The organism is Roseobacter insulae (assembly GCF_019375555.1).
Classification (GTDB): domain Bacteria; phylum Pseudomonadota; class Alphaproteobacteria; order Rhodobacterales; family Rhodobacteraceae; genus Roseobacter; species Roseobacter insulae.
The window spans coordinates 1-95,029 of the sequence record NZ_JAHXDN010000010.1 but is presented as its reverse complement, the minus strand read 5'-3'; the positions used below and the strand labels follow the sequence as shown (position 1 = coordinate 95,029).

The following is a 95,029-nucleotide window of genomic DNA, read 5'->3' as shown; positions in this document are numbered from 1 at the left end:
ACTTAGCTCAGGTCGCCATCTGTCCCAAAATCCCTGACGACGGACAGTGAACCGTCGCCTCCATCATCAAGGACGTTATGGAAGGTTATGCCTCAGGCCGGTTCGCAAGTATGGCTGAGGTCACACGTTATCTTGAAAAACAGCCCGCCTTTCCAAAGATCAATGGCACAATCCGCCAGCAAGTGGTGACGGACCTATTCAATCGCGTTCTCTACGCGGGTTACATCGAACACGAACCTTGGGGCATCAGGCGTCGTAAGGGCCATCACGACCCCATTGTTTCGCTAGAGGTCTATGAGCGCATCCAAGCCCGCAAGGCGGAACGTAAGCTGGCTCCAGCACGCGCCGACATCAATGAGGACTTCCCTTTGCGTGGTGCTGTGAATTGCGCCTGCTGCGATGCGCCTATGACCTCCTGTTGGGCAAAAAGCGGCACAGGTAAGCGCTATCCCTACTACTGGTGCCAGACAAAGACCTGCGACATGTATCGCAAGAGCATCCGCGCAGAAAAGATCGACGCGGCCTTTGAGGATATCATGCAATCGCTCAAACCGTCACAGGGCATGATTGCGGTTTTTAAAGCTATGCTGAAAATGCGTGGAGCCAGAGATTGGCGCAAGCCAGCGCCCAGAAAGGCGATCTCAAGAAGGACATCGCGCAAATCGACAAACAGCTTGATGGGCTTCTGGTCAGGATTGTTGATACGGATAATCCAAGCGTGATCACTGCCTATGAAAAGAAGATCGAAAAGCTGGAGACAGACAAGATGCTATTGGCCGATAAAATGAGTCAAAATGCCCAGCCCAAACACACCCTCGATGAGATTTTCGAACTTTCTATGCAGTTTATCGCAAGCCCTTGGAATATATGGATAAACGGCAACCTCACACTTAAGAAAACGGTGTTGAGAATAGTGTTTAAGGCACCATTAGCATACGACAAAGAAAGTGGATTTCGAACTCCACAACCCTCTGTAATATTTGATTTTTTAGAAAATATCACATCAAAATGTGAAGTGGTGCCCCCACACGGACTCGAACCGCGGACCTACTGATTACAAATTTGTCGAGTATTAAACAAAATCAATAACTTAGCCAGATTTGTCCACCAAATATTCCCTTAAAATTCAATATGATGCACGGCGCTACTTTGCGCCTGCGCGATTTTAGGAGTTTCCATTATGACAAAGAAAAAGATATCCGACCGCGACCAGCCGCGCAAATCAGGTCAGGTGACAACGCTTGTGGCTATTGTTGCCGGCGCTCTGGCTGGCATATTGTTTGTGGTGATGATCGTTACTTTATTCATCACACTTTCGGGCGGATGACTGGAGAACCTTATGTCACGCTCCTGGCAGAAACCAGATCGCCGCGACACGCATCCTACCCAGGTGGAAATTACCAACTATCATCACTTTCCTAGGTTACCGTCAGCACCACCGCCCCGCCCGAAGGGGGTGCTACGCTTCCTGTTCCGCCGGTTATGGAAACGGATGCAAAATCGCCGGTGAGGGTGTCCGCAACAATCAGATCATAGGTGTTCGGTGCGAGGCCGGTCACATCGACTTCCAACCCGCCGTCGAGCGTCACGCGGCTGTCCACGTTGGGCGCTGCGCCATAGAGGCCCGAACGGATTTCGCGTATCGTGCCAATCCCGAAAGTCGCGGCACCGTCGATCTGGCCGATGGTGAGCGGGTCGGTTGTGGCGCGGCCCTTGCGGGCGATGCCCACAACGTCTTCGTTGTCCACCGGGATGCCCGTCACGTCGCGCAGGTAGAGCAGGCATTTCAAGCCGGACGTGAAGACGTCGCGCGCCACAACCCCGGTGAAGCCGCTTACCGACCCGGTGACCACTTCACCGTATTTGAACTGGCCCACAGTGTCCGCGTTCAACCCGTCCACCACCACGACACAGGTCGATTTGAAGGCCAGTGTGCCTGTGGGCGGCAGGATCAGCTGCGCGATGCCGCCTGCCGCGCCGTCAAAGCCCACGCGCGTTTCAAAGCCGTTGATCTCGATACGGCCATTCGCCGCCAGCGTGGCCGTGGACGTATCGACGCCGAACAGCATTTCCGCCCGGTCATAGATCGTCAGATTACCGTTGATCAGCAGATCCCCGTCATTGCGGTAACGTCCGGCGTAGACGTGCAGATCGGGGTCCATGTCGCCGCCGTGCTGCAGCACGTCCGCCGACCCGCCGCGATGGTTGCCCACCTTGAACATGCCGCCGCCGCGCACATGCTGGTTAATCTCAAGCTGCCCGCCAAACTTGGTGAACTCCCCGTCCGCGCCGATGTCCACCACCTCGATCGGGTGTGCCGGGCTGAGTGAGCTGGCGACGCGGTAGCTGTCTAGGTTGACGCTATCGCCGGGCACCAGCCCCGGCAGAACCTTGAGGTCCCATGCCGACCGCAGATTCCAGTTGTTGGATGGGTTGTCATTGCCGGGCTGGAACAGATGGGTGCGGGCGGGTGACGTGGGCGGCGTCTTGTTGAGCTGCGCCATCGCAAAATCATGGAAACCCTTCCACTGACCCACCGGATCAGAGGACGCGCGCGCGGCATCTATGAAATCGAACCGATCCGCCGCACCGTCGCCCAGGAACGTCCTGGCGTAGGCGTCGATTGTGGTGGCGTCCTTCACTGCCTGCGAAATGCCGTCCACGTTCTGGTCCGCTTCGCCAATCCAGTTCAGCACCGCGATTTCGCTGGTGGAGCTTTTCAGCGACCCCATGCCGGAGATCACGTAGGCTTCACCGCTGGGGGCCACGCCATGGGCGCGCACCCCGTCATTGCCGTCCGTGCTGTCCACGATAATCACATTGCACACACCTGTGCCATCGCCCGAGAAATTGATGCCGCGCGCCGTCTCGAAGGCGGTGCGCGATTGCGTCTTCTGACCCGCGCCCGCGATCAGCACGTCTTCAAGGAAGCTAAAATTACCAAGCTGCGCGCCGGGGATGGGCGTGCCGATGTCAAGCGACGGATCATCGGCCTGGTCTTCGCTGTCCGGCCCGCCGCCCACCAGGATGCCAAGGTTGCACATCGCGTAGATCGAGCTGACACTGATGACGCCCGGACGATCCTGCGCGCCGGTCAGTGACCCTTCTTCGTGCACGCTGTGAAAGCAGTAGAGGTTCTCGCCATCGCCTGATGAATACTTGTTGTGGCTGTACTGCGTCGGCGGCTGCGGAAAGTCGAAGGCAGCGTTTGGGTCGTAGCCGTCTGCCCAGCCTGATTGCCCGATGTAATTGTAGAGATAGGCAACGCTGTCATAGCCGTTGATGTAAGACCCTTGCTCCCGCGTGCTCTTGACCGGCCATTGCCCGCTGGCCGGGGGCGGGCGGAAGACAAACCCCCAGCCCATGTTTTTGTAAAATAGACAGAATTCGGCAATCCGGCTGTTGCCGCGAAAATTGGTCGTATGATCACTCTCGTTGCCAACAAAGGCGCAAAACCGCTGATGCTCAATGTTTTGCCTATATTCAAAACGCAGCCCCTCGATGACCAGGAAGCTGCCCCCGTTCAGACCGAACTGAATAACGGGTTTTGCGCCGGTGCCATAGGCCCCGATGCGGGCAAAGTGAATGCCGTTGAAGCCTTCCACCGATCCGAAATTTGCCGTGCCTTGCAGCAGCGTCGTGCCGCGCTTGAACAGAAGCCAGTGACAGCCAGGGCCTGTTTCTTTCTTGTAGCCCCAGATTTGCGCGCCCCGGTTATCGTCAACTGCAAGCGCTTCGGTGTCGCCGTAATGTGCGCCGTTGCCATCAAAGGCCGGGTTGTCGCGCAGCCATGCCTGCGACGCATTGGCAATCCCCTCACGCGCTTCGATCTGCGCCTTGGTAAATCCGCCCACCACGTCCACATGGGTGACCGTGTGGTTCACCGCCGTGCTGAACAGGATGTCACCATTGGCGTCAACCGGCGGCATGAAGAACCAGCCCGGTGCCCAGCCCTTGAGCTGAAGACCCTGCGCCACCGGCACGGTGACCGTCTCCGGCAGGCCATCAATGATCAAATCAACGGACAGCTCGGAACCCGAGACCGTCAATTCGTCAATGAGGTCCACGGCCAGCCGGTTGTCAGACCGCACGTGCACGCGCCCCTGTGACGGCTGGGCGGCCACGGCAACGGTGGTGGCCCCCGGCACCTCCACATGGGTGGCGCGCAGCGACGTGACCTCTGCCAGCGTCGTGACGGGGGCTGCGGGGGTGCGGTAATTGGTGAAAGGCAAGGTCGCGCCGTCGCCGGACAAGGACCCGCTCACCCCATCGGGCAGGGCCACTTGGGTTTTTTGAACTGGCATGGGTTACGCTCCTGTGATCACGAGCGCGATGCCCGCGTGATTGCCTTCGACCTGTGTCAGCCGGATCGCGCGCGGCGTTTCCGCCGTGCTGATCGCCTCATGCGCAAAGCCGTGCTCCCGGCCAGAGCCATCGATTTTCACGCTGTCATTGGCGACGCCGGTCAGCAGCGCGTCGCCTTCGTTGACGTGGGCAACGGCCACGATGCAATCTGCAGTGGTGTTGGCGTCCAGAACCATGTCGGTCGTGCCGCTTTCCTCCACCGCCACAAATGTTTCCGCCGTGGCGCCCGGCACCGCCAGCAGGACGATCCGCGCGCCGTCGCCGATGCTTTCGGAAAACTGGAAATCCACGGCCAGCGTATCGGGTGCGCCACGCTGGAACTTGTAGGCGGCGGCGAGTGGTCGGATCGATGTGGTATCGGTGCTGCCAACCAGCGTCATGGCCGCGCCGTTCGCCTGTGCCAGCGTGATCGAATAGACCGACGCCGTGTCGCGCGCGGTCGGGAAGGCATATATCCAATCCGTAGCTGCGAAGGCAGACACATCGATGCCCGCAATGCTTGGTGCAGAGGGTCCGGCAGTGACGATTTCGCCGTCATAAATGACCGTCGCCGAGAGCGCGCCGCCCGCAGCGGGTACAGCGATGCCGGTCAGCCCGGCGACAACCACGCCATCGGTGATCTCACAGGTGATCGTCGTGCCCTGGTCGGCGGCCACCAGCGTGTAGGTACGGGCAGTTGCACCCCCGATGTTCACGCTGTTTCGTTTCCACTGGTAGGTGAAGTTGCGCAGGCCCAGCCAGAAGCCTTCGCGCGCGGTCAGGATCGACCCGGCGATCAGATCGGCAGGCACCCCGGTGTGGTAGATCACGGCGCTGTCGATATAGGCTGTCCCGGCGCGCACCTGTGCCGCTGAATAGGTGTGATCACCGTTCAGGTAGGCGTCATTCCCGGTGATGCCGGAAATCGTGACGGTCGTCGTCACCGCGTCCGGCACGATGTCATCCACGCCCGTCTCGATGACGGCGGTCGCGCCGATCTGCTCGAAGGTGAAGGCCTGCACCACGGCGGTATCAAGCTGAAATGCCCGCTGATTGCCGCTGGTGTCGCCCACCAGCACCCGGCGTGTTTGGCCCACCAGAAGCGCGTATGGGCTTGTGCGGGTTGTCCACGCACCAACGCCGCCGTCCTGTGTCTGGAAGTCGGCCGCATTGATCGCGCCGGACAGGCTTTCGTAATTCACGCCGTCCGTTGCATCGGTGATCGCCGCGAAGTCGGCAATGTCGGCCACGTCCTGCCCGGAATAGCTGGTCTGTGACAGCGGCGTGACACCACCACCGGCGACAGAGATGATCTGATCAACAATCGTCAGGCTGAACACATCGGCGATGCCGGCCGGCGCGATGGGGTTGAAGCCCCGCACCGTGATGTTCGTCGCTGGCAAAAGCGCTTCCACGTCCAGGCGCAGGGTGAACCCGTCGCCGTCGACGGACGCCGCCCCATCGCCGGACACCGCGTAGGTGTCGGCATTGTCATAGACCGTGCGCAGATCGAGCGTGAAATCCGCGCCGCCTTGCTGCAAAATCTGGTCGGCAATCGGGGCGGTGACGGTGGGCGCTTCGTAGCTTTCGGCGGAGATATCGTAATCGACGCCATCCGCCGTCACACGCGCATGCACCAGCGCGCCCTGCGCCAGTGCCGTGATATCGCCCAAGGTGCCGATGCCCAGATCGCTTGCGCCGGGCGTGGTGCCGAAGACAACGGCGGTAACGGTGCTGGCGTCGGACATTTCAACGCCGACGCCGGGGGCTGCGTCCTGTAGAATGTAGCCACTGGACAGGCCGGTGAAGCGGGCGAAAACAAGTTCAACGATTTCGCCCAGACACACAGTCGCAACAGCGCCAACGGCAACGCCGGCGCCGATCATCAGGTGAGCCCCCTGATGCCGGTCGCAGTGGTTCCCGTCGCCCAGACACGCCTGGCGCGGATCGGAAAGGGGATCCCGGCTGCTATGAATACATCGTCCTCGTCGCCATCGACGGTTGTGACTTTCACAGTGCCTGCGGCCGCCACGTTGATCACGCGCGTAACAAGCGCCAGATCTGCATCATTATCTGGCACAATCGCGAAAAGCCGGCTGGGCGGGCTCTCCAGCCCTGTCGATACATTTTTGAATTTGTCCGTCACGATTATTCTCCTGCTCTAGTTTCCGCCGATGATTTTGGCGATTGCCTGAATTTTCCGATTTGCCTGGTCGATCGCGATGCCGCGTTCATGGTCACGCAGGATTGCGTCCTTGTAGATGACCAGTGGCCGGGAGGGCTTTGAAACGGGCTCCAAGAGGATCGCAGGAACCTTCTTCTCAACCGGCACGTACTGGATCTCCGGATCACAGCTACCGCCCGCTAAGATCAAGCAGCAGGGCAGGATCAATTTCCGCATCTGCGCATCCTCCATAATCTGTGGTCAGGATGGTTTCGACCTGGCGCGAGAGAACGGCAGAGGCTTGCTCTGCGCCCTGCCGGTAGGCTTCTGCCACGGCCTGCGCTTCACGCGCCTGTGCGGCGCTGTCAGCCAGTGTCTGCACGTTGCCCTCAAGGCGGGCTTTTTCAGTGCGCAGGCCATCCACCGTGGCGCGCTGGAAATACACAACCGCCCCCAGGCCGATCACCGCCAGCAAGGCGCCTATGAGGGCATAGCGCGTCACGCCGAGAACCGCCGGGCTGACTTCGCAAGCGCCTCGTACACATGCCGCGCCAGATCCGCCTGAAAGACGTCAGCCCGTCTGCAATCATCAGCATTCGACCCGAAGTAAGGCTCCAACATGCAGGCAGGAGCGCGTCCCTTCCAAAGTGATCTGCCGCCCCGGTCTTTCGGTTGCAGGATGCGGACGCCGCGGTCGCGCAGGTTAAGGGCAGCCACGCAAGCATCCTGAACCAGCTCGGACATTTCATACGAGCGGGTTGTCCCGCTGGACAGTGTGACAGATCCTGACGGTTGCGGATTGGCGACGGAATTGAAATGCAACTCTGCGGTCACCGTGGCACCCCACGCATCAGTTGCCCGGTAAACCCGGTCAATCTCTTGCCACCAATACCCCTTCGACGTGCGATTGAAGATCCTGACAGCGCTTGAATTGTGAGTTTGGATCAGCCGAGCCAGATCGGAGTTCCAGTCGAACTCGGTACGCCCGTCAATGCAACGAATGGCACCCTGCTCGTCGGCATTGTGACCAACGACAATAGCGATTTTCATATCTGATTTCCTTTTGGCTGGCTTAGAAGCGGCGGACCTTCGAAGAAATCTGTGCCCGCCGCGACCACGCAGGATAGGCCGTTCGGGCTGGACAGAATGACGGTAAAGGTGCCGGTTTCATCCGACGCCCAGACTTCCAAGATCGATTGCGCGGAGCGGGTTTTTTGAAGGCCACCAGCCACGAAGCGCTCTCCGTACTTCGTCTTGAGACTTTTCACGACCGCATCACGCGGACCGCAGTTCGCCGCCATGGCGGGACTGCACAGTATGCAGAGAATGGCGGCGACGCGGATCATGGTTCGCACCGCGCGATGTCTGTCGGTATCGTGTAGGGCCCGTAAGTCGAAATGACTTCGTACCAGTTCGGATTGCTACCCCCGTCCGCCATACCGAGCGGACGGTTTGTGTGGCGCATGCTCATCTGCGCTTCGGCGATCAGCGGCCCATACCAGCGCCAGACGCCGAAATGCTGTTTTCCCTTTGGTTTTGAACTGTCGGGCGTCGGGTCATCAACAAACTCGAAAAGAACATCGTCCCAAAAGCCGTATTGCCGAACAGAACCCGTAACCGACCCGCGGACGGGTCTCAGATCGCGCACCTTGTATCCGGCAAACCGCGCCTGCACGTACCCATCGCCACGGCACCATGAACCTTCCAGTGGCGCCATGAACCAGACCACACGGCTCGAAAGTGTTGCCAGGACGAGAAACAGAAGGATGATCGCAGCGCCGTTCCGGATCACGACATAGACGTTATGGAGAGGCTTCTTAACCATCTTTCTTATCCTCTTCCTCATGGTACTTCGCGCGTGCCTTGAAGACGTCGATGATGAAGCCTGTCAGAGTGATCCCGGCCAGGCCGATGATGAAGCCGGAGAGGCCCTTGCTGGACGGCGGGATTTCAATCGACAGGAAGTTGCCAAGCAGCGTGATCGCAAGGTCTTCCAGATAGACGGCGCAGATCGCGCCGACGATGACGGCTGCACCGCCCTCTTTCCAGTTGTCGCGGAGTGTCACCCAACGAACGACCCCGCCGGCCGCCCCTGCAACCGCTGTGGACACCCACGGATGTTCGCCAAAAAGGCTTGCTATCTTGTCGAACATCAGATGAGCCCCCAATCTCGGAAATCCTTGACCAGATCGCGCAACCTGCCAGCCTGCCTGTCATCCTCGACCAAAACACCCCGGCAATGGTTCTGCTCTTGGGCAATTGCCAGAAATGCCAGGTCTATAGCGCGCTCGACGGCGACCCAGACCGGGTGACCCTGACGCGCCTCGATGGCAGCGTGCACAGAAAGCGTGTACTCCGCCGTGCCCCACTCGCCCGGTGTGCAGGAATTGATGATCCGGCTGGTGATAGTGACCACCCAACCTGCAAAGGGCGTTTTAGGGTAGCGAAGCGTGAACACCCACGCGGCGATGAATGCGAGGGAGATCATGTCGGCCACCCCGCGTCGATATCGATTGCGTCCAGTCCCGCCTGATCCACCGCGGCGACAACCAGGTCGTTCAGATTGCTTTCGTGCTCAAAGCACTGCTGGATGAACTCTTCGATTGCGTCGCCGATCAGGATAATGGTGGCGGCATTCATCATCGCAAACGCACCACGGCCACTTTTGAATGCCCGGATTTCGTAAAGAGGATTTTCGGTAGCTCTGCGATGCGCGGTGTCAAAGACCATGCGTGTCTTGGCGCTCGTATCGACAAAAGTTCCGTCGAGCAGCCCGCCTGAGATCGTGAAACCGCTGTACTCAACTAACCAGCGTTTCGCGGCCAGCGCGTCCTGCTTGGCCGTTTTCAACTCGGCGATGGTTGGCGGATCCGGTACAACCACCGGATCGGGGTCAACGACAACCCACGCTCCATCAACCCGGCGGGCTCCTTGACCTGTCGTCAGCGCCGGCGGCGCTTCATCGATCGCGCCCGGAACTTCAAGATATGTGCCTGGGCGCCGCTGATTTTCATGAACCACGACAGACCCAATCAAATAACCTTGATCGTCGGTCTGGTATTGTGTTTTTGTACCTGCCATTTTCTACGCCTCGAACTGCACGCAAGCCATGAAGGCTGCGTTGAGCATGATGTTTTCGGCGCCACCGCCTGTCGGATTGTTTGTGGTGTTTCCGCTGTAGTAGGCAGGACCATCGGGGGCAAAACCGAGATCACTGTACCCACCATTGAACGTCCCATTGCCGTCGGCAATCTGACCCGCAACCGGATGAAGGTGGTTGCCGACCTGACTGGCCTGCAGACTGCCAATCACGCGACCAATGTCGATGCCACGACCGTTGTCCCAGAACCGCAGCCCGTAGCCGCGAACATCGGGTATGGGCACGCTGTCACCGGGGTTGTATCCCATGTAGGCCCCGAGCTCCGGGAAGTCGTCATATGGAAAGGGCGCACCATTAAGTTCCATTTTGCCCGCCGGAACGACGCCTCGAAGGTGTAGTGAGACCTCGCCAACACCACAGAGTTGCCCGTTCACGATGCCGGCGATCGCGCGAATTTGTGTGCCCCCTGTTGTTGCCAGCAGTTCCAGCCCCTTGGCACCAACGGGCGCGCCGGACAGTGCCGTCAGCGACCCATCGACCGGCTGGAAATTCGCCGGGTCGAATGTGGCTGCAAGCGCGGCCGCGTCTGCTGCGTCCTGCGCGGCTTGTGCTGCGAGCGTCGCATTGGCCTGCGCGTCGGTGATCGCATCAGCATCCGGGCCCGGGATCGGGCTGCCATCTACGTCAAAGATCAACGCCTTGCCGGCGCGATCGCCAGGCAGATCTCCAATGACGCCGCTGGCGACTTTAAACGTTCTGTCCAGCTCTGCCTCGGTGTCCTGAATGGCCTGCGTAACAATATCCAGCTGCGCCTCCAGCGACTTCTCGCGCGCGCCACCCTGGCCCTGCCAGCCCTGTTCGGGGTTTGTCTTGCGCAGGATCTGCAGGTCATCCCCGGCGTAGGTCGTTGCCGCGCCCACGCTGAGGGTCACATCGCCCGTAATGTCCGAGCTGACAGGATTGACGGTGTAATCGGCGGGATCCAGCACGGTGATCGTTGAGGTTCCCAGCACCCGAACGATCAGACCACCCTCCTGATAGGGATGATCGACGCTGTAGGGGCCGGTGCCCGCGATGATGCGGATCGGTGTGGGTGTAAAGGCTTCAGTCGTCATGGGGCCCCCTCAAATGCGTTGGAAAGATCGGGCGCGCGCTCCGGTGTGATTTCGCCGCGCTGCCACCAGGCGGTGTTGCCATAGGTGCGGTCTCGCTGCCGCTCCTGCCGGCGCCAGTTGGCTTCCGCTTCCGGATCCAGCAGCAACTGCAGCTGGTCGGCCACCGCGCGGTCAAAGGCCACGCGCTGATACCAGAGGCTGGAAAGCACCGGCGTGTTGTACCGCACGAAATTCGCGACATCCCGGCCCAGGGCGGTATCGCGGCCTTCAACCAGGCTGGTCAGGTTGGATGCCACGGGGTTGATCACATCGCTGGCAAAGCCTGCCACCGGCCCGGCAAGGGTGGACGCCAGCCCGCCGCCAAACCGGTTTGTTTCTGCCGCGAAAAAGTCACCGAAGATGCCCAGGCCGCCTCCCTGGAACATGGCCGCCATGGCATAGGCCCCGGTGTTCATCGGGCGCGGGTCACGGCCCTTGGCGATCTCCTTCAACTGCACGGCGACGCCACCCAGGATGAACAGGCCAGCAGCCATCTGCGCCGAATAGGTCAACTTGTCCTTCAGCGTCGGCAAGGCCGCGACGCGCCTGATCTGACCCAGTGTCAGGGACAGGGCAAAGGACTTGAACATGGTGGTTGACCGCAACAGTTCACCGGCGAAGGTGCCGGGTGCAGCAGACCCCTGCAGTCGCGCACGCCCCTCAAGACTGGCCGTGGGCACGGCGAACTCCAGCTGTTCCTCAATCGCCATTTGCAGGCGCAATGCCAGGCCCTCGGCCTCGGCCGCCGGCATGGCGCTCTGGTGGTTGAGCCAGTGCAGCGGTGACATGAATGTGGCGCCATTATCGGCGCGGAACATCGTGGCGGGATTGCGCAGCTGGTCCCAGTCGGCCGCGCTGATCCCGCGCCGCTCCAGGACCTGGCGCAGCAGCGGGTCAATGTCGGCCAGAGCCCGGTCGGCGTTTTCCGCCATGAAGCCCGCGAATTCCATCTGAAACGCGGTTTTGTTCATGTCGGTCCAGAATGACAAACCACTCAGGCGCAAGGTGGCACCGCTCAGGCGCTCGGTGATCTCGGGCGCGAAGGTTTCGCCGGTGAACCGCGCGGCCGTGGATCCCATGTCCGCCAGGGTATCGGCAATATACCCCATCTGCGCGGCCGTGCGCCGGGTCGCCGCACTGGCCATAAGTTTTGTCGATGTGGTCAGCACGTTGTAAGGGTTCATGCCTACGGCCTTGGCGGCCATGTGCATCGTTGCCTTGTCAGTGACCGCCGACAACAGGGCTGAACCCAGCTTCGTCGAAGTCAGCACCTTGCGAGTGCCGCCAAAGAAACTGGCCCAGGCCGCGTTCTCCGGGACATTTGCGGATCCGTCAAAATGGCTCAGCATCGTTTTGGCCAACCTGCCTTGCGCCTGGATCCGACCTTCAAGGTCGAACTGGCCGCGCAGAACCGCCTGCTTTGTGGCAACCTGAGTTGCAAATTCCAGCCCCATGCGCGGGTTCGGGCCCAGCACACGCATCTGGGCGACGTCGCGCGCCATGCCGTGCAGGCCGCCGATCAGCGCGGTAAAGGGGTCAGACCGGCCAAAATCCCGGTTGTAGGCCATCCAGTCACGGCCGGACTTGAAGTGCAGCACGCGATGTTCGGCCCGCTGGTTATACAGCGCCTTGCCGCCCACGCTCATGGTCGGGTCGCGACTGTCCCAGCCGCGCGTCACAATGCCCTGGTAGACATCATCCAGGAATGCATCCACGCGCACCGGGTCGGGCAGATCGGTGGGCGACTTCGCAAAGGGTTTGCCGGTCTGAAAATCCTTGATGCGCGTCCAGTCGATCCGGTCGCGCACAGCGTCCTTCCACGCCCTGGGACCGGCTTTGCGCAGGCGCGCCACGTCATGGGTGTGCGCCGCACCATAATCCGCCAGTTCGCCAATGTCGCCGCCATGCGCATTGAACAGCCGGCGCAGGCGCTGTTGTTCGGATCTGACCGCCGCGGCCAGATCGCCGGCCCGCTGGTTGCCCGTCGCTGTCCCGTGCAACTCGTCAATGACATCGGCCAGCAGCGCCTTGTTCTTCTGGCTGCCCACCACGTTCAGACCGTTGGCGCGCAGGAATTCCTGCAAGTTCCCGTCGATAGTCCGCACCAGCGCCTCACTCAGCGAACGGACGCTTTCACCGGTGAAACCGCTGCCATCGCTGAATTCGATCAGGTTGCGGATTGCTACCGCAGGATCCGGCGCTGCAGTTATCAACGCCTGCATCCGGCGCATCGTCTGCAGCTGCGCGATGACCTTGTGCTGTCGCGACGGCAGGGCTGCGGAAAGTGCCTCTTTCACATCCAGCCCCGCCGCCGCCTCAGCCTGGTGCCGTGGCATGACCTGCTCATACCTGGCTACCAGCTGATCGTAACGCTCCTGTGTGGCTTTCCCGCGCGTGGTGTCAACCTCACCCGCGTCCATCGCCCGTTGCAGGCAATCGTGGATATTGGCCATCAGCTCGCCCTCCCCAGGGTACAGGCATCAACGGCAGCTTTGAGCGTGGCATCCTGCTCCAGATCATCGAGGTAATCGGCCATGCTCACCATCACACCGTTATCGTCTTCAAATGAGATTTCGCGGAGATCCACCCCTGCCAGGTCGAATTCCTCGCGCACGGCGCCCAGATCCGGCAATGTATTGCCATCAGCTCCATCAGCGCTTATATTTGCACTGGAGGTATTCCCCATGACATCATTGGTATTTGCAGACTGGGACGGGCGACCGGCGGTTCTCGTTTCGCCCTCAGAAGCATTTGCATTGCTTGAACCTGGTGCTGACTGGGAGCCCGTCGATGCACGTGACGTGTTCAATTCCGGATCTGTTGTTCCGGATTTAGCCGCGCTCAAGTCAAAATTCGCCACGACTTTCGGGGAGTTTGAACTACCGGCCAACGCGGCGAAAGACGGGTCCGACGCCTCAATGGCGGCGGAATAGAGCGCCGCCTGCTGCGCATCCAGTTCCGCAATCGCGACATCATCGGTCAACGAACGGGATTGCTGATACAGCTTGTGGCCGCTGGAATTCTTGGCCTCCAGCAGCTTGTCGGCCCAGATCTGCACTTCCGCCAACACACCATTGCTGCCGCGAAGTATGACCTTCCTGTCGAAGTAACCCGAAGGCTTTACCGTCCAACCTTCATCGACCACATCCGCAACCTCGGCCAGACGGGCAACGATCCTGTCAGCCTCGTCTGCCGATCGCGCAACGAACCCACCGCGGGCGATGTCCGTGATCTGCCGCGGGCTGCTGTAGCGCTTGCGCTGCATTTTTTCTTCCGCTGTGGCCCGCTTTTTCAGGCCAGACGATTTGAATTCGACGCCAAGTTCATCACTTATCGCGCGGCCGATGGCCTCCAGCTCCGTCTGGGTTTCGCCGGCGAGACGATATAGCCCGTCCAGATCATCGAAAGGCTGCGACATGCGCAGATCCCGATCGAAGGCGACGGGATCCGAAACATCCGTCAGGGCAGGGGCACCGCGCTCTGCCTGCTCCGTCAATTCCCGGATTGACTGCGCGTTGGCATCCTGCAGATCCGGCCCCTGCGCGCCATCATCGAACCGTTCCAGTTCAGCGGCGCTGATACCAGCACGGCCCGGATCGGGGGTTTCCCGCGCCATGGGCCGCCCGATGTCTTCCAGATCCGCGAAGGTTTCACGGTCGATCGCGCGCAGCACATCCGCCACGTCAGGGCCATCGCCCAGCAATCCCGCCTCGGTGGTGCCGACCTTGCGCGCCTCGGCCGCGTAGCGGGTCAGGAAAGCGGCTGTGCGTTCTGCGGCGACTGCCCGGCCACCGGGGGCGAACTTGCGCACCAGCGCGACTGTGAGGGGCGCCAGAGCGCCTTCAAGCAAATCCACCTGGTCCAGAAGCTCGTCAAGGACTGCCGCTGCAGATCCGCCCTCTCTCGCAGCGATGTCGCGCGCCGCTGCGATGGTGCGCATCGCATCCAGCACAAACGGCGTGATGTCCATTTCCGGTTTGACCAGGCCGGCAGCCACATCGGCGCGCAAAGCGGCCCATTCCGGTGCTGCCATACTCAGCGCGTCCAGCAGGGACCGGAATTCGCCGGCGTCGGTTTCGGTGAAGCGGGCCAGAATGTCCGGGGCGTCATAGGCCCGCGCAAAAAGCGCTTGGCTCAGACGTTGCGTACCCTCGCGGTTCAGGGCGCCGGTGCTGTCGAACAGGGCGTTGCGTTCTGCTTGGGGCAGCGATTTCAGCGCGCGGGTCACAAATGCCCTGTTGGCGGCCGCGTTCATCGACTGACCCGGCTCGAACAGGCGCACGGTGTCTTCATCGATCGCGCGGGCGTCGGCTGCCGCCCGTTCGGTTGCGGACATGCGCGCGACCGCGCTGCTGTTGGCCTGGCGCACAAATCGCTGTCGGCCGGGCAGGTCCAGATCCGTGGTGCGGCGCGCGATCAGAACCGGGGTCGTAACACCCTCGGGCACTTCAAATCCGGCTGCCTTGATCTGATCGACATATGCCTGGAAACGATCTGGGTAGCGCTCGGCGGCGCGCTGGATTGCCCGTACACGGCCGTTGCCGCTTTCAATGATGTCATCGGGTGCCACAATCGGCGCGCCGCGATCGGCCTCCGGCGAGGGCATCAGGCGGATCGGGTCCAGACGGGCGGCGAGTTCAGCGATCTGCTCGTCGGATGCCGCGCGGCTGCGATCGCGGGGCTGCAGATCTCCGGACGCCTGGCGCAGAATGCTGGCATCGACGACCTGGTAGCTGACATCGATCGTCAGATCGTCGCCCGCCGTCACGGATCCCTCGCCGGTGTAGCCGCGCGATGTGGGCCCGGTGATTTGAGGCACGTCAGACGCGGGTAGGGGGGCCTTGCCGTTGTAGCGCGGGATCTGGCCAGCTTCGAACTGATCCGCCAGGGATCTCGCAAACTGCATGCGGTTGGTCAGATGCGGCACGCCGGGGCGCCAGAATTTTTCCGATGCGATGCGCGCGGCTGTTTGCGCGTCGGGCGCCTGCCGGATCTGCTCCATCGCGGCGCTTTCGGTTGTGCGCAGCTCCAGATCCAGAAACGCAATCTGTGTGTCCAGGTCCTCGGGCGGCTTTCCTGACTTCCGAGCGAAAGCCAGATAGGCGCGGCGGCGCGGCCCATTCCATTGGCCCATGCCAAACGCATTGCCGTTGTCACCTACGGCCGCGGTGTGCAGACCGGCGCCGCTTTCCTGCATCAGATTGCCGGTCAAACCGGCCGCAATATGTGGCTCATAGCCCAGCTCAAGCAGCCGCCCGAACACATAACCAACGCGGTTGCCGTTGGGCGAGGCGTTGCCTCGGGCCGAAAAATCGAAATCTGACATCGCGGGTGGCCGCCCGGTTGGTGCAGGTTTTTCGGGGGCCGGCGGATCGCCACGGCGCAGCTGGTCCTCGGCTTCCTCCACCGCGCGCTCGTATTCGATGGGATCCTGCCCTTCTGGCCGGCCTTCGGCCACCGCCGCCGCCTTGCCCTGACGATAGGTCAGATACCGGCCTGCGCCGATGAGCCCGCCACCCAGAATACCGCCGGTGGCAGCAGCAATGCCCAGTTGCAACGGTACATTCGGGTCGTCGATGCCCAGACGTTCCGCCATCCGGAATTGCCGGGGCAGCATGAATACCTCGCCGCCCGCACCGGCCAGGGCTTCCACTGCTATGACCCGCGCCATACTTCCTGCGCCTGCCCCTAACGGCAGAGTGAGTATTGTGGCCTCGTCTGCGGCTCCTGATGCCAGCGTGCCCAGGGTCCGCGCACCGATCCGGTCAGCTGGCCCGGCTTCGGCCGTGCCGATAAGACCTTCGTATTCCTGCAGCAATCTGCGGTTGACCTCGGCGCGAAATTCTTCCGGCGTTTTCGGCAGATCCTTGAACCTTTCGGGATCCTCGGCGGCGCGAAATTCGACTTGCTCCAGCAGTGCCCGTTCGCGGAACTCACGGGATTTTCCGGTTCGGGCATTCTGGCGCCGATTTGGATCCTCGGGGATCTGGAAGCTTTCCAGCGCGGCGCTCAATTCGTCACGCACCTCGCGCCGCACGCGATTGCTTTTGCTCCAGGCGTCCTGCTCGATCTGGCTGGCACCAAATTGCGCCCGGAACTGTTCGCCGTATGTCGGCACCTGCTCCGTCAGTGCGGGCGGATCTCTCCGGGTGCCGGTTTCTTTCAACATGAAGGTCATGGCCGCGCCTCGCCGATCAGGGCGCGCAGGCTGAACTCATAGGTCTGGCCATCCGCGGTTTGCAGTGTCGTGATACGGTCGTCGCTCACCCGGTAGGTGAAGATGAACCGATCATCTCCAACGGCTTGCAGCTCCAGGTTATCCAGGGTGGTGCGATCAATCGGCTGGCCAGCAATGACTGGCGGGTTACCTGCGCTCCCTACGCGGGCCAGCTGCTCCGACAAAAACGCAGGATCAAATTCGAAACCACGTCCCGATCGGGGCTGGTTTTCTACAGCCTGGCGCCTGCGCATTCCGAGACTTTCCAGTGCGTCCTCGGCCTGGCCAGAGGAAATCCCCATGGGCAATATGGTAAAGCTGTCGCGCACTTCCTGCACACCGCCTTGAGCATTGCGACCGTCAAACTGGCCGATGCCGCCCATGACCTCATGCAGCGCCTGGCGATACAAATCCTCGTCGACCTGATCGCTTTGAACCACGCCGCGCCCTCGGCGCGCATAAAGTGCGTCAGCTGCTGCCATCACATTTGCCTGGACCCGTTCTCCACCGGGCAGGTCGGCGAATACCGGGCCCAGGCTTTCGTAAATGGGGTCAAGGCGTTTCTGGGCGCCGGGCAAAATCAGGTTCTCTTCCGCAATCACCTGCTGGCCGCGCAGGATCTCCAGTCCAAGCGCGCGGGCGCCGCCGTTCGTGACCAGGCTGCCGGCATGCGAAAACACCGGATCGTCAATCACTTCTGCCACGGCGTCGGCGTTTTGCGGGGGCAAGCCGGCGGTCAATTGCACCGCCAGATCAAGGCGGGTCTGCGGATCCTGATCCACCGCCGCCAGCGCCTTGATGGTTGCGCGTTCCTCGTTGTCGAAAATCCGGCGCTCTGTGGTGTACCCCTGCATCCGGATTTGCTCACTGAACGCGACACGATCGGCCAGCGCGCGCCCGAACGCCACCGGATCGGCCGGGTCAAAGACGGGCAGCGCCGGTACGTCGATGCCCACGGACTGCAAGTGAGCCAACGGATCCTTGTCCAGCTGCTCCACCGCTTTGGCGCGCAGATCCTGCAGAACCTCCAGACGTTCGGTCTGGAATTTTTTTGTGACCTTGCTGTTTTTTTCGGCGGCGATCAGCTCGTCCAGCTTGGCGGGCGGAAGCTGCGCGATCTGCGGTGTCGCATCGCGCAACGCGATCGCCGCAACGGCCTTGCCATAATCCGGATGCGCCTTGACGTCAGGCGATGCCAGCCATGCCTCGTCAACGGCGGTCCGGCCAGCCTGTGCAATGTCGGTGATTTCACCGAGGCGCTGGCCGATGGCTTTTTGCTGCTCACTCTGGAGCTTTTCTGCCTCTTTTCGCCCCTGCGCTTCCAGAGCAGCCAATGCGGCGTTTGCCTGCACCCGGTAGCGCGCCTGTGTTTCACCGGGCAGAGCGCTGTATTCGCCAGCATCAAGTGCGGCGATCAGTCCTGCAGGATCCTCGGCCACCATGCCGATCGCCGCGGCATTGTCGATATCCTGACCCAGAGCGATCTTGCGCTTCGCAGCTTGTTCCGGAGAAATCACTCCGGCGGTCACCATGTCATCGATTTGCCGGTGGCCATTGGCGATCAGTGTGTCGCGCGTGTCCTGGTCGGAGCCCACGGCCGCCTGGGTTGCCGTGGCTGCATAGTCGATGTAGGTCGCCGCGCGCTGGCTCTGCCGCTTTTGCAGCGATTTCAGACCGATCTGAAACCCGTGCCGGCTCGCAAGGTCCGTCACCGCAAGGCCGAACGCTTCCGCGTTCCTGGGATCCACCATCGGGCGGCCATCTTCCGTCAGACCCTCGGCATACTTCTGCCGGACAGCTTCAACCCCGGCGGTCCATTCCGCATCGATCTGATCCGGATCGCCCAGGCTTTCCATGCGCAACCGCAGATCGTTCAGATCTTTGGTCAGGCTGACCTGGTTGCGCGCGTTTTCACGCGACAGGCGATCATTCTCCAGCCGCGCGCCGGCCTGCAGCATCGCATCGCCAACCTGTGCCACCGCAGCGCCTGCGGCATCCGCTTCCGTTGGCTGCACACGGGCGGCGCGTCCCGCATTGATGCCAGCTCTGGGAATGGTCAGGGTCATGGCAACAGATCCGGCCAGATTTCAGGGGCTGCCGTCAGGAACTTGCCTGCGGCACTGGCGCTACCCGTCAGCAGGTTGCGGCGCCCGCGCGCACGGGTGGCCCGCGCCGTCGCGCTCAATTCGCGGTCAGTGGCTTCACCGGTGCTGCGGATCGATTGCGACTGGAAGGACAGTTCGCGCGCCGCGGTCTGACCCAGAAGGATCGCGGTGGGGCTGTCGGGCGACACGCCGCGTGCAGCCAGCTCTGCACGTTGCGTCGCTATCTGGCTGGCAAACTGCAGGCGCGCGCGCTGATCTTCGGTGGCGTTGATGCGCTTTTCCAGCGCGCGCTGCACCTCGATCTCAGCAGCTGTCTGTTTCGCGGCCTTGTTGGCGGATACCGCCTGCGCAACCGTGCCGCCAACCGAAAGCAGCAATCCGGCGGTTTGCAACAGGCCGCCCGCCGTGGCAGCACCTGCTGCCGCACCGGTGGCCGCTGCCCCGCCCGCAAACCCTGATGCCGCCAGCGCGGTTGAGATGATCTCGCACATTACGGCCCGCTTTCTTCGACGTTCGGCGTGATTGACGTGATGGTCATGGGCGCGCCGCCAATGGGGCGGAACCGCAGTCCAATCCGGTCGGCGTATCCCGTGGCGGCCTCGGATTTGACCATGCCGGTGTAGGCCGTGGTCAGATCTGCCGCGACACTCTGGGGTAGCAGGGACACATAGCCGCTCTCCAGCAGAGCATCGCGGCCGCTATGGTATTCCACGCCTTCGACCTCACCGGCAGCGGTCCGGTGAATGCCGATGCCGCTGCCGGTGTGCAGGCGGCGCTTGCGCCCCTTCGATGATCCGTTTTCAGTTGCCGCCTGGATATCCAAGGTTTCAACGAAATGGGTTTCATCGAGCAGGCCGATCACGGCTTTCCGGCACTCTGCCGGCAGGATCAGATCACCGCCCGCCGGCACTGTCAGCGGGCCATATCGTCCCTGATCCGTCCAGGCGTAAACATCCTCGCCTTCCAGATGTGGAACTGCAAAGGTATCCGTGGCAACGCCCAGATCGAAAACACTGGCGCAAAACAGATGATTGGCATCCTCGATCGCGGCAATGCCGGGCAGGGCGCCGAACAGCTGTGCCTGATCCTCGACGCAATAGGTGGTGACGCCATTCAGCTGCCGCTCCACGATCATGGTCAGCACGTCGCGTGTGCCCGTGGCGTCGGGTGCAACCGCAATGGAATGCACAAAGCCGCCCGCGACCGGATACTGCGCCCAGCCCAGCACGTCCTCATTCGGATCGTAGATCATCACGGCCAGATCACCGTTGCCGCGTCGCATGTTCGCGATGCGCAGCGGCGCACTTTGCCAGGCCATTTCTTTGAAACCCTGATCGCCCAGATGCTGCGCGGGCAAGGACAACTCCAGCGGCACGCCGCCATCCTGTTCAAAGGAATAGCGGATCTCCAGCACCCTGCCTTCGTCCTTGGTGGTCAGGATCGGGTAGCCATAGGGCACAATCGGCTGCGCAGCACCGGCGCCGTCTGTTGCCTCCAGGTCGGTATCGAAGGTTGTGGGCCCGATGCGCTGGCCGCTGGCGTTTGAATAGCCACGATAAATGTCACCCAGCGCGCCGATGTAAATTCCCCGGCTCGATTTCTTCAGCCAGCCGATCTTGTTCTGGGTCTCGCCGCCGTCGATCGCATAGGCAAAGGATCCATCCGCTTCAACGCTCGGTTCAAAATCCTCCAGCAATCCCAGCGTGGAAAACCAGATCGTGCGCGGTTCTTCTGTGGTGCCCGCCGCCGCAAAGCTCTGATCGAACAACTCGATGGCCGCCGGGTAGCCGTGGCGGTCCGACCAGGCTCCCTCTGCCCAGCGATAACTGGGGTCATCGATGCACGGTTGCGGGATCGCCTTGATCACCGTGGCGCTGGCGGAATTGGAATTTGCCACGGCCGTGATCCGGGCAATGCCAGTCGTGTCGCCCAGATATTCATACTTCACGCCCTGGCTGGCATCTGTCAGGCGGGTGCCCTCGGTATGGGTGGGCCGGGTCACGCCGGTGTTGGTTCCGGCTGCGACCCGGTAAATGTTCCCGTCGCTCAGAAACTGGGTGTTGACGCTGGTGGCGGTGTTGCCCGTCCATTGCGCGACATTTGAAAAATCCGTGGGCTTGATCTGGATCAGACTGCCAATCCATGTGGCATCGAAAATATCGCCGGTGCCGGTGATGGTGACGCTGCCGCTGGCGGCGGAAAACTGCATGGTCTGGGCTTCGTCCAGGTTCTGAACCCGGAACGGACCTGATGTGTAATCCACCGGGGCAATGGTCCAGTTGTCCAGCGCAAAGCGTGACAGTTTCTGCACCGGCTGCTCGCCATCCGCCAGATAGATCACATCCTTGGACTGCACCACGCGCAGTTTCCGGATTTGCTCCAGCGTGTAGGGGATGGCCAGCTCGTAGGGGGAACCGCCGTCCATCACCAGCGCGCCGTAGCGCCAGACGCGCATCCAGCCGGCGGTAAACTCCAGGCGCAGGGCATCATTCTTGGCAAACTCGAACCGGATCACCCGGCCCGGCACATTCCCGCGCGTCACTGCCCTGAAAATCGTCCCCGCAGACCGCGTAAACGCGCCTTGCCGCAGCGGTACAAATCCCCGGCAAACCGCCAGGCCGGATTGAAACCGCTGGTAATCCGGGCGTTCATGCAGCAGCGGATCAAGCTCGCCGCTGCTGAAAGATGCCTGTGACGGGGTGGTGCGCATCAGCGTGTCGCCTCCGCTACCCAGTCGACGAAATAATCGTGCCCGTCATATCGTTTTTCGGATGCGGTATGCCCGTCGAACTTTTTGGCCATTTCCAGCGCATCGACGCCATTGCTCTGGATCTGCGCGCGTTTCGTGCGGGACGAGACGTAAAAAGGAGCCAGCCGGTTGGCCAGCTCGTAAGATACGGCCGTCTGGAAAACGGCCGGCAACACCGCCTCGTTCTCGATCCGGAAGGTGTAGCGGATGGTCAGGCTGTCGATCACATCGGCAAAAATCCGGCGCGCATCGATGCGCCACGAGATGTCCTCCGGCACCACGCTGCGGATCTTGATCATGTCGGATGGGGCGGAAAACTGGCCTGCCAGCAGCGGATCGACGTATTCGATCGACGCGGCCGCGATCGGGGCCAGGGTGGCGTGTTTGCGCGCAAAGGACCAGTCGTAATATTCCAGGCAGAGATCCCGCGCCAGCGGGTATTGCTCAAGGGCGGCGGCCGCCTGCGGGCTGCTGTCCTGAAACGAACTGGGGGGCGACAATTCCATGAACCGAAACGCCTGCGCCGCGATGCTCGATGCTGCGATGCTGATTTCCGTCATGGTGTGCCGCCCCTTCGTTCAGACGATCACGCGGCTGCGCGATCAGTGGGTCAGATAGGCGATCTGGAAGGGCATCGACCCCGCGCCGGTGGCGTCGGCCTCTGCGTGCGCCCAGAGAGCGATCTTGGTTTGCGGGTCTTTGGCCAGTCCAAGGATCTGCCAGAATGCAACGCCGTGATTTGCATCGCCCTGTGCGACCGGCACATGAATGGCGCCCGCACTTTTCAGCACATCGACCAGCGCGTCGGTGTCGGTTTCCGTGCCGATTACCACCTGGGCAAATCCCCAGTTTTCGACATCGAAAAACGTGTCCGGCAGCAACAGCGCGCTGGACGGGATTTCGACCAGCTTGTATTTCGACGTGTTGTTGTCGCTGGCGAGATTGGAAACGGTGCCCGTCGCATAGACCGGGCGGCCGCGGATCACCTGCGGATCCGCAGGCGCATAGTCAGTATCCGAAGGATCGCTGACCAGGTTGGATTTACCAGATACGATTGCCATGATGTTTGTCCTCTCGTGGCATGGGATGGGGTGGGTCAGGCCGGCGCACCGGCCTGACGGATCAGGTCAGCCGGTCAGGCGGCCTCGGTGCAGCGCGCGACAACGACGCCCTTGTCCTGCACACGCACCGCGTCCAGGTAGGCCGACACATAGGTGTAGGGCAGTTTCTTGGCGGCTGTGTCGTTCCAAATGTCGCCTTCGACACCCTGCCATTCGCCGCCCACGATGTTGGACTTGCCCCAGAAGGCGCACAGGCGGTCACCGTTGCTGTCATAGGGGATGCGGTTGGACACCAGCCAGGTGAAGCCCAGCAGCTTCGTCGGTTTGCCATCGACCAGCTGATCGACGGTAAAGGCGTTGATGTTCAGCTTGGTCTGCTCGGCGATCGCAATCAGATCGTCCACCTGATCCGGCGAGATCAGCGCGCACATGGGATCCATGTTTTGCGGGTCCAACCCAAATTCCGCCTTGTTCAGCAGAAGTTTCGCCTTGCGCAGCTTGTCCATGGTCAGGCCGGTGGCGCTGCCACCTCCGCCGATCTTGTAATTCGCCGCGACATACTGCCCGGCCGGCAGGCTGGATTTGGTGCCGGGGCGCTTGCCCTCCTGGGCGTAACCCAGAATGCCGCCGCCGGTGATCTTAAAAGTGCCGTCCGCGGCCTTTGAAATCCCAAGCAGACGGTCATAGTAACCGCGTTCGACCGCGGCGACGTTGTTGCGCATGTACTCCGATGTCGGATCCCGCGCCAGATCGAATTTGTCGGCCGTGTCGATATAGGTGCCGCGCTCGATCGCCTTGGGCCGGGTCAGCCAGCGGCGGCTCAGCTCGTTGCGGTTGTCCGGGTTGCGGCGGTCGTAATCGTCCGCCTCGTGGTAATCGGCCTCGCCGATCAGCTCGGACGCGGTCTGCGCCACCCCGGATGCCGGCACGATCGTGACCATATCCCGGATCGGGTTGCGCAGCTGCTGCGCCACCATCTGCACATCCGCGGCGTACTGGTCAACGTGGTGCTGCTCTACGTTCTGTTGATAGGACATCTGCCCCTCCTTCGAAAATCAACAAGTTTTGTGAATTTTCGGAGGGGTCGCCCGGAGATCCGGACCCGCACCTGAGCCTTGCGTGGCCTAAGCGTACAGCTTTCCTGTCAGCACCGGACCCTCTGCAGGGTCGCCCGGATTGAATGGCTGCGATTTCATCCTGATATTTTGCGACAAGTCAAGAAAAAAGGACCACATGTAGCGGTCCCTTTTTGCCGTGTCGCAGGATTTTGGGCTTATCGCGGTCTAAAGGGAGTATCCCCTCTAATTACACCTAGCGGATTTAAAACTACTCGGGAAACGATCTCCCAACCCGGATCGGGCAGCGCTCCCGGCTTAACAAGCTCAATTGGTTTCCCCATAAGCTCCATCGGCGCGCCTGCTTTGAGCGGGAAATTGAAAAGGACCTGTCTGTCGGTGGAAATTTGAGAAAACATTTCGTCAGCTACATCAGCGCATATTCTTATTTCTGTGATCTCCAGCGCGTCGTTTTTTAGAATTTCTAACCACTTTTCCCGGATTTGGTTCAATATGTCTGTCATCAGTATCGGTTCTCCCTTTCAGGTTCCGGCTCAAACGGCCGTTCGATCGACACGCCCCGCACGTCCAGTTCCTCCAGCAGCTCCGTCCACATGTCGGCAAACGTTGCGCCATCGCGGCGTTCCTGCAGCGCTTCCCACTTGCGGCGAACCTGAAAAGGCAGTGTGCGGGGCAGTTTCATGAAATCCTCCTATCTGTCTGTCACGGCGCGGCCAGTGCGACCACATTTTTTGCAGTAGACCACAGACCCCTTGACGCTTGAGTATTCACCGCGGTTATCATTGTTTTGGCAACATGATTTTGCCATCTTTCTCTCCTTTGCTGTGAGCGTCTGGCGAATAGACCGACCACCGAGGTGGTGGCGTCTTCCTTAGCCTGCACCTTCCGTGGCAGGAATCAGGTTGATCAACTGGACGCGATTTTCTGCAGCCGGTCCATGATTGGTTTCAGGCGGTTCATTTCATTGCGGTCCTGCTTGGCAGTAGCCTTGTACCATTCCCCTTCTGCCGACCGCATGCGTGCCAGCTCCGCGCGCGCCTCAGCGGGCGATTGCCCCAGGCTGTTGTTGCCCTCGCCCAGATTGAAATCCGTGCCTTCCGACATTGCCTGACCCACCGCATCGAACATGCGGATCACCTTGGCGTCGCCCGCTTTCTTGCCCAGCACTTCGCTGATCCAACCCATATCCTCCGGGCTCATGCCGGCCAGTTCCGCAACCGCCGATGCCGTCTGTGCCGCCCGCGCGATCCGCGGTTCTGTCTGCTCCCCCCAGTCCTTGCTCAGCTCGCCGAGCATTTCGGTAACCGCCTGTGCCTCGGCTTCCTCCGCCGATTTGTTCAGGCTGACGATGTGTTCGGCGAACAGCTCCGTCATGCGGTTCAGGGCCGGGCCTGTCATGCCTTCCTCGTAGGCGATGGACCGGGCCTTACCTTCCAGGTCATCATCCCATTTTTGATCCTTCGGCCAGCTTTCGGGCTTTTTCAGATCGTATTTGTCGGGCGCTTCCGGAATACCCAGATCCTCGCCGTGCTGGCGCAGCCACTCGGCAATCTTGCCGCGTTCTTCGGGCTTTTCGATCAGGCGATCCGCCGGCTTGCCGAACTTCCGGGTGGCGGCGGCTTCCATATCCGCCAGCTTGGCCACCGCGTCCAGCGGGTCATCCACGGTCAGCCCCCGCGCGGTCAGCATGGTTTTGTGATCGTCGGAAAACTTGTCGCTTTCCCACCATTTTCCGGCACCGCCATCGCCACCATCACCGGCGGCTGCCGCAGCGGCAGCGGCCGCAGCGGCATCATCTGCCGTCCCACCATCACCGCCACCCCCATCGCCACCTTCGGCGTTCCAGACAGGGCGGGGAAAAACGTTGTTCAGAAATTTATTCATTGGTCAGCTCCAGTATTTCGTTGATGTCGTGGGGTGTGATTTTTCCCAGGGCCAGCAGTTTTACGGCCAGATCGCGCTGGCCGCATTCGAAACTCAGCCGTGCGGGATCGACAGGGCCGAGATCGGCCTGCCGCGGGTCGAGCGCGATGGGCAGCTGGCAAATGCCGCCCAACGCGATGATGTCATGCGCCAGCTCGGGCTGATCGCGGAACGCCCTGGCCCACCGACGGACCATCGCGCGGGATGCCCCCGGATAGCTTCTGGCAAACCCCTGCAGGGCACCTTTCCAAAGGCTCATGGCAGCACCTGCGCCATATCCACGCCAGCCGCCGCCGCGTCCTTGGCGATGCCGGCGCCGGCCTCCAGCTGCGCCAGCTGCTCGGCCTGCTGCTGCCGCTCCGCACGCGCCTGCGCCATCGCGTCGGCCTCGTCACGCGACCGCAGCATCTTGGCCGGCAGGGATGCGGTAGCATCATGCAGGCTTTCGATCAGCGCGTCGGGGTCGATCCGGTCCGCATAGCGCGGGTTCAGCTGCATCAGGGGGTTCAGATCCGCGATGAATGCCCGGATCGCAATACCCTCGCTGGCCTGCATCGCCATGGTGGCCGCTGATTGGTACTTCACCTGCAGCCCCATGCCAGGCGGCAACCCTTCGGGTGGCGGCGGCAGCTGACCGGCCCGCCAGAGCAGCTTGAAACGCCGCTCCACCTTGCGCGCGCCATATTCCTCCATGATCCGGTCCGCATGCGGGGCCCAGTTGCGCAGCTTGGCTTCCTCCATGATCCGCACTTCGTCGTTGGTGATCCCTGTGCGCCCGTTCAGCGACATCAGCGTGTAATGGAACGCCTCCTTGATCGCCTCGACCTTGGCGCGTTTTTCATCGATCGTCAGGCCGATGCTCGTATTGGTCTGTGCCCGTTTCAGGACCTCCTGACCGTTGATCGTGGTGCCCCCATAGACAACCTCACCCGGCCGCATGCGTCCGTTCAGCGGCAACACCTCCCGGTCCGGCGCCAGCCAGGGCGGATCCGCCGCAAACTGCGCGGCCTTGAGCGTGGCGCGCTCCATCAGGTCATTGGTCCGCGCGCTGGCCAGCGCGATAAAGCCGGGCCCGGTGCCATAGGTGTGGCCGCTGTCCACGTCCCAGCGCGGGAAATACACCGGCATGTCGTTATAGCCTTTGACGCGCACCAGCGTTTCTTCCATTTCGCACGCCGTGTGCGAAAGCCACCGCTTGCCGCCCGGTCCGATGCGCCCGGTGCGGAAATCTGTGTTTTTCAGGATGTGCGTGTAGAAAACCACTTTTGTGTGATCGCCCTTCTGGGCCATTTCCACCAGTTTGACCGGCAGCATTTCCGGCTTGAAAATGCCGATCGCCATGGCGCCGGACAGCCGGTATTTGCGCACCGCCTCGACCACACGCCCATGCGCATCGATGCTCACCACAACCTCGGCCAGCGACATGGTGACGTCGACAAACTTGCGGTCCAGATCGTCCATTTCGTCATAGCCCGCCGCCTGCCCAAAGGCCGAAATGTCGGAATATGCCTGGAAGGTCGACGGGTAGAAACTGGCAACCGATGGCGCAAAGCTGTTCAGCACCCGCCGGGTCACGATGTCGTTCCATTCCGCCATCGGCTGCCAGTTGTTCAGATCCGGGTCCGGCGTCTGCAGGCCCGCCCAGCGGTTCGCCGGGTTGGTGATCCCCGCATAGATGCCCGACGCAAAGGCCGATGCCGCCATGATCGGTTCGGACGAAAGCGGCTTTTCATGCACGCGGGTGGTCGGGTCGGATCGTTTGAACCCGCCCCGCTGGGGCCGGATCAGCCGGGCAATGTCTTCCCAGTCCTGCTCATGCCGGCCACGCTCGGATTTCAATTCGCCCCAGCGCCTTATGGCCGCCTGGGCGCGCGGCTCTTTTTCAAGGATCGCTGCGGTTTTCACGATGTCGCCCCCAGCTGGGCCTTGGCGGGGATGCCGATGGCGCTTGTCAGCACCGTTGCCGCCGCCCCGCGACGTTTACGCAGGCGCGCCTCGGCGTCTGCCGTCTGCGTGGCCTCAGTGTTGTCCGTGGATGCGATCGCCTGGGGGGCAATTGCGCTGGATGCCGCCGATTTTGGCGCTTTGATCAGGCACATTTTGGATCGTCCTTCTTGCTCGATTGAGGGGACACCATTGCCATCTGGCAAAAGGTGATGTTGCCCGACAGGCCAAATCCTGGCATGTCAGTTTCCTTGTGAAACCCCAGCAGTTGCAGGAACCTCTGCGCCGTTGGATGTCTCTGCAGGCACCGGCACTCGATCCGGTGAATGCCCAGCTCGGCCATGACGGCCGGCAGACGCTGGCGGATGATCACACCCGCCTGCGCCAGTGATTTCGCATATCGGCCGTGATCACGCGCCAGCAACGCGGCCTGCGCCACCCCCGCTTGCCCGGTGTGCGCCAGCGCCAGCACCGCAAAGGGCGTTTGGGTCGCCCCCTGGGTCAGAACATGGCTCACAACATGGGCATGCCGCGCGCCGTACCACTCAGCGAACAGGCTGAGGTGATCGGCTTGCGACCCGCGCACTGCCTGCGCCTCGATCAGATCCCAGGGATCCAGATCGCGGAAAACAGCCATGGCCGCATGCGGGGAGAGGGGCAGGACGCCGATGGTCATTTTGGTTCGTCCAAATTGATAATGCTGACCACCCTTTTACCCTGCAAAATCACAACCATGTTTTCGGGCAGGTTTTGATTTAGACGGACAGGGATCCCGCCGAATGTCCAACTGTCAAAAGCACTGGCAGGAACGGTGAGTGGCGCCCCTTGATCTAAAAGCGCACCCCGAAACTTGATCATGCTGCCCACCTGAATGTCCGTAGGTGGCGGAGGCCCCACCCGCCGCCTGGCTTCGCGCAGCATATCCATGGTTAAAACACTCACGCCGCCGCCACCCGCAGGGTGCGCCGCGCCGCATTGGCCCAGTTTTCAATCGCACCGGCCCTGCCACCGCGCGCACCGGCTTCCAGGTTACCGATTTTCAGGTAATGCCGGCCCTCGCTGGTTGTTCGGAATTTCGCCTTGAATGTTTCCGTCAGCTCGGCCGCAAGCGCCGCGGGGGATGTGCCGGGCCGCGCGGCGATGAAATCGACCGCCTCGCGCAGCATATCCAGTTTCGGCTTGGCCTTCGCCTTTGATTTGGTGGGTGTTTTCGCCATTTTCAGTCTCCATAGGGGTTGAGGATGTCGTACCTGGTGTTCAGGCCAGGCTGACCTTTCAGGTTGCCGGGGTGGGGTGGTCGCGCGGATCCGCGCTGCCCTGGAGCCCCCGGAAAGCTCTGCGGGCTGGTTCCGTCTGCACGGTGTTCGCTTAAGGTCAGGTACTGCAGCGCGTCATGCACGTTTGCTTCGGTAAACTGCTTGTTGGGAACCTTTCGCTTATCTCCATTTTTGTCGATTTCTTCCGCCCAAACATAACGGGCCTCAAAGCCTCGGATCAGGAATTTGCAGCTGGGATCTATCAACAGGCCGGGCTGGCCCCGCTCAACTGGGGCATCCAGCATCGCTCTGACGGCCTCCAGACGGGGCTGGATCCGGTTCGTGCCTATGCGTTGCGGCCGCACGGAAAAACCTGCTGTCCGCCCAACAAGTAAATTCCATGTCGAATTTTCGTCTGCGGCAGTGCTGGATCCGTGCTCCCCGGCCATGTCACCTAAACCAAATTCAACGCGGTGATTTGGGAATTTTTCATCCAGCAGATCTGCTAACAACTTACCGAACGCCACCGCCATCAGCCGTTTTTTTGGCATGTGCAGTTCTGCATAAATCCGCCACCTGTGCGTTGGCATGTATTGAGCGATCACAGCCGCACCCTTGAAGCCTTGATCTAAACCGATGCGCAATGGAATGCGTGGTTCCGGCACAAGGGGTTCATCTGATACATGAATGCGGGAATTGTATTCATCTTCCCAAACAGGGTCGCCTACTTTCAGATAGGTGATCTTGTTCCGCACCAACCGCTTGATCATATCGCCGCGACCAGCCAGCTTCATTGAAGCGATTTGGCGCGGGTAGTAGCTGGGCGATAGGTTTTGAGTGTTTTCGCACCCCTCCTCGCCATAGCCAGGCTGGTTGTAGAACTGGATAACTATTGGATCCACACCATCAGGCAATTCTGCTGACAGTTGTTCTCCCATAGTTATTCGCTGTTCCTCGTCGTGGAACACCGTAAAGGTCCAGTTGTCTTCATCCGGTGCATTGAAATCGCCCACGATCTGGCCATAGCTCTGCAGATTGATCGGCAGTCCGGCAAAGTGCTCGCGCGCCGGATAACGGTCGATCCGGCCAATGCCCACGGTCAGGATTTCCACCGGCATCGTGTCCATTTCGTTCAGAACGATGTCCGTGGTCTGCACACCGCGCATTGAGGCGATGATGTCGTCGCCAAAGGCCATGAACTCGGCCGTGAACTCGATCGGGCCGTATTCATCCTCGAACCGGATCACATGTGTGACGGGATCGCCGCGGCCACCGGACCAGGTGCCCATCCCCTTGGGGAAGGTTTCTAGATAACTCGGAATGGTTGTGGACCACAACTGCCGGTAGGTTTCGCGAATGAAGAGGACTTTGTAACGGCGAATTCCGGCGACTTCGTACCCTTGGTCTCGATAGCTGGTCGCTTCCGCCTTCGAGATTGGCTGCCAGAAGCCGTTGACCAAGGCGTACAGTTCGGACATGGAACGTGGCATCATTACGGCGCGCCGGAGCCGCGATTTCATCAACGTGGTGGTCTTGCCAGATCCGACAGGCCCTTGGATGCCCACCACATCGTCATCGCTCCAATAGAATGCCTCCGCCTTCGGGCCAGGGAACGAAATTTCTGAACTGATGTCAGGGAGGTTGTCAGCGGGATTTTCGACCTCTAGGATCGACAGTGCCTCTTTCGCAGATAATGCCTCCCAATTCGCAATGTCCGCGCCATCTGTGCCCGCACCCACGTCGCCTCCTTGCCCCTCATGGGCAGTTGAGCGGATCAACCACCCCCCACCCCATTGGCCAGTTGCAAGGTTCAGCGCCATTTTTGAGCCTCGTTCGCCTGAAAGTTGTATGGGGTCGGACAGGGGGGCATACAGGCAGGGGGAGGGGTCCCCCCCCGGGGGGTCGCGGCTGCGATCGGCTGTGCGGGCAACTGATTTTCGATCAGTAGGCGCGTAAGCGATTTTCCCTGCGTTTTCATGGCTTTACCTCATCCGTCCGGATTTCACTTTCCGGATTGTCGGCATCCGATCTTGTAACCCCTTGTTTTTGCTGCATTTCATCGGCCACGTCCGCAGGCACCATCCGATGCGCCACTTTGCCCTCTACCACGCGCGCATCGGCGCCTGGCTGGCTGGGCATCGCGGGCATGATCACCGTGGTCTGCTGGTTCACCTGGACATCGGGGCTGGCCTTCGGCGTGCCGTAGGGCAGCAGCGCCTCAGACGCGCGCAGCAGGATCGTGTAGAGCGATTTGAACAGCTCGACCTTCTGCGTGGGCGTGGGCAGCATGCGCTGGCCGTCCTTCTTGCCGCCTTGCCACTTCGCGTTCTGGAACGCCCAGGCCAGCACCTGCTCAGTCTGGTTCATCGCCTGCACGATCGCCGGATCGCGGCTGTTCAGCCCGGCCATCTGCGCCAGCATGTCCTCGGGCATCTGGTGCCCATTGGCCGCCAGCCACTCGCGCATCTGGCTGCTGCCCTTGTTCTGTGCGCCCTTCGGACGGCCCACTGCCTTGCCTTCGCCCGGCTCGGCGGCCTCGCTCACGTCCGGCAGGAACGTCAGCTGATCATTCAGGTCGCGTGCGTCCTCGATCCGCTTCGCAGCATCCCGTGCCAGATCCTCGAACGAGTTTTTGGGCTTCGCCACGCTAAAAACCCCCTTTTTTAAGTGTTTTCAGGTGGTTAGGCATGACCACAACGGTGCCCACAACGCCCACAACGGCAAAAAAGCCAAGCGTTGTGGGCTGTGTTGTGGTCTTTTCTTTATATCTTTCAAGGGGATAGAGGTAAGGCACAACGCCACAACGGTAAAACGTATGTTTACACGTGCGCGCGCATGCGCGCATGCACATACGTGAGGAAACCCGGTTTTGGCGTTGTGGCGTTGTGGGTGGACTGCAACCGCTTGATATTACAGCGGAAAAGCCCACAACGGGGGGCACAACGGTGGATATTCTGACCGTTGTGGCGTTGTGGCCCTGACCCATGTGGAATGGCCCACGTCGCGCGTAAATAATGGCATCCAAGCGGGTCAGGGGGAAGCGGAAAGAGTGGCGCGATTTCAATGGGTTGCGTTGGTCCATGATGAGATTACCCGAAATCGTCTACGTCTGAGGTAGGTTTGCGGCCCGCTGGAGCGTCCGCAACGGTGGCTGCGTCCATTGGCAGGCTGCTTAGACCGGGAATTGATGACAGGGGCACCAATTGGCCGCGGGATGGAATACCGGCAAGCGTCAAGGGGTTGGGGGCAGGCTTCGCCCCAGGGATCCGGCTGGCCGATTGCGACCACGCGCCACCGGCAAATTCCGTGCCCTTGAACAGATCCAGCAGGCCTTGGATCTTTTTATTGGCGATGAATAGCAGCGGATCGGCCTTGGTGCCGGCAACCCGCAGTCCAAAGCGTGCCAGCTTCTCGTTGGCCCGTTTCTGACGCTCCCTCGCGTCCACATCGTCATAGCTGCTGTCACCGCTCAGCTGCGCGACAAGACTTTTGGGCGCACCTGGCAGGTTCGCCGCCGCAAGGATCCACTGCGCTACCGTGTAGTGATCGCCACGGCTCCAGGGCTCCAGCGGTTGCCCCATCAAATGCAAAACCATCGCATCGGCGTCGTTCATGGTGTCTTCGCGCCCGGCGCTGGCGACAAAGGCGATCTTCTTGGCCCAGCTGGAGGTGGTGCCCTCGTCTGGCATGGCCTCCTGCATCGCCATGTCCGCCATTGCCAGCACGGTTGACCAGTTGTCAGCATCGCGGCCCATGACGCCGTTGACCTCCAGTTCATGCCGCCAGATGGACAGGCGTTCGGGCCAGGTCTCCCAGCGCTGCATCAGCAGCTGCTTGAGCTTCTCGCCGCGGCTGCGCCAGGTGCGCGGCTGCAGGTTCAGCTTGGCAATACCCTCGTCGAGTGGTTTCAGTTCCAGGCGGATCAGGCGTTGCACATCCTGTGTCTTCATCACGCCCGGGATCAGGATCGAGGAAAACAGGAAGGCGGAATAGACCTTGCCGCCAACGCCAGACTGATCCGCGGATCCCCGGAACCATTCGCCGCCGGACGCGGCCACGCGCGCCAGGGCAATGATGTCTTTCTCCTTTGTGGATCGCTCGTCACCGGGCTCCAGCTCGTCCACCGCGACCGGCAGGCTGGATTGTCCGATTTTGGATGTGATGCCGGATTTGGTGGCGTCCGTGGTCTGGATCAGCCCGTCATCGCCATGCAGCAGCTTGATCAGCTTTTGCAGCTCGGACTTGCCGGCGCCGGCTGGCGCCAGCAGCCAGAACACCGGCCGCCAGTCCAGCGCCCCGCACAACATCTGCACGCAGATCATGCCCAGGGCGACAAAGGGGTGCACATCCGGCACCGTCCAGTTCCAGGTTTCCAGCGTGCGCATGATCTCGGGCACCGGATCGGTGGGCGTGTCGCTTTCACCAGGGTGCGGGATCGGCGGCCTTGCGGGGTATATCTTGCCCGCCAGGCGGCCGGGTTTGTGCTTTTCGCCCTTGTAGTAGATCACATCGCCGGTGTGATAGATCAGGTTGCCATCGTCATCCGTCCAGGCGCCCACGTCGCGCACGGAATTGTCCGGATTGAACGGGCCAAGCTCCCCCACCGCGGTATACATGGCCATCCCGGCCTTGTAGGCGTCGAAGCGGCCGGGCTTGCGCACGAACTCGCCGCTGTCTTCCTTCTTCCACTCGGCAAAATTGTAGCAAAGCTGCCCAATGGCGTGCCCGAAGAGGGACATCGCCACATGACCGTCCAGCTTTTTGGCCTTGCGCATCTGCCCGCTGGCGTCGAGGAAATAGTGATAATCGCCGTTGATCCCCAACGGCGTCACCGGGCAGTCGTCAAAGATCTCGCCCTTCTTGCGCCCTGGCGCGCCGCCGCGGCCGCCGCCTGTCGGTTTTGGCGGCTGGACCGGGGGTTTGGACCCACCGTCAGCCGGGGGCATTTCCGGTGCATTGTCCAGCGCATCCCGGATCTCTTCGGTGGTGGGGGCGGATCCGTAGCCGTTATCCATGCGTTGGCACCTTGGCGATCACTTCGATCCACCACCACGCCTCGTCATTTTGTTCTGCCGGCCCGGTGAATGGCTTTTTGACAGGTTTGCCATTGCAGGGGTCGCAGAATACTTCGCCGCCGATCGCAACGACGCAATGATTAACGCCGCGCGTCCCCATCCCCGTGATGATTGTTGGGATTTCGGGAGAAAGATGGCACAGCGAAAACATGACGTCGCGAAAGGGCGTGTCGGCACCATAGATCACCTGAAAAACGCCCAATCCTTGCGGTGCCAGCCAATTTCTCAGGCCAGTCGTTCCGCTTACATCGTCGGGGTTGCCGTCACAGAAGTGCGGCACTTCTGCGGGATCCAATCCCATCACCATGGCGACGCAGGTGCGGTAGCAGTCCCCAAATTTGCCATTTTCAGGATCGTGGTTGATCAGTTGCTTTCGACGGACAAGCGCACTCATATTGCCACCGGCTCAACGTCGCGGATCATCGCCACCACATCGTTCAGGTGGTTTTCCGATCGCAGCTGGTAGCACAACACATGCCCAAAGTCCGGATCCGGGGGCAGGGACCAGTTCCAACCCTGTGCATACCGCTCCTGCAGCACACCCTCACTGATGTCCCCCACGTCAGAATAGACGCGCAGGTACGTGCCAGGCTCCAGCGGACAATCGCCGCCCGTGTGATCGATCAGCGGGCCCCATTTGGTCATTGCACCGCAGCCTTCTCACGGTCTGCAGGAAGCCTGACATTAATTTGCAAAGCCTGCTTTAGGATTGCCATCCCACGGGGACGACGAACCCGGTAGCGCAGCACTCGATCACCAGGCCGACCCAAGGAACAGCAAAAATACCAGTGCCAACCGGAATTGTCGTGTCCACATGCTTGTCCAGCATCGACGCCACCGTCGGCGTGTTCTGTTTCACACCACTCAAGGCTTTTTAGCGGGCATCCTTGCCCGTCATGTTCAATCCATGGTCCCCAGCTGCTCACGCTGCCCCCTTGTCAGTTTGCGCGGCGCGCAGGGCATCGTTCAGATCCTTGCCGCCCCATTGGTTTTGGAAAAGACGCACGGCGCGGCCGGCGTCCTGGTGTTTCTTAACGGCGCGCCTCAGCGCGTCGCGGGCGGTGTCGTTGTCGTCCAGATCTGCCACGATCGTCACGGCCGTGACGCAGGCGGGCAGGTCAATCGATCCAAGATTGCTCAGCGAATAGGCTGCCAATACACGCGCATCCGGTTTCAGGAAGGCCGCACTGAGCGCGTCCTCGATGCCCTCGGTGATCAGGACGTGCTGGCCGGGTGCTGCGTCTTTCAGGCTACACGGCTTGCCGCCGCGCGGCCCCAGGCCCTTCCATATCTGGATCCAGCTGCCCGGCCGCCAGCCCAGCACCTTTTTCGGCTGCATGATCGGCGCCTTGTCCCACGATCCATCTGAATTGCGCTGCAGATAGGTCCGGTGGATCCCGGCGGGCTTGCCTGCCTTGTCGGTAAACAGGGCGACCATGGCGGCATATTTGCCATCCTCATACTCGCCCGTCTTGTCGTCTGTGTGTTGGTAATAGCACTCCGGCACGTAGCGGATGACACCCGGCTGGCGTGGCAGATCGGCAAGATTGATGCCGCGCGTGTCGCGCAAATAGTGATGCACAGGGGTGTCGCGCAGCTGCTGTTGCCCGGACAGATAAATTGCCAAACCTTGTTTTTCGCGTTTGGAACGCTTTTCGCGATCCGCCTGGTCCGCGTCCTGGCGCTGGCGCTTCAATTCGGCCGCGCGCTGCTCCTGGCGCCGGCGTTCCTCTGGGCTGAGCGTGCGCAACCCCAGAAAGGCGCGCGCCTCGGTCAAAGCCCCGCGCATGTCGCACCCGCAGCTCAACGCGATCAGGTCCAGAATGTCGCCAGTGGCAAAATCCGCGCTGGATCTGGAACCTGGAAGCGGCGACATGGCAAAATCGGCCCAGCGACCCGCACCGGATCCGCTCATGGTGACGCAGAACGAACCCACCGACCTGTCCGGCCGGCCGGGGTTCAACGTGTAATATTTGCCAAAGGTGGTGTGCGAACCGGGTGCAGCCGGCGCGTAACGATCAACCACCTGATCGATCCGCGCCAGCAGCATATCCTTGATCTGTTCAAGGCTGTATGTGTCCCGGTCGGTCATGGCTCACGCGGCGTCGTAGGTTGCCGCGAAGATCTCGGGCTTGCAGGGGTAGATCTCACCCGCAACGCCGCGGATGATCCAGTCGCCGGGGTTGGCGCAATGGATGCCTTCCAGCGTGCCGATGTAAAGAAACGATCCACAGCGACACACCTCGTTTTCGCGCAGCTCGCCGCTGGCAGGCTCGGCACTTACTTCGCGAACGAGGCCGGGGAACCAGCCGGGGCAACTGCCCTTGATCACCTTGCCGTTGGCGATCACATCGCCGACCAGATTGCCATCGTAATAGGCGGCGTCGATCACCACGGGCTTTTTGCGGAATTTGGCCATTAGGAAACTTCCTTTTTGGATTACATGTCCATGATGGATTTGCCCGAGCCGATTTTGGCGATAGGCGGCCGCGCCCACTCGGGCAGTTTGAGAACAACCTCACCAATGCGGGGCGCGTGAGCCAACGGCATTTGCTTGGCCGGACGCTTGCCAGGCGCCAGGTGGCACCAAGGGGCCATTTGGGTAACAGCGCTCCCGCGTGCGTGGATCTTGATAGGCAGCCCATCGGCATCATCCACTGTGCCCAGTTTGATGCCCAGCAGGTGGCTCTTGCCTTTGTCGTCGCAAAGGGTCAGCACAAACGTGTCTTTGTCCGGATCAAGAGTGCGGCCAAAACGCTCCAGCTGTGCGTCGGCAACAATGCTGATCTTCACGAATTGTCCGGCGGTCACTTCGCCTTGGGAAATCGAGATGCCGGATCCGGCGGGCTTTGAGCCGTCGAACGGCAGGATTTTAAGTTGAGGCACTTTGAACTTCCTTCTCTGCAGGTTGGGGTTGCTGCGCCTGGAACACCTCCCAGGACCGCGCCGCGCGCCACCGGGCGAAATCCGTCAGCGCGCGCTTAGCGTCGTAGTATTCCCCGCCGCTCCAGCAGTCGGCCTCGATGTTTTCGACGTACATCCGCGCCGGCGCGATCATCGGTTCAATGATCGGATGATCTTGGGTTACATGCGGCAACACGTCGCGCAGGATGGCGGCGTGCATCTTCATGTCTTCCGGCCGCTTGTGGATCTCGAACACGAAGATCTGGAGCGTGAAAATCAGCGTCTGATCGGCTGCGGTGACAGGATCCCATTTCTCAGCCATTGATGTCTTTCCTCCGGGCCCAGTCGTCTTCGGGGATGCCGGCGTTGTTGGCCTCGTCCACGCCGAAGCGCAGCAGCGTGCCCAGGTCGGCCAGCTGCTCGGGGTCCTGGCGGACCAGCGGGTATTGCGTGGCAAAGCGGGTGATCGCGCGAAACAGCGGATCATCGCTGTTCAGCGCCTCTTCGGTGCGGCCCAGCAGATCGTCTACATCGGCCTGGGTCAGGGTGTTGGCGATGGCCTGCCCGGATACCCCGAAGGCGGCAAAGCGCACGGCCAGTTTGGGATCATAGGGCATGGCAGGGCTCCGGGAATAAAGGAGGCCGCAGGATCGGGACAGATCCTGCAGCCAGGTGGCCCGCGCGGTCAGTGGGTCCGAGGCTGGTCACTTCCGGGAAGTCTGCGGGCTGGGAGTATGACGGGGCCATGGCAGATCACTCCGCCGCCAGTTTGTTCAGGCCGGGCAGCTTGGCCAGACCCTGCGCGCGCATCTGATCCAGCAGGGCATGCACTTCCTCGATCGAGGCACCCCAGATCAGGTGTTCGGCAGTCAGCGGGATGTCATGCCGGCGGCAGAATTTCAGCATTTTGCGGTTTGCGCGTGGCGGCAGATCGCCTGGATCGCGCCACTGCGAACCGTTTCGCCAGGCATAGGCGGCCTTTTCGTTCTGGCCGGCGATTTTGCCCAGCTCTTTCAGCGGCGCAACAAGGCGTTCGCATACTTCCAGTGGTGTAAGGTGGCTACTCATGACGCAAGATGTAGATGCCAAAGCTAATAATTGGCAACTACTTTTTTCGAAAAAACTAACGTGCAATGTTAGTCTGCGGTGCCTACCTACGGAAGAATGGACGATAAGTGGTTTAAACAGCAGCAAAAAAAGGTCGGCGTTACCGCCGAAGATATTGCTAACGAAATGGGCCGGACCCGTTCTGTCGTTTCTCACATTTATACTGGTCAGCAGAAAATGAGCCTCGAGTGGGCCAAAGCCTTTGCTAAGGTTTTGCAGGTCCCATTGGACGAAGTGCTCAAAAAGGCCGGTGTTTTAGGGGCGGAGGCCGAAAGGCCCCCGGTTCGTGGGTTTTCCGACGGAGACGCCCGGCCGTGGACAGGTAAGCCTGGCGCCCGCGAGGATGTAGATCAAAAAGCGCGAGCTTTCGGTGGTGGCAAGGCAGGAATAGATGTCTGGACAGTGAGTACTGAAGTCATGTCCTTGGGGGGGTATCTTTCCGGGGATTATATTCTAGTCGATACCCATCAAAGTGAGCGATGCAGGGCAGGCGACATAGTGATTGCGCAGAAATATGACTGGCAGACTGGTAGTGCAACGACACTGCTTAGGCGATATGAGCCGCCAGTTTTGGTTTCTGCAAGTGCATCTGTACGGGAGCAGCGAGTGACGGTAGTCGACGGCCAAAACGTTGTAATAAAGGGTAAAGTGATCGCCAGCTGGCGCGGCGGTTAGTTGTGAACCTCTCTCCAAGCGAACGCAAAATCCACGATTCCATTGCAAAGATGTGGTATCAGAGACTGCTGGCCGGCTGTATCCTTGGGCCGATCATCCCCTTTTATCCAATATGGTCATGGCTTGTAGACGTTTCTGGCCCAGAAGGCGCTGCACTTCTGGCAGTTGGCGTACAGCTGGCCCTTTGTGTTTTGGTTCCTGATCCTGTTTCGGATCGAATTGCTGATCGAAAAATTAGGAAACTGCGATCAATCCAAAGTAAAAAAGATACTTAAGCTAATAATTTTAGTTGACAGTGTAGGGTAGCCACTACTAACTCTGAGGCGAGAACAGCTTTGGAGTACGCAATGCTTGCGAATAACCCCCTGACATTACCGAATTCGACGGCGGGCCAGATTTCCGATGCCGCCCTGGCGCATATGGTGCAGGTCGGCCTCGATGCGCAGATCCACGACCAGATGGACACCGCGGGCGGTTGCCTGATGGTGCTGACCTACGCGCAGGTCTGCCGCGAACTGCAGCAGCGCCGCGCCGCCATGGCACGCATGGGGCTGACCGGCCCCAACGACCACCTGCGAATTCTGGTCCAGGGCCCGGCCAATGGCTGACCATTTCGGCTTTCCGCTTGTCGATGCGCCGGCGCAGGATGATCTGCGCATCCGGACAATGACCGACGACGAAAAACGCGGCTTCCGTTTTGCCTGCCAGACCATGGAACTTTGGGGCGCCCAGATCGAACGCAACGCCGCGGGGCTGGCCGGTCTGGATGAACGGGTCTCACTCGATCAGCAGATGAAATCAAGTGCGCGCATGCTGCAGGGCTGCGCCACCGCGATGGAGCGCACGCTGGGGCGCTGACACGATCAACCGGGGGGCTGCCGGCCGACACACTCACCACCCCCGAACCTAACCCCACCGGCGCAGGGCAGCGCGCCGGCAAGAGGATCCGAGCATATGAACCAGAAAATGAAACTGCGCATTGCATTCCGCGAAGAGGGCACGATGTGGAACGCCTATTGTGCGCAACCCGACACGATGAAAGGCGCTTTTCTGATCGGCTCAATCGGGATGGGAGTGGTGCGCTCAAACCCGGAGATTAAAGAGGCGTTCATGGCGCTGATGAATGCGGCGTTTCAAACAGCTGTTCTGCAAATGACTGGCGCAACTGTTGAGCGTGTCGATGTTCAGCCAGCGCCGGCGCACGAGCGCGGCAAGGCGTAGGGGCGGGCCATGAAGACGATCAAGGATCTGGGTGGCTTTCGCGTCGAACCAGTCGACAGTTTTTACACAACTCGAACCGTCGAAAACGGGCACGGCGGCAACAAGCCGCTGCCAGTGATCGACCTGCCGAACGAAAGCTCACTCACCGCATGGGTTCCACCACGAAAGGCGGTCAAGGCAATGCTTAGATCGCCACACGTCATTCAGCTCGTCCAGGCGCCCGATGGAAGCCTGTCGATGAGCATCATGCCCGTTGAATTAATGAAATCGAATTGAGAGGCAAAACAATGAGCGGATTTCAAAACAGTTCGAACATAGCCCGCGTTGATCGCATCCTGGAAGCGCTGCAGCTGATGGAGAAATCCGCAGCATCGAACCGCACAAGCACGGCAGAGTTTCGCCAGATGCTAACGCCGGTGATCGAGCGGCTGACCGCGATCGGGATCCTTGATGCCGGTGAAGGAGAGGCCCCAACGCAGACGGTCGAAGCCGCCTTGACAGCAGGCCAGCGTGCCGCCCTGCACCTGGCCAACCGCGCGTCCACCAGGGATTTGACTGCGGCACTGCTGGGCCGCCTTGAAACCCAGCAAGAGCTGTTGGAAAGGGCAGAGACATGACCACCACGCCCATCATCATTGCCTGGCTCGTAGGTGCGCTCATTGCGCTGGCTGCTGGATGGACCCTCAGCCGTGAACTGCGCCAGCGCGGCCGCGACCAGGACACGCCGGCGGAAACGCACAGTGACTTCGAAACCGCAATGCGCAATTGGACCCGCATGCAGGATGAGGCCGATCTATGAACGTCTCGCCCGTCACCGCACCCTGCGCCGAACCGTTCTATGTCGCCCAGACGTTCGAGCCGGAGCACCTGAAAGCCCCGCACCTGTGGTTCCAGGCGCAGCTGGCGGAAATCGATCTGGAGCGGGTGGGCTGGCACCGCATGACGGTGCGCGGCAGCAAACCGCGCGGCCTTCTGATTGAGGCGTGGGAAACCCGCCCCACGGCAGAAGGCGAACCCCGGTTTGCCTTCGCGGCCAATCCGTTGGGGGACGGCTTATGGCCTTTGTAGACAAGGAAGACGTTGCGCAGATCATCGGCCTGAACAGCGGCACGGCCTTCCTGCGGATCCGCGCAAGGCTGGAACAGGAGCATGATTTCCCCCTGCCGTTGCCCACCTGCCAGCGCCCGCTGCGCTGGCGTCGGGAGGAAGTGGCGGCATGGGTGACGTTGCAGGGCCGCACAGCCAGCGACCAGCCAGACCAGAAAGCACCCAGAACCCACATCGTACTCTTGAGGGAGGCCATGACCGCATGAGCAGCTGGAAACCCATCACCGAAAAAGTCACCAACCTGCGCCAGCGCCGGCGCGCCGATGGCTCGGTGCGCGTCTGGTGGGAAGCCACCGCCGATGCGCAGCGGCTGGGCTTTGAAACCGTCGATCTGGACGCCAACCGCCCCACCTGGTCCAAACGCGAAGCCGAACGCCTGAACCTGCAGCTGCAGCGCGCCCTAAACGGGACAGGCGCGGCCAGAGGGGCAGGCCAGCGCACCATCAGCGCCCTGATCCACATCTATCGCGGCTCACGGCACTTCAAGGATCGCAAACCCGCCACGCGGAAAAGCTACAACACGAACCTGAACGTGATCGAAGCCAAATGGGCGGATGCGCTGGTGATTGAATTCACCAAGCCGGTCATGGACGCCTGGTATGACACGCTGCGCGGGAAACACGGGGACAGCTATTCCAAATCCATCATGCTGATGATGTCGCGGCTGATGTCCTTCGCCGAAACCAAGGGCTGGCGTCCGGAGCAAAGCAACCCCTGCGCCCGGCTGGGCCTGAAATCCGCCGCCCCCGGAACGCGGTTTGCAACCTGGCCTGAATATGACCAGCTGCTGAAATCGGCCGATAAACTCGGCATGCCGGCGATGGCCTGCGCTATTGCCCTGTCCGCCCTGAACGGTGCCCGCCAGACAGACATTCGCGAAGCGCGGCTTGACGCTTTCAAATGGGTTCAGGTGCCCGGCACTAACGGCCGCCTGATCTGGGAATTCGTGCGCTCCAAGCGGGGCAACCACGGGATCGCAGCGGTGCACCAGCTGGCGGCCGGTCGCGTGCAGCAGCTGCTCGATGCCGCCACCAGCGGCCAGGTCACCCTGCTGGTCGATCACATCAGCAAGCGTCCCTACAATGTGCGCCTGTTCAACGCCCGCTGGCGCGAGATCCGCGCCCACGCCGCGAAGGCGGTGCCAACGGTGGCCACGCTTCAATTCAGGGATCTGCGCCGCACGTTCGGCGTCTGGGCCCGCGCCGGCGGCGCGATGCGCGAGGACATCGGCGACGTTCTGGGCAACTCGGCCGCGGTTGATCCCATCCTGGGTGAAACCTACATGCCGCCGCAATTCGACAGCGCCCTGCGCGCGATCGACGCGATCAAGCGGCCGGTGGATGATTGATCTGTTCGCCAGATGGAAGGCACTACCGCGCCCCTATTGGTGTCCGTTTTGCCAGGTGCCAGTCACCGAGTGGCATCAGCATTGGGGTGAACGGCGAAAATGGAAACCAAGATAGAAGGATCGCACCATGATGGAACCTGTCACAATCAAGTATTCCGAAGACAGCGCTACAGATATGCTTGTCCAAAAGCTGGCCATGGTGCGCACCGGCCTGCAGCTTTTGGGCACACATGCGCCCATCATAGATGAAGCGATCAGAAAGCTGAAAGAGCAGGACGCCATGCTGCAACTCTATCGTGACCAGACGCCGTACCAGGCCGGTCATAAGGATGGCTATGAAGCCGCCTTTGCAACCGGGCAGACTGGAAATCAGGGGAAGTGAAACAGCCATGACAAAGAAGCAATTACAGTCTGTAGCCGGCAAGATGGGATCTGCAAAAGCTGACCGCAGCTTTGAGCAGTTTCAACCAAAGGCGCAGCCGAACAAGGCCGCCCTTGCTACGCGTAAACCAAAAAGCGGATGGCTCAACGATCCGCGAAAGGAGCGTGAACGGGAAAAGATTGGCGGCGGCTTTTTCATTTTTCGCCGCGGCGGTCGCACGGGAAGGATCCGCCCCAGCAAGTGGCCTTTCGAGTATCGGAACCTGAAAGACGCCACCGATCGCGCGGACATACTGGCGCGCAGATTTCCGGGCGAAACTTTCATTGTTGTCGGAGAACTCGAAGCGGTGCATGTTAGCCCCGGTCCAACAGCGTCCGGGCCGGACGCACCCGGACGCCCGGACGGACGGAGAAAGGAGGAAAAGAAAAACGTTTAAAATCAGGGAATTATGGTGCCCCCACACGGACTCGAACCGCGGACCTACTGATTACAAATCAGTTGCTCTACCAGCTGAGCTATAGGGGCTCTGGGCGGTCGTTTAGTCAGTTTGCGCGCGCCGTGCAAGAGGGGAATTGATCTTTGTGTTTGGGTTTGAACACGACGTCATCCCAAGCTAGTTTGCCCCCACACAACTTCCGACGCTTGGAGCATTATGCAACTGGTTTTCCACACAGGAGCCCATTTCACAGAAGAAGAGCGATTGTTGAAGTGCCTGTTACGTAACAAGGAAGAACTCAGTGCGCGAGGGGTGTCGGTGCCGGGGCCGGGCAAGTACCGCAGGCTGCTGCGGCAGACCATGAGCGCTCTGGCCGAATCAGATGCTGCTGAAAACGCACGGGAAATCCTGCTGGATGCCATTCTCGATGATGAAACGGCGGACCGGGTCCTGTTGTCCAATGCGCATTTCTTCGGTGTGCCGAAAACGGCGGTGCGCAAGGGGCTGCTCTATCCCAGCGCGCCGGAGCGACTGGTGTATATGGCGAACATCTTCCGGGACGACCAGATCGAGCTCTTCATGGCGTTGCGCAATCCGGCGACGTTCTTGCCGGCCGCGTATGAAACCTCGCCGCAAGACGATCTGGCAAGTTTCATGGGCGGGGTTGATCCGCGCGCGGTGCGCTGGTCCGATACCTTGCTGCGCATTCGCGAAGCAGCGCCGGAGATCGCGATAACCGTCTGGTGCAATGAAGACGCGCCGCTGATCTGGTCGCAGATCATCCGGGAAATGGCCGGGTTCGACCATGGCGAAGAGATCATCGGAGGATTCGACCTGCTGCATGAAATCATGTTGCCCGAAGGAATGACCCGGTTCCGCGAGTATATGAAATCTCATCCCAACATGACGGAAATTCAGAAACGCCGGGTGATGGTCGCGTTCCTTGACAAATTCGCCATGGTTGAAGCCATCGAGGAGGAGTTGGACATGCCCGGCTGGACCGATGAACTGGTCGCCGAGATGACCCAGACCTACGACGAGGATGTGTTCGACATTGCGCGTATTCCAGGCGTGCAGCTGTTGTCGCCCTGAGCTATTCAGCCCTGCCGTAAAACCCGATCCGCTCTTCCCGCGTGAAGGTCACGCCCGGACGGTCGTAGTAGGTGAAAACCGCGATGATGCGGGGAACCTCCCCCTCCACCGGCGTCACGCGATGTGCCGTGTTCCTGCCCTTGAAGACATTAAGAGTGCCGGCTTCAGCCTTGAAGGATCTGACTTTTTCATCCTTTCCCCGCAGCAGGGCGGCAACCCCGTCGTAATTTGGGTCGTCTTGGGTCCGCAAATCCGAGCGATAAACGAAATCACCGCCGGCCAGGGGGGCCTGCAACAGCAAGGTGGTGGTGAACTGTGAGCGATCAAAGTGCCAGTTCAGCCCCCAGCCGTCGGGGTATCCCATCACATTGAACCGGGCGAGGGGATCGGGCATCGGATAGAGCGCCTGATGATCCATCGTGCGCGCGAGGAAATCCGCCAGCGGTCGCCAGGAATATATCGCGTCCACCGGCGTGCCGGCGCATTGGTCGGCACACAGGGTGAAATTTCGTGTCTCGACCTCGGCAAGGGCAGGGTGACCGGCGGGCAGCTCCGGCACCGGCCTGAAATAGATATTGTGGCGTCTGGCATGCGTAAAGGCGTGCTCTGCATTCAACCTGGGCGCCGCGAAGGCCACCGTTTCGGCAATCGCATCGGGCAACATGAAGCCTTCAAGGTTGAACATCCCGTCCTGCGCCAGATCCGCCTTGCAGCGGGCCACGAGGGCCGTGCAGGCTGGGCTGTCGGGCCGGTGCAGCGGATATCTTTCAAGATCGATGGCCGGGAACATGCGGTGGTCCTTTCTGTCTGGCAAAAAGGGAACGCCATGCCCGGCGCCGCGTCAATAAGCTTTCCGCGTCGGCATTTATCGGCGAGCCGCGTGTCACAGGGCGACGGCCTGGCCTGTTTCGGCGGACCGTTGCGCCGCCATACCCATGCGAACCGCCCAAAGCCCGTCATCAAAAGACACGTCCGGCACCGGTCTCTCGCCCCGCATGACCTCCAGAAACCGCTGGTGCTGGTAGAAGGTTGAGCCGTTGTGATCCCCGGCCGCCAGCAGGGCAGGGTCGACGGGGACCTCCTGCGTTGTGGGGCGTTTCGGGGTGCGTGGGCTGATTTCCAGCACAGGTGTCGGGGCCGGCCCAAGATCAGCGGGCCAGAACCGGGTGGGGCCGGGGACAAAGGCCTCGATCTTACCCGCGGGGCCGACAGCGGAAATCACTTCCTGGTAGCGCGCGCCCTCGGCAAACATGCATAATTCGAGCATCGCCCGCGCGCCACCTTCGAAGTCCACGATGACGTAGCCATTGTCGAGAATGTCAGGTGCGCCATCGTCGTAGCTTTCGTCGAGGTGGTTCACGTCCTGCCCCGCGCTGGCCATCACGCGGACAGGATTGGTGCCGATGATCAGGCGCATCAGGTCGAAGAAATGGCAGCATTTCTCCACCAGCGTTCCGCCGGTCTGCCGGTTGAACCTGTTCCAGTTGCCGACCTTGTTCAGAAAGGGAAACCGGTGTTCCCGGATCGTCAGCATTTTCGTGCCGCCCGTGGCATTTTCTGTGTCGCGCAGCATGGCGGCGATGGGCGGCATGTATCGGTACTCCATCGCCACCCAGATCGGGGCCGGGTAGCTGGCGGCAATTTCCGTCAGGCGGGGAATGTCCTCGGGCTGCGTCAGCAGTGGTTTTTCCACCAGAAGCGGCAGGGGCCGCGTGGCGGCGATCTGTGCCATCTGGTCGGCATGGCAATGATTTGGGCTGGTGATCACCAGGCAATCCAGCGTGTCATCCGCGAGCAGTGCCTCCAGCGATATCGCGAAGCGCGCCTGCGGTGCGAGAGGGGCCGCGATCTCGCGCATGCCCGCATCCGGCTCGTAGATACCTGTCACGGCGGTGTCGGGCAGAAGGGCGATATTCTTGAGATGCTCTTGCCCCATCATGCCGCAGCCGATCAGGCCGTATCGCGTTGTCTTGGTCATTTGGATGTCCTTACTTCAGCCGCTGCACGTAGACGGCTTTGGTCGTATCGAACCACGTGCGTGAGAATTCAATGGGGTGGGGCTGGTCTGACCAGCTGAACCGCTCGATGTAGCCGCTCGTGGTGCCCGGGCTCCCGAAACCGGGCGGAGTCCAGTCGGGCAGTTTGCCGATGCTGACCCGGTCTTCGGCGCGTGTGATCCAGAAGTTCAGCCGTTTGAGGTAGGTCTGGTAAAGGGAATCAGACAGCATTTCGCTGCTCAGTTCGCCGACACTGGCATCCAGCCAGATCTCCTCCACCGCGATTGCTACATCATTCAGGTAGCGCTGCCGACGGATGCGTGTCGCACGCGGGCTGGCACCGAATTGCGGCAGGTCGGCCGACTTTTCCTGGCAGCGGGCCGACAGGATCCGCGCGGTGGGCAGGCCGCCGCCGGACATAAGCTCCAGCCGGAACATCGCGTAGACGCCCGCCGCCTTCGCCGACTTCTGAATATAGTTGCCCGACCCCTGTACGCGGCGCAGCAGGCCTTTGCTTTCCAGATCTGCCAGCGCTTTGCGCAGGGTGCCGATGGAGGTGTTCAACGATACCGCCATTTCACGCTCCGGCGGCAGGCGCTCGCCATCCAGCAGGCGGCCCGCATCTATGTCCCGGATGAGCAGTTCGCTCAGCTGGATGTACTTCGGCAGGGCGTTGGCGTTCTGCTGTGGGGGAGCCATGATCCGGAAGGCCGTGAATTAAAATTGATACACCATTGATCTACCATGTTGCGAATGCTATTCAAGAGGAAATCAACACCGTTCGTACAAAGGGAAATACATGACGATCGTGCCGGTAACCTCAGGCGATCTGGACGCGGCAGAAGTCTCTTGGTTTTCGGCGCTTTGCTCGGATGACTACCAGTTTCTTGGCGTGCCGGATGGCGATCTGCGCTCATCTTGGAAGCACTGCTCGGACATTGTCAAAACAGCCGAAGCACAGGGATTTCGCAATATCCTGTGCCCGTCATCCTACCAGGTCGGGCAGGACACGCTGAGCTTCGTGGCAGGTTGTGCGCCCATCACGTCCAAGATCAACCTGCTGGCCGCGGTGCGCTGCGGTGAAATGCAGCCGATCATGCTGGCCCGCACCATTGCCACCCTCGACCATATGCTCGAAGGCCGGTTGACGGTGAATATCATCAGTTCGGACTTTCCCGGCGAGAAGGCCGACAGCACCTATCGCTATCAACGCTCGCGCGAGGTGGTGGAGATTCTCAAGCAGGCGTGGACCCGGGATGAGATTGATCATCAGGGCGAGGTCTACCAGCTGGAAAAAGTGACCTCTGACCCGGCGCGGCCGTATCAGACAGGGGGGCCGTTGCTCTATTTCGGGGGGTATTCGCCCGCCGCGCTGGATCTGTGCGCCGAACATTGTGACGTTTACCTGATGTGGCCCGAACCCAAAGACGCAATCGCGGGCCGCATGCAAGCGGTCCACGCGCGGGCCGCCGAAAAGGGCCGGACGCTGGATTACGGGTTGCGGGTGCATATGATCGTGCGAGACACCGAGGCCGAGGCGAAGGAATACGCCGATTACATCGTCTCCAAGCTGGATGACGACTATGGCCGCAAGATCCGCGAGCGGGCGTTGGATTCCACCTCGCTTGGTGTGTCGCATCAGTCCAAGAACCGCGATATCGCGGATGAGTTCGGATACGTCGAGCCACATCTGTGGACGGGGGTTGGCCGGGCGCGCTCCGGGTGCGGCGCGGCGCTTGTCGGCTCTGCCGACCAGGTGCTGTCGGAAATCGAAGCCTACCGGAAAATGGGCATCCGGGCCTTCATCTTCTCTGGTTACCCGCATATCGACGAAGCAGAGCATTTCGGCCGTCTGGTCATGCCGCACCTTAAGACCTGCTCTCTGCCGGAAGCTTACGGACGCGTCCCCGCATCGGCGCCAAACACACCTCTGGCCGCAGGAGAACGCCGCTGATGGATCGTGTCGCCCTTTCCGAAACCATCGACTTCAGCCGCATCGTTTACGGCATGTGGCGTCTGGCGGATGATCCTGACACCTCGCCCGCCCATGTCCGCGCCAAGATTGACGCCTGTCTTGCGCAGGGCATCACGACCATGGATCAGGCCGACATCTACGGCGGTTACGCGGCCGAAGAGGTGCTGGGGGCCTGCCTCAGGCAAAGCCCCGATTTGCGTGACCAGCTGGAGATCGTGACAAAGTGCGACATCGTTGCGCCCATCGGCAAATATTCGGACAGGAGGGTAAAGTATTATGACACCTCTGCCGCACATGTTCGCGCATCGGTCGAGGCTTCTCTGACCCACATGGGGATCGAGCAGATCGACCTTTTGCTCATTCACCGTCCTGACCCGATGATGGATGCCGCCGAAACCGGTGGCGCGCTGGATGACCTGATCGGGAGCGGCAAGATCCGCGCCGCCGGTGTGTCCAACTTCCGCCCGTGGGACTGGGATTTGCTGCAATCCACCATGCAGAACCGCCTCGTGACCAATCAGATAGAGCTATCGCTGGCGGCGCGCGACAGCTTTACGAACGGTGATCTGGCGCATTTGCAGCAGCACAAGATCAGCCCGATGGCGTGGTCGCCTTTGGGCGGCGGCAGCCTGATGACGGGAAACAGCCCGGTGGCGGCGAAAATGGATGCTGTTGCGGCCATGCAGGGGGTCGATCGGGCGGCGGTGGCCGTGGCGTGGTTGCTGGCGCATCCGGCGACCATCCTGCCAGTGATGGGCACCAACACCCTGTCGCGGATCGCAACCTTCAGCGACGCGCTGACAGTCGAGATGGACCGCGAAACCTGGTTCGAACTCTATGAGGCCGCTAACGGCCAGGAGGTGCCATGATGGCCGATGGATCACGACAATTGACTCAGATGCGCCAGTTCATGCCTGGCGCCGAAACCCAGCGCCAGTTTCGCGACGCCCTTGGCCAGTTCACCACTGGTGTGACGGTGGTGACGGCGCAAACCGCGCAGGGGCCTATCGGGATGACCGCGAATTCATTCTCCAGCATTTCAATGGATCCGCCGCTGGTCATGTGGAGCCCGGCAAAATCCTCCAGCAGATACGCGCATTTCGCGGCCGCCAAGCATTTTGCGATTCACGTGATGGCCTCGGAGCACGAGGAAATCGCGATGGGTTTTGCCCGCTCCGCGCAGGCCTTCGACGGGCTGGACGTACAACTGAACGCGCAGGGTGTGCCGTTGCTGGGCGACTGTCTGGCCCGGTTCGAATGCAGCACATATCAAATTCACGACGCAGGCGATCACGCGATTGTCCTGGGCCGCGTCCTGTCAGCCGCTTCCCGGGAGGGGGAGGCGTTGATTTTTTGCCAGGGGCGTTTCAGAGCGTTTGACAAAAAGGCCTGAAAGGCCAACGAATGAAACGTGCAGGGAAAACCTGCGCGGTGCGATCCGGAATACCCGGGCGTAAGGGAGGAGGCTCCGACAATGGGAGCATTGCTGGCGGTGATGACACCGCTCCGGCTGGTCAATGAGGCCCTGCTGACGCTGGGCCGGGCTATTGGTGTGTTTGCGGTGGCCGCGATGGTCGTCGCGATCCTCATTCAGGTTTTCTACAGGTACGTTCTGAACAACGCGCTTCCGTGGCCGGACGAAGCTGCGCGGTTCTGCATGTTGTGGATGACCGGGCTGATGGCCCCCACGGCCTTCCGGCGCGGCGGTTTCGTGGCCATTGATACGCTGATCCGGTTGCTGCCGACGCGCGTTGGTGCCCTGATCAGCTTGTTGTTGCTGTTCGTCAGCCTTGGCGTTCTGGTGGTCGCGGTGGAGATCGGATGGTCGGAGGTCACTGGCTTTGCAGGGAAATTCGCGACCGCCTCGCTCTATGTGCCAACCGATTTCGCCTTCGAGAGCTGGTTGCGGGTCCCGCGCAGCTGGATGATGGCGTCCCTGCTGGTGGGCATCGTGTTGCTGATCTCGGTGAATATCGAGCTGATCCTGCGGGCGTTGGTGAGAATGATGGGGGGCGGGGATCATCTGCCCGCCATCTCCCTCGAAGAACAGGTGGGAGCTGAATAATGCTGGTCTGGTTCCTGCCGCTTTTCCTTGTGTTCCTGATGATCGGCCTGCCGGTGTTTTTCGGCCTTCTGGCCGCGCCCGGCATCCTGCTGTGGCTCAATGGTCAGGAAAATGACATCACCCTGCTGTATCGCAACCTTTACAATGGGATGGACAGCTTTCCGCTGATGGCGATCCCGTTCTTCATGCTCGCGGGCGAGCTGATGAACCGGGGCGGCATCACGATGCGCCTTGTGGAGTTTTCCCAGGCGATGATGGGCCACTTCCGCGGGGGTCTGGCGCATGTAAACATCCTGTCCTCGATGCTCTTTGCAGGGCTGTCGGGATCGGCTGTTGCGGATACCTCCGCCCTGGGGTCCATGCTGATCCCCGCGATGGAGAAGCAGGGCTACACCCGGCGGTTCGCGGCGGCCATCACGGCGGCCAGCTCGGTGATCGGTCCGATCATTCCGCCCTCCGGCATCATGATCATCTACGCCTATGTCATGGGAGAAAGCGTGGCGGCCCTGTTCCTTGCGGGGATCGTGCCGGGTGTGCTCGTGGGTCTTGGCCTGATGCTGATGGTCAAGTTCCAGGCGGATAAATACGATTTTCCGGTCGCTACCAAGAAGCACTCGTGGGGGGAACGCGGGCAGGCCAGTCTCAAAGCGTTCTTTCCGCTGATGACGCCGGTGATCATTCTGGGCGGTATTCTCGCCGGTGTCTTCACCCCGACCGAAGCCGCGGCCGTCGCTGTCGCTTACGCGCTTTTCATCGGCATCTTCGTCATGCGCACGCTCAAGCTCGGCGACCTGCCGGATGTGCTGAACCGCGCGGGCATCACCTCGGCGGTCGTGCTGCTGCTGGTGGGCGCCGCCATGGCCTTCAAGACCGTTGTCAGCCTGAGCCACGCGCCAGAGGCGATGGCAGAGTTTGTGCTGAGCCTGACGAGCAACCCGCTCATTCTGCTGTTCCTCATCAACCTGTTGCTCTTCGTGGTCGGTATGTTTCTTGATGCCGGCCCGGCGATCATCATTCTCGGTCCCATCCTTGGCCCGATCTTCGTCAGCCTCGGCGTTGACCCGATCCATTTCGCGATCATCATGAGCGTGAACCTCACCGTGGGGTTGGCGACACCGCCCATGGGCCTGGTGCTCTTTGTCGCCTCGTCGGTCTCGGGTGAGCGGGTGGAGACGATCTCCAAGGCGATCCTGCCGTTTCTCGCGGTCGAGGTGGTGGTGATTTTCCTCATTACCTATGTCCCGGCAATATCCATGACAATCCCGCGACTGACGGGCTTTGCAAATTAACTGAAATCCAAAGGGAGAAAGCTTAATGCTGAAAAAAACGCTGAAAACACTGACCGTTGCGGCCATGCTGGCCGGATCGGCGATGGCGGCGGCCGCGGCAGATTACACGATCCGCGCCACTGCCAATTCCAACGAAAACGATGAAGACTACGACGGCCTCATCGTTTTCAAGAACTACGTCGAAGCAGCCTCTAACGGCGCAATCGAAGTGGAGCTCTTTATTGGCACGCAGCTTTGCGGTAACGGCGCGGAATGCCTTCAGGGTGTGGCTGACGGCACCGTGGATGTTTATATTTCCACGTCCGGCGGGGCGTCCGGCATCTTCCCTTACGTGCAGGTGCTTGATCTGCCCTATCTGATGGCCGACGACCGCATTGCAGAAGCTGTCCTGACCGGGGATTTCACCCGCAAGCTGCGCGCCATGGCGCTGGAGGACTCCGGCGACACGATCCGCCTGATGACGATCGGCAACACCGGCGGATGGCGCAACTTTGCCAATACCAAGCGCCGCGTGGCCGAGCCTGCGGATATGGCGGGCCTGAAAATCCGCACCGTGGTTGCCGACCTGCCGCAAGAGCTTGTGAAGGCCCTTGGGGCCGCGCCGACACCGATCCCGTGGCCGGAGCTCTTCACCTCGTTCCAGACCGGCGTGGTCGAAGGGTCCAAGAACGGCATCACCGACATCATGGGGATGAAATTCCCCGACGCGGGCCTGAAGTACGTCACCCTGGACGGGCATGCCTACATGGGCGCGCTATGGTGGATGAACAACGCCAAGTTCAAGGAGATGCCGGAAGATCTGCGCCGGGTGATCGTCGATGGTTTCAGCGCGTTGCAGCAGGCGACCTTTGCCTCGCCCAAGCGTAAATCCATTGCCGCTTACGAGCAGTTCGTGGCGGAAGGTGGCGATCTTTACGTGCCGACACCCGAACAGAAAGCCGCTTTCAAGGACTCCGCGGCACCGGTTTATGACTGGTTCAAAGGCAATGTCGGGCGGGGCGAGGAAGTGTTCGACGCGCTGACCACCGCCGTGGCCGAGGCCGAAGCAGAGGTCAATGCCGCCCGGGCCGCAGACCTCAACTGATCAGGGTCGGGGCGGCATGTGTTCTGTCGCCCCGCCTTTACCGAAACGGATACATCCAGACCTTGTAGTCGGCCACCAGGACATGCGCTTTCCCGATTTCCTCAGCCGTCATTTTCTTGACAACCTCTTCAAGACTGATCGCCGCGTCGGGGTCACCGCCGATGGCCGAGAGCGTGTACCACATGTAGGCGCGCACCAGATCAGGGCTGGGCAGCCCGCGCCCGACCTCGTAGTACCAGCCGACACCGGATTGCGCGCCCGGGTGCCCCTTCATCGCCGACCGCAGGTACCATTCGAACGCCCGCTGGTCGTCGCGCGGCACCCCGAGGCCCATCGCGTACATCACACCGATCAGTTCCTCCGCGTCGGCGTTGCCGGACCGGGCCGCTGGCCACAGCGCGTCGTAAGCCTCTTCGAAACGACCCTCTTCCATCATGTCGCGCGCCGCTTCGATCTCCGCAAGGGCCGGGGTCGCAAGCATGGCGCAGGCAAAAAGTATCGCGCGCATGGGGTTGTCTTCTCCTGTTTTGCCACGGCGGTCGGGGCGGGGGATCTGCCGCCTGCCTTGACCCCGTCGGACTTCTTGCAATTCGATCAGGATCAGGCCGCGTTGGGTCATGCCCTGTTCTACGATACCATCCTGTCGGGCAACCGCAATATTGCCTGCGCGCATTGTCACCACCCCGATTTCGGCACCGGCGACGGGCTGTCGCTGGGCATCGGCGAGGGTGGCAGCGGGCTCGGCCCGGAGCGGACGCCGGGGCAGGGGGCGTCCCGGATTGCCAAACGCATTCCGCGCAACGCGCCGGGATTGTGGAACCTCGGCGCGCGTGATCTGCAGGTGATGTTTCATGACGGGCGGCTCAGCCGGTCTGAGATTTTCGGCAACGGGTTCAATTCGCCCGCCGAGGAGTGGTTGCCCGGCGGCCTGAACTCACTGCTTGCCGCGCAGGCGCTGTTCCCGCTGGTCGCCCAGTTTGAAATGGCCGGCAATCCGGGCGAGAACGAAATCATCGGCGCCGTCCATGACCGGATCGATGCGGCATGGCCGATCTTAGCAAAACGCGTGCGCACCCATCGCGACTACGGGGTCCGGTTTGTCGCGGCCTTTGACCATATCGAAACGGCGGAGCAGGTCACGATTGTCGAGATCGCCAATGCCCTTGCCGCCTTCATGGCCATTGAATGGACGAGCATTGACAGCCCGTTCGACCGCTATCTGGCGGGTGACCGGTCGGCGCTGACGGCAGAGCAGGCAGAAGGCATGAGGCTGTTTTACGGCAAGGCGGGCTGTGACAACTGCCATGCGGGATCGCTTTTGTCGGATCAGAAGTTCCATGCCCTTGGGCTACCGGCCTTCGGCCCGGGACGCACACGCATGTTTGACCCTTACGCGCGGGACGTCGGGCGGATGGGGGAAAGCAACCGGCTTGAGGACGCCTACGCTTTTCGCACCCCAATGCTGCGCAACGTGGCGCTGACGGCACCCTATGGGCACAACGGCGCTTATCCGACTTTGGAGGCGATGGTCCGGCACCATTTGGACCCGCAGGCGGCACGGCAACGCTGGCAGCCGCAGGATGCCCATTTGCCACCGGTCCCCTGGTTGGCCGCAACCGATTTCGTGATCCGGTCGGACGCGCGCGAGATGGCGCGCCAGGCACGGGCGACGCCAAGGCAACGGGTGTCACTCGACGAGGTGGAAATTGCCCGGATTATTGCCTTTCTGGAAAGCCTGACAGGGACGACGGTCAACACTACGCCCTTCGGGGTGCCGCTGTGGTTCACCCCCTGAAGCTTACCGTGCAAGCGCCTGAGCGAGGGCGTGGTAAGAGGCTTTTGGGGTGCGGGTCAGCGTGTCGAAATCCACATGGATCAGACCAAACCGCTTCTCGTAGCCCAAGGCCCATTCGTAATTGTCCATGAGCGACCAGAAGGTGTAGCCCGCCAGCGGCACACCATCGGCCATCGCCCGCCGGGCCGCACTGATATGCGCATTCAGATAATCGATGCGCGCCTGATCGGGAACGCCCACCTCATCCGGGTTCGCCATGCCGTTTTCGGTAATGTAAAGCGGCAGACCGCTGGTGTAAGTCTCATGCACCCACGTCAGGAAGTAATGCAGCCCGTCGGGGTAAATTTCCCAGCCCATCTGGGTTTTGGGCAAGGGGCCGGGGACCTCTTCGTGTGACGGCCAGGGGCCGTCATTGGGCGCGATCCGCTTGCAGGTGTAGTAGTTCAGGCCGCACCAGTCGAGAGGCTCTCCGATCAGGTCGAAATCATCCTCCCAACCTTTGGGCATATGGGGCGCGAGACCCTGCATCACATCCTCCGGGTAAGCGCCTTTGAACAGTCCGCCAAGGAAGAACCGGTTGTAATAGCCGTCATAAAGCTGCGCGGCCTGAGCCGCCTCGGGGCTGGCATCCGCAGGGTGCGCGTATTCGAAATTACAGACCGCGCCGAGGTTTTTCACTCCAAGCGCGCGCATCGCCTGAATGGCGCGTCCGTGCCCGGTCAGCACGTGATGCATCGCGTGGGCGGTAGCGCGGATGTCACGCAAGCCGGGCGCGTGGTGCCCCATGAAATGCGACAGCCATCCCACGCACCACGGCTCGTTGATCGGGGCCGCGCTGAACACCCGGTCGCCGATCCGTTCCATGATCACCGTGGTGAAATCGGCAAACCAATAGGCAATGTCGGGATTGCGCCAGCCCCCGAGGTCGGCGAGGGGCACCGGCAATTCCCAGTGATAAAGCGTGACCATCGGGTTCAGCCCCCGGGCCAGCAACCCGTCGACCAGCCGGTCGTAGAAATCCAACCCGTCCGCATTGGGCGTGCCGCGACCCTCGGGCAGCACCCGCGCCCAGCTGGTGGAAAACCGGTAGGCGTCGAGGCCCATCGCCTGCATCAGGTCGAGGTCTTCTTCCATCCGGTGGTAGTGATCACAGGCGATATCCCCGTTTTCCGCCCGCACGACATTGCCCGGCGTGGCGGCGAAAGTATCCCAATGGGTTTTGCCCGCGCCGCCGTAGCTGTGGCCTTCGATCTGGTAGCTGGACGTCGCTGCGGCGAACTGGAACCCTTGCGGAAAATCCGATCTGCTGAAATTCATGGTGTTCCTCACACAGACGACAAAAGGGGGCCGGTGGACGTGCCGATGACCAGTTCCGCATCCCACAGTTCGGTTCTCAACTCGGGCGTGGCTGAATTGATCTGCTCGATCAACATCTCCGCACAGCGCCGCCCGGCGTTGCGCACCGAGGAGCGCATCGCGGTGAATATCGGCGCGTCACAGCCGTTGGGCAGGTAGGAGATCTCGTCATCGTAACACAAGACAGAGATATCGCGCCCCATCTTGAGCCCGCGTTCTTCCAGCGCGCGCCGAATGCCCAGGGCCGGCACAATCGACGATGTGACAAGCGCGGTCGGGGGGCTGTCATTTTCCAGCAGGTCAAGCGTTGAGGTATATCCGTAGGGCTCGTTCATCTCGCCCGAGCGCATGATCGTTTCGTCCGCCGCGATACCCGCCGATCTGAGGGCGGAGAGATACCCGTCGCGGCGACGCTGCGCGAAATCCATCCGCTCCTGCCCATTGATCAGACCGATGCGGTGATGGCCGAGGTCCAGCAGATATTGGGTGCCGGTCTCGATTGCGCGGGTATTGTTCACATCCAGCCAGGAATAGGGCGTCGTCACTTCGGATGCGCGCCCGTGTACGAGAAAAGGGATATCGAGATCGGCCAAAAAGGCGATCCGCGGGTCATTGCGCGCAGGTGAATGCACGATGATACCATCCACGGCCCCCTTTTCCGCAACGCCGCGATAGGCGCTCAGCTCGTCTTCATCACGCACCACAGACAAGGACATGTTATAGCCATGGGTGGAATAGACCTCGCCCGCGCCGGCGATGAAATCCGCAAAGACGATGTTGACCATCTCGCTTTGTTTCGAAAACGGAATGATGTGTCCGATGGACATTGCACGCCCGGTCGCCAGCGTCCGTGCACGGATGTTCGGCCGGTAGTTATAGAGGCGGGCAGCATCCGCCACCCGCTTGCGGGTTGCCTCGTTGACTTCCGGATACCCGTTCAAGGCGCGGCTCACGGTCGTTTGAGACAGGTTCAGTCGTTCGGATAGTTCGCGTAAATTCATGAATGTCGATTGTCTCTGTTCGCACCTTTTGCCGGAGCAGCCTAGGCAGCGATTGGCCTCAGGTCAAAGCGGAAACACCCCGCGCATCTGGTAACCCGCGTAGCGTGTTGATTCATTTCGTGAAACCTAACCATAAGTTGACAGTTTCGCAGCCTTAGGTCACTTTTCTGCTATCCAAAGCGCTTTGAAGTGATTCTTTGCGCTCTAAATTGGGCAAGCTAGTGGTGCGTAAAACGCCACATCGGGAGGAAATGATGAACGCAAGATTTTATGCTGGTGCTGCGGCACTGGCTCTTTTCGCAGGGACTGCACACGCGGATGGGCACCAGCCATTTGCCGTGGGAGAGGGCGATTTCAACTGGGACAGCTATCAGGCTATCGCCGATGCCTATGACCTGACCGGTCAGACCGTCGAGATCACCGGCCCCTGGACCGGCAATGAAAAAGAGAAGGTCGACAAGGTCTTTTCCTATTTTACCTCCGCTACCGGCGCCACGGTGAATTATTCAGGCTCCGATAGCTTTGAGCAGGACATCGTGATCTCCGCCCGTTCAGGCTCCGCACCCAACCTTGCCGTTTTCCCGCAGCCCGGGCTCGCGGCCGATCTGGCAAGCCAGGGGTTGCTGACACCGCTGCCCGATGGCTCCGCCGACTGGATCAGGGACAATTATGCTGCCGGCCAATCCTGGGTCGATCTGGGCACCTACGCGAATGCCGAGGGTCAGGAAGACACCTACGGCCTGTTCTACCGTGTCGACGTGAAATCGCTGGTCTGGTATTCGCCCGAAGCCTTTGACGAAGCGGGCTATGACATCCCCGAAACCATGGAAGAGCTCAAGGAACTGACAGATATCATCGTGGAGGAGGGCGGCACCCCGTGGTGCATCGGTCTGGGTTCCGGTGCGGCAACCGGCTGGCCCGCAACGGACTGGGTCGAGGAGATGATGCTGCGCACGCAGCCGCCCGCCGACTATGACGCATGGGTCGCCAATGAGATGAAGTTCAATGATCCCAAAGTGATCGCCGCGATGGAAGAGTTCGGCTACTTTGCGCGTAATGACGATTATGTCGACGGTGGTGCGTCAGCCGTGGCGAACACCGACTTCCGCGACAGTCCGGCGGGCCTGTTTTCCATTCCGCCGAAATGCTACATGCACCGTCAGGCGTCCTTCATCCCGGCCTTCTTCCCCGAAGGCACGACCGTGGGTGAGGATGTAGATTTCTTCTACTTCCCGGCCTATGCGGAAAAAGATCTCGGGAAACCGGTGCTGGGGGCGGGCACGCTTTTTGCCATCACCAACCCGTCGGAAGCGACAAATGCGTTCATCGAGTTCCTGAAGGCGCCGATTTCGCATGAGCTGTGGATGGCGCAGGGTGGCTTCCTGACGCCGCATGCGGGTGTCAATACCGCGACCTATATCGAGGATAGCCTGCGCGCGCAGGGCGACATTCTGCTGAACGCCACCACCTTCCGGTTCGACGCATCAGACCTGATGCCGGGAGAGATCGGGGCCGGGGCGTTCTGGACAGGTATGGTCGATTACACCACCGGTGCCGATGCTGCGGACGTGGCCAAGGGCATTCAGGACCGCTGGGACGCGATCCAATAGTCTGACATCCGGCAGACCGGGCAAATGCTCCGGTCTGCCTGACACAATCATCGCGTTTCGGGGGAGGAATTTGCCATGTCACCACTGGTTCAGGGCATCATAACGGTCATTATTGGCGTTGGTGGCTGCGTTGGGTATTTTTTCCTGTCCAACCTGATCCTCGACAAGGTCATTTTTCCGGCGCGCGGCGACAATCCGGGGATCAACATCAACCGCGCCAATCTGGTGCGCCCATGGTTGTTCCTGTTCCCGGCGATGGCCGCCTTGGGGCTTTATCTGGTCTACCCGGTTGTCGGCTCGTTCTGGCGGTCGCTGTACAACCGGTCCGGCGATGAGTTCATCGGCTTTGGCAATTACACCACGATGTTCTCGGATGACGGGTTCCAGACCGCGCTGTTCAACAACTTCCTTTGGGTGCTGGTGGTGCCCGCTTCGGCCACCTTCTTTGGCCTGCTGGTGGCGCAGCTGACCGACCGGCTCAAATGGGGCAATATCGCCAAGTCGCTCATTTTCATGCCGATGGCGATTTCCTTCGTCGGGGCCTCGCTGATCTGGAAATTCGTCTACGCCAACAACGCGGATATCGGGCTGATCAACGCCATTCGCGACTTCTTTGGCGCATCGGAGCCGCTCGACGTGCTCCAGCTGCGGTTCTGGAACAATTTCTTCCTGATGTTCATCCTGGTCTGGATCCAGACCGGCTTTGCCATGGTGATCCTCTCGGCGGCGCTGCGCGGCATTCCGGAAGAGACCATCGAAGCCGCGATCATCGACGGCGCGAACCCTTTCCAGGTCTTTTTCAAGATCAAGGTGCCGCAGATCATGGGTACCATCGTGGTGGTCTGGACGACGATCACCATTCTCGTGCTCAAGGTTTTCGACATCGTCTACACGATGACCGGGGGCAATTTCGGTACTGAAATCCTGCCCAGTTACATGATGTCCTACATGTTCCGCGACGACGGGCGCGCCACCGCGGTGGCCTTCGTGATCATGATCATCGTCTTGCCGGTGATGGTCTGGAACATCCGCCAAGCCCGCGCTGAAATGCGCTGAGAGGAGAGAGATCATGGAAAATATCGCAGGTACAAAATCTTCTCTGAGCTGGGTCGTGAACATCTCGGTCATTCTGCTGGTGGTGATCTGGCTGATCCCCACGGTCGGGCTTTTGGTGTCGTCGTTCCGGGACCGGGACCAGATCTCGGCGTCCGGGTGGTGGCTGTCTCCCTTCGCGGTGGAGCAGAACTTCCAGGCAAAGATCCCGGCGGCGGATGTGCGGCAGGATGGCGATTTCTTTGTCATCGAGGGCAATATCTTCTCGGGCGGTGAGGGCGAAGTCATCCGCTTCGGCGGCGCGCGGTCCAACCCCACGGCAAATGCTGCGGGAGAAACGGCGGAGCTGACCCGCGACCGCAGCCTGACCCTTCAGGCAAACGGCGATTTCGTGTACCGCTCGCCCAGGGAAATCAAGCGAGACCCGAGTGTCTATTATTCGACGGCAACGCCGCCTGAATTCTCGATGGACAACTATGAAACCATCATGTTTTCCAACAACATGGACATCGCCTTCATCAACACGCTGACGGTGACGATCCCGGCGACGATCATCCCGATCCTGATTGCGGCCTTTGCTGCCTACGCCCTCGCGTGGATGGATTTCGCCGGACGCGGGCTGCTCATCGCCATGGTGGTTGGATTGCTGGTGGTCCCCTTGCAATTGGCGCTGGTGCCGCTCTTGCAGTTCCACAACAAGATCGGGATCGGGCAGAGTTTCCTCGGCATCTGGATGGCGCATACCGGGTTTGGTTTACCGCTCGCGATATACCTGTTGCGCAACTACATGGTGGGCCTGCCGCGCGACATCATCGAGAGCGCCAAGGTCGACGGGGCCACGGATTTTCAGGTTTTCACAAAGATCGTGCTGCCGTTGAGCTTCCCGGCGCTGGCCTCCTTTGCGATCTTCCAGTTCCTCTGGACGTGGAACGATCTGCTGGTGGCCAAGGTCTTCCTGCCGTCGAATTCCGAAAGCTGGGTGATGACCGTCAAGATCGCCGACGACCTGCTGGGTTCGCGCGGCGGGGACTGGGGTATTCTGGCGGCCGCCGCCTTTATCTCCATCGCGGTGCCACTGATCGTTTTCTTCACAATGCAACGTTATCTCGTGCGCGGTCTGCTGGCCGGGTCCGTTAAATAGAGAAAGCCTCGTTCCATGACAAAAATGGACGCTATCGACATGCACAAACCCTATGACACCACGGATAAGGACTGGTGGCGCGGCGCGGTGATCTACCAGATTTATCCGCGCAGCTTCCAGGACAGCAACGGGGACGGGATCGGTGACCTGATCGGTATTTCACAGCGCATGGGCTATATTGCGTCGCTGGGCGTGGATGCGATCTGGATCTCGCCCTTCTTCACCTCGCCGATGAAGGATTTCGGCTATGACGTCAGTGACTATTGCGACGTCGACCCGATGTTCGGCACCCTGGCGGATTTCGATGTGGTGGTGGAAGCCGCGCATCAGCACGGGCTGAAGGTGATGATCGACCTGGTGTTGAGCCATACATCCGACCAGCACCCGTGGTTTCAGGAAAGCAAGAGCGGACGCACCAACCCGAAATCAGACTGGTATGTTTGGTCGGATCCGAAACCCGATGGCACGCCGCCCAACAACTGGCTGTCGATCTTCGGCGGGCCGGCCTGGCAATGGGACGCAGGCCGTGAACAATACTATCTGCACAACTTCCTTGTCGAGCAGCCCGACCTGAATTTCCATAACGACGACGTGCAGGATGCGATTCTCGCCACCACCCGCTTCTGGCTGGACCGGGGGGTTGACGGGTTCCGGCTGGACACCATCAATTTCTACTACGCCGACAAGGAGCTTCGCGACAATCCCGCCCTGCCGCCGGAACGGCGCAACGCCAACATCGCGCCGTCGGTGAACCCGTATAACCATCAGGAACACCTCTATTCCAAGAACCAGCCGGAAAACATCGGGTTTCTGAAACGCTTTCGCGCGCTTCTGGACGAGTATCCGGCATCCTCCTGCGTGGGCGAGGTGGGGGACGCGCAGCGCGGTCTGGAACTGCTGGGCCAGTACACCAGCGGGCCAGAGATGGTGCATATGTGCTACGCCTTTGAGTTCCTCGCCAAGACCAAGCTTGATGCGACGCGCGTCGCGCAGGTTTTCGAAGAACTGGACCGGGTGGCCAAGGATGGCTGGCCGTGCTGGGCCTTCTCCAACCACGACGTGCAACGCCACGCATCCCGGTGGGATCTGACCCCTCAGGCACAGCGCCTGTTTGCGACGATGATCATGTGTCTGCGCGGTTCGGTCTGCATGTATCAGGGCGAGGAACTGGGCCTGCCCGAAGCCGATGTGGCCTTTGAAGATCTGCAGGACCCTTACGGCATTGCCTTCTGGCCGGAGTTCAAGGGGCGCGACGGTTGCCGGACCCCCATGGTATGGGAACCTTCCAACCAGAACGGCGGTTTCTCTGACGGATTTCCGTGGTTGCCGGTCAGCCATGATCATCTCAACCGCTCCGTCAAGGCGCAGGAAGAGGAACCCAGCGCCATCCTGCATCACTACCGGCGGGCCATCGCCTTTCGGAAAGAATACCCCGCCTTGGTCAAGGGCGACCACGGTGGTGTTTTTGCGCATGGCGACGTGCTGGAATTCACACGTGAATATCAGGGGCAAACGCTGTTCTGCGCATTCAACCTGTCCGATACACCCTCGCTGCACGGCATGCCCGCGGGCGATTGGGTCACCATCGGGCATGAACTGGGCGGCGCCACGCCATCGCCGGACTACAAACTACATCTCGGGCCGTGGCAGGCCTGCCTTGCTTTGAAACAAGAATAACCCGCGTCTTGGGAGGGACACTGAAATGGCCAATCTGAATCTGACCGATGTGGGAAAATCCTATGGTGGCAGCGTCGAGGTGCTCAAAGACATCAATCTCGACATCGAGACCGGAGAACTGATTGTATTTGTCGGCCCCTCCGGCTGTGGCAAATCGACCCTGTTGCGCATGATTGCAGGGCTCGAAAAGATCACCGGTGGCGAACTGCTGATCGATGGGCAACGGATGAATGACGTGCCTCCCGCGCAGCGGGGCATCGCGATGGTGTTTCAGTCCTACGCGCTTTATCCGCATATGACCGTGCGCGACAACATGGCCTTTGCGCTCAAGCTGGCAAAGAAATCGGCGTCCGAGATTGATGAGGCCGTCAGCCGTGCGGCCAAGGTTCTGCAACTGGATGAATACCTCGACCGGCTGCCCAAAGCCCTGTCGGGCGGCCAGCGTCAGCGGGTGGCGATTGGCCGGTCGATCGTGCGTGACCCCAAGGTGTACCTCTTCGATGAGCCCCTTTCAAACCTCGATGCGTCGTTGCGCGTTGCCACGCGAATCGAAATTGCGCAGCTCAAAGAAAGCATGCCGAATTCGACGATGATCTACGTAACCCATGACCAGGTCGAAGCGATGACCCTGGCCAGCCGGATCGTGGTTCTGGCAAACAAGGGCATTGCGCAGGTCGGCACCCCTCTGGAGCTCTACGAGCGACCCGAGAACGAATTCGTGGCCCAATTCATCGGCTCTCCGGCGATGAACCTGCTGGCGGGGGAAATTGTCGAGACGGGCCAGACGACGAAAGTCAGAACCGACAGCGGCTCCGGGACCATCGTTGCCAACATCCCGACGCGCGACAGCGACAGGGGACAGAAAGTCAACGTCGGGATCCGCCCCGAAGACATGGTGACTGCCGAAACGGAAAACTATGCTTTTGCCGGGACGGTGGAAATTACAGAGGCGCTTGGCGAAGTCACACAGCTATATTTTGCGCAGTCGAATTCTGAAAGTGCGGCAATTATCGCAAAACTCCCCGGTATTCACACCGGTGTCCGTGGTAAAGAACTCAGGATGACGGCAGATCCGTCCAAAGTGCATCTTTTCGCCAACGGCCACTCGCTGTTGTACCGCGACGGATGACTTCGTAGTATGGTCAGTTAGCCATATTGGGTCCTTTCTGACCCGGGGTCTGGGGTTATTGGTGTGCTTTCGGTTCATTTTCGGCCGAAAGCTGGATTTACAGATCCACCTTTGTGGCATTAATCTATGCGCGTTTGGGGGGAAAGGATAAGGTTTTGGTTGCGAGTTACAGCACACTTTTGATCCTGCTGTGTCTTTTTCAAATTAAACACATGCTGGCAGACTATTTTCTGCAGACAAAGATCATGCTGGATGGCCGAGATCAGTATTTGCATCTCGGGCGGTTTTTACACGCCGGGGTTCATGCGCTCGGGTCACTGATTGCGTTTTTGCTGCTGGGCACACCGATCGGGTTCATCCTGCCCGTGGTTCTGTTGGAATGGGCGGTTCATTTCCACATCGACTGGTGGAAGGGGCGGCACACTGCCGACCAGCAACTGACCCCTGCGGATGCGGCCTACTGGCGGGCATCAGGGGTCGATCAGGCGTTGCATCAATTGACCTACGTCGGAATGATCTGGCTTTGGCTGATGGCCACCCAGACCGGTTGACCCGGGCCGTGCCTGCCTAGTCAGGGTGCCTGTGAGCGCTCATCGGATGAGCAGGGCCATCTGCCCGGCGTGCAGGACAGAGCGCACAGCCCCCACCTCGCTAAATATCTTGCCAATTGGATTTTTGATTAAAGTTGGTTAACGTAAGGTCATTGAATTTATGATTTTTGACTGAAGACTGCGGGGGAAAAGCTTGAAACTATTGCTTAAACTGCTTTGCGCGAAAGTGATCCCGGTAATTGTCGCCTGCAGCGCTTCCGCGGAGAGCCTGCCCGAGGCCGTGCGCTTTGCAGTCACCACGAACCCGGCCATCAAGGCGTCGCAGGCAGAGATGCGCGCCTCCGCCTTCGAGCTTCTCCAGCTCAGAGGGGAGTACGAGCCGCAGTTGATCCTTTCGGGCGAAACCGGGTGGCAAAGGGTGGATGATCCAAATTCGCTGTCGGTGGAGGACAACGACAGCACCAAGCCGCGCAATCAACTGGGATTGCGTGCGGAGGTGGTTCTGTTTGACGGATTCCGGCGGTCCAACCTCGTCTACGCCAATGCGGCGCGTGTCGATGGCAGCATTTTCCGCCTGCTCGACGCCTCCGAAACCATGGCCCTGAATGCGACAGAGGCATATATCGACGTCTACCGGCATCGCACGCTAATGACAGTCGCGCGGCGCAACGTGGCAAAGCACGTTGAAATCGGTCGGCGCGTGCGGGACCTGGTGCAGGGCGGGCGGCTGCCCTACAGCGATGAGCTGACCATTGACGACCGCATTCGGTCGGCGCGGCTGGCCCAGTTGGAGGTTGAACGCGCATTGCGCGACGCCAATGCGCGCTATGCCCGCGTGATCGGGCGGGCACCGTCCGGTGGCATGAGCATTCCGCTGGCACCGCCGCCACAATCGTTGAGCAGCCTGACGCAAAATGCGGTGACCAACAGCTACCGGGTTCAGTTTGCCCGGACACAGATTGATCAGACGCGGTTCCAGTCCGAGGTCGCACTGTCCACCAGGTATCCTCGGCTGACTTTGAACGCCGGCGTCGTGCGGGACATCAATCGCAATGGGGTCTCGGGCACGCGGTCGGATGAAACCATCGGGGTCGGGCTGCGGTGGACCTTGTATCAGGGCGGCCGACAGGCCGAGCGCCGCGCGCTGGCCGAACAGAACAGCCGCGCCATGGCGCAGCAGGCGGTGGCTGTGCGCAACGTGCAGGAGCTGGCCTCCCGCACGTGGAATTCCTACCGCACCAACGCCGAACGTGCCGCCCAGTTGAACGATCAGCTGCGTATCAACCGATTGATTGTCGAGGTCTACGGCGACGAATTCGAAGCCGCCAAGCGCACATTGCTGGATTTGCTGGAAGTGGAGCGCGCGCGTTTCAACGTCGAATTCGAGGCCGTGGGCGCTCAGGCGGGCCTTGCGTTCAGCACCTACCGTGCCCTGGCCGCACAAAGCCTGCTCGCGGCGCATTTCGGACTGGCGAAAAGTGACCTCGCGCTGCAACCGCAGTTCCAGGCGCGGGTCAAGGAGAACCCGACGGCCATTTTCAACGTGAACATCGAGCCACTGAAATGAGCGTTCATGACGGCACGGCCGCTGCGGCAGTGTCGATGGGGCAGGCAACGGCGTCGACAGCGGGCCGCGACGCGGACGACCCGCGACTGGCGCTGATCAAATGGCTGGCGGCGCATTTCGCAAGACCGTTCTCCGCAGCCGCGATCAACGCACGACTGCCGCAGGATGCCCGTTTTTCCGATCCGCAGGATCTGTCGCGGGCGCTTGCCACGATTGGCCTGAAGTCACGGCTGGTGCTGCGCGATCCTGACGCGATAGACGCAATTGCCCTGCCGTTCATCGCCTTTCGCCCCTCGGGTGGTCCGCTTGTCATCACCGGGTTCGGCAAGCGCGGGAAATCGGTTCAGACGCTTGATCCCGCGCGGGCTGAGTTGACGAAGGAAGTGCCGCTGCGACAGTTGCGGCGCGAAATCGGCCCGGAGCTGATGCTGGTCACACCTGCCGAGGACGGCACGCAGACAATGCTGTCACCGGATGTCATCGCGCATCAGGAACACAAAGGGCATTGGTTCTGGACCCCGGTGCGCGCCAACTGGGGCAACTGGGCGCAGATTCTGGTCGCCGCTCTCTTGCTGAACCTGATGTCTCTGGCCTTGCCGCTTTTCGTGATGAACGTCTACGACAAGGTCATTCCCAACCTTGCTTATGTGACCCTGTGGACGCTTGCAATCGGGGTCGGTATCGCGCTGTTGCTGGACCTGGTACTGCGCACGATCCGCGCCAACGTTCTGGAAAACATTGGCAGACGGGTTGACGTCAAGGTGGCCGCGTCGCTGTTCCGGCAGGCGATGAATGCACGGTTGTTGCACCGTCCGGGCGGGGCAGCGGGGATCGCCAGCACGATCCGGGATTTCGAGGTTGTGCGGGAATTCTTTGCCTCCGCATCCTTCGTCGCCGTCATCGATGTCTTGTTCATCGGTATCTTTGTGGGCGCATTGTTTTTCATCGTCGGGCCGATTGCCCTTGTGCCACTCGGCGCGGTGCCGGTAGTGCTGTTGATTGCCATTTTTGCTCAGCTACCGATCAGCCGCAGTGCGACGCGCGCGCAACAGATGGCGACCAAACGGCACGTGGTGCTGATCGAGGCGCTGTCGGGGGTCGAAACGATCAAGAGCCTGAATGCGGAGCCGGCCATGCAGCGGGAGTGGGAAAATGCCGTTGCGGCGTCGTCGCAGATCAACGGACGCACCAAGTTCTGGTCCAACGTGGCTGCCAACGGCACGATGCTGGTTCAGCAGGCAGTCTCCGTTCTGATCATCGTCTGGGGCGTGTTTCTGGTGGCGGAAGGGGCGATCACCATTGGTGGCCTGATTGCCGCCAACATACTGGCCGGTCGTGTCCTTGCCCCGCTGGGCACTATCGCCCAGACGATTTTCCGGGCGCATTACGCGCTGAAATCATTAGCGGCCCTCAACCGGTTCATGGCTTTGCCGGTGGATCATGCGCCCTCGCTCAAAAGCGACGCCCATATCACCCAAGGCGCCATTCTGGTTGATGCCGTGTCCCTGCGCTTTCCCGACAGCCAGCAACCGGCGCTGGACGGGCTGAGCTTTGCGGTGGGTGCCGGCGAATGTGTCGCCTTTCTGGGGCGTGTCGGATCCGGCAAGACGACAACCGGTAAACTGCTGGCAGGGTTGCTGCACCCCGACAGCGGCACCGTCCTGATCGATGGGATTGCGCAGGCACAATATGACCCGGCTGAATTGCGCCGGGGCATCGGCTACCTGCCGCAGACGCCGGAGCTGTTTACCGGGACCCTGCGCGAAAACCTCGTGATCGGCAACCAGACCGCCAGCGACGCGGAGATTGCCCGCGCGCTGTACTTCGCGGCGATGGACGACTTTCTGGCCGAGGCGCAGGAAGGGCTCGACATGTTCATTGGCGAGCAGGGCAAACATCTCTCCGGGGGGCAGCGTCAGGGCGTGGCCCTGGCGCGATTGCTGTTGCGGCAGCCAAGGATGCTGTTTCTGGATGAGCCGACAAATGCCATGGACCAGCGCATGCAGGCGCAGATCACCAGCCGGTTGCAGGAGCTGAATCAAAGCGGCACGGGGTTGATGATCTGCACGCATCGCCAGTCGCTTGCCGCCATGGCGCAGCGCCTGATTGTCATGGATCAGGGGCGCGTGGTGCTTGACGGTCCGCGCGAAGATGTTCTGACGAAACTGCGCGCCATGGGTGCTGCGCGCGCGAAAGGGTAAAAGGATGTTCGGCAACCGGATCGAAGACGAATTTGCCAACAACATCGGCGGCGCATCCGCGGCGGTAAGAGACCGGGGGCCATGGCGCTTACTGGTGGTCATCGCGCTGGGGGTTGCGGCGTTCGGCATCTGGGCCGCAACGTACAGAATTGAAGAGACCGCCCGCGCATCGGGCCGCGTAATCCCTTCGCAGCAGGTTCAGGTCGTTCAAAGCCTCGAGGGCGGGATCGTGCGCAGCCTCGCCGTTCGGGAAGGCGACATCGTGGAACCGGGCGATGTGTTGATGCAGATCGACGATACCCGGTTTGATGCCGAACGCGGCGAGTTGCTGGAACGCGAAGCGGCCATTCTGGCCGAGACCACGCGGTTGGAGGCCGAGGCCCGTTTTGCTGCCGATCTGGCCTATCCCGCGCTTCTTGAGGCGCGCGCGCCCTTGGCTGTCGCCGCGGAGAAGGAAGTCTTTCTGTCCCGCCGCGATCAGCTGAAGCGCGAGCTTCAGGTGTTGGAGGCGCAACTGTTGCAACGGCGCAGCGAACTGGACGAGGTGAAAGCACTGCGGGACCGCACAGAGGCCATCATCGCGCCGCTGCGAGAGGAAATCGCCTTGACCCAGGGCATGTTCGACCGGGGGCTGGTGCCCCAGATCGAGCTTTTGCGCCTGCAGTCGCGGTTTGCGGAACTGACAGGGGATATCGCCGTGAGCAAGGCCAGTGAGCCACGGCTGCGGGCGGCGATCGTGGAAGCAGAGAACCAGATCGACGCGGCGCGCTCTGCCTATGTTCTGACGGCGCGGCAGCGTCTGGCCAAGCTGCAGCTGGATCTTGCCGTGGTGCAGGAGACGCTGCGCAGCGCCAATGATCGCGTGACGCGGGCACAGTTGCGCGCGCCGGTGCGCGGAACGATCAACCGGCTGAACACCACGACGCTCGGGGCCGTTGTGCAACCCGGTGAACCGCTGGTCGAGATCGTCCCCATAGACGACAGCCTGTTGATCGAGGCGGACCTCGGGCCGCGCGACATTGCCTTCGTCAGCACCGGTGAACAGGCGTCTGTCAAGATTTCGGCCTATGACTACCTGGTGTACGGCGATCTGAAGGGCGAGGTCGTGCGCATTGGCGCGGATACGATTGCAAAGGAAGATGGCACGGAGTTCTTCCGCGTCATCGTACGCACGGACAAGTCCTACCTCGGCACGCCTGAAAACCCGCTGCCCATTACCGCTGGCATGATCGCGTCGGTGGATATTCAGACCGGCGAGAAAACAGTTCTGTCCTATCTTGCCAAACCCATTCTGCGCGCCCGGGCAGAGGCTCTGCGTGAACGTTAGCTACTTTTTGGTCGAGGCGAAGACGCCATCCCAATCCTCTGGTGGCGCTGCGGCGCGCAGGTCGGCGATCCGTCCGCGATACATGTCCAGATAGTCCTTCAGCCCCAGCCTGAGCGCGGTGACGTGCTGCGAGACCTCGCTCAGCAGGGCCTCTGCCGTGTCCCACTGCCGGCTTCGATAGGCTGCAAGCATCGCGGTATTGGTGTCACACAGCGACTGAAACTCCGGATCCTGACGAAGCGTTTCGTCCCCCAGCAGGGCGAATATGGTTTCCGGCACTTCCTTGCCCACGACACGCACCCGGTCCAATTCCATGACGGCGAAGTCGCTGCCAACCTCGCGGGCCGTGGCCTGGCCCAGGATGATTGCGGCCCCGTAGTACCGCGACTGGCCTTCCAGCCGCGACGCCACATTCACCGGGTCGCCCAGGGCGGTGTAGTCGAACCGCGTGTCGCTGCCCATATTGCCGACGACGCACTGGCCGGTATTGATGCCGATGCCGACGTTGATCCGATGCGTCTTGACCCGCGGCATTCCGGCCTTTCTCTTTTGACCCTGCCGTGCTTTGCGCAGCCGCGCGGCTTCACGCAGTCTTTTCGCGTTGAAGGCTTTCACGTCCCTGATCATCTGCAAGGCCGCGCGGCAGGCGGCGCGCGCATGGTCCTCATTGTCCAGCGGGGCATTCCAGAAGGCCATGACCGCATCACCCATGAACTTGTCGATGGTGCCCTTGTGATGCATGATCGCGTTCGACAGGATGGTGAGGAACTGGTTCATCAGCAGCGTCAGCGCCTCGGGATCATCCCGGAACTCTTCGGCGATGGCGGTGAACCCGCGCACGTCACTGAAGAGCAGCGTAAGATCGCGCGACTCGCCGCCCAGCGTCAGCTTCCCCTGGTTCCGGCTCAGCTGATCCACCAGATCGGGCGAGACATACTGCCCGAAGGCGCTGCGGATCTCGCGGCGCTGTCTTTCCTCGCGCAGGTAGTTCACGGTCGAGATCAGCATGACAGCCGTTGTGGTGGCGACGATCGGAAATGAGGGGTCCAGCAGGACGCGCTTGTCGACAAACAGGTAGTAAGATGCGCCGACGTAGCCTGCCAGAAGGACTAGCGAGGATGAAATCAGCACCCGTGCGGAGAGGCTGGGCGCAAAGATGATCACCAGAGCACACAAGACAAACGTCGTGACCAATTCGATGGCGATGGTGTAGTTGGGCCGCACCAGAAGTGTTTTCGCCATAATGTTTTCCAGAACCTGCGCATGGACTTCGACGCCGGCCATGGCGACCCCCAGGGGTGTGGCGCGAAAATCCTCCAGACCAATGGCCGAGGTCCCGACAAGCACCAGGTGACCGGCCAGCCGCCCGACGGGCACCCGGTCTTTCAACAGATCCGCGGCAGAGACATAGCGGGCACGTAACGAGGGGGTCAGATAGGGCCAGACGGTGCCGTCATGCGCGGTGGGAATGAGCTGCCGGGCCAGTACGATGCCTTCGATCCCGGCCTCGTTGGTGCGCACGGCAAAGGATTCACCGCCCGTTGCGACGCGCAAAAGCTCCGGAGTCAGACCCAACCTGATCTGACCCTGAACACTCATCACCAGGGGCACACGGCGGTATACGCCGTCGGGATCCGGACGCGCGTTGAACATACCGCGCCCGGCGGCAGTGGCCTCCAGCTCGGGAAGGTTCTGCAGAATATCGGGAAAGTGCATCAGGTAGGGCATCGGGCTGGGTCCGATCAGCGCGTGTGCCGCCTTGGCCATCTCGCGCTTTTCGACCCTGTTGCCGGCGGTGGTGCGCACGCTTGACTGGCCAACGATCACCCGTGACCGGGCGAAGGCCTCTGCCAGCAGCGTGTCATTATCGGGCAGGGCGGCGAGCTGCGCCGCAAGACTTGGGGGCATATCGGGATTGTCCTGCGCGATTTGCCCCGGCGACAGGCGGTCCGGCTCTGAAAAGATAATATCGAACCCAATGGCGACAGCGCCCTGCGCCGTCGCACGCTCCACCAGTTCCGCCATCCGTTTGCGCGGCCACGGCCATTGGCCGATCTCTTCGATACTGCTGTCATCCACGTCGAGAATGGCAACGGGCAGTCGCGTGAACTCGCGCGGTTTGGACTGATGGTAGAAGTCGAAGGACGCGTTGCGTAAAGTCTTGATCGGCTGCGGGTCCCCGACGCGAATAAGGATGCCGCACAGCAGACCGAAAAATGCGAGCACCCGCACCCATCCGATCCACTTCGCAAACCATTGCTTCATTCCGGTTGTCACCTGATCGCTGGCATGACCCTGCGTGGAAATACGCAGCGACAACCGAAATTTCCGGTTGTTGAACCCATACTGACCGAATCGGACCCTGGATCAAGTCGCCAGCGGTTGAGCCACTGTTTCTGATCTGTCGCCAATCAAGAAAAAAATTCAACGTGCGCGGGAATATGTCATTTTCGCGGCCGCATTTCGGCAGAATGTGTCATCGTTCACATACGGAGACTCAAAAATTGGTTAAATTTCAGTTAAGTTATCGTTTTTTAGGAATACCTCCGTGTCTCGGCAATATTCGGCGCAGAATGAAGATCCCAGAGAAGTCGTAACGCTCAGTGTCGACGGGTCCGGGTCAGTCGTCGTCCCTGACAGCGCGTTACTGTTCTCCGGCACATTCAATCGCGTGGGTTCCGATCTTTACATCGACAATGACGGGGCGCCGAGTTTCCGGCTGCCCGGATACTTTGAAAACCCGCACCCGGCTGATCTGTTTGATCCGGCCGGCGCCGTGTTGCGCGGCTCGGTCGTGGACCTGCTGGCCGGACCGCTGGCGCCGGGACAATACGTCCAGGTCGGCGGGGGCGGCATCGGTCAGGGCCCGATTGGTCAGGTCGAGACGGTTGAGGGGATAACAACCGTACAGCGGGTCGATGGCACGGTGGAAACCCTGCAAGTCGGGATGAAGATTTTTCAAAACGACGTGATCGCGACGGAAGACGCCGCCTCCGTCGCCGTGACTTTTGTCGACGGGACCATTTTCACCCTCGCATCCGCGTCGCGCATGGTGATTGACGAGTTGATTTTCGACCCCGCTGCTGACGACAATTCCGGCAGTTTCAGTCTGATCCAGGGTTCCTTTGTCTTCATTGCGGGACAGGTCGCCAAAACCGGCGGGATGGATGTGAACACGCCCTCATCGACGATGGGTATCCGTGGCACGACCGTTGTTGTACAGGTTGGCACCGTCAATGGCGTCGATACCACCGAGGTGACGCTGACAACCGATCCCGACGGCGGGCAGGGCCGGGTGGAGTTGCGCGATAACGAGGGCAACCTGATTGCCTTCATTGACGAGATCAACACCAAATGGGTGGTCTCCGGCGCCAATAACGAGAGCCGGGAGATTGAACGCACGCTTCAGGATGAAACCGAAGACAGCGCTCTCATCGCGGAGGCCTTTGCCGCATTCCGCGCTGCCACCTCGCGGGTGGATGCGGGGGATACGTTCGTGTCACTGTCGGACCCGGTCGACCGGGGCGCGGGGAATGATCCCGGAACGAATGCGCCCACCGATCTGGACGTCGACGAGATCGACGAATCCGAGAGTATCGAAGCGCCACCCGACGTGGAAAACGAGCCAGCCGATGATCCGGGCAGCTTTGACGAAGGGCTGATCATCGATGACAGTGAACCGCCGCCGGTTATCGTGGTGACAGGTTTTGAAGACGCGAGCGAGGAAACCGCCATTGCGGGGGAAATCACTGTTGCCGCCGGTGCGCCGGGCGACCTGGTCTATGCCCTGAACAGCGGCCCTTCGAACGGGGTTGTCAGTGTCGCGCCCGATGGTCAGTTCGATTACGTCCCGGTACCGAATTTCAACGGATCCGACAGTTTCACCTTCGTCGTTACCGATCCGGCCGGCGACAGCATCGAGGGCATTGTGATCGTGCAGGTTCTGCCGGTGAATGATGCGCCGACAGCCAGCGACGGGGCCGTCAGCGTCACCGAAGACAATATCGTGACCGGCATGATCACCGCTTCGGATATCGACGGCGACAACCTCAGCTATGCGATCAGCGCGGTGCCCGCGAACGGCGAAGTCGTGCTTTTGCAGAATGGCATCTACGCCTACACGCCGAACCTCAACTATGCCGGCGCTGACAGTTTCAGCGTCCGCGTCTCGGACCCGTCGGGGGAAACCGCCGAGGCCACGGTCACCGTCACGGTAACCGGGACAAATGATGCACCCGTCATCACGACGGTATCCGGGCAGGACCGGGGCGTCGTGGTCGAGGGCGAAGAAGAAGCGGATGCTGCCGGGCAACTGTCTGCAACCGACCCGGACGACGGTGCGGTAGTCACCTGGTCGGGGGTGTCGGCCGCGGTTTTCGGCACCTTCGTTATCACCTCTGAAGGCGCGTGGAGCTACGTGCTCGACAATTCGATCGCGGATGGCATTGCGGAAGGCGAAACCGTCACGGAGACCCTTACTGCCACCGCAAGCGACCAGTTCGGCGCCGAGGTCACGCAGGTCGTTGAGGTGACGCTGACCGGGACAAACGATGCGCCGGTCGTGGCGACAAACAGCGTTTTCCAGGTGGATCAGAACGGCGTGCTGTCGGATCAGCTGACCGCCGCGGATGCGGACAGCACGGCCCCCTTGACGTTTGCCCTTGGCTCAGATGGTCCGGACAACGGCACGGTTACGATCAACAGCGACGGTTCATTCGTTTACACGCCCAACGCAGGTTTCGCCGGACTTGATCGCTTTGAATACACCGTTGAGGACAGCGCAGGCGGCATCACGTCAGGTCGCGCAACGGCTGCCGTTGAAGCCCCGACCGGCAGCGTCGGAGCGCGCGGCGTGACGATCGCGCTGACGACCGTGGCCACTGAGGAAACAGCGGCAGGGGCGCTCTCCATTGATGCAGAGTCAGTCACGGCGCAATCCGTCAACCTGGTGATCGCCATGGACAGTTCGGGCAGCATTGGACAGGCGGACTGGGCCGAAATGCGCGACGCCGTGAATGACGCTGTCGGTCTGCTGGCCGATCAGTTTGAAGGATCGACCACAAATGTGGACGTCCAGATCATCACCTATTCCGGCGGCGTATCGACATTCGGACCCTATGATCTGCAGGATCCGACCCTGTCCGGCGCCATTTCGACCCTGCCGTATCGCGGCGGCGCTACGAGGTGGGATCTCGCGTTCACCGAAACGGCCAGCTTCCTGAATTCCCAACCTGAAAATGAGGCGAACTTTCTGCTGTTCATTACCGACGGGGTGCCCTCGAACGGCAGCTGGCGGGACGCGCTGGCCGAGTTGAACAACCCGCCCGGCGGCGGCTACACCGTCGATATTCAGGCCTTTGGTTTTGGCACCGGGTATGATCCGACCCTGCTGGAAGAGTTCGACCCGGACCCGACCTTCCTTGTGTCTCCCGCTGAACTTGCGGCAGCCCTGACACAGACACCTGTCTTCGACCCCCGCCTGATCAGTCTGGAGCTTACGCTTGATGCCGATGGTGAGGACAAAGGCATCATCGCGGACGAGACCAGCAGCGCATTGTCTGTCGATGGGATCGATTACGCCTTACCGCTGGCCAGTATCGAAAACATCGAAATGCTGCTCGGCGAAGACAACCTGATCGGTGTGACCGCACGATTTGATCTGGACGGCGATGAAAGCACGGCTGAAATCGAGCTTTTCACCAGTGATGTGATTGGCAAGGCTGAGAGCGCGCAAACGCTGACAGGGTTCGCGCAAGCGGATTTGCTGTTCGGCAGCGACGCGGCGGACGTGATCGATGGTGGCGGCGGCAATGATGTGATCTTCGGTTTCGGGGGCGATGACACGATCAACGGCGGCGCTGGCGCGGATATCGTGCTGGCTGGTGCGGGCGATGACGTGATTGCCGTCACCGAGGCGCCCGATAGCGGCACCGATGTGGTGGATGGCGGTGCCGGACGCGACATCCTCGCATTCGATCTTGCGGGAAATCTGACCGAAGACGTGCTGCCAACACTGGATATCCGCGACATTGAAGCCCTTGATATGCAAAACGGGCAGGCCAACACATTGGAACTGAGCCTGTCCGATGTCGTCGATCTGTCGACAACCGGCGACAGTCTTCTTGAAACGCTGCTCGACGAAGCACTGCCCGAAAGCGCCGTGATCTATGGCGACGCGGGAGACCAGTTAACGCTGGTGACTGATGGCCCCGGCAGCTTCCAGAAGGTCTCGGACACGCCTGTCGATGACGGCCAGGGCAACAGTCTCGACATCTATGCCTATGTCGACGGCGGCAACGTGTTGGCGACACTGGGCGTCGATACTGATATCGATGTGGTCGGGGCAGCGCCGGTCATCTGATCCTTGTCGCGACCCGTCTGGTGACCCAATCTATCCGCATCCGAGGGATCCGCCGGTGCCTTTGACCGCTAAGAGGCATATTCCCGCGCGCCCGTTGTGTTTTCTGTTTTCGCACTAGTTTGTCTGTTTGCAGCCGATTGTGGAAATCCGTTACACAGTAGGCAGACGGCGAGTCAGAAGTGCTGCACGATTCCGCAGGTGCTGGTTTGGAAATCGTCGCACGGGGGGTGTTGGTAATGATCGTAAAAAGCATGGGACCGATGCGCCATCGATGGATCCTTGCGACGGTTCTGGCCCTCTGCCTTGCTCTCCCTGCAAAAGCCATCGAGGTCTCCCTCGAAGGCGGGCTGGATGAAGCCCTGCGCAGCGATCTCGAAGGCGGCTCGCTGCTGTTTGAGCAAGCGCAATCCGAAACCGAGGTGTCACCGCAGGAACTGGTGTCGACGGCACAGGCGGATTACAAGCGCTTGCTCGCAGTGCTTTATGACTACGGCTATTACGGTGCGGTGATCCGCATTTCGCTGGACGGGCGGGAAGCGGCCTCGATCAAATCCGTGGCGCCGCCGCGCAGCGTGTCGCGCGCCCGTATCCGGATTGCGCCGGGGTCGCAGTTTCGTTTTGGCAAGGCCGAGATCGCGCCGCTCGTGCCGGGAACAAAAGTGCCCGAAGGCTTCCGACTGGGCGAAACCGCGCGGCTGAGCGTGCTGCGCGATGTTGTGGCGGCGGGAGTGGGTGCGTGGCGGGACGAAGGGCACGCCAAGGCCCGACTGGAAAGCCAGAAAGTCACCGCGCGACATGCGGATAAGACAATCGACGCCAGCTTGCGTCTCGATCCCGGACCCCGCCTGCGGTTTGGCAACCTGAACGTGACCGGCAATACGGCGGTGCGCACCGAACGGATTGTCGAGATCGCCGGGTTGCCAGCCGGGACGGTGTATTCGCCAAAGGAACTCGAAGATGCTGCGGCCCGTCTGCGCCGGACCGGTACCTTCAGCTCGGTCGCAATGATCGAAGCAGAGGAGGTGGGACCAGGTGACGCTCTGGGCATTACCGCGCGGGTCGTCGAAGACAAGCCCCGGCGGTTCGGGTTCGGCGGCGAGATTTCCACCATCGAGGGCCTGTCCGTGAGCGCGTTCTGGATACACCGCAATCTGTTCGGCGGCGCGGAAAGACTGCGCCTGGAGGCCGAGATCGACGGCATCGGCGGCGAGACGGGCGGCACCGATTTCCTGCTTGGCGCGCGCTACCAACGCCCGGCGACCTTCAACGAGGACACGGAGTTATACGTTCTGGGCGAGGTTGAACAGCTCGATGAGGTGAACTTCTTCTCTCGGCAGGCCACCATTGGCACCGGCATCGAACGGATTGCATCGGACAACCGGCAATACAGGGCGGGTATTGCGCTACGGCGCGCAAATACGCGCGATGCCTTTGGCGAAAACAATTACGCGCTGTTGATGTTTCCGCTGGGCACGACCTTCGACTATCGCGACAAGACGCTCGATGCGCGCCGGGGGTACTTCGCAAAGGCGGATGTCACGCCGTTTGCCGCGATTGACGGGGCCGACAACGGTATTCTGACCTCCGTTGATCTGCGCGGCTACAGGACATTCGGACAGGAACGCCCAACCACGATTGCCCTGCGGGGGCAGCTGGGGTCCCTCATCGGGCCTGCGCTTTCGGTCGCACCGGCGGATTTTCTCTTTTACTCCGGCGGCGGCGACACCGTGCGGGGACATGACTATCAGTCCCTGGGTGTCGATCTCGGCGGTGGTCAGATCGTCGGAGGGCGGTCCTTTATCGGGCTGTCCGCGGAAATCCGCATGCGCACCACCGGAAACCTTGGCTATGTGGGCTTTTTCGATGCAGGCTACATTGGTCGGGAGGTGTTTCCCGACGGTTCCGGTGAATGGCAGACCGGGGCAGGTGTTGGCCTGCGGTACGACACACCGATCGGACCTATCCGATTGGACGTGGGCGTGCCGACTTCCGGGGATGACGACAACACCTCGTTTCAGGTCTATATCGGGATTGGACAGGCGTTCTGATGAAAAACCGCTGGTATATCTATCCGCTTCTTCTGGCCGTGCTGGTCATCCCCTGGGGTGTCGATGCGCAACAGCAGGACGAGGATGACGGGGGCTTTCTGACCCGCACGATAGAGGACGCTCTGTCCGGCGCGGGGCGCGAGGTCAATATCGTTGGTTTCGCCGGTGCCCTGAGTTCGGAGGCGTCTTTCGAGCGGATGACCATTGCGGATGATCAGGGCATCTGGCTGACGCTGGAAGATGTCAGGCTGAACTGGAGCCGCCTTGCCCTGCTGCGCGGCAACCTTGAGGTCGATCGCCTGAGCGCTGCATCACTTGATCTGCCGCGCCTGCCCGACGCAGAGGAAACGACCGAGCTGCCGTCCGCGGAGGCAACGGAGTTTGCCTTGCCCGATCTGCCGGTGTCCATCGACATCGCGCTTTTCGAGGTCGCCCGCATCTCCCTGGGCGAGCCCATCATCGGCGTGGCCGCCGAACTGAGCGTGACGGCGGCGGCACGGCTGGATGACGCCGGTGCCGTGGTCGATCTGAGCGCCGAGCGTCTTGATGGACCGGAGGGCATGTTTCTGATCAAGGGCGGATTCGCCCGCGACACCTCGGAGATTACCGTCCAGCTGGAACTGGACGAGGCCCCCGAAGGGCTGGCGGTCCGGATGATGAAGCTGCCCGGGCAGCCGTCGATGGACCTCACGGTGGCGGGCGCCGGCCTGTTGGATGATTTTACCGCAGACATCACGCTTGCGACAGATGGCGAGGAGCGTGTGGCCGGGCAGGTCACCCTCGCGGCACTGCCGGGCGAGACCGAGGGCGCGCCGCCGGACCGCCGCATCCGGGCAGCGCTCGGGGGCGACATCACCCCGCTGGTGGCGCCGCAATCGCGCGACTTTTTCGGCAGCGACATCGGTCTGAACGTCGATGTGCTGCGCTCTGCCGATGGCGCGCTCGATATCAGCGACTTTCGACTGATTGCCAAATCGGCGCAACTTGCCGGGGCCGTGCGGCTGAACAGTGATCTGTGGCCCACCTTCGTTGACGTCGATGGCCGGATCGGTGGCGTGGACGGGCAGGCGGTGTCACTGCCAGGGCCGGACGTCAACACTTCCGTAAAATCCGTTGATCTGAGCGTCGACTTTGACGTGGCGGATGGCGACGCCTTTCTGGGCGATTTCACGATTGCCGGACTGGAGCGCGACGATCTGCGGTTCGCCGGTGCAAAACTGGTGCTTGATGGCGCGTTGCGGGGTGATCCCGGTGGGCTGGGCAGCTTTGAGGGCGATCTGGGCTTTATCGCGCAAGGCCTGGCGCTGGCAGATGCAAATGCAGGTGACGCGCTTGGTCAGGAGGTGCGCGGCACGGCCAATATCCGCTACGTCGAGGACGAACCGATTGAAATCACCGGGCTGGAACTGGCTGGCGATGACTACCGGCTTGCCGGTGACGCGGTCATTGACGGGCTTGGGGGAGGGTTTCCGACCGACCTTAATCTGTCGGTACAAGCCGATGAAATCGGACGCTTTTCCGGTGTGGCAGGCCGACGCCTCGCAGGGGCTGCAAGGCTGGATGTCGCGGGGCGGGTTACCCCGCTGAGCAGCATGTTCGATGTGACCATCAAGGGCACGACAACTGATCTGAAAGTGGACGTGCCGCAGGCGGACGCAGTGTTGGAAGGCGTGACCGCTCTGACCCTGCAAGCGCGACGGGATGTGACGGGCACATTTGTCGAGGATCTGGAACTCGCCAACACTGCCCTGAACCTGACGGGCGACGTGCAGTTGCGCAGCAATAACAGTGCTGCGAACATCCTCGCCCGACTGAACGATATTGCCCGGGTGCTGCCACAATACGAAGGTGCGGTGAACGTGGATGCGCGGGCCAGCCAGGATGCTTCAGGCTGGACGGTCGATCTGCTGGCCAACGCGCCTTACGACAGCACCCTGTCCGTACAAGGCCGCGCCACCGGGCCCCAGGCAGACCTTGCATTTGACCTGTCGGTGCCGGAAATCCGGCCGCTTGCGCCATCGGTTCAGGGGCCGCTGAACGCATCCGGCAGGCTTTGGCAGTCCGGGGAGGGATACAGTGTCGACGTGGATGCGGACGGACCCTACCGGTCCGTGGTCAGTGTCGCAGGTTTGGCCACCGGACCGGCCGCGTCACTCGATTTCGAGGCAAGCCTGCCCGACATCAGCGTCTTCGTGCCCAGGATTTCCGGACCTTTCGCGATAGACGGCACCGCGCGGCGGAGCGGTCCCGACTGGGACATTGACACGATGGCCCAGGGTCCAAGCGGGACCGAGGCCACAATCGCCGGCCTCGTGCGCGAGGATGGTGTGCTTGATCTGTCAGTCGTGGGGGCGCTGCCGCTGGGATTGTCCGAACCCTTTCTCGCGCCGCGCAGCCTGCAGGGGCAGGCACAGTTTGACCTCGCCGTGAACGGCCCCGCTGCACTGCAATCGGTGTCGGGGCGGATCACCACCAATGATGCCAGTTTCACCGCGCCCAACCTGCGCGCCGCCCTGAACAATATCGTGACCGGGGTCAACTTGGCGGACGGGCGGGCGCAACTCGATGTGACGGGCGATGTCGTGGGTGGCGGGCAGGTTGTCGCGGGCGGCGTCGTCAACCTTGCCACCCTCGTTGCCGATCTGAACATCGGATTGCGCAGTGTGGTGCTGACGGACCCGCGTATATTCTCGACCACTGTTGACGGCGACATCGCCGTGGTGGGCGGATTGACCGGTGGCGCGCGGATCGACGGGGTCATCGACGTGGGCGAAACCCTGATCTCGGTACCATCCTCAGGGTTGACCAGTATCGGGGAGATCCCGGACATCGTGCACATCGGGTCTCCGGTCGCGGTGACCCAGACACGCACGCGGGCGGGCGTGATACCTCAGCCCGAAGCCACTGCCGGGCGTGGTGCCGGCAGCGTCTATGGTCTCGGCATCGTCGTGAATGCGCCGCGGAGGATCTTCGTGCGCGGTCGCGGTATCGATGCAGAACTTGGCGGATCCCTTGAAATCAGCGGCAACACCGGGCGTGTCATCTCGGCTGGCCAGTTCGATCTGGTGCGTGGTCGCCTTGATATTCTGGGCAAACGGTTCGATCTGGACGAGGGGTCCATTCAGTTTCAGGGCGACCTTGTTCCCTATATTCGATTTGTGACCACGTCGGATACGGAAACCGGCACGGCGAGCATCGTGCTGGAAGGGCCTGTCGATCGGCCAGAAGTCACCTTCCGCTCCACACCCGAAGGGCCGCAGGATGAGGTTCTTGCTCAATTGCTCTTTGGGCGCAGTCTCAGCGAGATATCGGCGTTTCAGGCGGTCCAGCTGGCGAATGCGGTGGCGGTTCTTGCCGGGCGCAGCGGTGCCGGCCTGATCGGCAACCTGCGAACCGGATTTAGGCTGGATGATTTCGATGTGACGACCACCGACGAGGGTGAAGCGGCGGTGCGCGCCGGGAAGTATATCACCGATGACATCTACACCGACGTGGTGACGGGCGGAGGGGAGACCGAGCTGTCAATCAACCTCGATATCAGCGAGTCCCTGACCGCCCGCGGTACGCTCGAGAACGACGGCAACACCGGCATCGGGCTGTTTTTCGAACGGGACTATTGAGCAGATCGAAACGGTCAGCCCTGCGGCGTGAAAGTGCCGAAAACACCGCGTTCAAATAGCAATCCGGGCGTGCTTTCAGATACTTGGCTCACGTGATGCACTTCGCCGATGATCACTGAATGATCGCCTGCTGGATGCACCGCGTGGGTTCTGCAATGGAATTCGGCTAGGCACCCGTGTAGCCGCGGAACGCCCAGCGGGCCGGGCGCCCAGCTGAGGGTGTCGAAGTCTTCGCCTTCGGTGGCAAAGTGACGGGCCAGGGTAAGCTGATGCGCCCCCAGAACATGCACGCAAAAGCTTTCAGCTTGAGTAAAGGCGTCATGCCGGCGCGAGGCCACGGCCGGAGACCACAGGACAAGCGGCGGCTCCAGCGAGACTGACGAAAACGAATTGGCGGTAATCCCCAAAGGCCCGCGGTGGGTGTTGGTCGTGATCACCGTGACGCCGGTCCCGTAACACCCGAACGCGCGTCTGAGATCCTGCAACGTGTCGGCAGATGGCGAAAACTGATGTGCGTCAGACGGCACGGGCCACCGCACGAAACTGTTGCGCTAAAGAAAGTGTCACGATGCGTTCCCGTCCTGTTGCGCCTTTACTTATATCAGGGCGCCTGCGGGGCAAATGGATTATCGGCGCTCCGGGCATTTGAACGCGAACGACCGGTGCGGCAGGGCACCGGTCTTTCGCAAAATCGCCGCGCCAATCACCCCTTGTTCATGCGGTTTTCGATCAGATCTTCCACGACAGAAGGATCGGCCAGCGTTGACGTGTCGCCCAGTGCTCCGAAGTCATCCTCGGCGATCTTGCGCAGGATGCGCCGCATGATCTTGCCGGACCGTGTCTTCGGCAGGCCCGGGGCCCATTGGATGAGGTCAGGGCTGGCAATCGGTCCGATCTCTGTCCGGACCCAGTTGCGCAGTTCCTTGCGCAGCTCTTCAGTAGGTTCTTCACCGCTCATCAGGGTAACGTAGCAATAGATGCCCTGGCCTTTGATATCATGCGGGTAGCCCACCACGGCCGCCTCGGCGACGCGTGCGTGTGCGACAAGGGCACTTTCGACCTCCGCGGTGCCCATGCGGTGCCCGGAAACGTTGATCACGTCATCGACGCGGCCGGTGATCCAGTAATCGCCATCGGCGTCCCGTTTGCAGCCGTCCCCGGTGAAGTAATAGCCCTTGTAGTCGGAGAAATACGTCTTCTCGAACCGTTCGTGATCACCCCATACCGTGCGCATCTGGCCCGGCCAGCTGTCGGCAATGCACAGCACGCCCTCAACATCATTGCCCTCGACAACCTCGCCGGTTGTCGGTTCCAGAATCACCGGTCTGATCCCAAAGAACGGCTTCATGGCTGAGCCGGGTTTCATCGCGTGCGCACCGGGCAGGGGCGTCATCAAATGGCCGCCGGTTTCGGTCTGCCACCAGGTGTCAACAATCGGGCATCGGCCCTTGCCGACCACCTGGTTGTACCAGTTCCACGCCTCGGGATTGATCGGCTCACCCACGGTGCCGAGAATGCGCAGATCGCTGAGATCGCATGTCTCGACGTATTCATTGCCCTGACCCATGAGCGCGCGAATGGCCGTGGGGGCGGTGTAGAACTGGTTCACTTTATGCTTTTCGCAGACCTGCCAGAAGCGGCTGGCATCGGGGTAGGTGGGCACCCCTTCGAACATCAGGGTGGTCGCGCCATTGGCGAGCGGCCCGTAGACGATGTAGCTGTGGCCGGTGACCCAGCCAACGTCCGCCGTGCACCAGAAGATATCGCCGTCATGGTAATCAAAGGTGATCTGATGCGTCATCGCCGCGTAGACAATGTAGCCACCCGTCGTGTGCACCACGCCCTTCGGCTGGCCGGTCGAGCCGGAGGTATAGAGGATGAACAGCGGATCCTCGGCGTTCATCTCCTCGGGCGGGCAGTCAGCCGAGGCATCCGCCGCCAGCGCGTTATAGTCATAATCACGCCCTTCGATCCATGTGGTCTGACCGCCGGTGCGCTTGACCACGAGGCACTTCACCTTGTCCGAGCAATGCAGCAGGGCCTGGTCCGCGTTTGATTTCAGCGGGGTGGCCTTGCCGCCGCGCGGGGCCTGATCTGCGGTGATCACCAGTTTGGCGTCACAGCCGTTCACACGCGCGGCGAGGGCATCGGGGGAAAAGCCTGCAAACACGATGGAATGGATCGCCCCGATGCGCGTACAGGCGAGCATCGCATAGGCAGCTTCGGGGATCATCGGCATGTAGATGATGACCCGGTCTCCTTTTCCGACGCCCAGATCCTTGAGCACATTCGCCATCTTGCTGACCGCGACATGCAGGTCACTGTAGCTGATATGCAGCGCGTCCTCGTCGGGGCTGTCAGGTTCCCAGATGATCGCGGTCTGATCGCCCCGGGTTGCAAGATGGCGGTCGACGCAGTTCTCAGACACGTTCAGCGTGCCATCGGCAAACCAGTTGATCGACACCTGTCCCAGCGCGTAATTTATGTCCTTGACCTGTGTGAAGGGCTTCATCCAGTCGATACGCCCCGCTTCCTTGCGCCAGAAGCTTTCCGGATCGGCAATCGACGCCTCGTACATCGCCTCATACGCGGCGGCATCCACATGGGCGTTGGCGGCCATTTCGGGCGAGGGGGGGTATGTTTTGGTGGATGGGGCCGTGTCGGACATGAAGGTTCCTCCCTTTTTTGGTCTTGGCATTCCGGGAACCCGGCCCTCCGTCGTCGCGACAACGGGTGGCCTGTTCCTCCTCCCAAGCGGATCATAGCGGGAAATGAATGGAAGGAAATAACGTACCGAAATCTATCACTTGCCCGCAGTGCTTTTCCGATTGCCCCGAACTGATCGTCGACAATGCATGTGATACTGCAATAGCGGACTTTTTCGCCCTGCGATCCTCACCGTCGGTGCGGTTATGCCTCGCAGGGCGTCTTGCGGCGGCCTGATCGGCAAGACCTGCGTGCGCTCTGGCGGCCGGGGTGCCCGGTTGCGGATGCGCAGGGCACACGGTCCGTAACCGGTACCGGAAATTCACCCCACGCTTTCTGGGCTTGGCACTTCGGCATTGCTTGGGTAGCTTTGCGCCAAGCGTGCCCTACCTGAGGCGCGTAAAAAAGGGAGAAACCACATGAAGAAATACCTTTCCGGCGCCGCTGTCGCCGCAATCAGCTTTGCTTTCGTTTCCGAAGCCGCCGCCACCGAGTGGAACGTATCGGTCTGGGGCAAGCGCCGTGCCTTCACCGAGCACGTGGAAAAACTGGCTGAACTCGTTTCAGAGAAGACCAACGGCGAGTTTACCATGAACATCAGCTACGGTGGTCTGTCGAAGAACCGCGAGAACCTTGATGGCATTTCCATCGGTGCCTTTGAGATGGCGCAGTTCTGCGCGGGCTACCACCGGGACAAGAACCGCGTGATCACCGTGCTGGAACTGCCATTCCTGGGCGTTGAGAACCTCGAGCAGGAAGTGGCGGTCTCGTCTGCGGTCTATGCGCATCCGGCCGCTGCGGAAGAAATGGCGCAGTGGAACGCAAAGCTGCTGATGACCTCGCCGATGCCGCAATACAACCTCGTCGGTACCGGCGAGCCGCGTGATGAACTGGCCGAGTTCGACGGCATGCGCGTGCGTGCCACAGGCGGCCTGGGTCAGGCGTTCGAGGCGGTTGGCGGTGTGCCCACGTCGGTGACAGCGACCGAAGCCTACCAGGCAATGGAAGGTGGAGTTGTCGACACGGTCGCTTTTGCGCAGCACGCACACCTGTCTTTCGGCACGATCAATCAGGCCGATTGGTGGACGGCGAACCTGAACCCCGGCACCGTGAATTGCCCGGTTGTCGTGAACATCGACGCCTATGAAGCCCTGAGCGACGCCGAGCGGGAAGCGCTTGACAGTTCGGTATCTGAGGCGCTGGACCATTACCTGGCAAACTACGGCGAACTGCTGGAGCGCTGGGATGCCGTTCTGGAAGAAAAGGGCGTTCAGAAGGTCGAGATCGCCCCTGCCGTGATCGATGAATTCCGCGCCAAGGCGGCGGACCCGATCCGCGATGCCTGGATTGCCGATATGGAATCCCAGGGGCTGCCGGGTCAGGAGCTCTATGACCTCGTGATGAAAACGCTCGCCGAAGCCAAGGGCGGCAGCTGATAACAGACGGGCCGTGCCGCAGGGCGCGGCCCGTTTCATAATAATAAATGGGGAGGGGGCAAGACGATGGCAGGATCTGCTGCAGTGCTAGAGGATTCCAGTCTGCTCAGTCGGCTGGACAGGGCGTTGTTACCCATCGAACGGTTCTGTGCGCTGCTCAGCGGGCTGGCCATTTTCTCCCTGATGTTTCTGGCCGCCTATTCCGTGACCGGCCGGAAATTCTTTGCCTCACCGCTGGCCGGATATGTCGATTACATCGAGGCCGCCATGCCGATCATCGCGATCATGGGCGTGTCGTTCGTTCAGCGGGACGGGACGCATGTGCGGATGGATATGCTGGTCAGCGCGCTGAAGGGGCGGGTGCTGTGGTTCTTCGAACTGATCTCGGTGTTGCTGATCCTGGTGCTGATCGTTGCCCTGACATGGGGTGCCTGGGACCATTTCGACCGCTCCTTCGATTGCGCGCGCCCGTTGTGCAGCCGTGACAGCTCCATCGACATCGGGCTGCCGATCTGGCCGTCCAAACTGGTTGTCCCCATTGCCTTCGGCGTGTTGTGCCTGCGGCTTATCCTCCAGGCCTGGGGGTATGGGCGTGCGCTCATCCTCGGGCTGGAAAGCCCTGTTGCGGTGCCGCTGAATCTATCCGTCGCCGAACAGGCGCGGCTGGAAGCCGAAGCGCTGGAAGGGTCGGATTAATGGAACCCATTGAAATTGGATTGTGGGTCAGCGCCGGCCTGCTGGTTTTTGTTGTGCTCGGCATGCGGGTTGCTTTCGCAGCGGGCCTTGCAGGCTTCGTCGGCCTCGTGTGGTTACGGTGGAACGGGTTCGACTACGCCCCCGAACGGTTCTGGAAGGCGGTCGAGATCAGCGTCAAGATTGCCGGGCTGACGCCGCATTCGAAGGTATCGGCGCAGGTGCTGAGCCTGATCCCGGTGTTTATCCTCATCGGGTATCTTGCATATTACGCAAAACTCACAACGGCTTTGTTCGTTGCCGCCAAACGCTGGATCGCCTGGGTGCCCGGCGGGTTGGCCGTCTCCACGGTCTTTGCAACCGCGGGGTTCGCCGCCGTGTCCGGGGCCTCGGTGGCGACGGCGGCGGTCTTTGCCCGTATCGCGATCCCCGAGATGCTCAAGATCGGGTACAACAAACAGTTTGCGGCGGGCGTCGTGGCGGCCGGGGGAACCCTCGCATCCCTGATCCCGCCCTCGGCCATTCTGGTGATCTACGCGATCATCGTGGAACAGGACGTGGGCAAACTCCTGCTTGCCGGATTTATCCCGGGCGCATTTTCCGCTGTTGTCTATGCGGGTTTGATCATCGGCATTGCCGTGATCTTCAAAAGCGTGGGGCCACCCGTCGGCGGATTTTCCTGGCGCGAACGCTTTGAATCGCTACCCCCCGCGCTGCCCATTCTGGCGGTGGTCGTGATCATCATCTTTTTTGTCTACAACCCGTTTGGCGATGCCTGGGGGACACCAACCGAAGGTGGCGCCATCGGCGCTTTCATCATCTTCCTGATGGCGCTCTACCGCGGCATGCGCTGGGCTCAGTTGAAAGACGCTCTGCTGGACACGGCCAAGCTGACGGTAATGATCTTCTCGATCATCTGGGGCGTGCTGATATACGTGCGCTTTCTTGGGTTCGCGGAGCTTCCCGAAGCCTTTGCCGACTGGATCACATCGCTGGAAATGTCACCAATGCTGATCCTAGTCTGCATCCTGCTGGCCTATGCGGTGCTGGGCATGTTCATGGATGCCATCGGTATGCTGCTGCTTACCCTGCCTGTCGTCTATCCGGCGGTGATGGCCCTGAACGGTGGCGAACTGGTGAGCGCTGCGGACAGCGCATTCGGGATGTCTGGACCGATGTGTGCAATCTGGTTCGGCATTCTTGTCGTGAAAATGGCCGAGTTTTGCCTGATCACACCGCCCATCGGCCTGAACTGCTTCGTGGTCGCGGGCGTGCGGGATGACCTGACAGTTCAGGACGTGTTCAAAGGCGTCATGCCTTTCTTTGTGGCTGATGCGGTTACAATTGCGCTGCTGGTGGCGTACCCCGGGATTGTACTCTTCCTGCCCTCCCTGGCCGGGTGATCGCGCAGGGGATGCCGCCGCCCCCGGGCCCGGCGTCACGTTCCCGTCTTGCGGTCCGGTTTCGCGAAGACCTCGTGAAGCTGGTCGCGGCGCATCGGTTTGCCAAAATAGAACCCCTGAACCGCGCTGCAGTTCTCGGCGCGCAGGAAGGTCAGTTCGTCTTCCATTTCGACCCCCTCCGCCAGAACAGGGATGTTGAGGGCGGCGCCGAGCAGCAGCGTTGACCGGACGATCGCCGCGCGCTGTTGATCTTTGTGCACGTCCTGCACGAAGCTGCGGTCGATCTTGATTTTGTCGAAGGGGAAGGTCTGCAGGGTCGCCAGCGAGGAATACCCCGTTCCGAAATCGTCCATTGCGATGCGAATGCCCATTTTCTTCAGTTTGTGCATGACCCGCAGGGTATGGGCCTGATCGTCGATGATACTGGCTTCGGTCACTTCCAGTTCCAAGCGCTCCGGCGGCAGCCGTGTCTCCATCAGGATGTCGGAGACATGCTCCAGAAAGGAGGGCTGGACCAGCTGTTGCGGTGCGACATTAACGGCAATGCTGAAGGGTTCCGGCCAGGACGTGGCCTCGAAACAGGCGGTTCTCAGAACCCAGAGACCGATTTCCCGGATCAGGCCGGTTTCCTCGGCGATGGGAATGAACTCGCCGGGTGACACCCGACCGCGCGTAGGATGGTTCCAGCGCAAAAGCACTTCGAAGCCAACGGGGTCCAGCGTCTGCAGGTCATTCTGTATCTGGTAGACCAGCTCGAACTCACCGTTTCCACAGGCTTGACGCAAATCGTTGATCAGGACGAGCTTTTCACGGCTTTGCTGGTCCATTTCGACGTTGAACAGGCAAACATGCCGTTCCGGTTCCGATTTCGCGCGGTACATGGCCAGGTCCGATTTGTGCAGCAATTCGCGAAGGTCGCGCCCGTCGTCAATGCTGGTGGCAATGCCAATGGCCGCCCCGACGGTGGTGGAAATCTCGCCAACAACGATCGGCTCAATCACCACCGCATGAAGACGCTCCGCAAAGGCCATCACCTGATCGACCCGCCTGAAACCGCTTTTCAGTGCGACAAACTCGTCACCGCCCGCGCGCGCGATGAACTCATGCTGTTCCAGATCAGCCGACAGCCGTGCTGCGACGGTTTTCAGCACCGCATCACCGGTGGCATGTCCGTAAAGGTCATTGACCTCCTTGAAGAGGTTCAGGTCGATTGTCAGAACGGCGACGCGCTCGGTTTCCGTCCGTTCCAGCTTGGCCGTCAGCTCGGTCATTTTCTGGGTGAGATGCATGCGGTTGGGCAGCCCGGTCAGCGGGTCCTGAAGCGCTGCGCGATGCAGCTGATCGCGTGCCTGGTGTTCGAGATCGGTTTCGATGCTGAAGGAGGCAAACCCGATCAGCAGGATCACGAAGGTAATCCCGAGGACCAAAATGCTGAGTGTGTTGTCGGCGAGAACCTGCGGCGGGACATCGACCAGCGGGCTGAATTCGATCGTGAACGCGCTCATCCCGGTAAAGTGCATCGCGCAAATCGCAAGCACCATCAGCAGCGCGCCGCCCATCCAGCAATAACGCGTCACGGGAAAGGCAATGCGGTGATAGGCAAAAGCGCCGAGCGCTGCCCCCAGAAGCACCGATACGCTTACCGGGCCCGTGTTCCAGACCAGGTGACCCGGCAGCAGGTAGGCTGACATGCCCAGGTAATGCATCGCGGAGACGGTGACGCCGAACAGGGAGCCGCTGAGCATCGCGAAATACCAGCGCGAGGTATAGGCAAGGATACTGTTTGCAACGATGAGGCCGAGCACGGCAACCCCCAGCGAGGCAGCGGTCACCAGGGGGGCGTAGCCGTGCTCGAACCCCGGTTCATAGGCCAGCATTGCAATGAAGTGGGTTGACCAGATGGTGGACCCGGCGATCAGGCTGGTCAGGACCAGCTGCACTTGTTTTCGCGCGCCCGTCGCGGTGACCAGTCGACGCGACATCAGCACCGAAAGGCACGAGCCGATAACGCATACCAGGGCGGCAGTCGCGACCAGCCAGTAATTATGATCTTGAGTAAGACATTCTAGGACGCGGTACATAAAGAGCTCTGGGGACACCAACTAACGAAACCCCTGCGTGTCACAGAACCGGTAAATACATTGATACATTCGCCCTGAAAAAGGCGTCGCATTTAGTTCAGATTGGAATGACCGCGCCGGGCCCGGTTGCGCGCAGCTTATGCCTCGTGGGCCGCGTTGCTGTCGTCTGGCGCTTCTGCGCGATCATACATCCCGTAGTCCCGGATCACGCTGGCAATGCGCAGTCTGTAGCCCGAGAACACGCCCGCGCGCCCCTCTCGTTGCGCGCCCCGATGGGCGCTCAGGTTGCGCCATCTCTCAATGGCGTCCTCATCTTCGAAAAACGACAGAGACAGGATCTTTCCGGGATCGGTCAGGCTTTGAAACCGCTCGACGGAAATGAACCCCTCGACCTCGTCCAGCATGGGGCGCATTCTGGCCGCGATGTCCAGATAGTCATCCTTGCGGCCTTCGGCTGGCTCAACTTCGAAAATTACGGCGATCATTCGGGTCTCCCATGTGGCGCAGAGGCCAGTTTTAAAAAAGTTCGGTCTTCGCGTAGCAGGAATTTTTCGGATTGTGCAAAGGCATAATTCTCGCGGCCAAGCGGATCGGTCGCCAGTTTCTCGCGGTAGCTTTCATAGGCGGCCAGGCTGGGAATGTGGTAAATGCCATAGGCAAGGGTGCTGGATCCTTCATGAGGTGCGAAATAGCCTACCAGGTCTGCCCCGCACCGTGGGATGGCCTCGCCCCAGTTTTGTGCGTAGCGGTGAAACTGCGCCGTTTTCGTTGGATCGATCTGATACCGGATAATGCAGGTCAGCATAGTAAACTCCTTGTGTTGCATGGTCTCGATAGGCGATTGCCTTGCGCGAATGCTTCGGTTACGGTCGAACTATGAAAGAAGGACCGGATATCGCCCGCATCGCCGCCCTGATCGGAGACCCCGCGCGCGCCAACATGCTGACGGCGCTGATGACCGGCAAGGCGCTGACCGCAACAGAGCTGGCCACCGAAGCCGGGATCACCGGCCAGACGGCCAGTTCGCACTTGAGCAAGATGGACGAGGGTGGCCTGCTGCGGGTTCTCAAGCAGGGGCGCCACAAGTATTTTTCATTGGCCAATGACGATGTGGCCTCGGTTCTCGAGGGTCTGATGGGCCTTGCCGCCCGAAGCGGCCACCTGCGGACAAGAACCGGCCCCAAGGAGGCGTCCTTGCGCAAGGCACGGGTGTGTTACAATCACCTTGCCGGGGACATGGGGACACGTATGTTCGATAGTTTTCTCGAACGCGGCTTCCTGAAGGTCTCCGGGGACGCGCTTGACCTGACCGCGCAGGGCGGCGCTTTCATGCAGGGCTTCGGCGTCGACATGGCGGCGCTGCGCTCCGGTAAAGCGCCGCTGTGCAAAGAATGTCTGGACTGGAGCGCCCGCAGGTCGCATTTGGCAGGCAGCCTCGGGCGCGCCATACTGTCCCGAATGGAAGAGCTGGGCTGGGCGAAACGCACGCAGGGCAGTCGCGTTGTCACATTTTCCCGCGCCGGTGAGCAGAAGTTCCGGTCGGAGATCCTTGCCGGCACGGGCTGATGCCCGGGTTTTCCAACGGCCGGACGACTTGCGTCTCGCAAAAAAGCCAAGGGCAGCCCGGATCGCCCACGGGATCGACACATCCGAACTTGCGCAGCGACGAAGATTTACCCGGACCGGTTTCCCCACGCTCCGATTTACCGTTCAGAACCAATGTCCGGGCGTCGAGGGTCGTCCGCCGGATCGCGCAGCCGAGAGGGCAATTCACAAAACCCGCAGCGCCCGAAAACAGCGGCGAACGCAGCAGGTAAACCCCGTGGTCAGCGCGCCGCTGCAGGCACGACGGCACCGACAGACGGCGAGCAGCTCTTGCGGAGATATCATGTCTGATCGCTTAGACTGCGGGCGGCTTCACCCTGCGTTTGTGTGGCTCGCGGATAACCGATTTGTTCAGGATGCGCACCGCGCCCACCATCAACAGTCGCATGTCCTGCACGATGTATTCTGCCAGGTCGGAATCGCTGATGTCATCCCCGTCGATGTCGAGACGAAAGCCCTGGCCCTGAAGGCCGCCACCGTTCGAAAAATCGACCTCGAAATCGAAGCATACGCGTTTGTCCTGTATCACCTGTTCCATGTCTCCTTCTTATGCTCCTGACTTTTGCGCCTTGAGACGGGAAAGCGCGTCCTTGACGAGGATCGCCATAAACGCGCTGAGGGGCGCGTGCAGCAGTCGTGACGATCTGCCATCGCCCGCCGACCTGGGTCTCCCGCCATGGCCTGCGTACGCCTGACGTGCGCGCGGAAGTGCGGGTTCACAACAGGACGGAGATGCACGGCACCTGCATATGTAACCTATTAAACAGGTTACATATGCAGAGTCAATTGAAGGTGGCGGCTTGGCGGACAGCGCAGGTCTGCGCCGAACCATCCTGCCTGTCGATGTCTTTCGCTGACGAATTGCGTCACGCTGTCAGGTGATGAATTCAGAGACAGTACAGGCGTCTCATCCCCTGCTGCGGGATTCCGTCGGCGGGCGCTCTGTCGTTTTCTGCGTGGTCTCGTGACAATTCGACCGTTCCCTTGACGCAGGATCAAGACGCATCTTTTGTGCGGACGTTCATCTGAAATTATGAATTTTCCCTCATTCCTGTGTAACGAGCAGAACGAGGCGAAACCAAGATGAAAAAACTGCCCTTTGCCAGTGGTAAGATTTCGATGCTGCACATCATGATCGTGATGCTGTCCATGGTTTTGACATTCAGCGCCTGGCAATTCTCGAAAAATCAATCCGAAAGCCGGATCGAGCAGAGATTCAATGCCTCCCGTGATCGCATCGTGGGTCTGATCCAGGATCGCATGCTGAAATACGAGGACGCGTTGCAGGCCGGTGTTGCAGCGATGGAATCCCATGAAGGGAACATGACGCTGGATCAGTGGCGTGTCTTCGCCACCCACTTGCGCATCGACGAGAAATACCCTGGAATCAATGGGATCGGCGTTATTCACTTTCTTTCCGATCAGACGCTTGGCGCCTATCTTGAGCAGCGGCGCGCGGAACGGCCCGGCTTCGAGATATTCCCCCCGCACGAACAGGATATCTACATGCCGATTTCCTTTATCGAGCCGGAAGATATCAACGCTGCGGCAGTGGGGCTGGATGTGGCGCACGAACTGAACAGACGAAGCGCGGCGCTGGCGAGCCGGGACACCGGTGATGCGCACATCAGCGGTCCCATCGTGCTCGTGCAGGATGCCAATGCAACATCGGGGTTCCTGTTCTATGCGCCATTCTACCGAGGCGACTTGCCCGGCGGGGCCGCGGAACGGCGCGAACGGATCATAGGTGTGGTTTATGCGCCTTTCGTTATGCGCAATTTGCTGGGCGGTCTGCTGGCAAAGGATTTGCGTCACACGAGCATCAGCATTTCCGATTCAGGGCAGAAAATCTACGACGAACACTCTTCCGTGGAGGAGCGTCACGATCCCGCGCCGATGTTTACCGACACCGTGAACCTCGATGTCTACGGGCGAACCTGGTCGCTCGACATTCGGTCCAACCTCGCTTTCAGGAATGACAATACCTACTCGCAGCCAACGATGATCCTGGTCGGAGGTCTTGTCATCGAAGCTTTGATCCTGTCGCTTCTGATCCTGATGGTGAGGGCAAACCGCAAAGCGGTTGCCTATGCCGACGAGGTGACGAAGGAATTGCGAACAGAAAAACAAAAGCTGGTCCGGACCAATGAGGAACTGGAACAATTCGCCTATGCGGCCTCCCATGATCTGAAGACACCAATCCGCGGCATCAGTGGCCTGACTGAGATGATCAAGGAAGACCTGGAGGATTACCTGTCCTCACCCGGCGCGAATCCCGAAATTTCAATGAGCCTCGATCTCATATTGGACCGTGTCCAACGCATGAATGACCTTACGACAGGCATCATCGAGTTCTCGAGAATTGGGGTGCAAGCGGGAGACTGCGGGCCCCTCCACCTGTGTGAATTGGTGGCTTCGCTGACGTCCGATTTCAAATTGAAGCCACATCAGATCGTGCTTGAAAGCCCGGTAAATGAAATCTGCACCGATCCTGTCAGTCTGCGCCGCGTTATCGAAAATCTGGTGGGAAATTCTGTGAAATACCACGGGTCGCCCGACCAGTTGAGCATCGCGATAACATGCCGCGAGACGCCCAATTCGTTGGAGTTTTCAGTGAAAGATAACGGTCCGGGTATCGCCCCGAAGTTTCAAAGGCGAATTTTCGAGATGTTTCAGACCCTTCGAACGGGTGATGCACCGGAAAGCACGGGAATTGGTCTGGCAATTGTAAAAAAAGCAATCGAGGTGAATGGCGGTCAAGTGAGGCTGGAGTCGACCCCCGGAAATGGCACCACGTTTCATTTCCAATGGCCCAAGCAGGCAGCGTCACTGGGTCCGATCGAAGCCGGAATCGCGGCATGAGGAGAAGCGGATGAATATTCTTTTGGTAGAGGATAACGACGTCGACGTTCTGCTGTTTCAGCGCGCGCTGAGGAATGCGGGCACCCAAAGTACCGTGGTTCGCGCAAAAGATGGTGTAGAAGCTTTGGAAATCCTGAATGCGCAGGGCGCAGACAAACAGGTCCTGGATCCCTACGTGATCCTGCTGGACATCAACATGCCGCGCATGAACGGTCATGAGTTCCTGAAAGAATTGCGCGCGAGTGAAGACATCCCAGGTTCAAGAGTTGTCGTTGTGACAACGTCCAGTGATCCAAAGGACATCGAACTTGCCTACGGCAGCTATGCAAGCGGATACGTGGTCAAACCCTCCGGGACAGCGGAAATGACGAAGGTCATCGACACCCTGCACAACTACTGGGGCGTCTGCGAACAACCGGTGCGCCGATGTGACCAGCAAACCCAATGATTTGATCCCGCAGGCCAAGCGCAAGAAATGAGATATCGGTGTTGACGAAACCTCCAATGAAAACTCTGGGCCGGGTCATGCTGGTCGATGACGATCTTATCGACCGCATGGCGTCCAAACGCCTCTTGAACAAGCTGCAATTGGCTGATGAGCTGCAATGCTTTCCGGATGCCGAAGCGGCACTATATCATATGGAGAGCGACACGGCTGGCAACACAGATGTCATTCTGCTGGATGTACACATGCCGCGAATGAACGGTTTGGAACTCCTGGAGGCGATGAGCGCATCGACGAAAGTCCGGTTCTCCGGCACCATCGCGGTGATGGTATCTGCCGGTTTGACACGCAGACTACAAACCGGCTTTGAAGAGATGCCCTACCCAAAGACATTTATTGGAAAACCGTTGACGGCGGAGGAGCTGCTTGCAACCGCAACGATGATCCCCCGGGCAGACTAGGGTCTGAACTCAATTCGCCGCAGGCTTGATGCCATTCTAAGTCTCTGATT

96 protein-coding genes and 1 tRNA gene are annotated in these 95,029 nt (G+C 60.8%); 42 read left to right on the top strand and 55 right to left on the bottom strand.

Annotated features, from left to right (window positions below):
* The first annotated feature begins 110 nt into the window (after window positions 1-110).
* The 3 genes from KX928_RS23445 to KX928_RS23435 all read left to right on the top strand — a co-directional run bounded on the left by KX928_RS23445 (window position 111) and on the right by KX928_RS23435 (window position 1,327).
* The gene (locus KX928_RS23445) at window positions 111-722 is read left to right on the top strand and encodes a recombinase zinc beta ribbon domain-containing protein (RefSeq protein WP_219507888.1); all 612 of its coding nucleotides are present in this window, start codon (window positions 111-113) and stop codon (window positions 720-722) included.
* Window positions 719-1,054, top strand: coding sequence for a hypothetical protein (locus KX928_RS23440; RefSeq protein ID WP_219507886.1), 336 nt, complete (start codon window positions 719-721; stop codon window positions 1,052-1,054). The genes KX928_RS23445 and KX928_RS23440 overlap by 4 nt, the downstream gene beginning before the upstream one ends.
* Before the next feature lie 126 nt (window positions 1,055-1,180).
* A complete protein-coding gene (locus KX928_RS23435) occupies window positions 1,181-1,327 on the top strand; it encodes a hypothetical protein (protein WP_219507884.1) in 147 nt (48 codons plus the stop codon).
* Between the two features lie 91 nt (window positions 1,328-1,418).
* Here KX928_RS23435 and KX928_RS23430 read toward each other — a convergent pair whose 3' ends face one another.
* The 41 genes from KX928_RS23430 to KX928_RS23230 form a co-directional block, all read right to left on the bottom strand.
* On the bottom strand, window positions 1,419-4,304 hold the full coding sequence (locus KX928_RS23430; protein ID WP_219507882.1) for a hypothetical protein: 2,886 nt from the start codon (window positions 4,302-4,304) through the stop codon (window positions 1,419-1,421).
* Between the two features lie 3 nt (window positions 4,305-4,307).
* The gene (locus tag KX928_RS23425) at window positions 4,308-6,230 is read right to left on the bottom strand and encodes a hypothetical protein (RefSeq protein WP_219507880.1); all 1,923 of its coding nucleotides are present in this window, start codon (window positions 6,228-6,230) and stop codon (window positions 4,308-4,310) included.
* A complete protein-coding gene (locus KX928_RS23420; RefSeq protein WP_219507878.1) occupies window positions 6,230-6,490 on the bottom strand; it encodes a spike base protein, RCAP_Rcc01079 family in 261 nt (86 codons plus the stop codon). Before KX928_RS23420 ends, KX928_RS23425 begins: the two co-directional genes overlap by 1 nt.
* A gap of 15 nt (window positions 6,491-6,505) precedes the next feature.
* Window positions 6,506-6,745 carry a hypothetical protein gene (locus KX928_RS23415; protein WP_219507876.1) on the bottom strand — a complete coding sequence of 80 codons (240 nt, stop codon included), beginning with the start codon at window positions 6,743-6,745 and terminating at the stop codon, window positions 6,506-6,508.
* Entirely contained in the window at window positions 6,699-7,010 is a 312-nt protein-coding gene (locus KX928_RS23410; RefSeq protein ID WP_219507874.1) for a hypothetical protein, read from the bottom strand. The genes KX928_RS23415 and KX928_RS23410 overlap by 47 nt, the downstream gene beginning before the upstream one ends.
* Window positions 7,007-7,558, bottom strand: a complete 552-nt coding sequence (locus KX928_RS23405) for an N-acetylmuramoyl-L-alanine amidase (RefSeq protein ID WP_219507871.1) — start codon at window positions 7,556-7,558, stop codon at window positions 7,007-7,009. The genes KX928_RS23410 and KX928_RS23405 overlap by 4 nt, the downstream gene beginning before the upstream one ends.
* Window positions 7,555-7,854, bottom strand: a complete 300-nt coding sequence (locus tag KX928_RS23400) for a hypothetical protein (protein WP_219507869.1) — start codon at window positions 7,852-7,854, stop codon at window positions 7,555-7,557. Before KX928_RS23400 ends, KX928_RS23405 begins: the two co-directional genes overlap by 4 nt.
* Entirely contained in the window at window positions 7,851-8,333 is a 483-nt protein-coding gene (locus KX928_RS23395; RefSeq protein WP_219507867.1) for a hypothetical protein, read from the bottom strand. The genes KX928_RS23400 and KX928_RS23395 overlap by 4 nt, the downstream gene beginning before the upstream one ends.
* A complete protein-coding gene (locus tag KX928_RS23390; protein ID WP_219507865.1) occupies window positions 8,326-8,661 on the bottom strand; it encodes a hypothetical protein in 336 nt (111 codons plus the stop codon). Before KX928_RS23390 ends, KX928_RS23395 begins: the two co-directional genes overlap by 8 nt.
* Window positions 8,661-8,996 carry a hypothetical protein gene (locus KX928_RS23385; RefSeq protein ID WP_219507864.1) on the bottom strand — a complete coding sequence of 112 codons (336 nt, stop codon included), beginning with the start codon at window positions 8,994-8,996 and terminating at the stop codon, window positions 8,661-8,663. Before KX928_RS23385 ends, KX928_RS23390 begins: the two co-directional genes overlap by 1 nt.
* On the bottom strand, window positions 8,993-9,589 hold the full coding sequence (locus tag KX928_RS23380) for a DUF4376 domain-containing protein (protein ID WP_219507862.1): 597 nt from the start codon (window positions 9,587-9,589) through the stop codon (window positions 8,993-8,995). The genes KX928_RS23385 and KX928_RS23380 overlap by 4 nt, the downstream gene beginning before the upstream one ends.
* 3 nt (window positions 9,590-9,592) lie before the next feature.
* On the bottom strand, window positions 9,593-10,723 hold the full coding sequence (locus tag KX928_RS23375) for a hypothetical protein (RefSeq protein WP_219507859.1): 1,131 nt from the start codon (window positions 10,721-10,723) through the stop codon (window positions 9,593-9,595).
* Window positions 10,720-13,215, bottom strand: a complete 2,496-nt coding sequence (locus tag KX928_RS23370) for a hypothetical protein (RefSeq protein ID WP_219507857.1) — start codon at window positions 13,213-13,215, stop codon at window positions 10,720-10,722. Before KX928_RS23370 ends, KX928_RS23375 begins: the two co-directional genes overlap by 4 nt.
* Window positions 13,215-16,940 carry a phage tail tip lysozyme gene (locus KX928_RS23365; RefSeq protein WP_219507855.1) on the bottom strand — a complete coding sequence of 1,242 codons (3,726 nt, stop codon included), beginning with the start codon at window positions 16,938-16,940 and terminating at the stop codon, window positions 13,215-13,217. The genes KX928_RS23370 and KX928_RS23365 overlap by 1 nt, the downstream gene beginning before the upstream one ends.
* Window positions 16,937-19,045, bottom strand: coding sequence for a hypothetical protein (locus tag KX928_RS23360; protein ID WP_219507853.1), 2,109 nt, complete (start codon window positions 19,043-19,045; stop codon window positions 16,937-16,939). The genes KX928_RS23365 and KX928_RS23360 overlap by 4 nt, the downstream gene beginning before the upstream one ends.
* Window positions 19,042-19,575 (bottom strand): hypothetical protein, encoded by a 534-nt coding sequence (locus KX928_RS23355; protein ID WP_219507851.1) that lies wholly within the window; start codon window positions 19,573-19,575, stop codon window positions 19,042-19,044. Before KX928_RS23355 ends, KX928_RS23360 begins: the two co-directional genes overlap by 4 nt.
* The gene (locus KX928_RS23350) at window positions 19,575-21,794 is read right to left on the bottom strand and encodes a phage tail protein (RefSeq protein WP_257884047.1); all 2,220 of its coding nucleotides are present in this window, start codon (window positions 21,792-21,794) and stop codon (window positions 19,575-19,577) included. The genes KX928_RS23355 and KX928_RS23350 overlap by 1 nt, the downstream gene beginning before the upstream one ends.
* Window positions 21,794-22,393 (bottom strand): phage connector family protein, encoded by a 600-nt coding sequence (locus KX928_RS23345; RefSeq protein ID WP_219507848.1) that lies wholly within the window; start codon window positions 22,391-22,393, stop codon window positions 21,794-21,796. Before KX928_RS23345 ends, KX928_RS23350 begins: the two co-directional genes overlap by 1 nt.
* A 42-nt stretch (window positions 22,394-22,435) precedes the next feature.
* Complete coding sequence (locus KX928_RS23340) at window positions 22,436-22,894, bottom strand: hypothetical protein (protein ID WP_219507846.1); 459 nt, start codon at window positions 22,892-22,894, stop codon at window positions 22,436-22,438.
* 74 nt (window positions 22,895-22,968) lie between these two features.
* A complete protein-coding gene (locus KX928_RS23335; RefSeq protein ID WP_219507844.1) occupies window positions 22,969-23,931 on the bottom strand; it encodes a phage capsid protein in 963 nt (320 codons plus the stop codon).
* 236 nt (window positions 23,932-24,167) lie between these two features.
* Window positions 24,168-24,473, bottom strand: coding sequence for a hypothetical protein (locus KX928_RS23330; protein WP_219507842.1), 306 nt, complete (start codon window positions 24,471-24,473; stop codon window positions 24,168-24,170).
* Window positions 24,473-24,652, bottom strand: a complete 180-nt coding sequence (locus KX928_RS23325) for a hypothetical protein (protein ID WP_219507840.1) — start codon at window positions 24,650-24,652, stop codon at window positions 24,473-24,475. The genes KX928_RS23330 and KX928_RS23325 overlap by 1 nt, the downstream gene beginning before the upstream one ends.
* Window positions 24,653-24,876: 224 nt before the next feature.
* Window positions 24,877-25,854, bottom strand: coding sequence for a hypothetical protein (locus tag KX928_RS23320; protein WP_219507838.1), 978 nt, complete (start codon window positions 25,852-25,854; stop codon window positions 24,877-24,879).
* Window positions 25,847-26,152 carry a hypothetical protein gene (locus KX928_RS23315; RefSeq protein ID WP_219507836.1) on the bottom strand — a complete coding sequence of 102 codons (306 nt, stop codon included), beginning with the start codon at window positions 26,150-26,152 and terminating at the stop codon, window positions 25,847-25,849. Before KX928_RS23315 ends, KX928_RS23320 begins: the two co-directional genes overlap by 8 nt.
* Window positions 26,149-27,798 carry a portal protein gene (locus tag KX928_RS23310; protein WP_219507834.1) on the bottom strand — a complete coding sequence of 550 codons (1,650 nt, stop codon included), beginning with the start codon at window positions 27,796-27,798 and terminating at the stop codon, window positions 26,149-26,151. Before KX928_RS23310 ends, KX928_RS23315 begins: the two co-directional genes overlap by 4 nt.
* Complete coding sequence (locus KX928_RS23305) at window positions 27,795-27,992, bottom strand: hypothetical protein (RefSeq protein ID WP_219507832.1); 198 nt, start codon at window positions 27,990-27,992, stop codon at window positions 27,795-27,797. Before KX928_RS23305 ends, KX928_RS23310 begins: the two co-directional genes overlap by 4 nt.
* The gene (locus KX928_RS23300) at window positions 27,983-28,513 is read right to left on the bottom strand and encodes a hypothetical protein (RefSeq protein ID WP_219507829.1); all 531 of its coding nucleotides are present in this window, start codon (window positions 28,511-28,513) and stop codon (window positions 27,983-27,985) included. The genes KX928_RS23305 and KX928_RS23300 overlap by 10 nt, the downstream gene beginning before the upstream one ends.
* Entirely contained in the window at window positions 28,510-28,764 is a 255-nt protein-coding gene (locus KX928_RS23295; protein ID WP_219507828.1) for a hypothetical protein, read from the bottom strand. Before KX928_RS23295 ends, KX928_RS23300 begins: the two co-directional genes overlap by 4 nt.
* An 11-nt stretch (window positions 28,765-28,775) precedes the next feature.
* Window positions 28,776-29,054, bottom strand: coding sequence for a hypothetical protein (locus KX928_RS23290; RefSeq protein ID WP_219507826.1), 279 nt, complete (start codon window positions 29,052-29,054; stop codon window positions 28,776-28,778).
* A 2-nt stretch (window positions 29,055-29,056) separates the two neighbouring features.
* Window positions 29,057-30,913: a hypothetical protein gene (locus tag KX928_RS23285; protein ID WP_219507825.1), complete on the bottom strand. Its 1,857-nt coding sequence runs from the start codon at window positions 30,911-30,913 to the stop codon at window positions 29,057-29,059.
* A gap of 154 nt (window positions 30,914-31,067) precedes the next feature.
* Entirely contained in the window at window positions 31,068-31,739 is a 672-nt protein-coding gene (locus tag KX928_RS23280; RefSeq protein ID WP_219507822.1) for a hypothetical protein, read from the bottom strand.
* 443 nt (window positions 31,740-32,182) lie between these two features.
* The gene (locus KX928_RS23275; protein WP_219507820.1) at window positions 32,183-34,108 is read right to left on the bottom strand and encodes a hypothetical protein; all 1,926 of its coding nucleotides are present in this window, start codon (window positions 34,106-34,108) and stop codon (window positions 32,183-32,185) included.
* Window positions 34,101-34,562: a hypothetical protein gene (locus KX928_RS23270; RefSeq protein ID WP_219507818.1), complete on the bottom strand. Its 462-nt coding sequence runs from the start codon at window positions 34,560-34,562 to the stop codon at window positions 34,101-34,103. Before KX928_RS23270 ends, KX928_RS23275 begins: the two co-directional genes overlap by 8 nt.
* The gene (locus tag KX928_RS23265) at window positions 34,559-34,813 is read right to left on the bottom strand and encodes a hypothetical protein (protein WP_219507815.1); all 255 of its coding nucleotides are present in this window, start codon (window positions 34,811-34,813) and stop codon (window positions 34,559-34,561) included. Before KX928_RS23265 ends, KX928_RS23270 begins: the two co-directional genes overlap by 4 nt.
* Window positions 34,814-34,871: 58 nt before the next feature.
* A complete protein-coding gene (locus tag KX928_RS23260; protein ID WP_219507812.1) occupies window positions 34,872-35,027 on the bottom strand; it encodes a hypothetical protein in 156 nt (51 codons plus the stop codon).
* A gap of 63 nt (window positions 35,028-35,090) precedes the next feature.
* The gene (locus tag KX928_RS23255; RefSeq protein WP_219507810.1) at window positions 35,091-36,260 is read right to left on the bottom strand and encodes a DUF7146 domain-containing protein; all 1,170 of its coding nucleotides are present in this window, start codon (window positions 36,258-36,260) and stop codon (window positions 35,091-35,093) included.
* 3 nt (window positions 36,261-36,263) lie between these two features.
* Window positions 36,264-36,587 (bottom strand): hypothetical protein, encoded by a 324-nt coding sequence (locus KX928_RS23250; protein ID WP_219507808.1) that lies wholly within the window; start codon window positions 36,585-36,587, stop codon window positions 36,264-36,266.
* 20 nt (window positions 36,588-36,607) lie between these two features.
* Window positions 36,608-37,054: a hypothetical protein gene (locus KX928_RS23245; RefSeq protein ID WP_219507806.1), complete on the bottom strand. Its 447-nt coding sequence runs from the start codon at window positions 37,052-37,054 to the stop codon at window positions 36,608-36,610.
* Entirely contained in the window at window positions 37,041-37,394 is a 354-nt protein-coding gene (locus KX928_RS23240) for a hypothetical protein (RefSeq protein WP_219507804.1), read from the bottom strand. Before KX928_RS23240 ends, KX928_RS23245 begins: the two co-directional genes overlap by 14 nt.
* Complete coding sequence (locus tag KX928_RS23235) at window positions 37,387-37,689, bottom strand: hypothetical protein (protein WP_219507802.1); 303 nt, start codon at window positions 37,687-37,689, stop codon at window positions 37,387-37,389. The genes KX928_RS23240 and KX928_RS23235 overlap by 8 nt, the downstream gene beginning before the upstream one ends.
* Before the next feature lie 136 nt (window positions 37,690-37,825).
* The gene (locus tag KX928_RS23230) at window positions 37,826-38,140 is read right to left on the bottom strand and encodes a hypothetical protein (RefSeq protein WP_219507800.1); all 315 of its coding nucleotides are present in this window, start codon (window positions 38,138-38,140) and stop codon (window positions 37,826-37,828) included.
* Window positions 38,141-38,236: 96 nt separating this feature from the next.
* On the opposite strand from KX928_RS23230, the gene KX928_RS23225 reads away from it, so the two are divergent.
* The 12 genes from KX928_RS23225 (at window position 38,237) to KX928_RS23170 (ending at window position 43,348) form a co-directional block, all read left to right on the top strand.
* Window positions 38,237-38,854 (top strand): helix-turn-helix domain-containing protein, encoded by a 618-nt coding sequence (locus KX928_RS23225; RefSeq protein WP_219507798.1) that lies wholly within the window; start codon window positions 38,237-38,239, stop codon window positions 38,852-38,854.
* Between the two features lie 347 nt (window positions 38,855-39,201).
* Window positions 39,202-39,462, top strand: coding sequence for a hypothetical protein (locus tag KX928_RS23220; protein WP_219507796.1), 261 nt, complete (start codon window positions 39,202-39,204; stop codon window positions 39,460-39,462).
* Window positions 39,455-39,712, top strand: coding sequence for a hypothetical protein (locus KX928_RS23215; RefSeq protein ID WP_219507795.1), 258 nt, complete (start codon window positions 39,455-39,457; stop codon window positions 39,710-39,712). Before KX928_RS23220 ends, KX928_RS23215 begins: the two co-directional genes overlap by 8 nt.
* A 96-nt stretch (window positions 39,713-39,808) precedes the next feature.
* On the top strand, window positions 39,809-40,075 hold the full coding sequence (locus KX928_RS23210) for a hypothetical protein (RefSeq protein ID WP_219507793.1): 267 nt from the start codon (window positions 39,809-39,811) through the stop codon (window positions 40,073-40,075).
* Between the two features lie 9 nt (window positions 40,076-40,084).
* Window positions 40,085-40,351 carry a hypothetical protein gene (locus tag KX928_RS23205; protein WP_219507791.1) on the top strand — a complete coding sequence of 89 codons (267 nt, stop codon included), beginning with the start codon at window positions 40,085-40,087 and terminating at the stop codon, window positions 40,349-40,351.
* A gap of 11 nt (window positions 40,352-40,362) precedes the next feature.
* Entirely contained in the window at window positions 40,363-40,692 is a 330-nt protein-coding gene (locus tag KX928_RS23200; protein WP_219507789.1) for a hypothetical protein, read from the top strand.
* On the top strand, window positions 40,689-40,874 hold the full coding sequence (locus tag KX928_RS23195) for a hypothetical protein (RefSeq protein WP_219507786.1): 186 nt from the start codon (window positions 40,689-40,691) through the stop codon (window positions 40,872-40,874). Before KX928_RS23200 ends, KX928_RS23195 begins: the two co-directional genes overlap by 4 nt.
* Window positions 40,871-41,143 carry a hypothetical protein gene (locus KX928_RS23190; RefSeq protein ID WP_219507784.1) on the top strand — a complete coding sequence of 91 codons (273 nt, stop codon included), beginning with the start codon at window positions 40,871-40,873 and terminating at the stop codon, window positions 41,141-41,143. Before KX928_RS23195 ends, KX928_RS23190 begins: the two co-directional genes overlap by 4 nt.
* A complete protein-coding gene (locus KX928_RS23185) occupies window positions 41,131-41,388 on the top strand; it encodes a helix-turn-helix transcriptional regulator (RefSeq protein ID WP_219507782.1) in 258 nt (85 codons plus the stop codon). Before KX928_RS23190 ends, KX928_RS23185 begins: the two co-directional genes overlap by 13 nt.
* Window positions 41,385-42,530 carry a site-specific integrase gene (locus KX928_RS23180; RefSeq protein WP_219507780.1) on the top strand — a complete coding sequence of 382 codons (1,146 nt, stop codon included), beginning with the start codon at window positions 41,385-41,387 and terminating at the stop codon, window positions 42,528-42,530. Before KX928_RS23185 ends, KX928_RS23180 begins: the two co-directional genes overlap by 4 nt.
* A 127-nt stretch (window positions 42,531-42,657) precedes the next feature.
* Window positions 42,658-42,912, top strand: coding sequence for a hypothetical protein (locus tag KX928_RS23175; RefSeq protein ID WP_219507778.1), 255 nt, complete (start codon window positions 42,658-42,660; stop codon window positions 42,910-42,912).
* Window positions 42,913-42,919: 7 nt separating this feature from the next.
* Complete coding sequence (locus KX928_RS23170) at window positions 42,920-43,348, top strand: hypothetical protein (RefSeq protein WP_219507776.1); 429 nt, start codon at window positions 42,920-42,922, stop codon at window positions 43,346-43,348.
* A gap of 13 nt (window positions 43,349-43,361) precedes the next feature.
* On the opposite strand, the gene KX928_RS23165 is transcribed toward KX928_RS23170, so the two are convergent.
* Window positions 43,362-43,437, bottom strand: a tRNA-Thr gene (locus KX928_RS23165).
* Window positions 43,438-43,564: 127 nt separating this feature from the next.
* On the opposite strand from KX928_RS23165, the gene KX928_RS23160 reads away from it, so the two are divergent.
* Entirely contained in the window at window positions 43,565-44,440 is an 876-nt protein-coding gene (locus tag KX928_RS23160) for a hypothetical protein (RefSeq protein WP_219507774.1), read from the top strand.
* Between the two features lies 1 nt (window position 44,441).
* On the opposite strand, the gene KX928_RS23155 is transcribed toward KX928_RS23160, so the two are convergent.
* The 3 genes from KX928_RS23155 to KX928_RS23145 form a co-directional block, all read right to left on the bottom strand.
* Window positions 44,442-45,230 (bottom strand): HalD/BesD family halogenase, encoded by a 789-nt coding sequence (locus KX928_RS23155; protein WP_219507772.1) that lies wholly within the window; start codon window positions 45,228-45,230, stop codon window positions 44,442-44,444.
* Window positions 45,231-45,323: 93 nt separating this feature from the next.
* Window positions 45,324-46,418, bottom strand: coding sequence for a Gfo/Idh/MocA family protein (locus KX928_RS23150; RefSeq protein ID WP_219507770.1), 1,095 nt, complete (start codon window positions 46,416-46,418; stop codon window positions 45,324-45,326).
* A 10-nt stretch (window positions 46,419-46,428) separates the two neighbouring features.
* Window positions 46,429-47,136: a GntR family transcriptional regulator gene (locus KX928_RS23145; protein ID WP_219507767.1), complete on the bottom strand. Its 708-nt coding sequence runs from the start codon at window positions 47,134-47,136 to the stop codon at window positions 46,429-46,431.
* 100 nt (window positions 47,137-47,236) lie between these two features.
* Here KX928_RS23145 and KX928_RS23140 point away from each other — a divergent pair, with 100 nt between their 5' ends.
* The 6 genes from KX928_RS23140 to KX928_RS23115 all read left to right on the top strand — a co-directional run bounded on the left by KX928_RS23140 (window position 47,237) and on the right by KX928_RS23115 (window position 52,850).
* A complete protein-coding gene (locus KX928_RS23140; protein ID WP_219507765.1) occupies window positions 47,237-48,391 on the top strand; it encodes an LLM class flavin-dependent oxidoreductase in 1,155 nt (384 codons plus the stop codon).
* Window positions 48,391-49,281: an aldo/keto reductase gene (locus tag KX928_RS23135; RefSeq protein WP_219507763.1), complete on the top strand. Its 891-nt coding sequence runs from the start codon at window positions 48,391-48,393 to the stop codon at window positions 49,279-49,281. Before KX928_RS23140 ends, KX928_RS23135 begins: the two co-directional genes overlap by 1 nt.
* Window positions 49,281-49,805: a flavin reductase family protein gene (locus tag KX928_RS23130; RefSeq protein WP_257884051.1), complete on the top strand. Its 525-nt coding sequence runs from the start codon at window positions 49,281-49,283 to the stop codon at window positions 49,803-49,805. The genes KX928_RS23135 and KX928_RS23130 overlap by 1 nt, the downstream gene beginning before the upstream one ends.
* A gap of 81 nt (window positions 49,806-49,886) precedes the next feature.
* A complete protein-coding gene (locus KX928_RS23125) occupies window positions 49,887-50,477 on the top strand; it encodes a TRAP transporter small permease (protein ID WP_219507761.1) in 591 nt (196 codons plus the stop codon).
* The gene (locus KX928_RS23120) at window positions 50,477-51,766 is read left to right on the top strand and encodes a TRAP transporter large permease (RefSeq protein ID WP_219507759.1); all 1,290 of its coding nucleotides are present in this window, start codon (window positions 50,477-50,479) and stop codon (window positions 51,764-51,766) included. The genes KX928_RS23125 and KX928_RS23120 overlap by 1 nt, the downstream gene beginning before the upstream one ends.
* Before the next feature lie 25 nt (window positions 51,767-51,791).
* The gene (locus KX928_RS23115) at window positions 51,792-52,850 is read left to right on the top strand and encodes a TRAP transporter substrate-binding protein (protein WP_219507757.1); all 1,059 of its coding nucleotides are present in this window, start codon (window positions 51,792-51,794) and stop codon (window positions 52,848-52,850) included.
* 37 nt (window positions 52,851-52,887) lie between these two features.
* On the opposite strand, the gene KX928_RS23110 is transcribed toward KX928_RS23115, so the two are convergent.
* A complete protein-coding gene (locus KX928_RS23110) occupies window positions 52,888-53,358 on the bottom strand; it encodes a tetratricopeptide repeat protein (RefSeq protein ID WP_219507755.1) in 471 nt (156 codons plus the stop codon).
* Window positions 53,359-53,415: 57 nt separating this feature from the next.
* Here KX928_RS23110 and KX928_RS23105 point away from each other — a divergent pair, with 57 nt between their 5' ends.
* The gene (locus KX928_RS23105; protein ID WP_257884043.1) at window positions 53,416-54,645 is read left to right on the top strand and encodes a cytochrome-c peroxidase; all 1,230 of its coding nucleotides are present in this window, start codon (window positions 53,416-53,418) and stop codon (window positions 54,643-54,645) included.
* Between the two features lie 3 nt (window positions 54,646-54,648).
* Here the strand turns inward: KX928_RS23105 and KX928_RS23100 are convergent, their stop codons facing one another.
* Both KX928_RS23100 and KX928_RS23095 read right to left on the bottom strand, forming a co-directional pair.
* Window positions 54,649-55,962 (bottom strand): GH1 family beta-glucosidase, encoded by a 1,314-nt coding sequence (locus tag KX928_RS23100; protein WP_219507753.1) that lies wholly within the window; start codon window positions 55,960-55,962, stop codon window positions 54,649-54,651.
* An 8-nt stretch (window positions 55,963-55,970) separates the two neighbouring features.
* Window positions 55,971-57,002 (bottom strand): substrate-binding domain-containing protein, encoded by a 1,032-nt coding sequence (locus KX928_RS23095; protein ID WP_219507750.1) that lies wholly within the window; start codon window positions 57,000-57,002, stop codon window positions 55,971-55,973.
* Between the two features lie 254 nt (window positions 57,003-57,256).
* Here KX928_RS23095 and KX928_RS23090 point away from each other — a divergent pair, with 254 nt between their 5' ends.
* The 9 genes from KX928_RS23090 (at window position 57,257) to KX928_RS23050 (ending at window position 69,258) form a co-directional block, all read left to right on the top strand.
* Entirely contained in the window at window positions 57,257-58,612 is a 1,356-nt protein-coding gene (locus KX928_RS23090; RefSeq protein WP_219507741.1) for an ABC transporter substrate-binding protein, read from the top strand.
* Window positions 58,613-58,687: 75 nt separating this feature from the next.
* Entirely contained in the window at window positions 58,688-59,668 is a 981-nt protein-coding gene (locus KX928_RS23085) for a carbohydrate ABC transporter permease (RefSeq protein ID WP_219507733.1), read from the top strand.
* Window positions 59,669-59,681: 13 nt separating this feature from the next.
* Window positions 59,682-60,806, top strand: coding sequence for a carbohydrate ABC transporter permease (locus tag KX928_RS23080; protein WP_219507731.1), 1,125 nt, complete (start codon window positions 59,682-59,684; stop codon window positions 60,804-60,806).
* 24 nt (window positions 60,807-60,830) lie between these two features.
* On the top strand, window positions 60,831-62,483 hold the full coding sequence (locus KX928_RS23075; protein WP_219507890.1) for an alpha-glucosidase: 1,653 nt from the start codon (window positions 60,831-60,833) through the stop codon (window positions 62,481-62,483).
* 25 nt (window positions 62,484-62,508) lie between these two features.
* Entirely contained in the window at window positions 62,509-63,612 is a 1,104-nt protein-coding gene (locus KX928_RS23070; protein WP_219507729.1) for an ABC transporter ATP-binding protein, read from the top strand.
* A gap of 155 nt (window positions 63,613-63,767) precedes the next feature.
* Window positions 63,768-64,163 (top strand): DUF3307 domain-containing protein, encoded by a 396-nt coding sequence (locus KX928_RS23065; protein WP_219507722.1) that lies wholly within the window; start codon window positions 63,768-63,770, stop codon window positions 64,161-64,163.
* 193 nt (window positions 64,164-64,356) lie between these two features.
* A complete protein-coding gene (locus KX928_RS23060; protein WP_219507720.1) occupies window positions 64,357-65,730 on the top strand; it encodes a TolC family protein in 1,374 nt (457 codons plus the stop codon).
* Window positions 65,727-67,931, top strand: coding sequence for a type I secretion system permease/ATPase (locus KX928_RS23055; protein WP_219507718.1), 2,205 nt, complete (start codon window positions 65,727-65,729; stop codon window positions 67,929-67,931). The genes KX928_RS23060 and KX928_RS23055 overlap by 4 nt, the downstream gene beginning before the upstream one ends.
* A 4-nt stretch (window positions 67,932-67,935) precedes the next feature.
* On the top strand, window positions 67,936-69,258 hold the full coding sequence (locus KX928_RS23050) for an HlyD family type I secretion periplasmic adaptor subunit (RefSeq protein ID WP_219507717.1): 1,323 nt from the start codon (window positions 67,936-67,938) through the stop codon (window positions 69,256-69,258).
* Here the strand turns inward: KX928_RS23050 and KX928_RS23045 are convergent, their stop codons facing one another.
* Window positions 69,259-71,523: a CHASE2 domain-containing protein gene (locus KX928_RS23045; protein WP_219507714.1), complete on the bottom strand. Its 2,265-nt coding sequence runs from the start codon at window positions 71,521-71,523 to the stop codon at window positions 69,259-69,261. It lies immediately after the preceding gene.
* A gap of 283 nt (window positions 71,524-71,806) precedes the next feature.
* Here KX928_RS23045 and KX928_RS23040 point away from each other — a divergent pair, with 283 nt between their 5' ends.
* From KX928_RS23040 to KX928_RS23030, 3 genes are all read left to right on the top strand, one after another.
* Window positions 71,807-75,619, top strand: a complete 3,813-nt coding sequence (locus KX928_RS23040; RefSeq protein WP_219507711.1) for a cadherin-like domain-containing protein — start codon at window positions 71,807-71,809, stop codon at window positions 75,617-75,619.
* Window positions 75,620-75,855: 236 nt separating this feature from the next.
* Window positions 75,856-77,667, top strand: a complete 1,812-nt coding sequence (locus tag KX928_RS23035) for an autotransporter assembly complex protein TamA (protein ID WP_219507709.1) — start codon at window positions 75,856-75,858, stop codon at window positions 77,665-77,667.
* Window positions 77,667-81,287 (top strand): translocation/assembly module TamB domain-containing protein, encoded by a 3,621-nt coding sequence (locus tag KX928_RS23030; RefSeq protein WP_219507707.1) that lies wholly within the window; start codon window positions 77,667-77,669, stop codon window positions 81,285-81,287. The genes KX928_RS23035 and KX928_RS23030 overlap by 1 nt, the downstream gene beginning before the upstream one ends.
* Window positions 81,288-81,301: 14 nt before the next feature.
* Here the strand turns inward: KX928_RS23030 and KX928_RS23025 are convergent, their stop codons facing one another.
* Window positions 81,302-81,814: a flavin reductase family protein gene (locus tag KX928_RS23025; protein WP_219507697.1), complete on the bottom strand. Its 513-nt coding sequence runs from the start codon at window positions 81,812-81,814 to the stop codon at window positions 81,302-81,304.
* A 176-nt stretch (window positions 81,815-81,990) separates the two neighbouring features.
* Window positions 81,991-83,955 (bottom strand): acetate--CoA ligase, encoded by a 1,965-nt coding sequence (gene acs, locus KX928_RS23020; protein ID WP_219507695.1) that lies wholly within the window; start codon window positions 83,953-83,955, stop codon window positions 81,991-81,993.
* A gap of 457 nt (window positions 83,956-84,412) precedes the next feature.
* Between acs and dctP the strand changes: the two genes are divergently transcribed.
* The 3 genes from dctP to KX928_RS23005 all read left to right on the top strand — a co-directional run bounded on the left by dctP (window position 84,413) and on the right by KX928_RS23005 (window position 87,525).
* Window positions 84,413-85,429, top strand: coding sequence for a TRAP transporter substrate-binding protein DctP (dctP, locus tag KX928_RS23015; protein WP_219507692.1), 1,017 nt, complete (start codon window positions 84,413-84,415; stop codon window positions 85,427-85,429).
* 66 nt (window positions 85,430-85,495) lie between these two features.
* On the top strand, window positions 85,496-86,125 hold the full coding sequence (locus KX928_RS23010) for a TRAP transporter small permease subunit (RefSeq protein WP_219507690.1): 630 nt from the start codon (window positions 85,496-85,498) through the stop codon (window positions 86,123-86,125).
* Window positions 86,125-87,525, top strand: coding sequence for a TRAP transporter large permease (locus KX928_RS23005; protein ID WP_219507687.1), 1,401 nt, complete (start codon window positions 86,125-86,127; stop codon window positions 87,523-87,525). Before KX928_RS23010 ends, KX928_RS23005 begins: the two co-directional genes overlap by 1 nt.
* A gap of 35 nt (window positions 87,526-87,560) precedes the next feature.
* Here KX928_RS23005 and KX928_RS23000 read toward each other — a convergent pair whose 3' ends face one another.
* The 3 genes from KX928_RS23000 to KX928_RS22990 form a co-directional block, all read right to left on the bottom strand.
* Entirely contained in the window at window positions 87,561-89,606 is a 2,046-nt protein-coding gene (locus KX928_RS23000) for a putative bifunctional diguanylate cyclase/phosphodiesterase (protein ID WP_219507685.1), read from the bottom strand.
* Window positions 89,607-89,743: 137 nt separating this feature from the next.
* Window positions 89,744-90,091, bottom strand: a complete 348-nt coding sequence (locus KX928_RS22995; RefSeq protein WP_219507683.1) for an antibiotic biosynthesis monooxygenase family protein — start codon at window positions 90,089-90,091, stop codon at window positions 89,744-89,746.
* Entirely contained in the window at window positions 90,088-90,411 is a 324-nt protein-coding gene (locus KX928_RS22990; RefSeq protein WP_219507681.1) for an NIPSNAP family protein, read from the bottom strand. Before KX928_RS22990 ends, KX928_RS22995 begins: the two co-directional genes overlap by 4 nt.
* A 71-nt stretch (window positions 90,412-90,482) precedes the next feature.
* Between KX928_RS22990 and KX928_RS22985 the strand changes: the two genes are divergently transcribed.
* On the top strand, window positions 90,483-91,172 hold the full coding sequence (locus KX928_RS22985; protein ID WP_219507679.1) for an ArsR/SmtB family transcription factor: 690 nt from the start codon (window positions 90,483-90,485) through the stop codon (window positions 91,170-91,172).
* A gap of 334 nt (window positions 91,173-91,506) precedes the next feature.
* Here the strand turns inward: KX928_RS22985 and KX928_RS22980 are convergent, their stop codons facing one another.
* On the bottom strand, window positions 91,507-91,749 hold the full coding sequence (locus KX928_RS22980; protein WP_219507677.1) for a hypothetical protein: 243 nt from the start codon (window positions 91,747-91,749) through the stop codon (window positions 91,507-91,509).
* Between the two features lie 545 nt (window positions 91,750-92,294).
* Between KX928_RS22980 and KX928_RS22975 the strand changes: the two genes are divergently transcribed.
* The 3 genes from KX928_RS22975 to KX928_RS22965 are packed head-to-tail and all read left to right on the top strand — an operon-like array spanning window position 92,295 to window position 94,979.
* Window positions 92,295-94,073 carry a CHASE domain-containing sensor histidine kinase gene (locus KX928_RS22975; protein WP_219507675.1) on the top strand — a complete coding sequence of 593 codons (1,779 nt, stop codon included), beginning with the start codon at window positions 92,295-92,297 and terminating at the stop codon, window positions 94,071-94,073.
* Between the two features lie 10 nt (window positions 94,074-94,083).
* Entirely contained in the window at window positions 94,084-94,521 is a 438-nt protein-coding gene (locus tag KX928_RS22970; RefSeq protein WP_219507673.1) for a response regulator, read from the top strand.
* 56 nt (window positions 94,522-94,577) lie between these two features.
* On the top strand, window positions 94,578-94,979 hold the full coding sequence (locus tag KX928_RS22965; RefSeq protein ID WP_219507671.1) for a response regulator: 402 nt from the start codon (window positions 94,578-94,580) through the stop codon (window positions 94,977-94,979).
* Window positions 94,980-95,029 lie beyond the last annotated feature (50 nt).

Coding starts and splice junctions, on each gene's coding strand:
- KX928_RS23005 (WP_219507687.1), top strand. CDS start 86,125: ATGGAACCCATTGAAATTGGATTGTGGGTCAGCGCCGGCCTGCTGGTT.
- KX928_RS23030 (WP_219507707.1), top strand. CDS start 77,667: ATGAAAAACCGCTGGTATATCTATCCGCTTCTTCTGGCCGTGCTGGTC.
- KX928_RS23185 (WP_219507782.1), top strand. CDS start 41,131: ATGGCCTTTGTAGACAAGGAAGACGTTGCGCAGATCATCGGCCTGAAC.
- KX928_RS22970 (WP_219507673.1), top strand. CDS start 94,084: ATGAATATTCTTTTGGTAGAGGATAACGACGTCGACGTTCTGCTGTTT.
- KX928_RS23425 (WP_219507880.1), bottom strand. CDS start 6,230: ATGATCGGCGCCGGCGTTGCCGTTGGCGCTGTTGCGACTGTGTGTCTG.
- KX928_RS23125 (WP_219507761.1), top strand. CDS start 49,887: ATGGGAGCATTGCTGGCGGTGATGACACCGCTCCGGCTGGTCAATGAG.
- KX928_RS23170 (WP_219507776.1), top strand. CDS start 42,920: ATGACAAAGAAGCAATTACAGTCTGTAGCCGGCAAGATGGGATCTGCA.
- KX928_RS23155 (WP_219507772.1), bottom strand. CDS start 45,230: ATGTTCCCGGCCATCGATCTTGAAAGATATCCGCTGCACCGGCCCGAC.
- KX928_RS23055 (WP_219507718.1), top strand. CDS start 65,727: ATGAGCGTTCATGACGGCACGGCCGCTGCGGCAGTGTCGATGGGGCAG.
- KX928_RS23395 (WP_219507867.1), bottom strand. CDS start 8,333: ATGGTTAAGAAGCCTCTCCATAACGTCTATGTCGTGATCCGGAACGGC.
- KX928_RS23215 (WP_219507795.1), top strand. CDS start 39,455: ATGGCTGACCATTTCGGCTTTCCGCTTGTCGATGCGCCGGCGCAGGAT.
- KX928_RS23400 (WP_219507869.1), bottom strand. CDS start 7,854: ATGATCCGCGTCGCCGCCATTCTCTGCATACTGTGCAGTCCCGCCATG.
- KX928_RS23290 (WP_219507826.1), bottom strand. CDS start 29,054: ATGGCGAAAACACCCACCAAATCAAAGGCGAAGGCCAAGCCGAAACTG.
- KX928_RS23275 (WP_219507820.1), bottom strand. CDS start 34,108: ATGGATAACGGCTACGGATCCGCCCCCACCACCGAAGAGATCCGGGAT.
- KX928_RS23235 (WP_219507802.1), bottom strand. CDS start 37,689: ATGCCCTATGATCCCAAACTGGCCGTGCGCTTTGCCGCCTTCGGGGTA.
- KX928_RS23405 (WP_219507871.1), bottom strand. CDS start 7,558: ATGAAAATCGCTATTGTCGTTGGTCACAATGCCGACGAGCAGGGTGCC.
- KX928_RS23415 (WP_219507876.1), bottom strand. CDS start 6,745: ATGCGGAAATTGATCCTGCCCTGCTGCTTGATCTTAGCGGGCGGTAGC.
- KX928_RS23080 (WP_219507731.1), top strand. CDS start 59,682: ATGGAAAATATCGCAGGTACAAAATCTTCTCTGAGCTGGGTCGTGAAC.
- KX928_RS23035 (WP_219507709.1), top strand. CDS start 75,856: ATGATCGTAAAAAGCATGGGACCGATGCGCCATCGATGGATCCTTGCG.
- KX928_RS23370 (WP_219507857.1), bottom strand. CDS start 13,215: ATGGCCAATATCCACGATTGCCTGCAACGGGCGATGGACGCGGGTGAG.
- KX928_RS23380 (WP_219507862.1), bottom strand. CDS start 9,589: ATGGCAGGTACAAAAACACAATACCAGACCGACGATCAAGGTTATTTG.
- KX928_RS23240 (WP_219507804.1), bottom strand. CDS start 37,394: ATGGCTGAGAAATGGGATCCTGTCACCGCAGCCGATCAGACGCTGATT.
- KX928_RS23205 (WP_219507791.1), top strand. CDS start 40,085: ATGAAGACGATCAAGGATCTGGGTGGCTTTCGCGTCGAACCAGTCGAC.
- KX928_RS23345 (WP_219507848.1), bottom strand. CDS start 22,393: ATGACGGAAATCAGCATCGCAGCATCGAGCATCGCGGCGCAGGCGTTT.
- KX928_RS23160 (WP_219507774.1), top strand. CDS start 43,565: ATGCAACTGGTTTTCCACACAGGAGCCCATTTCACAGAAGAAGAGCGA.
- KX928_RS23315 (WP_219507836.1), bottom strand. CDS start 26,152: ATGAGCCTTTGGAAAGGTGCCCTGCAGGGGTTTGCCAGAAGCTATCCG.
- KX928_RS23195 (WP_219507786.1), top strand. CDS start 40,689: ATGACCACCACGCCCATCATCATTGCCTGGCTCGTAGGTGCGCTCATT.
- dctP (WP_219507692.1), top strand. CDS start 84,413: ATGAAGAAATACCTTTCCGGCGCCGCTGTCGCCGCAATCAGCTTTGCT.
- KX928_RS23265 (WP_219507815.1), bottom strand. CDS start 34,813: ATGACCAAATGGGGCCCGCTGATCGATCACACGGGCGGCGATTGTCCG.
- KX928_RS23130 (WP_257884051.1), top strand. CDS start 49,281: ATGGCCGATGGATCACGACAATTGACTCAGATGCGCCAGTTCATGCCT.
- KX928_RS23010 (WP_219507690.1), top strand. CDS start 85,496: ATGGCAGGATCTGCTGCAGTGCTAGAGGATTCCAGTCTGCTCAGTCGG.
- KX928_RS23255 (WP_219507810.1), bottom strand. CDS start 36,260: ATGACCGACCGGGACACATACAGCCTTGAACAGATCAAGGATATGCTG.
- KX928_RS23050 (WP_219507717.1), top strand. CDS start 67,936: ATGTTCGGCAACCGGATCGAAGACGAATTTGCCAACAACATCGGCGGC.
- KX928_RS23435 (WP_219507884.1), top strand. CDS start 1,181: ATGACAAAGAAAAAGATATCCGACCGCGACCAGCCGCGCAAATCAGGT.
- KX928_RS23190 (WP_219507784.1), top strand. CDS start 40,871: ATGAACGTCTCGCCCGTCACCGCACCCTGCGCCGAACCGTTCTATGTC.
- KX928_RS23175 (WP_219507778.1), top strand. CDS start 42,658: ATGATGGAACCTGTCACAATCAAGTATTCCGAAGACAGCGCTACAGAT.
- KX928_RS23095 (WP_219507750.1), bottom strand. CDS start 57,002: ATGAATTTACGCGAACTATCCGAACGACTGAACCTGTCTCAAACGACC.
- KX928_RS23360 (WP_219507853.1), bottom strand. CDS start 19,045: ATGACCCTGACCATTCCCAGAGCTGGCATCAATGCGGGACGCGCCGCC.
- KX928_RS23340 (WP_219507846.1), bottom strand. CDS start 22,894: ATGGCAATCGTATCTGGTAAATCCAACCTGGTCAGCGATCCTTCGGAT.
- KX928_RS23300 (WP_219507829.1), bottom strand. CDS start 28,513: ATGACCATCGGCGTCCTGCCCCTCTCCCCGCATGCGGCCATGGCTGTT.
- KX928_RS22990 (WP_219507681.1), bottom strand. CDS start 90,411: ATGCTGACCTGCATTATCCGGTATCAGATCGATCCAACGAAAACGGCG.
- KX928_RS23090 (WP_219507741.1), top strand. CDS start 57,257: ATGAACGCAAGATTTTATGCTGGTGCTGCGGCACTGGCTCTTTTCGCA.
- KX928_RS23145 (WP_219507767.1), bottom strand. CDS start 47,136: ATGGCTCCCCCACAGCAGAACGCCAACGCCCTGCCGAAGTACATCCAG.
- KX928_RS23295 (WP_219507828.1), bottom strand. CDS start 28,764: ATGGATATGCTGCGCGAAGCCAGGCGGCGGGTGGGGCCTCCGCCACCT.
- KX928_RS23270 (WP_219507818.1), bottom strand. CDS start 34,562: ATGAGTGCGCTTGTCCGTCGAAAGCAACTGATCAACCACGATCCTGAA.
- KX928_RS23045 (WP_219507714.1), bottom strand. CDS start 71,523: ATGAAGCAATGGTTTGCGAAGTGGATCGGATGGGTGCGGGTGCTCGCA.
- KX928_RS22975 (WP_219507675.1), top strand. CDS start 92,295: ATGAAAAAACTGCCCTTTGCCAGTGGTAAGATTTCGATGCTGCACATC.
- KX928_RS23390 (WP_219507865.1), bottom strand. CDS start 8,661: ATGTTCGACAAGATAGCAAGCCTTTTTGGCGAACATCCGTGGGTGTCC.
- acs (WP_219507695.1), bottom strand. CDS start 83,955: ATGTCCGACACGGCCCCATCCACCAAAACATACCCCCCCTCGCCCGAA.
- KX928_RS23085 (WP_219507733.1), top strand. CDS start 58,688: ATGTCACCACTGGTTCAGGGCATCATAACGGTCATTATTGGCGTTGGT.
- KX928_RS22985 (WP_219507679.1), top strand. CDS start 90,483: ATGAAAGAAGGACCGGATATCGCCCGCATCGCCGCCCTGATCGGAGAC.
- KX928_RS23135 (WP_219507763.1), top strand. CDS start 48,391: ATGGATCGTGTCGCCCTTTCCGAAACCATCGACTTCAGCCGCATCGTT.
- KX928_RS23285 (WP_219507825.1), bottom strand. CDS start 30,913: ATGGCGCTGAACCTTGCAACTGGCCAATGGGGTGGGGGGTGGTTGATC.
- KX928_RS23120 (WP_219507759.1), top strand. CDS start 50,477: ATGCTGGTCTGGTTCCTGCCGCTTTTCCTTGTGTTCCTGATGATCGGC.
- KX928_RS23110 (WP_219507755.1), bottom strand. CDS start 53,358: ATGCGCGCGATACTTTTTGCCTGCGCCATGCTTGCGACCCCGGCCCTT.
- KX928_RS23140 (WP_219507765.1), top strand. CDS start 47,237: ATGACGATCGTGCCGGTAACCTCAGGCGATCTGGACGCGGCAGAAGTC.
- KX928_RS23000 (WP_219507685.1), bottom strand. CDS start 89,606: ATGTACCGCGTCCTAGAATGTCTTACTCAAGATCATAATTACTGGCTG.
- KX928_RS23335 (WP_219507844.1), bottom strand. CDS start 23,931: ATGTCCTATCAACAGAACGTAGAGCAGCACCACGTTGACCAGTACGCC.
- KX928_RS23365 (WP_219507855.1), bottom strand. CDS start 16,940: ATGACCTTCATGTTGAAAGAAACCGGCACCCGGAGAGATCCGCCCGCA.
- KX928_RS23180 (WP_219507780.1), top strand. CDS start 41,385: ATGAGCAGCTGGAAACCCATCACCGAAAAAGTCACCAACCTGCGCCAG.
- KX928_RS22965 (WP_219507671.1), top strand. CDS start 94,578: ATGAAAACTCTGGGCCGGGTCATGCTGGTCGATGACGATCTTATCGAC.
- KX928_RS23305 (WP_219507832.1), bottom strand. CDS start 27,992: ATGTGCCTGATCAAAGCGCCAAAATCGGCGGCATCCAGCGCAATTGCC.
- KX928_RS22980 (WP_219507677.1), bottom strand. CDS start 91,749: ATGGAACAGGTGATACAGGACAAACGCGTATGCTTCGATTTCGAGGTC.
- KX928_RS23150 (WP_219507770.1), bottom strand. CDS start 46,418: ATGACCAAGACAACGCGATACGGCCTGATCGGCTGCGGCATGATGGGG.
- KX928_RS23445 (WP_219507888.1), top strand. CDS start 111: ATGGCTGAGGTCACACGTTATCTTGAAAAACAGCCCGCCTTTCCAAAG.
- KX928_RS23430 (WP_219507882.1), bottom strand. CDS start 4,304: ATGCCAGTTCAAAAAACCCAAGTGGCCCTGCCCGATGGGGTGAGCGGG.
- KX928_RS23355 (WP_219507851.1), bottom strand. CDS start 19,575: ATGTGCGAGATCATCTCAACCGCGCTGGCGGCATCAGGGTTTGCGGGC.
- KX928_RS23220 (WP_219507796.1), top strand. CDS start 39,202: ATGCTTGCGAATAACCCCCTGACATTACCGAATTCGACGGCGGGCCAG.
- KX928_RS22995 (WP_219507683.1), bottom strand. CDS start 90,091: ATGATCGCCGTAATTTTCGAAGTTGAGCCAGCCGAAGGCCGCAAGGAT.
- KX928_RS23200 (WP_219507789.1), top strand. CDS start 40,363: ATGAGCGGATTTCAAAACAGTTCGAACATAGCCCGCGTTGATCGCATC.
- KX928_RS23075 (WP_219507890.1), top strand. CDS start 60,831: ATGGACGCTATCGACATGCACAAACCCTATGACACCACGGATAAGGAC.
- KX928_RS23230 (WP_219507800.1), bottom strand. CDS start 38,140: ATGAGTAGCCACCTTACACCACTGGAAGTATGCGAACGCCTTGTTGCG.
- KX928_RS23375 (WP_219507859.1), bottom strand. CDS start 10,723: ATGACGACTGAAGCCTTTACACCCACACCGATCCGCATCATCGCGGGC.
- KX928_RS23250 (WP_219507808.1), bottom strand. CDS start 36,587: ATGGCCAAATTCCGCAAAAAGCCCGTGGTGATCGACGCCGCCTATTAC.
- KX928_RS23070 (WP_219507729.1), top strand. CDS start 62,509: ATGGCCAATCTGAATCTGACCGATGTGGGAAAATCCTATGGTGGCAGC.
- KX928_RS23325 (WP_219507840.1), bottom strand. CDS start 24,652: ATGAAACTGCCCCGCACACTGCCTTTTCAGGTTCGCCGCAAGTGGGAA.
- KX928_RS23100 (WP_219507753.1), bottom strand. CDS start 55,962: ATGAATTTCAGCAGATCGGATTTTCCGCAAGGGTTCCAGTTCGCCGCA.
- KX928_RS23350 (WP_257884047.1), bottom strand. CDS start 21,794: ATGCGCACCACCCCGTCACAGGCATCTTTCAGCAGCGGCGAGCTTGAT.
- KX928_RS23385 (WP_219507864.1), bottom strand. CDS start 8,996: ATGATCTCCCTCGCATTCATCGCCGCGTGGGTGTTCACGCTTCGCTAC.
- KX928_RS23320 (WP_219507838.1), bottom strand. CDS start 25,854: ATGAATAAATTTCTGAACAACGTTTTTCCCCGCCCTGTCTGGAACGCC.
- KX928_RS23330 (WP_219507842.1), bottom strand. CDS start 24,473: ATGACAGACATATTGAACCAAATCCGGGAAAAGTGGTTAGAAATTCTA.
- KX928_RS23115 (WP_219507757.1), top strand. CDS start 51,792: ATGCTGAAAAAAACGCTGAAAACACTGACCGTTGCGGCCATGCTGGCC.
- KX928_RS23225 (WP_219507798.1), top strand. CDS start 38,237: ATGGACGATAAGTGGTTTAAACAGCAGCAAAAAAAGGTCGGCGTTACC.
- KX928_RS23210 (WP_219507793.1), top strand. CDS start 39,809: ATGAACCAGAAAATGAAACTGCGCATTGCATTCCGCGAAGAGGGCACG.